The 115343-nt window shown below is 56.9% G+C and carries 107 protein-coding genes, 1 tRNA gene and 9 pseudogenes (2 of these 117 running past the window's edge); 52 read left to right on the top strand and 65 right to left on the bottom strand.

Going from position 1 to position 115343, the window contains the following annotated elements; genetic code table 11:
- A protein-coding gene (locus E2L06_RS17880; protein ID WP_138782966.1) for a hypothetical protein crosses the window boundary here: on the top strand, positions 1–533 show its 3' portion. It extends 13 nt beyond the left edge of the window; the window shows 533 of its 546 coding nt (coding positions 14–546); its start codon lies beyond the left edge, outside the window; it ends in the stop codon at positions 531–533.
- Position 534: 1 nt separating this feature from the next.
- Here the strand turns inward: E2L06_RS17880 and E2L06_RS17875 are convergent, their stop codons facing one another.
- Positions 535–1074, bottom strand: a complete 540-nt coding sequence (locus E2L06_RS17875) for a metalloregulator ArsR/SmtB family transcription factor (protein ID WP_138782965.1) — start codon at positions 1072–1074, stop codon at positions 535–537.
- A gap of 2 nt (positions 1075–1076) precedes the next feature.
- A complete protein-coding gene (locus tag E2L06_RS17870) occupies positions 1077–1406 on the bottom strand; it encodes a hypothetical protein (RefSeq protein WP_138782964.1) in 330 nt (109 codons plus the stop codon).
- A gap of 298 nt (positions 1407–1704) precedes the next feature.
- Between E2L06_RS17870 and E2L06_RS17865 the strand changes: the two genes are divergently transcribed.
- On the top strand, positions 1705–2820 hold the full coding sequence (locus E2L06_RS17865) for a M48 family metallopeptidase (RefSeq protein WP_138782963.1): 1116 nt from the start codon (positions 1705–1707) through the stop codon (positions 2818–2820).
- 224 nt (positions 2821–3044) lie between these two features.
- Here the strand turns inward: E2L06_RS17865 and E2L06_RS17860 are convergent, their stop codons facing one another.
- A complete protein-coding gene (locus tag E2L06_RS17860; protein ID WP_138782962.1) occupies positions 3045–3860 on the bottom strand; it encodes an IS5 family transposase in 816 nt (271 codons plus the stop codon).
- 286 nt (positions 3861–4146) lie between these two features.
- Positions 4147–4686: pseudogene (locus E2L06_RS17850) on the bottom strand (hypothetical protein); the annotation flags it as partial.
- A gap of 303 nt (positions 4687–4989) precedes the next feature.
- On the opposite strand from E2L06_RS17850, the gene E2L06_RS17845 reads away from it, so the two are divergent.
- Positions 4990–5697 carry a helix-turn-helix domain-containing protein gene (locus E2L06_RS17845; protein WP_138782960.1) on the top strand — a complete coding sequence of 236 codons (708 nt, stop codon included), beginning with the start codon at positions 4990–4992 and terminating at the stop codon, positions 5695–5697.
- Positions 5698–5742: 45 nt separating this feature from the next.
- Here E2L06_RS17845 and E2L06_RS17840 read toward each other — a convergent pair whose 3' ends face one another.
- From E2L06_RS17840 to E2L06_RS17810, 7 genes are all read right to left on the bottom strand, one after another.
- Positions 5743–6501, bottom strand: coding sequence for a CoA-transferase subunit beta (locus tag E2L06_RS17840; RefSeq protein ID WP_138782959.1), 759 nt, complete (start codon positions 6499–6501; stop codon positions 5743–5745).
- Positions 6498–7520 carry a CoA transferase subunit A gene (locus E2L06_RS17835; protein WP_138782958.1) on the bottom strand — a complete coding sequence of 341 codons (1023 nt, stop codon included), beginning with the start codon at positions 7518–7520 and terminating at the stop codon, positions 6498–6500. Before E2L06_RS17835 ends, E2L06_RS17840 begins: the two co-directional genes overlap by 4 nt.
- On the bottom strand, positions 7517–7912 hold the full coding sequence (locus tag E2L06_RS17830; protein WP_138782957.1) for a Zn-ribbon domain-containing OB-fold protein: 396 nt from the start codon (positions 7910–7912) through the stop codon (positions 7517–7519). The genes E2L06_RS17835 and E2L06_RS17830 overlap by 4 nt, the downstream gene beginning before the upstream one ends.
- On the bottom strand, positions 7909–9078 hold the full coding sequence (locus E2L06_RS17825) for a thiolase domain-containing protein (RefSeq protein WP_138782956.1): 1170 nt from the start codon (positions 9076–9078) through the stop codon (positions 7909–7911). Before E2L06_RS17825 ends, E2L06_RS17830 begins: the two co-directional genes overlap by 4 nt.
- Before the next feature lie 316 nt (positions 9079–9394).
- The gene (locus tag E2L06_RS17820; RefSeq protein WP_138782955.1) at positions 9395–10909 is read right to left on the bottom strand and encodes a sodium:proline symporter; all 1515 of its coding nucleotides are present in this window, start codon (positions 10907–10909) and stop codon (positions 9395–9397) included.
- Positions 10906–11409: a hypothetical protein gene (locus tag E2L06_RS17815; protein ID WP_138782954.1), complete on the bottom strand. Its 504-nt coding sequence runs from the start codon at positions 11407–11409 to the stop codon at positions 10906–10908. The genes E2L06_RS17820 and E2L06_RS17815 overlap by 4 nt, the downstream gene beginning before the upstream one ends.
- A gap of 90 nt (positions 11410–11499) precedes the next feature.
- Positions 11500–12372, bottom strand: a complete 873-nt coding sequence (locus tag E2L06_RS17810) for an SDR family oxidoreductase (protein WP_138782953.1) — start codon at positions 12370–12372, stop codon at positions 11500–11502.
- A 606-nt stretch (positions 12373–12978) separates the two neighbouring features.
- Between E2L06_RS17810 and E2L06_RS17805 the strand changes: the two are divergent.
- Positions 12979–13824, top strand: a pseudogene (locus E2L06_RS17805) (ATP-binding protein); the annotation flags it as partial.
- On the opposite strand, the pseudogene E2L06_RS22525 reads toward E2L06_RS17805, so the two are convergent.
- The 4 genes and pseudogenes from E2L06_RS22525 to E2L06_RS17785 form a co-directional block, all read right to left on the bottom strand.
- A pseudogene (locus tag E2L06_RS22525) lies at positions 13815–14105 on the bottom strand (hypothetical protein); the annotation flags it as partial. The pseudogenes E2L06_RS17805 and E2L06_RS22525 overlap by 10 nt on opposite strands.
- Before the next feature lie 419 nt (positions 14106–14524).
- Positions 14525–14710: a hypothetical protein gene (locus tag E2L06_RS17795; RefSeq protein WP_138782952.1), complete on the bottom strand. Its 186-nt coding sequence runs from the start codon at positions 14708–14710 to the stop codon at positions 14525–14527.
- Complete coding sequence (locus tag E2L06_RS17790; RefSeq protein ID WP_138782951.1) at positions 14707–15057, bottom strand: HalOD1 output domain-containing protein; 351 nt, start codon at positions 15055–15057, stop codon at positions 14707–14709. The genes E2L06_RS17795 and E2L06_RS17790 overlap by 4 nt, the downstream gene beginning before the upstream one ends.
- Positions 15058–15141: 84 nt before the next feature.
- Positions 15142–15786, bottom strand: a complete 645-nt coding sequence (locus E2L06_RS17785) for a helix-turn-helix domain-containing protein (protein WP_138782950.1) — start codon at positions 15784–15786, stop codon at positions 15142–15144.
- Positions 15787–16026: 240 nt separating this feature from the next.
- Here E2L06_RS17785 and E2L06_RS17780 point away from each other — a divergent pair, with 240 nt between their 5' ends.
- Both E2L06_RS17780 and E2L06_RS22520 read left to right on the top strand, forming a co-directional pair.
- The gene (locus tag E2L06_RS17780) at positions 16027–16692 is read left to right on the top strand and encodes a helix-turn-helix domain-containing protein (RefSeq protein WP_138782949.1); all 666 of its coding nucleotides are present in this window, start codon (positions 16027–16029) and stop codon (positions 16690–16692) included.
- Between the two features lie 58 nt (positions 16693–16750).
- Positions 16751–17158 (top strand): hypothetical protein, encoded by a 408-nt coding sequence (locus tag E2L06_RS22520; RefSeq protein ID WP_249361501.1) that lies wholly within the window; start codon positions 16751–16753, stop codon positions 17156–17158.
- Here E2L06_RS22520 and E2L06_RS17770 read toward each other — a convergent pair.
- Positions 17155–17488, bottom strand: a pseudogene (locus E2L06_RS17770) (restriction endonuclease); the annotation flags it as partial. The gene E2L06_RS22520 and the pseudogene E2L06_RS17770 overlap by 4 nt on opposite strands.
- Positions 17489–17538: 50 nt before the next feature.
- On the opposite strand from E2L06_RS17770, the pseudogene E2L06_RS22920 reads away from it, so the two are divergent.
- The 3 genes and pseudogenes from E2L06_RS22920 to E2L06_RS17755 all read left to right on the top strand — a co-directional run.
- Positions 17539–17891 (top strand): annotated as a pseudogene (locus E2L06_RS22920) (ATP-binding protein); the annotation flags it as partial.
- A gap of 71 nt (positions 17892–17962) precedes the next feature.
- Positions 17963–18265: a ribbon-helix-helix protein, CopG family gene (locus E2L06_RS17760; RefSeq protein WP_138782948.1), complete on the top strand. Its 303-nt coding sequence runs from the start codon at positions 17963–17965 to the stop codon at positions 18263–18265.
- Between the two features lie 6 nt (positions 18266–18271).
- Entirely contained in the window at positions 18272–18763 is a 492-nt protein-coding gene (locus tag E2L06_RS17755) for a hypothetical protein (protein WP_138782947.1), read from the top strand.
- On the opposite strand, the gene E2L06_RS17750 is transcribed toward E2L06_RS17755, so the two are convergent.
- The 5 genes from E2L06_RS17750 to E2L06_RS17730 form a co-directional block, all read right to left on the bottom strand.
- A complete protein-coding gene (locus E2L06_RS17750; RefSeq protein ID WP_138782946.1) occupies positions 18764–19036 on the bottom strand; it encodes a hypothetical protein in 273 nt (90 codons plus the stop codon).
- A gap of 167 nt (positions 19037–19203) precedes the next feature.
- Positions 19204–19980 carry a CPBP family intramembrane glutamic endopeptidase gene (locus tag E2L06_RS17745; RefSeq protein WP_171052425.1) on the bottom strand — a complete coding sequence of 259 codons (777 nt, stop codon included), beginning with the start codon at positions 19978–19980 and terminating at the stop codon, positions 19204–19206.
- 124 nt (positions 19981–20104) lie between these two features.
- Complete coding sequence (locus E2L06_RS17740) at positions 20105–20908, bottom strand: hypothetical protein (RefSeq protein ID WP_138782944.1); 804 nt, start codon at positions 20906–20908, stop codon at positions 20105–20107.
- On the bottom strand, positions 20905–21780 hold the full coding sequence (locus tag E2L06_RS17735; protein WP_171052424.1) for an ABC transporter ATP-binding protein: 876 nt from the start codon (positions 21778–21780) through the stop codon (positions 20905–20907). The genes E2L06_RS17740 and E2L06_RS17735 overlap by 4 nt, the downstream gene beginning before the upstream one ends.
- 95 nt (positions 21781–21875) lie before the next feature.
- Positions 21876–22748, bottom strand: a complete 873-nt coding sequence (locus E2L06_RS17730) for a CPBP family intramembrane glutamic endopeptidase (RefSeq protein WP_249361500.1) — start codon at positions 22746–22748, stop codon at positions 21876–21878.
- A 155-nt stretch (positions 22749–22903) separates the two neighbouring features.
- On the opposite strand from E2L06_RS17730, the gene E2L06_RS17725 reads away from it, so the two are divergent.
- Positions 22904–23272, top strand: a complete 369-nt coding sequence (locus tag E2L06_RS17725) for a helix-turn-helix transcriptional regulator (protein WP_171052423.1) — start codon at positions 22904–22906, stop codon at positions 23270–23272.
- 778 nt (positions 23273–24050) lie between these two features.
- On the opposite strand, the gene E2L06_RS17720 is transcribed toward E2L06_RS17725, so the two are convergent.
- Positions 24051–25394: an ISH6 family transposase gene (locus tag E2L06_RS17720; RefSeq protein WP_138782832.1), complete on the bottom strand. Its 1344-nt coding sequence runs from the start codon at positions 25392–25394 to the stop codon at positions 24051–24053.
- Between the two features lie 149 nt (positions 25395–25543).
- Between E2L06_RS17720 and E2L06_RS17715 the strand changes: the two genes are divergently transcribed.
- Positions 25544–26464 carry a helix-turn-helix transcriptional regulator gene (locus E2L06_RS17715; RefSeq protein ID WP_138782941.1) on the top strand — a complete coding sequence of 307 codons (921 nt, stop codon included), beginning with the start codon at positions 25544–25546 and terminating at the stop codon, positions 26462–26464.
- 35 nt (positions 26465–26499) lie between these two features.
- Here E2L06_RS17715 and E2L06_RS17710 read toward each other — a convergent pair whose 3' ends face one another.
- Both E2L06_RS17710 and E2L06_RS17705 read right to left on the bottom strand, forming a co-directional pair.
- Complete coding sequence (locus tag E2L06_RS17710) at positions 26500–27363, bottom strand: polymer-forming cytoskeletal protein (protein WP_138782940.1); 864 nt, start codon at positions 27361–27363, stop codon at positions 26500–26502.
- Entirely contained in the window at positions 27360–28637 is a 1278-nt protein-coding gene (locus E2L06_RS17705) for an MFS transporter (RefSeq protein WP_138782939.1), read from the bottom strand. Before E2L06_RS17705 ends, E2L06_RS17710 begins: the two co-directional genes overlap by 4 nt.
- 527 nt (positions 28638–29164) lie before the next feature.
- On the opposite strand from E2L06_RS17705, the gene E2L06_RS22080 reads away from it, so the two are divergent.
- Positions 29165–29302, top strand: a complete 138-nt coding sequence (locus E2L06_RS22080) for a hypothetical protein (RefSeq protein ID WP_171052422.1) — start codon at positions 29165–29167, stop codon at positions 29300–29302.
- A 200-nt stretch (positions 29303–29502) separates the two neighbouring features.
- Here E2L06_RS22080 and E2L06_RS17695 read toward each other — a convergent pair whose 3' ends face one another.
- The 7 genes from E2L06_RS17695 to E2L06_RS17665 form a co-directional block, all read right to left on the bottom strand.
- A complete protein-coding gene (locus E2L06_RS17695; RefSeq protein ID WP_394348750.1) occupies positions 29503–29949 on the bottom strand; it encodes a peptidylprolyl isomerase in 447 nt (148 codons plus the stop codon).
- Positions 29950–30745: 796 nt separating this feature from the next.
- Complete coding sequence (locus tag E2L06_RS17690) at positions 30746–31018, bottom strand: PadR family transcriptional regulator (protein ID WP_138782936.1); 273 nt, start codon at positions 31016–31018, stop codon at positions 30746–30748.
- Between the two features lie 188 nt (positions 31019–31206).
- Complete coding sequence (locus E2L06_RS17685; protein WP_138782935.1) at positions 31207–31500, bottom strand: PadR family transcriptional regulator; 294 nt, start codon at positions 31498–31500, stop codon at positions 31207–31209.
- A gap of 124 nt (positions 31501–31624) precedes the next feature.
- Positions 31625–32032: a hypothetical protein gene (locus tag E2L06_RS17680; RefSeq protein WP_138782934.1), complete on the bottom strand. Its 408-nt coding sequence runs from the start codon at positions 32030–32032 to the stop codon at positions 31625–31627.
- 828 nt (positions 32033–32860) lie between these two features.
- Positions 32861–33727, bottom strand: coding sequence for a hypothetical protein (locus E2L06_RS17675; RefSeq protein ID WP_138782933.1), 867 nt, complete (start codon positions 33725–33727; stop codon positions 32861–32863).
- A 244-nt stretch (positions 33728–33971) separates the two neighbouring features.
- The gene (locus E2L06_RS17670) at positions 33972–34601 is read right to left on the bottom strand and encodes a hypothetical protein (protein ID WP_138782932.1); all 630 of its coding nucleotides are present in this window, start codon (positions 34599–34601) and stop codon (positions 33972–33974) included.
- Complete coding sequence (locus tag E2L06_RS17665; RefSeq protein ID WP_138782931.1) at positions 34598–34903, bottom strand: hypothetical protein; 306 nt, start codon at positions 34901–34903, stop codon at positions 34598–34600. The genes E2L06_RS17670 and E2L06_RS17665 overlap by 4 nt, the downstream gene beginning before the upstream one ends.
- 225 nt (positions 34904–35128) lie before the next feature.
- On the opposite strand from E2L06_RS17665, the gene E2L06_RS17660 reads away from it, so the two are divergent.
- Positions 35129–35347 carry a hypothetical protein gene (locus tag E2L06_RS17660; protein ID WP_138782930.1) on the top strand — a complete coding sequence of 73 codons (219 nt, stop codon included), beginning with the start codon at positions 35129–35131 and terminating at the stop codon, positions 35345–35347.
- A 33-nt stretch (positions 35348–35380) separates the two neighbouring features.
- Positions 35381–35596: a hypothetical protein gene (locus E2L06_RS23045; RefSeq protein WP_138783034.1), complete on the top strand. Its 216-nt coding sequence runs from the start codon at positions 35381–35383 to the stop codon at positions 35594–35596.
- Positions 35597–35741: 145 nt separating this feature from the next.
- Here the strand turns inward: E2L06_RS23045 and E2L06_RS17650 are convergent, their stop codons facing one another.
- A complete protein-coding gene (locus tag E2L06_RS17650; RefSeq protein WP_138782929.1) occupies positions 35742–36266 on the bottom strand; it encodes a hypothetical protein in 525 nt (174 codons plus the stop codon).
- Between the two features lie 79 nt (positions 36267–36345).
- On the opposite strand from E2L06_RS17650, the gene E2L06_RS17645 reads away from it, so the two are divergent.
- Together E2L06_RS17645 and E2L06_RS17640 are read left to right on the top strand one after the other, a co-directional pair.
- Positions 36346–36690 (top strand): hypothetical protein, encoded by a 345-nt coding sequence (locus tag E2L06_RS17645; protein WP_138782928.1) that lies wholly within the window; start codon positions 36346–36348, stop codon positions 36688–36690.
- A 119-nt stretch (positions 36691–36809) separates the two neighbouring features.
- Positions 36810–37634: an IS5 family transposase gene (locus E2L06_RS17640; RefSeq protein WP_138778954.1), complete on the top strand. Its 825-nt coding sequence runs from the start codon at positions 36810–36812 to the stop codon at positions 37632–37634.
- A 111-nt stretch (positions 37635–37745) separates the two neighbouring features.
- On the opposite strand, the gene E2L06_RS17635 is transcribed toward E2L06_RS17640, so the two are convergent.
- A protein-coding gene (locus E2L06_RS17635; RefSeq protein WP_138782927.1) for an IS630 family transposase occupies positions 37746–38746 on the bottom strand; the annotation gives its coding sequence in 2 pieces (ribosomal slippage) (positions 37746–38254 and positions 38254–38746; 1002 coding nt in all).
- An 89-nt stretch (positions 38747–38835) separates the two neighbouring features.
- On the opposite strand from E2L06_RS17635, the gene E2L06_RS17630 reads away from it, so the two are divergent.
- From E2L06_RS17630 to E2L06_RS17620, 3 genes are all read left to right on the top strand, one after another.
- Entirely contained in the window at positions 38836–39381 is a 546-nt protein-coding gene (locus tag E2L06_RS17630; RefSeq protein ID WP_138782926.1) for a hypothetical protein, read from the top strand.
- Positions 39382–39840: 459 nt separating this feature from the next.
- Entirely contained in the window at positions 39841–43839 is a 3999-nt protein-coding gene (locus E2L06_RS17625; RefSeq protein WP_138782925.1) for an ATP-binding protein, read from the top strand.
- 502 nt (positions 43840–44341) lie between these two features.
- Complete coding sequence (locus E2L06_RS17620; RefSeq protein ID WP_138782924.1) at positions 44342–45106, top strand: hypothetical protein; 765 nt, start codon at positions 44342–44344, stop codon at positions 45104–45106.
- Here the strand turns inward: E2L06_RS17620 and E2L06_RS17615 are convergent.
- The 4 genes from E2L06_RS17615 to E2L06_RS17605 form a co-directional block, all read right to left on the bottom strand.
- Positions 45097–46226 (bottom strand): IS630 family transposase gene (locus tag E2L06_RS17615; RefSeq protein WP_212750806.1). Its coding sequence is split into 2 segments (ribosomal slippage): positions 45097–45791 and positions 45791–46226, totalling 1131 coding nucleotides; the frame shifts between segments, so codons are not numbered across the junction. The genes E2L06_RS17620 and E2L06_RS17615 overlap by 10 nt on opposite strands.
- A 63-nt stretch (positions 46227–46289) precedes the next feature.
- The gene (locus tag E2L06_RS17610) at positions 46290–46787 is read right to left on the bottom strand and encodes an SDR family NAD(P)-dependent oxidoreductase (RefSeq protein ID WP_249361499.1); all 498 of its coding nucleotides are present in this window, start codon (positions 46785–46787) and stop codon (positions 46290–46292) included.
- A gap of 187 nt (positions 46788–46974) precedes the next feature.
- Entirely contained in the window at positions 46975–47127 is a 153-nt protein-coding gene (locus tag E2L06_RS22915) for a hypothetical protein (RefSeq protein ID WP_343192875.1), read from the bottom strand.
- A 99-nt stretch (positions 47128–47226) separates the two neighbouring features.
- Complete coding sequence (locus E2L06_RS17605; RefSeq protein WP_138778954.1) at positions 47227–48051, bottom strand: IS5 family transposase; 825 nt, start codon at positions 48049–48051, stop codon at positions 47227–47229.
- A gap of 302 nt (positions 48052–48353) precedes the next feature.
- On the opposite strand from E2L06_RS17605, the gene E2L06_RS17600 reads away from it, so the two are divergent.
- A complete protein-coding gene (locus E2L06_RS17600) occupies positions 48354–48638 on the top strand; it encodes a transcriptional regulator (protein ID WP_138782923.1) in 285 nt (94 codons plus the stop codon).
- On the opposite strand, the gene E2L06_RS23040 is transcribed toward E2L06_RS17600, so the two are convergent.
- A complete protein-coding gene (locus tag E2L06_RS23040; RefSeq protein ID WP_394348749.1) occupies positions 48591–48863 on the bottom strand; it encodes an amidase family protein in 273 nt (90 codons plus the stop codon). The two genes, E2L06_RS17600 and E2L06_RS23040, sit on opposite strands and share 48 nt — an antisense overlap.
- A gap of 172 nt (positions 48864–49035) precedes the next feature.
- On the opposite strand from E2L06_RS23040, the gene E2L06_RS17590 reads away from it, so the two are divergent.
- On the top strand, positions 49036–49797 hold the full coding sequence (locus E2L06_RS17590; RefSeq protein WP_138782921.1) for a LamB/YcsF family protein: 762 nt from the start codon (positions 49036–49038) through the stop codon (positions 49795–49797).
- 58 nt (positions 49798–49855) lie between these two features.
- Here the strand turns inward: E2L06_RS17590 and E2L06_RS17585 are convergent, their stop codons facing one another.
- The 3 genes from E2L06_RS17585 to E2L06_RS17575 are packed head-to-tail and all read right to left on the bottom strand — an operon-like array spanning position 49856 to position 53094.
- A complete protein-coding gene (locus E2L06_RS17585) occupies positions 49856–51211 on the bottom strand; it encodes an acetyl/propionyl/methylcrotonyl-CoA carboxylase subunit alpha (RefSeq protein WP_138782920.1) in 1356 nt (451 codons plus the stop codon).
- A gap of 15 nt (positions 51212–51226) precedes the next feature.
- Entirely contained in the window at positions 51227–52192 is a 966-nt protein-coding gene (locus E2L06_RS17580) for a biotin-dependent carboxyltransferase family protein (RefSeq protein ID WP_138782919.1), read from the bottom strand.
- Positions 52192–53094 carry an allophanate hydrolase subunit 1 gene (locus E2L06_RS17575; RefSeq protein WP_138782918.1) on the bottom strand — a complete coding sequence of 301 codons (903 nt, stop codon included), beginning with the start codon at positions 53092–53094 and terminating at the stop codon, positions 52192–52194. Before E2L06_RS17575 ends, E2L06_RS17580 begins: the two co-directional genes overlap by 1 nt.
- A 186-nt stretch (positions 53095–53280) precedes the next feature.
- On the opposite strand from E2L06_RS17575, the gene E2L06_RS17570 reads away from it, so the two are divergent.
- The 3 genes from E2L06_RS17570 to E2L06_RS17550 all read left to right on the top strand — a co-directional run bounded on the left by E2L06_RS17570 (position 53281) and on the right by E2L06_RS17550 (position 55962).
- The gene (locus E2L06_RS17570; protein WP_138782917.1) at positions 53281–53526 is read left to right on the top strand and encodes an acetyl-CoA carboxylase; all 246 of its coding nucleotides are present in this window, start codon (positions 53281–53283) and stop codon (positions 53524–53526) included.
- A gap of 385 nt (positions 53527–53911) precedes the next feature.
- Positions 53912–54643, top strand: coding sequence for a 3'-5' exonuclease (locus E2L06_RS17555; protein ID WP_138782916.1), 732 nt, complete (start codon positions 53912–53914; stop codon positions 54641–54643).
- Between the two features lie 161 nt (positions 54644–54804).
- Positions 54805–55962 (top strand): Fic family protein, encoded by a 1158-nt coding sequence (locus tag E2L06_RS17550; protein ID WP_138782915.1) that lies wholly within the window; start codon positions 54805–54807, stop codon positions 55960–55962.
- A gap of 50 nt (positions 55963–56012) precedes the next feature.
- Here E2L06_RS17550 and E2L06_RS17545 read toward each other — a convergent pair.
- A tRNA-Met gene (locus tag E2L06_RS17545) sits at positions 56013–56087 on the bottom strand.
- A gap of 284 nt (positions 56088–56371) precedes the next feature.
- Between E2L06_RS17545 and E2L06_RS17540 the strand changes: the two are divergent.
- From E2L06_RS17540 to E2L06_RS17505, 8 genes and pseudogenes are all read left to right on the top strand, one after another.
- Positions 56372–56827 (top strand): annotated as a pseudogene (locus E2L06_RS17540) (hypothetical protein); the annotation flags it as partial.
- A gap of 46 nt (positions 56828–56873) precedes the next feature.
- A protein-coding gene (locus E2L06_RS17535) for an IS630 family transposase (RefSeq protein ID WP_138782914.1) occupies positions 56874–57874 on the top strand; the annotation gives its coding sequence in 2 pieces (ribosomal slippage) (positions 56874–57366 and positions 57366–57874; 1002 coding nt in all).
- Positions 57875–57884: 10 nt separating this feature from the next.
- A pseudogene (locus tag E2L06_RS17530) lies at positions 57885–58463 on the top strand (hypothetical protein); the annotation flags it as partial.
- Positions 58464–58595: 132 nt separating this feature from the next.
- Entirely contained in the window at positions 58596–61223 is a 2628-nt protein-coding gene (locus E2L06_RS17525; RefSeq protein ID WP_138782913.1) for a PD-(D/E)XK nuclease family protein, read from the top strand.
- Positions 61220–64057: an exodeoxyribonuclease V subunit beta gene (locus E2L06_RS17520; protein WP_138782912.1), complete on the top strand. Its 2838-nt coding sequence runs from the start codon at positions 61220–61222 to the stop codon at positions 64055–64057. Before E2L06_RS17525 ends, E2L06_RS17520 begins: the two co-directional genes overlap by 4 nt.
- A 291-nt stretch (positions 64058–64348) precedes the next feature.
- On the top strand, positions 64349–64702 hold the full coding sequence (locus tag E2L06_RS17515) for a hypothetical protein (protein WP_138783033.1): 354 nt from the start codon (positions 64349–64351) through the stop codon (positions 64700–64702).
- Between the two features lie 98 nt (positions 64703–64800).
- On the top strand, positions 64801–65733 hold the full coding sequence (locus E2L06_RS17510; protein WP_138782911.1) for an ADP-ribosylglycohydrolase family protein: 933 nt from the start codon (positions 64801–64803) through the stop codon (positions 65731–65733).
- 241 nt (positions 65734–65974) lie between these two features.
- Complete coding sequence (locus E2L06_RS17505; protein WP_138782522.1) at positions 65975–66805, top strand: IS5 family transposase; 831 nt, start codon at positions 65975–65977, stop codon at positions 66803–66805.
- A gap of 92 nt (positions 66806–66897) precedes the next feature.
- On the opposite strand, the gene E2L06_RS17500 is transcribed toward E2L06_RS17505, so the two are convergent.
- Complete coding sequence (locus tag E2L06_RS17500; protein WP_138782910.1) at positions 66898–67806, bottom strand: class I SAM-dependent methyltransferase; 909 nt, start codon at positions 67804–67806, stop codon at positions 66898–66900.
- A gap of 793 nt (positions 67807–68599) precedes the next feature.
- Here E2L06_RS17500 and E2L06_RS17495 point away from each other — a divergent pair.
- Positions 68600–69571 (top strand): winged helix-turn-helix domain-containing protein, encoded by a 972-nt coding sequence (locus E2L06_RS17495; protein WP_138782909.1) that lies wholly within the window; start codon positions 68600–68602, stop codon positions 69569–69571.
- 208 nt (positions 69572–69779) lie between these two features.
- Here the strand turns inward: E2L06_RS17495 and E2L06_RS17490 are convergent, their stop codons facing one another.
- The gene (locus tag E2L06_RS17490; protein WP_138782908.1) at positions 69780–71162 is read right to left on the bottom strand and encodes an FAD-binding oxidoreductase; all 1383 of its coding nucleotides are present in this window, start codon (positions 71160–71162) and stop codon (positions 69780–69782) included.
- 379 nt (positions 71163–71541) lie between these two features.
- Here E2L06_RS17490 and E2L06_RS17485 point away from each other — a divergent pair, with 379 nt between their 5' ends.
- Both E2L06_RS17485 and E2L06_RS17480 read left to right on the top strand, forming a co-directional pair.
- On the top strand, positions 71542–72936 hold the full coding sequence (locus E2L06_RS17485; RefSeq protein WP_138782907.1) for an FAD-binding oxidoreductase: 1395 nt from the start codon (positions 71542–71544) through the stop codon (positions 72934–72936).
- Between the two features lie 56 nt (positions 72937–72992).
- Positions 72993–73196: pseudogene (locus E2L06_RS17480) on the top strand (IS5/IS1182 family transposase); the annotation flags it as partial.
- Positions 73197–73278: 82 nt separating this feature from the next.
- Here the strand turns inward: E2L06_RS17480 and E2L06_RS17475 are convergent.
- A complete protein-coding gene (locus E2L06_RS17475; RefSeq protein ID WP_138782906.1) occupies positions 73279–74109 on the bottom strand; it encodes an IS5 family transposase in 831 nt (276 codons plus the stop codon).
- Between the two features lie 243 nt (positions 74110–74352).
- On the opposite strand from E2L06_RS17475, the gene E2L06_RS17470 reads away from it, so the two are divergent.
- Positions 74353–74766: an EamA family transporter gene (locus E2L06_RS17470; RefSeq protein ID WP_138782905.1), complete on the top strand. Its 414-nt coding sequence runs from the start codon at positions 74353–74355 to the stop codon at positions 74764–74766.
- 646 nt (positions 74767–75412) lie between these two features.
- Here E2L06_RS17470 and E2L06_RS17465 read toward each other — a convergent pair.
- The 5 genes from E2L06_RS17465 to E2L06_RS17445 all read right to left on the bottom strand — a co-directional run bounded on the left by E2L06_RS17465 (position 75413) and on the right by E2L06_RS17445 (position 80652).
- Complete coding sequence (locus tag E2L06_RS17465; protein ID WP_249361498.1) at positions 75413–75985, bottom strand: Lrp/AsnC family transcriptional regulator; 573 nt, start codon at positions 75983–75985, stop codon at positions 75413–75415.
- 96 nt (positions 75986–76081) lie between these two features.
- Complete coding sequence (locus E2L06_RS17460; RefSeq protein ID WP_138782904.1) at positions 76082–76870, bottom strand: carbon-nitrogen hydrolase family protein; 789 nt, start codon at positions 76868–76870, stop codon at positions 76082–76084.
- Entirely contained in the window at positions 76867–77664 is a 798-nt protein-coding gene (locus tag E2L06_RS17455; protein ID WP_138782903.1) for an enoyl-CoA hydratase/isomerase family protein, read from the bottom strand. The genes E2L06_RS17460 and E2L06_RS17455 overlap by 4 nt, the downstream gene beginning before the upstream one ends.
- Positions 77657–79849 (bottom strand): acetate--CoA ligase family protein, encoded by a 2193-nt coding sequence (locus E2L06_RS17450; RefSeq protein ID WP_138782902.1) that lies wholly within the window; start codon positions 79847–79849, stop codon positions 77657–77659. The genes E2L06_RS17455 and E2L06_RS17450 overlap by 8 nt, the downstream gene beginning before the upstream one ends.
- Before the next feature lie 2 nt (positions 79850–79851).
- On the bottom strand, positions 79852–80652 hold the full coding sequence (locus E2L06_RS17445; RefSeq protein ID WP_249361497.1) for an enoyl-CoA hydratase/isomerase family protein: 801 nt from the start codon (positions 80650–80652) through the stop codon (positions 79852–79854).
- Between the two features lie 142 nt (positions 80653–80794).
- On the opposite strand from E2L06_RS17445, the gene E2L06_RS17440 reads away from it, so the two are divergent.
- The 11 genes and pseudogenes from E2L06_RS17440 to E2L06_RS17390 all read left to right on the top strand — a co-directional run bounded on the left by E2L06_RS17440 (position 80795) and on the right by E2L06_RS17390 (position 91642).
- Entirely contained in the window at positions 80795–81877 is a 1083-nt protein-coding gene (locus E2L06_RS17440) for a PotD/PotF family extracellular solute-binding protein (RefSeq protein ID WP_249361496.1), read from the top strand.
- Positions 81878–81883: 6 nt separating this feature from the next.
- A complete protein-coding gene (locus E2L06_RS17435; protein ID WP_138782901.1) occupies positions 81884–82927 on the top strand; it encodes an ABC transporter ATP-binding protein in 1044 nt (347 codons plus the stop codon).
- Positions 82924–83787 carry an ABC transporter permease gene (locus E2L06_RS17430; protein WP_138782900.1) on the top strand — a complete coding sequence of 288 codons (864 nt, stop codon included), beginning with the start codon at positions 82924–82926 and terminating at the stop codon, positions 83785–83787. Before E2L06_RS17435 ends, E2L06_RS17430 begins: the two co-directional genes overlap by 4 nt.
- Positions 83784–84572: an ABC transporter permease gene (locus E2L06_RS17425; protein ID WP_138782899.1), complete on the top strand. Its 789-nt coding sequence runs from the start codon at positions 83784–83786 to the stop codon at positions 84570–84572. Before E2L06_RS17430 ends, E2L06_RS17425 begins: the two co-directional genes overlap by 4 nt.
- A 265-nt stretch (positions 84573–84837) precedes the next feature.
- A pseudogene (locus E2L06_RS17420) lies at positions 84838–85179 on the top strand (hypothetical protein); the annotation flags it as partial.
- Positions 85180–85344: 165 nt separating this feature from the next.
- Positions 85345–86592, top strand: coding sequence for a threonine synthase (gene thrC, locus E2L06_RS17415; RefSeq protein ID WP_138782898.1), 1248 nt, complete (start codon positions 85345–85347; stop codon positions 86590–86592).
- 276 nt (positions 86593–86868) lie between these two features.
- Positions 86869–88299 carry a metal ABC transporter solute-binding protein, Zn/Mn family gene (locus tag E2L06_RS17410; RefSeq protein WP_138782897.1) on the top strand — a complete coding sequence of 477 codons (1431 nt, stop codon included), beginning with the start codon at positions 86869–86871 and terminating at the stop codon, positions 88297–88299.
- Positions 88299–88520: a hypothetical protein gene (locus tag E2L06_RS17405; RefSeq protein ID WP_171052421.1), complete on the top strand. Its 222-nt coding sequence runs from the start codon at positions 88299–88301 to the stop codon at positions 88518–88520. The genes E2L06_RS17410 and E2L06_RS17405 overlap by 1 nt, the downstream gene beginning before the upstream one ends.
- Complete coding sequence (locus E2L06_RS17400) at positions 88517–89290, top strand: metal ABC transporter ATP-binding protein (RefSeq protein ID WP_138782896.1); 774 nt, start codon at positions 88517–88519, stop codon at positions 89288–89290. The genes E2L06_RS17405 and E2L06_RS17400 overlap by 4 nt, the downstream gene beginning before the upstream one ends.
- 125 nt (positions 89291–89415) lie before the next feature.
- On the top strand, positions 89416–90357 hold the full coding sequence (locus E2L06_RS17395) for a metal ABC transporter permease (protein WP_394348748.1): 942 nt from the start codon (positions 89416–89418) through the stop codon (positions 90355–90357).
- Between the two features lie 37 nt (positions 90358–90394).
- On the top strand, positions 90395–91642 hold the full coding sequence (locus tag E2L06_RS17390) for an FAD/NAD(P)-binding protein (protein ID WP_138782894.1): 1248 nt from the start codon (positions 90395–90397) through the stop codon (positions 91640–91642).
- Between the two features lie 105 nt (positions 91643–91747).
- Here E2L06_RS17390 and E2L06_RS17385 read toward each other — a convergent pair whose 3' ends face one another.
- Positions 91748–92014 (bottom strand): hypothetical protein, encoded by a 267-nt coding sequence (locus E2L06_RS17385; RefSeq protein ID WP_138782893.1) that lies wholly within the window; start codon positions 92012–92014, stop codon positions 91748–91750.
- A 2-nt stretch (positions 92015–92016) separates the two neighbouring features.
- A complete protein-coding gene (locus E2L06_RS17380) occupies positions 92017–93297 on the bottom strand; it encodes a GTP-binding protein (protein WP_138782892.1) in 1281 nt (426 codons plus the stop codon).
- Between the two features lie 496 nt (positions 93298–93793).
- Here E2L06_RS17380 and tenA point away from each other — a divergent pair, with 496 nt between their 5' ends.
- From tenA to E2L06_RS17355, 5 genes are all read left to right on the top strand, one after another.
- The gene (gene tenA / locus E2L06_RS17375) at positions 93794–94459 is read left to right on the top strand and encodes a thiaminase II (protein ID WP_138782891.1); all 666 of its coding nucleotides are present in this window, start codon (positions 93794–93796) and stop codon (positions 94457–94459) included.
- Entirely contained in the window at positions 94456–95223 is a 768-nt protein-coding gene (locus tag E2L06_RS17370) for a TenA family protein (protein WP_138782890.1), read from the top strand. The genes tenA and E2L06_RS17370 overlap by 4 nt, the downstream gene beginning before the upstream one ends.
- Positions 95224–95225: 2 nt before the next feature.
- Positions 95226–96758, top strand: a complete 1533-nt coding sequence (locus tag E2L06_RS17365) for a sodium:solute symporter family protein (RefSeq protein ID WP_138782889.1) — start codon at positions 95226–95228, stop codon at positions 96756–96758.
- On the top strand, positions 96758–96883 hold the full coding sequence (locus E2L06_RS22825; RefSeq protein WP_283241367.1) for a hypothetical protein: 126 nt from the start codon (positions 96758–96760) through the stop codon (positions 96881–96883). Before E2L06_RS17365 ends, E2L06_RS22825 begins: the two co-directional genes overlap by 1 nt.
- A 601-nt stretch (positions 96884–97484) precedes the next feature.
- On the top strand, positions 97485–97937 hold the full coding sequence (locus E2L06_RS17355) for an OsmC family protein (RefSeq protein ID WP_138782887.1): 453 nt from the start codon (positions 97485–97487) through the stop codon (positions 97935–97937).
- Between the two features lie 435 nt (positions 97938–98372).
- Here E2L06_RS17355 and E2L06_RS17350 read toward each other — a convergent pair whose 3' ends face one another.
- The 13 genes from E2L06_RS17350 to E2L06_RS17290 all read right to left on the bottom strand — a co-directional run.
- Complete coding sequence (locus E2L06_RS17350; RefSeq protein ID WP_138782886.1) at positions 98373–100880, bottom strand: hydantoinase B/oxoprolinase family protein; 2508 nt, start codon at positions 100878–100880, stop codon at positions 98373–98375.
- 185 nt (positions 100881–101065) lie between these two features.
- A complete protein-coding gene (locus E2L06_RS17345) occupies positions 101066–101464 on the bottom strand; it encodes a hypothetical protein (RefSeq protein ID WP_138782885.1) in 399 nt (132 codons plus the stop codon).
- A complete protein-coding gene (locus tag E2L06_RS17340) occupies positions 101461–101952 on the bottom strand; it encodes a helix-turn-helix domain-containing protein (protein ID WP_249361495.1) in 492 nt (163 codons plus the stop codon). Before E2L06_RS17340 ends, E2L06_RS17345 begins: the two co-directional genes overlap by 4 nt.
- A 416-nt stretch (positions 101953–102368) precedes the next feature.
- Entirely contained in the window at positions 102369–102791 is a 423-nt protein-coding gene (locus tag E2L06_RS17335) for a VOC family protein (RefSeq protein ID WP_138782884.1), read from the bottom strand.
- A gap of 3 nt (positions 102792–102794) precedes the next feature.
- Complete coding sequence (locus E2L06_RS17330; protein WP_138782883.1) at positions 102795–104372, bottom strand: long-chain-fatty-acid--CoA ligase; 1578 nt, start codon at positions 104370–104372, stop codon at positions 102795–102797.
- A 45-nt stretch (positions 104373–104417) separates the two neighbouring features.
- On the bottom strand, positions 104418–104933 hold the full coding sequence (locus E2L06_RS17325; RefSeq protein ID WP_138782882.1) for an acetone carboxylase subunit gamma: 516 nt from the start codon (positions 104931–104933) through the stop codon (positions 104418–104420).
- A 17-nt stretch (positions 104934–104950) separates the two neighbouring features.
- A complete protein-coding gene (locus E2L06_RS17320) occupies positions 104951–107509 on the bottom strand; it encodes a hydantoinase B/oxoprolinase family protein (RefSeq protein WP_249361494.1) in 2559 nt (852 codons plus the stop codon).
- A 145-nt stretch (positions 107510–107654) separates the two neighbouring features.
- Positions 107655–109829: a hydantoinase/oxoprolinase family protein gene (locus E2L06_RS17315; protein WP_138782881.1), complete on the bottom strand. Its 2175-nt coding sequence runs from the start codon at positions 109827–109829 to the stop codon at positions 107655–107657.
- Positions 109830–110099: 270 nt separating this feature from the next.
- Entirely contained in the window at positions 110100–111419 is a 1320-nt protein-coding gene (locus tag E2L06_RS17310) for a hypothetical protein (RefSeq protein WP_249361493.1), read from the bottom strand.
- A 667-nt stretch (positions 111420–112086) separates the two neighbouring features.
- Complete coding sequence (locus E2L06_RS17305) at positions 112087–113178, bottom strand: molybdopterin-dependent oxidoreductase (protein WP_138782880.1); 1092 nt, start codon at positions 113176–113178, stop codon at positions 112087–112089.
- A 142-nt stretch (positions 113179–113320) separates the two neighbouring features.
- Positions 113321–114655 (bottom strand): metallophosphoesterase, encoded by a 1335-nt coding sequence (locus tag E2L06_RS17300; RefSeq protein ID WP_138782879.1) that lies wholly within the window; start codon positions 114653–114655, stop codon positions 113321–113323.
- Positions 114656–114831: 176 nt separating this feature from the next.
- Complete coding sequence (locus E2L06_RS17295) at positions 114832–115299, bottom strand: DUF6691 family protein (RefSeq protein WP_138782878.1); 468 nt, start codon at positions 115297–115299, stop codon at positions 114832–114834.
- A protein-coding gene (locus E2L06_RS17290) for a YeeE/YedE family protein (RefSeq protein WP_138782877.1) crosses the window boundary here: on the bottom strand, positions 115299–115343 show its final stretch. 453 nt of this gene lie beyond the right edge of the window; 45 of the gene's 498 nt are visible here — the last part of the coding sequence; its start codon lies off the right edge, out of view; the stop codon is at positions 115299–115301. Before E2L06_RS17290 ends, E2L06_RS17295 begins: the two co-directional genes overlap by 1 nt.

Here is a 115343-nt window from a genome sequence, read left to right as displayed (position 1 = left end):
GGTATCTCGACCGTGGTGCTGCGCTGGTTGCCTATCCTGCGCTGTATCTGTCGGTCTTGACGGGGATTCTCTACACTGCGCGGTCGTTTGGCCCACTCTACCGGTTCTCCCGCCGGGTCCACATCGAGGTGTCGGTGTTCGCGATGCTCATGACACTACTCCACGGCGTCCTCGGCGTCCTCGACACCTGGTTCATCGTCACTGGATCGGCTCCCCAGCCCGCGTACTCGACGACGTACCTGCTCGCCGGCGTCGTCGTCGGCGTTGGGGCGCTTCAGGTACTCGTCGTCGCGGTCCTTGGCTTTCTCGACGCACAGCGGTTCGAACGTCCTTGGGGACCGAGAGTTATCCACGCGTTCGCCTATGGTGGCTTCGTGTTCGCGACGATCCATGCTGTCGCCATTGGGACCGACGTCGCAGGGCTGATCCGCCCGGTCTTCGGCCCAGCGATCGCGTTCCTCGGCTACGTCCTGCTGTTGCGCCTGCTGGTGGCCAGCGGGCGGCTGTCGACGCCTGACCCGACGCGGCAGTAACTCAGTAGCCGTCCCACAGATTGAACAGCCGGTCGACGACCCGATCGGTGAACGTCCGTCGGTGGACAGTATAGAGATACTGTACGCGCTCTGGGTCGCGCAATTCGTATTCGACGCTCCGGCCCTGTCGCTCCTTGGTGACGAGATCCGCATCCTCGAGTTTCGAGAGGTGCCACGACACCGTCGAGGGCGACCGCTCGAGGCGGTCACTCAGGTCGGCAGTCGAGAGCGCCCCCTTAACAGCGAGGTGAGCCACAATCCGACGGGCGTACTCGCGTCGTAGCGCGTTCATGACGGCCTGATCGACCTCGTCGAATTCTTCAGCCGGATAGTATCGCGTGTACTTACCGTCGTCAGATTCCTCGAGTAATCCCTTATCTTCGAGCCAGCGGAGGTGATACTGCAGCGTCCCTTGGGCGTACTCAAGGTCCCCAAGGAGGGCACGGAAGTGAATCCCTGGATTGTCACGGACGTGCTGGTAAATCGTTCGCCGTGATTGGAGTTCCAGTTCCGGCTCCGCGTCCGGGTCAGCGTCCGTCATGGTCAGTCCCGACTCAGCGCAACGAAGAACGCGAGCAGTCCGACGAGGATGAGTGCTGCCACGCTGTGTTCCAGCAATTCGACGGTTTGAACGGAGAGATACGGCAGGAGGTAGTACTCGAGGAAGACGACGAAGCCATAAATCGCGAACATGAGATAGCCGACGGCGACGACGGCCATGCGCTGGTCGCGTTCCCGTCGCCACGCCAGCGCGCTGAGTACCGCCAGCGTTGCGCCGACGAAAAAGATACCGAGGCTGATGGTCTGCTCGAGTTGCTGAGCGAGCGTCAGCGCAACGACTGTCGCGACGAAATCCGAAGCCAGTGCTGCCATTCAGTCTGAATAGAGTGAAGGATCGGTCAAGAAAAAGAATTGTCGTCCAATCATCGAATTGTGTCGTTGGACCGCACCGTCTATGCGACCCTCGTCAGGCGACAGGAACGTGTGAGAGATTCAATGGAAAGTCTCCCGTCGATGCAGTCCCAAAGCGCGGCGAGATTGCAGGCAGACCGAATCTAACAGAACTGTCCACTGTACTTGTCACGAGTATTGAAATATGTCTGTCTGTGGAGGGAAATGCCAAATCGAATCCTTCGAAACACTGTTAGAAGGTCGGAAATAATGTAACAACGTGTCTCTCTCACCGAATCGACAACTCCAGGTGCGAATCGCTGGCACACTTGCGCTGGTGGTCGGTGTCAACGTGGTTGTTCTCTCAATTCTCGTTTGGAGTGGTCTCCATGTGGTGTCTGCAAGCGGGTGGTCACTGCCGACTGAAGTCGGTTTTCCGCTTACTGTTGGTGCAGTCCTCCTCGGTGGAGTCGGACTCGTCGCTCTACAGGGACGGTATGGGTCACGAAAAGCCGTTGGGAGACTCAGCCTCAACGAATTCGATAGAAGTGGGCCACGAAACGTCACTGGGAGGGTCCGTCGGCTGGCAACGCAAGCTGATGTCCCGACCCCGTCGGTAGCCGTTGCCGACCGGGCCGAACCGGGTTGTTTGACCGTCGGGACGCAACGGTCGCCAACAATCGTGGTTACGACGGGGCTGCTCAAGCAACTCGACGATGATGAACTCGATGCAGCCCTCGCTCACGAAGTTGCTCACATCGCCAACCGTGATCTTCCAGTTGCCACTGCTGTCGCTGCGACCGTCGCCCTCGGAGATCAGTTGTTCGAGCGCGAACGACTGCTTCGCCGAGTTCTCGGGAATATGGTGATGATAGGTCTATTCACTGGAATCGGCATCTTCATACTCGCGATACCGATTTTGGTGCTTGGGCTGGCGTACCTCGTTGTAAGTCTCGTTGCACGAGGACTACTTGGAGTGAACGCAATCGCGCTCGGATTGTTCTCGAGGACGCGTGAGTACGCTGCTGATCGTGGAGCCAGTCAGCTTACCGGCGATCCGTCCGCTGTGGCAGGTGCACTCGAAACACTCGAGGATGAACGCCCGAAACGGGACGCACGGCTGCATGCCAGTGCAACGCTTGGGATCGTGCCGCGTCCGCTATTAGTTGAAGAGGACGACGACGACGAGGAGCACTGGGTAGAACGGTATTTGCCGGCGGTATCGATTGAAGGGCCGGAGGATCCAAGCGGACTGAATCGGGGTTTGGTATGGCTCTACGCGAGGCTCGTCTCGCCAGTGATCGCGGAGGTGCGTCGGATGCTCAGATGGCGACCCTCGACGCACCCGGCGACCGAAACGCGGATCGATCAGTTGCGGGCTCTCGAGCAAGATTGACTGCAGTGTTGAACGCAAGACAGCGCCGTCATAGGAATTTTGACATTCACTTTTCCACCGGTAACTACGCTCTATCGGTAGGTTCTGAGATCGGACGATTCGATTTCAGCCGACTTGTGCAGTAATCAAAACGTCAGTTTCACAAGATACTGCACGAAGTGTGAGATGGACGATGGCGATGCCTCTCTCGAATACGTCCGGAGAAGAGGAGCAGGCGGCGAGCCTTAACTCGCCGCCTGCGCAAGGTTATGGACGATGCACTTCCGTGTGAGCTCCCGGAACTGGCCATGCCAGCTCCGGGAGCGGATCTCGTCGCCATCGTCCTTCAGCATCGCAAATACGGTCTCACTCATTGACCGTTGATTGTAGACTTCGTCGTCAATTCTGACGTTATGTGCCTTCTTGAGTGCGTTTTGCTCACAGTGTTTAATCACTGGTCGCGTTGACGCTTCACGACAGGCCTCCCGGAGATTGCTCCATGAGTACATCTTGTCAGCCAGAAGTGCCTGCAGGTCTTCGGCATTGCGCCGAAAGACCTGCAGCCCAATGTGGCCGTCATAGGCTTTCTTTGTGGTGAAATGAGCGTCCATGATAGCAAGTGACTCCGTATCGACGAGCAGCGTTGTCTTCATCGCATTGAACGAGTAGCCGACACGATTTCGGTAGTGCGAACTAGCCTGATCTCGCTGGAAGCCGCTGGCATCGATCGAAGCAGTTCCCGAGAGCCCCGCCTGCTCCGCTGACCGGCGGAGCAGGCGGCGCAACTCTTTCATCGGGAATTCTCCGTCCCACACGCTGAAAGACGTGTAATCAGGTGATTTCTCAAGGCCAAACACAGCAAGAATTCCCGGCATCTCGTTCAGATAGTCCTCGAACTGCCGGAGCGGCTTGTTGACTTCCTCTTTGAGCAAGAGCAACGCGATCTTCGTGGATTTGTCGTACCCGTCGTCGCCGTCGGCGACGGCGGGTACGTCTGGCTCTTCTACGTGGGTTATGGCAAACTCTTGAAACGTCTGTGCGAGGTTCCTGAGACGTCCCATATCGCCAGACGGCGTCCAAATCCCCTGAAATCAGCGATACAATCCGCAGAAGGCGTCGGCATTCAACAGAGCAACAATATGGACACGCTGCGAGCCTGCATCGCCTACGAAAACCAACACCAACAACGTGTCCCAATCCTCCGGTTACTCGAGAAGCGAGCCAACGAACTCCGTTCACAGGACAAGGATGACTAACTCGACGTGCCTGCTGGCAGATTGTAGGACGACCGGGAGGAACCCTGCCAATTCCTTGCTCTGCACGTGGTGCCACAGAAGCCGTTAGCAGTCATCCCTGTACCTCCGTCCCTTCCCGGAAGCTCGTGAGGTCGTCAATACGCTCTTCGAGTGCTTCGATTTCCTGTTGCAGTTCCTCGGCTTCTGTCTCCTCGCTAGCGGCAAGTCGGTCCTTCAAGCCCTGGAGGCGTGACTCCTTGACGTCGTCATCAACCTCCGCCTTGCGAACGTATTCGCTCTCATCGATCTCATAGACATCGGACTCGGTGAGTGTCGTCACCTCGAGTGCTTCGTCGACTTTCTGGCGATCAACGCTCATGACGCGCTCACGGTCGATCCCTTCCGCCTCGAGCATCGAGAGGACGTCCTCGTCGTCTTTGAGCGAGCGGTTACGGCGACTCGTGCGCTGGACCGAGCCGTACTGACCGGCAACAGGACGGTCGTGATGGAGCCGTGAGAGAAGCACATCGGCGACTTCCTGTCGAAAGTCGTTAGCGTCACGCTGGACATCCGACAGCAGTGTGTAGAGATTCACCAGTGTGGATGTCTCTAAGTCAGGTAATTCGGTCACATCGTGGCCCTCTCGCTCGTCCCCTCGTTGTACGCTTTGTGAGACGGACCCTTCACCCATTCGGTGGCTTCGCTGGCGTCTACAGGTGGACAAGGCAAGTGCCTCAGGTTTTGTCCCGGAGATACCAACGAATTTCGAGCGGGGAGATGATCCGGGTCGTGAGAAGGTCATTCTATGACCCACTCATAGATATTATAATTCCCACACTATCATCACAATTCTCCACAGAGGTTTGTAAACGAGTGTATCTTGCAATTCGGGTTTAGAAAACGCTATACGGCTGGATCACAAGAGTTCTGCAAAATGAATACGTTAAAGCTTGACATGGTCCAGTACGACTGTCCGTACATCAGGACTACTCGAGAACACGACATCACCTTTCACACCCAACACTGGGACTTCAACCAGGCGGATCGGACCCTCGAGACGCGGCTGCTTGCGATCGGGGAGAACCCAAAAGAGCTACACGGTGCACTCGAGACGCTCACTGGCTACGAGATGCTTCAGGGGTATGAACTCCTCTCTCGGAAACAGAATACGGCGCTCATCCGGTCGCGAATCGATGAAACTGACGCCATGCAGACGATCCGCGATAATGATGGCTATGTTACAGGTCCGTTCGTAATTCGAAACGGAAGTGAGATCTGGAACGTCGGCTTCGATAGAGAGCGGTTGGCGGACGATGCTCTCTCAGAACTCGACGCCTCGAACGAGTTCACTGTCAAGGGTGACGACTCGGTCCACATCGACGACTTCTTCGATATCCTTCAGAACGTTGAATCCCTCGGTGCAATGCTTCGGGCGCTGCAGAATCTCACCGACAGGGAGCGCGAGACCCTCGAGACCGCAGTCGAAAAGGGGTACTTTTCGACACCGCGGGGAGCGACCCTAGACGACGTTGCTGGGGAGTTTGACATCTCGAAAATGGGTGCCTCAAAGAACCTTCGTCGGAGCCAGCGCAAGGTTCTCCGCCGAATTGTTCGCGTAATGAACGACGTTGAAGCTCAGATGGAGTTACAGGACGAAACATAGAGCACTCGATAAGTGTGAGAGATTCTCGGCCAGTCGGAGGGGTGTTCAGCGGATGATGCCTCGTGGATCGATCTCCTCGCGCAGGAGTCGTAACTGTTCTGCGGTCGGCTCCGGACTCCGATCGTACGTCCCAACATGAATCCGAAAGCCGCTTTCCTCGTTTACTGTTGTCTCTTCAACGCCTGGGTGTAAGAGTTCGAGTGTCAGCTCGCGGTTGTCGTCGAAGCCGTAGACGCCATACTGGGTGATCACGTGGCTCGGTCCGGTTTCGGCAGGCAGCCCAACCTCTTCGCGTGCACCCGGCCCCTTGAGGTAGCCCGGTGTGGTGCGGAAGTCAAGTTCCTCGACGAAACTCATCTCGTCTTGGCGCATCGTGACGATCGTTTCGTTGGCGAGCGACCCGATGTCGTTTGCACCGCCGCTACCTGGGAACCGAACGGTCGGGCACTCCCAGTCGCCGATGACCGTCGAGTTGAGATTTCCCCAGCGGTCGATCTGTGCGGCCCCGAGAAAGCCGTAGTCGACGAAGCCGGCGCTCATGTAGGACATGACGTCGTGCATCCCGGCGGCTTTTACGCCCCTGTGGAAGGTCCGCTCGTCGCCGACCGATATCGGCAGTTCAGGTGCTTCGGGGCCGATGCCACCGGCCTCGTAGATCATGGTCGCATCGGGCGCATGCGTCCGCTGAGCGAGCATCGCCGCAAGCATCGGCATCCCCGTCCCGACGATGATCGTACTCTCGTCTTCGATGAGGCTTGCAGCGACGGTCGTCAGCAGCTCCGTTGATGTGTACTCCTCACTCATGCGCGCTCACCTCCTTCGGGACCGCCCGCGTCCGGGCGCTCGTAATTCTCGATCGCTTCGAGGTCAGCGAGTCGTTCCTCGCCGCCGACAGCCTCGAGGTACTCTTCGAAGTCCTCGGTTCCGGTGATGTAGCGCTCGAGATACTCCTCTAGGCCTTCTTCAGTCGTTGTGAGTTCCATCCACTCCTTGAGGTGATCCTCGTCGAAGTAGTACTGGTAGGGCATCTCACCGGGGTGACTCCCGTAGGGCGCTTCGACGACCGCATCGACGAGGAAGTAGGGAATCTCAACGTCTTTGGGCCGCGCCCGGAGTTCGTCGCTGTCGACGATCTCTTCGGCGGTGACGATCAGCCGCTTCGCAGCTCCCGAAAGTTCCGGGTCTTCGACGCTGATACCGTCGATAACTGCATTCCCGTACTTGTCGGCTTTCGAGACGTGGATACAAGCGATATCAGGATAACAGGCGGGAACGAGCGTGATCGGCTCGCGAGTCCAGGGATCCTCAACGATCTTCGCTGCACTCTTCTCGAAGGTCTCTGTTCCTGCAAGAATCCGAGATGGAACAAACGGGACACCCATCTTCGCGGCGAGAAATCGCCACTGAAGAGTTGCGTTGCTTGCCTCGGCGACGACCTCGACATCGCCCTCCTCAACTCGGCGACGACCTGCAGGTGCGAGCCCGCGGGTCTCGTGGGCGAAACAGTAAGCGGCCTCAACTTTCGAGACTGCACCTGCTGCGATCAGTAGATCGGCGTCGAAGACAGTGGTTTTCCCCGAGAGCGTCAGATCCTCAATGTCCTGCCTGACGATCTCGTGGAGGATCGGCGTCGAGATCCGGACATGACCGAAGCCACCGCTGGCGAGGAGATCACCGTCGTCGACGAACCGTTCGACCGCCTCGCCCGCGTCCATGCGTTTGTCCTCGAACGCACGCGAGCGCTTTTCACTATTCCACTTTCGGACATCATCGGGGTGTTCCCAACCAACAAGTTCGCCGTTCCCCTCGTCGATGACGTTCATCGATCACTCACCTCGCCTACGGGGCGAAACGCGACGAACCGCTTGCCGCTCGTCTCCGCCTCGAGTACCGTCGCCTCGACCTCGAAGCCGGTCCCGACGGCTTCGGGGTCGATTCCAGTGACCTGTCCCGTCAGCGTTACAGGGCCGAATTCGACGATTGCGATCGCATAGGGGACGTCCGATCCGAAGTCGGGGTGGGGGACACGAATAACGGTTTTCGCTTCGACTGTCCCAGTGTCGGGAAGCGGTTCACGCTCGAGGTCGGCTGCTGCCCCCGCCATAGCCGGCGGGACGAGTGCCCGCCCGTCGCGACGGAGGTAGTAGCCCTCGCCGGCCTCGAGTGCGTCGAGCCAGGCGTCGTAGCCAGTCTCGCAGGCTATCTCGACGCTCATTCCGCCACCTCCAGGACGTGGACAGCAGCAGTTGCAACCGTCCCACCCGCATTGTGGGTCACGCCGACCTCCGCATCGGGAGCCGCGTCGGCGTTCGGGTGCGTTCCCGCGAGTAGCTTGGTCAGCTCGACGAGTTGGCTGACACCCGTCGCACCGACGGGATGGCCCTTCGCTTTCAGCCCGCCGGAGAGGTTGATCGGCAGCTGTCCGTCGCGAACCGTTTCGCCCTTGCGGGCTGCTGTGATTGCTTCACCGGGCTCGTAAAACCCCAGTGCCTCGAGCGCGAGCACTTCGGCGATGGTAAAGCAGTCGTGGACCTCGGCAACGTCGACATCGTCAGCGGTCACTTCGGCCTGACTATAGGCGGCCTGGGCAGCCGATTCAGCCGCTTTCGTCCGCGTCAGTTCTCCCCGTTCTTGCAAAGATAGTGACTCCGTCCCGCATCCGGAACCAGTGATCGCGACTGCGGGCTTGAGGTTGTGTTCGGCCGCGTACTCGCCCGAGACAAGGACGGCTGCCGCAGCCCCGTCACTGATGGGACAGGCATCGAGCAAGCCGAGTGGATCGGCGACCGGTGGAGCCTCGAGGACGTCTTCGACGTCGATTCTGTCATGGAACTGTGCATTCGGATTGGTCGCCGCATTCTCGTGGTTTTTCACCGCGATGTGTGCCAGGTCTTCGTGCGTGCCGCCGAAGCGCTCCATGTAGGCATCCGCGAGCAACGCGTACGCCCCGGGGAACGTCAGGCCGGGACGTCCCTCGTGAAGTTCGTCTGCGGCCCGGGCGAGTGCTGCCGTTGTCTCTGCGGTCTCTAGAGTTGTCATTCGCTCGAGTCCACCGACGAGGACGACATCAGCCTCGCCACTCATGATCGCCCGCACGCCATCGGCGACGGCATAGCCGCCGGAGGCACACGCATTCTCAACGCGTGTCGCCTCAAGACCGGGCGTCCCGATCCCGGAAGCCATTAGCGGGGCCTGGTGGCTCTGTTTCTCGGAGGTTTCTCCCATGTAGTTGCCGTAGTAGAGAGCATCGACGTCCGAACGTGGTACGGCGCTTTTCTCGAGTGCGCTTGAGCGCGCCTCGGCAAACAGTTTCCGACCGGTTCGGTCGGTATGGTTGCCGAACGCGGTCGAACCGACACCAGCTATCAGTATCTCTGCCATTACTGGTGAAAGGTACTCTAGCGGCGAAAACCGGCGGGTTGATATGTATACCAATGCCGGGCTCGCAGGCGCTAACACATGACGGCAGGTCTGGGAAACGGGTTTCCTGGAACAAATCAGATATCGGTTGTGACTGTTGACTGAGAGAGTCGACAGCCGTCGTGGGTGCTTCGAAAACGAGGCACAGTCGCGCCGTGAAACAGCGAGGAGGGCGGCCAGCGGAGAGCCGCCTATATTTTCAAGAAGAGGATGATCAGGTTGATCACCATCATCGCGACGAAGCCGACGAGCCAGAGTTCCATGTCTTTCACCTCCGTTAGAGTTTGAAGATGGGTTTGACGTGCTCCGGGACGTTTTCGCCGCTGGCACCGTCAGTCAAGTACGAGACGAAAGTCGTCACGGAGATCGAAACGGCGATCGCGATGAAGTAAAAGTCCATCCCGATCGGGAACGAGTACCCGAGCTGTGTCGCAGTCAGCAGTATGACGTTGAGCAGGAGTGCAGAGGCGAGGCCGGCAGTGACGCCCTCTCGGCTTGCACCCTTCCAAAGCAGGCCGACAACCACAGCGGGTATCGTTCCACTGACGAATGTCCCCCAGCCGAAGGTGCCAAGAATCGCGACGAGGTGGCCGCCGTACAGGCCGAAGATCACCGCGCCGACGCCGACAACGAGGACTGCAACCCGACCCAGCCACGTTTCCCGTCGTTCGGAAAACTCCCAGCCCATCGCTCGCACGAAGTCACGGGCGATCGCGCCGGAGGCGACCGACAGGAAGAATGCGGCGGTGGACATGATTGCAGCGACCAGCCCCGCGTAGATGATCATTTGCAGGACAATGTGCAACCGTTCGACGAACTCGAAGGCGGCCATGTCTGGATCCGCAAGCGGTTCGATCGCTCCGGAAGCGACCAGATAGAGCGCAATGAAGCCGATAAGCAACCAGAGAAGACTCCCGACGGCATAGGTGACGCCGCTAACGAGGCCGACGGTTCTCAGTCCCTTCGGGTCGTTGATCGAGAACATCCGCTGGAGAACCTGGGGTTGGCCCATGACGCCGATACTGAAGACGATCGGCCAGATCAACAGTAGACCGGGGGCAGAGCCTTCAGCGAGCCCCCAGCCATCAAGCATCTGGGGGGTAAAGGCCTTCGTCACGTCTTCGCCCGTGAGTTCGCCGGCCTCAACAACGGTCATGGTCGTGTTCTCCATCCCACCGGCAATCTGGAAGAACCCGACGATGACACCGACGACGCCTATGAGCATCACCGCACCCGTGTACGCCCCCGCGAGTTGGGCCGACGCCATCCCACCGACGGCAACGTAGACAATGATCAGCCCGAACACGAGCCAGACGGCGGTCTCCATCGAGACCCCGAGGATCACCGAGAGGACGTAGCCGCCGCCAGCGACCTGCGAGGCAAGGTAGGCCCAACACGCGATAAACAGAATCACCGAAAGTATCCCCCGGATCGCGCCGCTGTTAAACCGCTCGTCGGCGATGTCACCGAGCGTGCCAATGTTGGCGACGTCTGCCATCCCGCGAACGCGCTTGCCGACGATCCAGTAGGCCATCGCAAACCCGAGGCCGCTGGCGAAGGTCATCCACAGCGAGGACGTGCCCATCTGGTAAACGAGCCCCGGGCCGCCGATGAACCCGAAGGCACTCATGATCCCGGACATACTCGCGAGGGTAATGACCGCCGCACCGAACATCTTCGTCGCACCATAAAACTCATCGGAGGAGTCGATCAGGCGCTGGCTATAGAGGCCGACAGCGAATACCGAGAGGATAAATAGCGCAACGAAACCGGGAACGAGCACGTCGTTCATTGGCTAGACACCTCCATGGACTCGTCGACATCCTGTGTCTCGCTCTCCGTGTTCACCTGCTCGACTTCCTTGAGGAACCGGTCCCACTCCTCGTCCGGCAGGAAATGTGTCCGGAAGTAAATTCCGTAGGCAAGCGTGACTGTCATGAACCCGCCGACCCAGTAGAGCCAGTAGACGGCGGCGAAGGACGGATGCATTCCGGTAATCAGAAACTCCGGGGAGCCGCCTGCGAACGCGTTCGAGTAGTACTCGGTAAGGACGAACGCCGATAGCTGGAGCCCAGTCCAGATTCCGAGGGGGTAGACGAGTAGCTTCGTCGAAATCGTCCCGTTGGAGCTCGCACCGATGACGAACCACGGATGAAAGAGGAACACCGAGACGAGTAAGGCGATGAACCAGTGGCCGGCTATCCCGAGTCCGAGCACAGCTGTCCATAGCACACCGCTTACGAGCATCAGCTTCGAGGTCATTCCTTCGACGTCTATCTCGCCGTCTAACATGTCGCTGCCCTCTCGATGGTCGACTTGAGGCTCTGATTTCTGTGTTCCAATTCGCGCCTTTGGGCCCGATCTGTATGTTCCATGTGTACATCACTCGTACGTGTTCACGAAGCCGCCATCCCACAACAGGTCGTCGCCGTTAAGATGCTTACCGTGACGTGAAAGTCCGAAGGCGAACAAGTTGCCAGCCTCAACCGGTTCCATCATCTCGGAAGACCGTGCCTGTCCAAGCATCACGTCCTCGACAACCTCTCGCTCGGAAATACCGCGTTCTTCAGCCGTATCCTCGATCTGATCCAATACGAGTGGTGTCTTGACGTAGCCCGTACTGACCGTGAACGCACGGATATCACCATCACCCTCGGCCGCAGTCGACTTGGTTAGCCCTCGAAGGCCAAATTTCATCGTATTGTAAGCGACCTTATCGCGAGTCACGTAGTGACCGTGGACGGACGCCATGTTGGCGATCGCGCCGATGCCGTCCTCAGCCTCACGGATGTGTGGGAGCGCCAGTTTCGTGAGATACATCGGCGCACGGAGCATCACCCGATAGAGCAGGTCGAACATCTCCATCGGGAACGACGTGATTGGTGAGATATGCTGTACGCCGGCGATATTCGCGACGTACCGAAGCTGTCCTGCATCAGCAGCCGTTTCGACAAGCGCCTTGATCTCGGCGTCGTCAGTCAGGTCACAGACGACCGTCTCGAGGTTACCCTCCACCGCAAGGTCGTCTGCTTTCTCGACTGTCTCGTAGAGACCGTCCTCGTCGACATCAGTTGCGATCGTCGTCAAGCCGTTTGCTGCCAAGACAAGCGCCGTCGCACGGCCGATCCCCGAAGCCGCGCCAGTTACGATCGCCACGTTCTCATTCGCAAACCGAGGATCGTCGAGTTGATGGATCGAGTCGGCAGTGATCTCGGGTGGTTCAATACTGTTGTGAGTGTCGGCTTCCCCGCTCATGCAATTGGAGAAACGGACGGTACCTGGTTTAAACGGAAGGTTGATATGTAATCACTACCGACGGCTTTCGGTTTTGATCGCCGTCTCAGAAGAGTTCAAACAAGTTCTCGAGATCAAGTCGTCAGCACTCAAGTGGATGAGAGGCTGGGACTGATTAGTGGGTTAAATCGTTCGTCATCACAGGAACCAGTTTATCTAAACACGACCCAGTACATTATTCAGAACTATGTCTGCATTCAGTAGAACGATCGAGATCTAGTACCAACTGAGTACCGCAGCAGAAACGGACGGTTCGCCAGCAGTGTGGAGTTAGTGGCCTATTGCGTCTTCAGCCCTGAACTGCTAGCTTTGTCTGCGTAGAGCGCCTGCGTGGTGTGTTCAGAAATTCTCTGAAGAGAATTATGCCACGAACACAACAGTACTCTGCCGATCTGTCTGCCGATGAACGAGCGGAGTTGAATGCGATGCTTTCAGCGGGCACGCACGAAACGCGGTCCCCGAGTTCCTCGAGAGCACCGGGAGACTGCGCCAAGTCGAACCGGATTTCATTCCTGTTCCCAAGTGACCGCACGGTTCGGTTTCTATGATGCCACATGAGTGGACACCATGACAGACCATCCGACGCTATCGGAGTTCACCACGAACGAGACAACTGACTCGAAGCCAGCTAGTCAGCCATCGGCTGACGAGACCGTGACGATGACAGCTGACGAGCGGGTCGCAACGCACCTTATCGAAGATCAGATGGCGGATCTCACAGACGCGATCCGTGAAGCGGTCCAAAACGGCATCGGCAGTCCTGGGTCATCCCGTGTGTTGATCAGCATCTCACCCGAGCGATCGATCATCCTCGACGACGGTGCTGACGTTGACCTCGAGTCGACTGAGGGACGACGCAACTTGTCGGTGCTCGGCGCAGGAAGCAAGCAACGCGCAGACGACGAGACAATCGGCGAGTGGGGTATCGGCAAGGGTGCGATCATCGCGAAGGGTGCCGTTCGTATCTGGAGTCACGACACCGCACTGTGTTTTGACTACCGAGATCGACGCAACTCTGGGAAGTGGGCAGACGTCAGCGGACGTGATGGCCAGCTCGTGGACGCTGTGCATCATCTCGAGGGAATGCTCGTCAAGATCGACCACTGCGAAGACGAAGTGCCGGACCCGGACAGCTACCGCTGGCGACGCTACGTTCGCGATCTTCGCAAGCGCTTCGCATACGTGCAATCCCGGACAGGCGTCTCGGTCGTGATCAACGGCGAGTCAGTCGACAAGGGCGATCCACTCGAGGCAGTGGCTGACTCACCCCATCCGTCACTCACACGCGAAACTAAAGATGCGATTCTCGCACTCGAGTACACGCCCCACGAGGGACTCGACATCTACAGTAATGGACTGTATGTGACGACAAAACGGGAGTATGGGATCGGTGGGGTCGTCGTCTCGAAGGGGGAATGAACGCTCAACACCGCTGGATACGGGTCGGCATCTGGCGGCAGCCGGTCGAGATCGAACCCATCGTGCGCAGTCTGTATCTGATGGTAGGGTGTCTCAAACTGCTCGCGCTGGAGCGGACGCTTCTCGTTGGACTCGTCAAACTGGACGACAATACGGTGTTCCTGGATATCTGTGATATGGATGCGAGAGTGCGACAATGGTGTGATCAGTGTTGCGTCTGCCGGCAACTCATCCAGATGCTCGAGAAGAGTGTGCCAACTGACGCTGAATGGCATACAGTGGAGTTACGCGCCGTCCCGACTAAACCTTGTTCTCGGCGGGTGTCAGAGGATTCTCCTACTGGTTTGATCCACCGACTGCTGCGGTGAATTGGCCAGTAAGTAGATGTGAGAACGGACTGCTGGGATTCCTACCAGCTATGGATGATGTTCGTAGCGTCGTGCAATTCTCAGGGCGCATATTCAGCAGCAAAGCGATTACAGTTCCAGATTACTTGTCATTATCGTCAGCGATCTGTTCGAGAAATCGAAGTACCTCGTCGAATCTCAGTCCTCGCTATACCTCGTCTTCGAACCTGCCGAACTCGACAAGTTCCATATCCGTTAATTCGGGGAGTAGAACGTGATGGAGTTCGTAACAGAGTTTCTGTCCCACGGGCCTGTTATCTGCTACGACCGGTTACCCTCGTCGTCGGTCACTCCGAACGCCCGTTCTTTTCGACTTCCGTGACGATCACGTCCCAGTCAGGATGTTCGACCCCATTCCGACATTCGAATCCGCCTTCCACATCGATTCCACTCTCGTAGGCCCTGCGAAGGAGGGCTTTCAGCTCCACGTTCAATTCCTTCTTGGACGTAAGCGAGGCCTCCTCAGAAGTCATCTTCCCACGTCCCTTTCGTACTTCTCCGCTGTGAGTTCCTGTTCTGGTGTGATGGTGATCACACCGTAGCTGTGTACGGTTATCGCGTGCCCCTCGTGCGTGAATGTCACGTGGGAATCTCCGTTCGTCCCGTTTCGAACGCGGACGAGCGCATCTAATTCGTCGGGGTCAACAGTAGAATGGAGCGGGTCGAGTTCAACCGGATCAGTCCCCATTAGGTCCGCCAGCGTTGCGATAACAGCCATGCTCGCAGGTGTCTTCTCTTGATCGAACTGGGTGCGAGCAGTCCCAGATTCCTGAGAGTACTCAACCGCTTCAACTCCAACCCCAGATACCGTTGCGTCCATCTTGCCTGATTCTAGCCGTCTGAGTCGGTTCAATAGGGGTACTGATTATACAGGTGGTTTATAACGTAGTGTCTCTCCGAATGATCACAACGAACTGCTGAGCGTAGCTCCAATGAGGCGTCGATGCCCACGTCGAAGGCGTGAGGAAAGCGACTGCTGGGTGATGTCGAGCTCGTCAGCGATCTCTTCGAGCGACGCCTCGCGCGGGGTGTTGAAATACCCTCGCTGGTATGCTAATACCAACGCCTCGCGCTGCATCTCGGTTAACTCGTAGCCCTCTCCCTGGATCGGAAGCATGGCGTGGACGGCGGTGATCGCTATCGGAATGTCGTTTTTCTGGCAGTACTCTCGAAAATCAGCGATTGCCTCCTGGCTCTCGCCACGCACCTCGAATCGCCACTCGTCTTTCGTTCCGATTCCAGAGAGCACGACGACGTTGGCCTTGGCCAGCGCATTCAGGATGCCAAAGTACTCTTGTTCCCACTCGGCACGCATGAGATACTCGTCTTCGATGCTATCGACCAGTCGGATGTTGCTTACGCCGGCGTGTTCTTCGAACGCAGCTTCGATGTCCTCCGTTTCCGCACCGCGTACCCAGAAGTACGGGATAATCAGCGTCTCGTGTGGAATAAGCCGCTCCAGTTCGACCGTCACTCCCGGCAAGTTCTCGAACACACTCCCCAGTGGAAACTCCTCTACTGGACTCGTAAACTCCATCACAGTCGCCATGGTAAGCCTTCGTCTAGCAGGAAGATAACCGGCACGGGTGATGTACCATAGCTTCGAGAAGAGACAACACACGGTTGTTTTATCGTTATCGTGCCTTCTACAGGCTGAGTAGGGCGAATGCCTCGGGGCTTGTCCCCGAGGTACTTCACGAATAGGCAGTCCTCGTCGAATTCCGAGAAGCCATGGTGTACCATGTCATCTCCTTTTGTACGACCAAGCAATCTAGTCTCACAAGCGAGCATGAGTGTGATAACGGAGATTCGGATCCCGTCCGATGATTTCGAACTCGGACAAATCCTCAGTCTAGAGCAAGCGTCGGCCATCGAGCTTGAAACGCTCGTCCCGAGTGGGGACGTGACCGTGCCGCTCTTCTGGGTCTACGAACCGGTCGAAGACGGCTTTCTCGATACCGTCGAACGCTATCCAACTGTCAACAGCGTCACGAAGGTGGACGTGTTCGAAGACCGGACGTTGATCAGGCTCGAATGGGATGCGAGCCAGGACCACCTTTTTCGATGCATCTTGGAACACGACGGGCAAATACTGAGTGCGACTGGATCACCAGAAGGGTGGAATTTCGAGATGCGATTCTCAGACCGCGAGACATTGAGTCAGTGCCAGGACTGTTGTGAGGACGCGCACATCACCCTGAAGCTAACCCGTATATACAATCCGACGGACCCTGAGGCCGGTCCGTGGTACGGCTTGAGTGGGCCCCAACGAGAAGCGCTTACGCTTGCCGTTCGAATGGGATACTACGACATTCCACGCGGCTGTACGACTGCGGAGTTAGCCGACGAACTCGGGATTTCCGATCAGGCAGTAACGGAGCGACTGCGTCGTGCCATCGGTACGTTCGGGAGGTACGCATTTCTCACTCCCGAGTCAGCGGCGCAAGTGGACTGACTGTTTCCATGATACACCATGGGACAGAACCAGCCAGTTGGACCCACACTATGTGAGTATGGAAGAGAATCGAGATCTGGGAACACGTGATATTCAGTCAATTGATGCGGTTTCCGATTCTTCAGGGTGTGAGAGACCGATCTCCCCCGATACGATTCTGTCGGCAGTAGCGAACGAACACCGACGCGCCATCCTCGACGCGTTGGACAACGCATCCGAGAAGACACTGGAATACGATGTGCTTGTAGATCGCGTTGCAGACCGGGTTCGAGACGAAGACGCGAAATGGGAGTCAGACGAACACCGACAACGCGTCCGGATCGCACTTCATCATACCCATCTTCCAAAACTGGACGAGGCTCGGATAATCGACTATGAGGGTGAAACGGATAATATCCGGTTTATTGGCGGTGAACTAGAACAGAAGATCCTGACGCTGGTCGAACCGTACGATGTCCACGAATAGGGATTGCCGTTCTGCTCGAGGTGGTCGGCGTACTCTTGGGCGGGACTGGTAAACCGACCTGTCGTGACGACCATTCCGCGCTTGGGTCCGTCGAAGTCAAACGTCGCAATGGCCGAATGAAGTTTCTGTATGACCGGCCGTCCGACAGTCCCTGTATGCTTACACTCGACAACAATCGCTCCTCGAGTCGACGATCTCTTCCATCAGAATGTCCCGACCTCCATCAGCCGTTTTTGCGACCTGCTGGACGTTTTCGTAACCGAGGTTTCGGAAGACGTCTTCCATCAGATCCTCGAACTCGAACCCAGAGAAATCATTCAAGACTGCCATTTCGGAGATATCCAGAACACATTACTCAATTGGTAAATATGTTCTGAGTCGCTCGAGTGCTCACACGGGAGCTTGGGATTGACCGAGAGGTGTACTACGGCGAGGCGAGTGCCGATGCCTGGACCGATGGCAGGACGTATATCGTGATCACCGACTCGGCCGTGACGAGTCGCCAGCGTGCCGTCTGGATGCACGATCTGTATCTCGTGATGTTACACGAAGCCGCTCATGAAACCTCGAGTCGGGATCGACCCTCGCACGGACATCACTTTGAGAGTACGTATCGGTCGCTCGTGAGGATCCAGATAATCGAAGTTCGTTCGCGAAGCTTGTCCAGCAAGTCGTTGACGAGGGATTCGAGTCTGTGTTCGAGGGATACGAGGTCACACTGGGATTCGAGTGATTAACAACCGAGGTCGTCTTGAGGGGCAATTTTATTTATCTGTGGGTACACTGTATGTACAGAGGAGAACTATGGGAACGACTCGAGTAAACTTCCGGATTCCAGATGAATTAGTCGAGAAGGCCGATGTCGCAGCGAAGATCACCCACAAGAATCGGACGGAGATTGTGACTGAGGCACTTCGATCCTATCTAGACGAAATCGAAGACGAGGACGCGTTCAATGAAGAGATCGTCGAGCTATATCTTGAAGACGAGATCAGTTTTGATGTCCTCAAAACGTTTATTGGTCGCCAAGACGCCGAAGCGGTTCGTACCTCAAAAGCCGTTCTTGACCAAGGTGAGGATCTCGCCGACGAGCTTGCGGGGCTGTAGCTGGCAATGATTGTTGCCGATACGAGTACACTTATTTCGTTAGCCACAGCCGAGGTAGTTGACCTTGTCTTCGCTGAGTTCGAGGTTCACACGACGAGTGTGATTATGCAAGAACTCGAAGAGACAGCTGAGTACGACGATCTACATGGACAGGCAGGTCAGAATGTGCTCGAGCAGCAGGCGCAATTCTCTGTTCACACCGTTGATGGAGAACAATTTGAGTCATCAACGATCGATCAGGGGGAGGCAAGTTGTATTAGGTTGGAAGAGCAGCTTGAACCTGCATTTCTTTTGACCGACGACCTCCGAGCACTCCCAGAGATTCAGAATCTCACAACTGCCAAGGTCGCACTCTCGCCAATTGTACTCCGGGCGCTCGTCAAGCGGGGCGTACTTGAACCAAAGAACGCTCAGAATAGACTCGAACAGATTGCCAAGACCCGGGACTGGCTTGGTGCGCCGATCTACCGTCGTGCAAGACAGCTCCTTGACGAATAGCTAACACTGCTCTTCTGGGGATGTAACCCGAAGTTCGTCTTCGACTTCGTAGAAGTAGCCCCGTTCAAGGAGCCGCGTCAGTGCGTACTCGACGTCCCGTTGCTCGAGCGCTAACTCTGCATCAGAGATCAGCACGTCAACGGCGTTATCGTAGTCGATCAGCGGAACACTGTCTTCTCCTGCATCTGGTTGACATGCCTGCGTACACAGCCGGTCGTAGCACTCGAGAATCCACTCCGGAAGTGGTGGCCGTGGATCTGTGACGCGAGCCATTGCAGTTCTGTCTGGTTGTTTCGGTAGTCATCCGCTTAACAGTACCCGTCGAATACGGCGTTGATTCTGAACTCGCAGTTGCAGCACTCGAGATCGGGAGATCAAAATAAAGGCCTGATCTAATATTAGCAAGTTGAAAATTTTTGTATTTTTTCGGAGGGAATATCTCAAACGAGCTCCGAGAGGCGGACGCGAGTCTTCGCTGCGAGGTTAGTCGGACCATAGTAGACGATCAAACCGATCGCAACGGCTGCGACCAGCACCGCGTACGATCCGTATCCGGCGGCCGTCCTCAGTCCGGCGACGCCGGCCAGGAAGAACATTCCCGCAGGGTTGAGGCTGGCGTGGTACAACCACGGGATCAGGAGGCTTCCCGAGGTATTGTAGAGCCAGCCAAGCACGACTGCTGTGGCGACCACAGCAACGGCGTACGGGACCATGGGAACCCCGGCCTGGGAGCTCTCTGGCACGTAGAACAGCGGGACGTGCCAGACGAACCAGACGACGCCGACGAGCAGGCTGGCCGACAACGCCGAGACACCATCCTGGAGAGCTGGCTGTGCGAGACCGCGCCAGCCAAGCTCCTCTTGACCACCACCGAGGAAGAACGTCAGCCCGAGGGCTAACGGAAACATCCACAGAGACGCTAGTTCGTCGAGTGCGAACGACGAGTCAAAGACGCTCACATAGACGACGCTCCCGGCGACGATAAACAGCGGTGGCACGGCAAGTGCGATGGCGTACCACCGGATCGGGATACGGTAGCGCAGGTTCGAGCGGAGCCACCCACGGATGCTCCGTCCAGTGAATCGGAGTGTAATCAGAGCCCCGACGAACGGACCAAACCCGCCGAGTATGATCAGGGGAACAGTCAGCGACGACGGGGCCAGCCCGACCAGGAGCGGGGTCCACAGACCCCAGGAGAACGCGAACGTACTCGCCACGAAAATACCGAACGTCCACCAGTGTCCCGTGTCCGATGACGCCGTGCGTATGTCGGTGCCAACACTGCCAATTTCGCCTTCGTTTTCAGAACTCATGGGTGTGGTGTTCCTTGGTCAAACTCACCTACAGGAGCGTCTTTACGTCGAGCCACTGTCTGACGCTAACCCAGCCGATCCCGACCGCTGCCAGCGAGACGGCAATTCCACCGACCGAGAGCAGGAGCGGGTCGATCGAGGGGACCGCCGTAGGTAGCACGACGAGCGAAACAGCCGGCAGGATGCCAACCAGTATAAGGAGATTGCCGGGTTCCGTCCCGTTGATCGGCGTGTCCGGAAACCGGAGGTAAACGACGACCGCGAGGAACGTCGCCCATAGCGCCAGCGGGATTGGTGTCAGCAGACCGGTGCCGAGAAGACGGGCCGTGTTCATTGTCAACGACACATCGAGCCACACGAGAACGAGCACCGACCCGCCGAAGGCGATCGCTATCAACACGCTGATCATCAGCAGCGCGAGGACGAACGACCCGACAACCAACGCAACGAACACCTCCCGCTCACGGTAAGGTCCGCTCAAGAGAAGCTCCAGTTCACCGGCAGCTAACCGTTGTCCAACGCCGGTTTGGGTAACGAGCACCGATAGAACCGCCCCGATCATAGCGACGAAATACGGCCCTTGAATAATGAGCATTGCGAGGAGGAGCGCCGCGTCGCTGTCCACACCGGTGAAGTAGAGATCGGCCTGAGCAGCGAGTGCCTCGCGGGTCGTCCCCGTAAGCACGCCGGGAGAGACGGCAGTGACCCCGAGCAGACTCAGGAAGAGTAGGCCGGTTCCAACCGGGAAGGCAAACAGCCGCCAGCCGCGTCCGCGGAGCTCACTCCAGACGATGGCTCTCGCAAGGGTCCACCAGCCCGGCGTTGCGCTCATTCAGTCATCATCTCCTCGTCCTCGGTCAACTTACTATACAGATCTTCGAGAGTTGCTTCCTCCTCGTGGACGGCTTCGATAGCGGCGCCATGCTCGACGAGCGACGCGATGAGCTCACTCACGGACTGCTCTGTCGGGAGTGTCACAATCCAACCATCTCGCACATCACGCGCCTCGACTCCGACTCTGTCGAATATCTCGGACCTCACGTCGGCCTCGATACGGATCTCCCGCGATCCCTCCCCTTTGAGCCTTCCGACGAGTTCCTCTTTCGGCCCAGAGGCAACGACCGTTCCGTTTTTGATAACCACGAGTTCGTCGGCAAGGAGTTCGGCCTCGTAGAGGTTATGTGTCAAGTAACACAAGGTTCGACCCTCCGAAGCAAGCCCGTCCAACTGGTCCCGGAGCGCCCTTGCTGCACTAGGATCCAGTCCAGTTGTTGGTTCGTCGAGAAACAACACTCGCGGGTCGCTGAGCAATAGCCGGGTGATCGTCACTCGCTGGCGTTGACCCCGACTCAGATCCGTCGCGGCTCGGTCAAGGAGGCTCTCGACGTCCATCGTGGCGGTCGTCTGCTCGATTCGTTCCGCCCGGGTCTGTGCATCGAGACTGAGTACCCGTCCCCAGTAGTCGAGGTTCTCACGAACCGTTAGCTGGCCGTTCAGGGGTGTGCCGTGCGGCAAGTAGCCGATTTGAGTCTTCACAGACGGATCCGAAACGGGGTTCGTCCCGTCGATCGTCACCTCGCCGTTGTCTGGCGGGAGAACGCCGGCCCCGACGCGGAACAGCGTCGTTTTGCCCGATCCGTTCGGCCCTAGGACAACGTTAAACCCTGGATCAAATGTTATCGAGAGCCCGTCCAGCGCCGTCACGTCGCCGTAAGAGAGTCGAGCGTCGTCGATCTCGCACGGTTACAGTCCCTCCATCGTTTGATTGCAGTTGTGCTGTCGGTGCGGTGCATTCGCGCTCATCGGTTCTCTCCTTTGAGGTGAGCTACTCCCGGTATCTCCCCACGAGTGAGGGATTCCCGACCGAAGTACGCCACGATAGCGAGGACGACGAGTAGTTGTACCCCCAATTGTGTTGCCGTGACTGTTGCGACGGCGGTCTCGTCGATGATACCATCGACAACGAGTACGTCCGGAGCCAGCGGGAGGAGCACGTCGGCGGTGTTCACCATGGCGTGGAAGACCATCACGATCAGCACGCTGCCCGTATTATTGTAGCCCCAAGCAAGGATGACGGACAGGAGGATGATACCGATAACCCAGCCGATCTGATTGGCAAGCGTGAATCCAGAATGGGGGGTGAACGGGATGACGAAGTAGGGCAGGTGCCAGCCCGCCCAGACCACTCCGATAATTAGGCTCGCCGTCAGCGCACTGTACCGATCGTTCAGATAGGGTTGTGCAAACCCTCGCCACCCTGGTTCCTCATTCAACCCACCGCTGACCGTGAGTCCGAAGAGGAAGACAATGGCGACAAGGACGGGAGACTGGAGGGGTTGATCGAGATCGACCGGACCGCCGATAGCCACGAGAACGACTGTGGTGACCGCGACGATAGCAACCGGTAGCCCAAAGGCAGCGACCCACCAGGGCCAGCCGACCCGCCACCGGATGATCTGGCGAGCCCACGCCCGGATGTCGTCGCCTCGCAACCATGTAATCACCCCCGCACTCACCGGTGGTCCGAAGCTGCCAATGTAGATGAGGATCCACGCGGTCCAGCTTTCCTCCATGATCAGGGCCGGAGACGAGACGATCCACGTGAAGGCGTATGCGCCTACGAAGAACGCTGCGACTGGATGCTCTTCGATCCAGGGTATCTGACTGCTCATCATAATGAGGATAGTTAGACTACGCTGATAAACATATCGTTTGTATAACATTTTGTCGGACAAATCACGTTACTGTGTTTGAGTCCACTTATTGACACGGGTGGGTAGGGGATCGCACCGAAAACACGTCCTCAGTATGCTTCCTACTATTGGCAGTGGGTCAAGACATTTCGAACGCCGAGGACGCGTTTTCCGTGTTGGGGAGCCGCCTCCGGGTTCAGATATTGGAGGCGCTCGCGGACGGTTCCGATCAGGAACCGTTGTCGTTCACGGAACTGTACGAGGCGGTCGATAGCTCAAACACGTCGCAGTTTTCCTACCATTTGAAGGAACTCACTGGTCGGTACGTACAGCAGACTGCCTTCGGAGACCCACTTGGCGAACCTACGCAAGAAATCGTTGCCGCCGTCCTGCTACTCGTCGCCTTCGTACTGTTGGGCACAGCGGGTGCTGAAAAGTGTCCGGCGAACCGTGCACTGGGTCGGAGCACCTACGACGAACGTCGTCACGAAGACCGACCGTGACAGACGGCCAGAACACCGCACCATCGATGAGAACGCGGTATCGACGTTTTCCGGGAATTCTCAGTAGATACGTCAACAACGAGAACGTCTTCGTGAGAACCGTCGCGTTCTGGGGACTCTGTGCGATCGGCTCTGTTGAAATCCTCCGCTGGTGATAGATTAGAGGGTCGAACTTCGCTAAGTACAGAGGGAGAACCAAACGATTCACATCAAGGACAGGTAACGTGGTTGTATGACCGACCGTACCGAGAGACTCCTCGCTGTTCTAGTCATCCTGATGGCCTTGTTGGTAGTTGCTCAAACGACTGTTGTCCCACGAAACCGATTACTGAGTACGATAGGAATTTTCTTTGGAGCCATTGCCATTGTATTCGCACTTACCGAATTTCTGAAAACGTTCTAACTGACCGTCTGAATCGATACGCTCGCAATCCCACTTACCGGCTATTTCACCAGGAAAAGTATCTAACTAATAGGATTTCAACAGAGCCAACAGGCACTGTTTCCAGTTGCGCGACTGCCTCGGCAGCTTGTTCCTGTGTTAACCCCAACTCAAGCAGATACGCTGTGTAGTCCGCGATAAACGACACACTTGGAAGGGCGGTTCCGACACCTATCCTCTTCACATCATTTAAACAGAGCCGAAAAGATCTTGACTTAACGATCAGCGACGGCATATGCTAAGTGTAATGCGATCCACTGGTAGTTGTTGGTGTCTGAATTAACCGTCGCAATTCGAAAACGAGACCACAAGAAATCGGTCCCGTCCCAAACTCGTCTAGAGTTCGCCTCTGGTAGCGTCAACTGACACCTCCATTGTGATGGCTGTTTTGGCTGATCGCTCGAGCAGTTCGTCGGCGAACGCCGCGAACTGCTCGGGATCGGCATACTGCACCAAATTCAACCAGAGAAGCGACTCTAACCCTGCTTCTGACCACTGCATCCATTGATTCTTACACCGCTTCGAAACTTCACCCATGGCTCGTTCGACCACGTTTGACGTCCACGGAACCTGCTGTTGATCAAGCGCGAGTTCCGCGAACGTCACGGTTGCTTCTGCCCATTCCTGGAGGTACGCCGTAGCTTTCGGGGAGTCTTGACGCTCTAACCTCCAGGCTTCCTTCCCGAGATTCTCGAGCGTTTGGTCGATCCGCTCGCGGATCGCCAAACGCTCATTCCTCGGTGCATGGAGTGCGACAGAGTTCTTCAGATGGAACAGATCATCCGTAACGCCAGAGACGATCGCTTTCCGCTCGGAGAGCGGAAACGCATCGTCTTTCCAGAGCTTGTACCCGAGCGTTCGACCGACGTGAACGAGATCGAGCTGGTGAGATCGGTCACCACTCTCGAACGCATCGACAAGTGCCTTTTCGGCGTCACTGACGACCGTGGCGTCGTCAGTGACCGCCTCAGTCTCTTCGAGGGCTTCTGCTGTTTCATCCCAGGGTTCGTTGACGTTGACGTCTAAGAGTGTGGTTTCTGTGTCGTCACCCTCGGCCGTCTGCCCGAGGGTGACGTTGACATCATGGTAGGTGCAGTGATCCTGCTGGCTATGACACTTCGTTCCGTCAGGAACGACAGTGTCTGCATTCGTCCCAGGAAGCCGATTACGAACGAAGTCACCGAGCTTGCTGCCGTATTCACGGACTCGGCGGTTGACCGTCGTGATCGAGGGCATGGGAGTGAAGCCGTCGCCGTGGGCGACGGCATCACGATAGCTGAGCGAAGTAGCGAGTTCGGCAGCTTGGAGCGAGATATCTTCTTGATAGATGCGCTGGCCGTCGAAGTCGATGAGATCCTCGAGCGGACGGAAATAGGTCGGGTTGCCGTCGGTGGCAGCAGTGTCTTTGACGTGGTGGAGGGTGAATTCGTGTTCTCCTGCGGTTGTCACCGCGGTTCGTGTGGAGGTTCCAGCGCGCTGGAAACGGCAGTCGCCGTTTCCGCGTGCGTGTTTCTCACCACAGTACGCCTCGACGAGGCGCTCGTCGAGGCTTCTGACGAGCTCCTCGAGGATAGTGGCCTCAAGCTGAATCTCGGTAAGAGATTCAGCGAGCGTGGCGAGCGGTAGCGTTTTGTCTTGGGCGATGCTAACTGCGAACCGCACGTTGATTTCGGCGTGCATGGGTCACTTCGGGCTGGATACCAGAGGTGACCCTGCTTCCACAGGAGTCAGTTACGACTCTAGACGAGTTTGAGACACGACCAAGAAATCCACGACTTGGAACTGATCCCTAAAAAACCGATTCGAGGGAGTCAGACGCTCTTATTTCGATGGAAGTACAGACGGACAGTAGTAGATTGAACATGGTAGTAGATCAGAACGCTCACATCGATCAGGAAGTGGTCGATGCCATCAGTGCACTCGGAAATTCCAAACGGCTTGAAATATTACTTGCGTTGGATAAAGTGGAGGAAGAACATCAGAAACCGTGGCATACGATGACTTTTACGGAACTGTATGGCGCAGTAGACGTGGATAGTTCGTCCCAATTTTCGTATCATTTGGATCAACTCGTCGGACAATTCGTCAGTGAAACGCCCGATGGATACCGGCTTACGTATAGTGGGAACAAAATCGTTCGTACGGTCGTCTCCGATGTGTACGAAAGTACTTCAGCATTCGAAGACAGCGAAGTCGCCGGTGCCTGTTTGTTCTGTGAAGAGACATCACTTCTAGCAACGCTTGATGCCGAACAATTCCGTATTCGCTGCACCTCGTGTGACGCGATTCTCGTAACCGATTTTTTTCCTAAGAGTCAAACGCGTGGCCGGACGACTGAAGAGATCATCGAAAGTTTTGGCTACCGCATCTGGAGTATGTACATCCAGTTACGAGGGGATGTATGCCCGGAGTGTTTTGGCCGCGTCGATACGGCTGTTGACGTGTACGAGCACGATGGAAAAACGATTCACCTCCACGTTAGCTCGTGTCGTGAGTGTCAACATATAATCACCATACCAATTGAAGTGACTGTTGCGTTTCACCCAGCAGTTCTCTACCTATTATGGGAACACGGCATTTCGCTACTTGACGTGCCACTGTGGGAATTTTTCGAGTTCATCACGTCCGATGTGATTGTAACGGATATCGTCTCCGATGATCCGTTTGTAGCTACTTTCGAAATCACGCTGGATGATGAGGTGATTCGTCTCAAAATGGACGATACAGAAACAGTTTCAATTGGACTGTGAGGAGACGGTCTACCTACTGCCAGTTACTCTCAACGTCACTCCGGAAGCGATACCGGTTCGAACTCTTGTAACCCGAAGTACGTCAGTACGACAGCACCCAGTCCCGTCAGGAGAAGCCCGCCCCCGATCAGGTCCCCGAGAATCGGAATCACTCCGATTACCTGTAACAATACCATGATACAAACGACTCCGAAACCGGTCGCCAGTCCCACTCGTGGGGTGTTCAGCTGTTGACCAGCGAGATATCCCAGTGCGATGATTCCGTAAGCAATTATCAACAAGCCGATTAGAAGACCGAGTATGCTTACAGGGAGGAGGATCAGGGTGAACGCCATGAAGACGAACACGGAGAGGAACGTTACGGAGAGGAGTGCTCCCACGGTGAGGCTGATCAGTGGATGATCTTTCGCGGCTGCCCCGACATTATCGAGCAGTAGTTCATGTTTTCGGGAGAGCAACGCTCCCACAACCGCTAGTATCAACGTCGTCAGCACGGTCGGCGTATACGCGGCGATCGGGCCGGGTTCGGAGGATTCAAACGCGACAGTGGTCCGCTCCATAATGGTTGCTTCGGTAGACAGTTCCTCGCTTCCACCAATGTGCTGGAGTTCTCCATCGATCGTTGCACCGTCCTCGACGACGAGTGATCCGGAGAGTTGCGTCACGTCACCTTCGACTGTTCCATGGACCCGGAGCTCGCCACCGATAACGTAGACCGGACCGGACACCGCTTCGTCGGCCGGCACCGTGACCGTCGCATCCCCGACGATCAACGCGCCTCGGTGCTCGGTTATCTCGTGGTCTCCTTCAATAACGAACTCGGTGGTCTCGACGTCTGCTCCACCCGCCGAGATCATGAGTAGCACGATTATCAAGAGCGGGATGAGTTCCAGATTCATGGCGTCGTCCCTCCACGAGCCAATTCAACCATCCGATGCACGTATAGCAGCACCGGCAGTGCGACGACGAACAGCAGTGCCAGCGCGTTCACGTACGTCAGATGGTTCAGCAATGAGAGTCCGACCCCCTCGGAGTACAGCGCTAGCGAGGTACTCAAGAAGGTTGCCAGCCACCCCGCTATCCCGACACCGAGGGCCGTGTGCGTGCCAATGGTCTCGGGCGTGGAGAGATCCGGCCAGAGTGCAAAGTTGAGCGTCGTGTAGAAACTGACGGCGAGCACGTAGAACATCGGCAGTACCAGTGGTGGGGTATCACCCGTTCCAAACTGGATATGGAAGACGTACAGGAGGTGCGTGAACGCGAACAGCCCGAACACCCAGAAGAACAGCCAATTTCGGTCGAAGTTCGTGTAGATGACGCCAGCGGCGAGCGCCCCAATGACGTGCAAGACAGCGATAAACAACCGGACGCTCAGGTCGGGGGATTGCCAAGACGTGTAGATGTACTGTGGCGTCTCGATGATCCGGAGAAAGCCCAGGCTATCGATGAAGAAGACGCCAAACATCAGTAGGATCGGCCCCCAGAACGCGAAACTGACCGTTCGAACCGGTATCGGTCGGCAGAATCGGCCAGTTCCGAACGTGTCGCGTTCGTGTTGACTAGCGAGGCTATCAGCGAATCGGAACCGCTTGACTGAGAGAACGGCGAGAACGAAGACAGCTGGAACCATCATTGCACTCATGACGAGACTGAACTCGTCGATTCGCCACTCAATTGGATACAGGGCCGCGACGAAGAACGACAATCCTGCCACGATGGCAGCGACGTATCCGCGATCTCTCACGGGAACGAAATCGAGCATGAAGCTGAAGGACACCGGAATTCCGACGCCGAGCGCCATCGAACAGACGATCACCCATAGTACAAACTGTTCGATCGTACTCACGTGTGGGGCAGCGATCGTTAGAAGCAGTTGGACGAAAATGACCAGAAAGAGCAACCGGAACTTCACGTACAGGTCAGTGCTCCATCCACGCCGATCCATCAGGACGCCGCTGACGACGGCTGCGACGAGGGTGAGCAGCGCAAGTATAGCCATCACTATCGACACGTCCCTGGGGGACATACCGATCTTCTGCGTTCCGAGATCGGTCAACCCCAGTTGGACGAACGTGAGGTTGTAATAGTACCCTGCCGTGAGCGCAGACACGTAGATCAGATATCCAGTGATGGGGATCCACTGGCGCTCACGGACAAACTCGAAGAGCTTCATAGAGTGTTGTAATCCTCAATCTGGCATAAATATTGTCTCCTATTCTACATATTGGCAGCAATGTAACTCAAATATGTTTGAGGTCTTTTTGTGTATCCGTCACGGAGCAGTAGAATCCACTTTCTCCACTGTACGCCGATGAATAGTTTTTCGATACTAGTACTCCAGGGTGTCATAGAACAGTTCTCATACCCATCATTAGACACCTCGACAAATGGTAAGTACAGCTGAGCGATGTATCGCAATAGAGTCCGACCCATAAGTCAACTGATAAAAAGCGTGCAACATCCAGAGGATGAAGTCAGCAGATAGGAGTTCCAATCACTCGGTCGGCTTAGCCTCCGTCACGGGTTAGTGGAGAATGCGTCAAGTGTGGAATTGAGATGGTGTCGTACCTGCAGGCCTGTGCGGAACCGGGCGAGTACGTCTGACTGATGGGTTGAGCATGCGAGTATAGCCAGCCCACCGCCCCCAACTGGGATGATCGGTTGTTGTGGCTTGTGCGGTGCATGGCGACAACTCGGACAGTGAACTCCGCCGGCCGGACGGTGGTTGAGAAGTTCGGCGCAATCTTCAGTAGCGAGGCCGCAGAGAGAACAGAACTCTTCGAGGTGGTTGTCACACCCGACGAGTGGAATAGTGAATTGGTCAAGAAGCAGGAATGAGATGCTTTCTCTTCCCGGTGACTGTAGAGCAGACTCACAAGCAGTGCATTGAATTGATTGATCCCTATTGGGAGAATCTGCCGGTGACTGGAGAGTATTTCTCTTGTCCATAATCAAGGCACACTTCCGGTTGGTAGGCCAAGCCAGTAAGTTGCGGGAATGATGCTTATATCGCTCTGCTGGAAATGCCTCGCTCGAACTCAGTTGACGTCGATGATTTCGACTTCGAACGTCAGCGTTTCGCCGGCGAGACGAGGGTTGAAATCCACTCGGACAACCTCCTCATCGACGTGGACAACCTCGCCTTGGCTGCCGTTCTGGGCCTCAAGATAGGAGCCCTCTTCAGGCGTCTGGCCGCCGAGCATCTCTCGGAGCTCCTCGGTTTCAAACTCCTGAATATTATCGTCGCTGGGCTCACCGTAGGCCTTCTCCGGCGGGATCGTCAGGGTTTCAGTCTCCCCAGCCTCTAAGCCGATCAGTCCCTTCTCCATTCCCTCGATAACCTGCTCGTCACCGATATTAACCGTCAGCGGCGCGTACTCCCGGTCGGGCTGGGCCTCGGCGAGGCCCGTCTCCTTGGCGACGGATTTCCGGGAGGTATCGAACACTGTTTCATCGTCAAGTCGCCCTGTGTACTCAAGCGTCACAGAATCGCCAGTATCTATCGTCATACAAGTAGAAAGTGTGCCACACGGAAAGTCTATTGCATCAAGAGATAGCAGTCACGCTCGTTCTGAGTAGGGTCCACCTCTCCTAAGAGGCACGGCGTCACCGACGTGTCCGCGAGGTTGTCCTCGCGCTCGAGCGCAACAAGCGTCTCGCAGTGCGGAGAGTAGTCTATTTTAGTGACCTATCCGTATACCACGGCTGCGAACTTATTGCTACACTATTGCAGTGAGTGTCCATTTAGCGTTCTAAACTCGGCCTGATATAGGATACTCATCCAGAAGTGCTATCTTTCTTACCTCCTTTAATTACCTAAGGAGATGTGTAGACAGAACTATCCTGCTTGCTCCCCTCCTTTAGGACATGAATCCTCATCTCTCTTACCACGACAGCGATAGTCCAGAAGATCAGAAATCGATGCTGTTCTGCTGGGAGTGTGACTATGCAGACTCTGTTGAGGGTAATTGGGTTCTCCAGACTCAAGATGACTATATCCAGTATGTGTGTCCACAGTGTGATACCGTTCTTACTGAACGTCCATGTTCGACAAGTACCCCTGTCTTTCGCAGACGCCCAGCTGAACACATGGTTACTGCGTGGCAACATTTATTCCAGGCATCGATAGAACTCTGGAACATGCCATTTGAGAATGAGGCAGTCATGACTACTACGCCAACAGATTCCCGCAGTTGTGGCTGATATAACTTCTCAGCCCACATCTTATAATTACTGGTTTAAGGAAACAAAGGAATGATCAAGGGCGATTCCGCTCTCAATTCAGTCGACGTACTGGGATTCCCACTCACGGCGATCCTCAATCGCTTGTTCTCCCTCGTCTGTAATCGAGTAATAGTTTGTGCGCCTATCGAGTTGTCCTTTCTCGACAAGGTCCTTATTCACGACCGTATCGAGATTGGGATACAGCCGACCATGATTGATCTCCGAACTGTAGTACTGCTCGATCTCGTCTTTGACGTCCTGTCCAGATGGCTGGTCAGCGCCCGCGATCACGTACAGCAAGTCTCGTTGGAATCCTGTGAGGTCGTCCATGGCCCAACCATTCAGGCGAGATGATATTTGTTATTTCACACGTACGTAACTGTAAGCCCATCCAACTAGTCGATTCTTTATATTACTAACCGGCTCTCTTTCCGTTCACGACCTCCTGTGACTGTGATGGTAATGGAACGACATTCAAAGGATCCGATCAGTATGCACGATCAGCGATCGTAACCGTCTCACTCCGAATTCGAGAGTAGCTCATCGACGTACTGGTCTTCCCACTCGCGACGGTCCTCGAGTTCGCGTTGCCCACGCGCTGTGATCGTGTAGTAGTTCGTTCGTTTGTCAGCTTCTCCTTTCTCGACGAGCCCTTTATCGACGACCTCGTCGAGATTCGGATACAGTCGTCCGTGGTGGACCTCGTTCTCGTAGTACCCCTCAAGTTCGTCTTTGATCGCGAGCCCATGTGGATCGCTCTGGCCAGCAATCACGTACAAGATGTCACGTTGGAACGCAGTGAGATCGTACATATCTGAATGTGAGTATATCGACTGATGAAGGTTCCGAGACCAAGTAGTACCTAGGGTGTCATAGAACGCGTCTCACACCTACTATGCGGGCATCCTGATTCGATAAGTACAGGTCTTTCAATCGCTATTCAGATTGATACTGCCGTAACTCTCTAAAAAGAAGGAGTGCGCTGATCCCACTGATTATGAGAAGGATGAGTTGAGATGCCGAGCTGGGTGCTTGAGACCCAGCCATCTTAAAAGGGACTCCAGTCATGAAAGCGAGGACGAACAATTTTGTTCTAACAGATGTTAATTCTGATTTAGTAATATGGATATATGAAGATGAATCTTGTTTACTTTTTGCAAACCCCTCTCTTTTCAGCGTATAATATGGGAGAACTAAGAAGCCACCAAGAGGAACAAGAATGGCTAGATCATATCGTTGAAATTCATCAAGATCAAATTGGCGCATATCTACATATACAATCCCGGAAAGCAGAAATTGGACAACCATCGTAGCTATTAATACAAGTTCTGCTGTACCATTCATTTATCGAATGAGTTGATATTCAGACTGCATAAGTTTTCTTAACGATTGTTCAACACGAGAAGTTCGCATCCCTACTCATCGGCCAATTCACCATCGGAGTGTATGTAATCAACACCGTGGGAAGAGTTCTATGACACCCTCAGTACTCGCCAAAACGTCGAGTGACTAGTTCTCACCCTCCTCGATAGTCGGATAGAGCCGGTGTAGTTTCGTTCGAGCATCCTCGGTTGTGAATTGCCAGTTGACCGTGACATCTAACTCATTGCGTTCAGCTTCCCACGCAGCGACCTCCGACTGGAGGGTCGCTGCGTCCGGAATTCGGCGTTTGAGGCACTGGGACTGGAGCGTGCTCCAGACGAGTTCGGCGAGTTCGGGTTTAGCGCATTTGTAGTGAACTGAGAACTTGGTCAGTGCGACGGCGATCAGGATCTTCTTGGCAATCAGTAAGTGGCATCTCCGGCGTTAGTCGCGACTTCTGGTATAAATATCAGTTTCAGTAGACATCACTACCTGCTGGCAGCGCAGTCATGGCACAGTTCGATGGTCTGAGATAGATGAATCGAACACAGCCACTTTCTCATCGTCGTCGCGAGTCTCCCCACAACGACGTATTCCCAAAACGAGAGGGCCCCGGTGACAGCTGGCGTCTTCAGACATACCCCCAAGAGAGTCGTTCGGATAAGACCGACAACGACCGATCAAACGACGTACTACAGACTAACGGTACACTGCATACAACCGCTCTTGTGCTGGATATTAGTTAGGCGGATAGAGTGAGACCCTTCCCAGGGGTTGTGGGTAGTCGGGAGACACCCGCAACTGTTGACGTCAGGTGTCTCTGGAACCGACCATCTCACCGGGAATATCGACATCGTCCATCAACAAGACGCGTCGTTCTGTGTACTCGAGGCCGTTCTTGCGCTGTGTCCGCTTTTTGACTGCCAACCTGCTCTTCGAGAGATCGAGCAGCGCGTCGATCGTCCTCGAGACCAATTTCTTCGCGTAGTCGTCACTGATTCCCTTCTCCTGCCGGCGGATCCAGTGTTTCATATCGCCGGCGGTGACGTACTCTCGAACGCTTGCACTCCCTTTCCTCCATGGGTTGTCTCCAACTCCCGGATCGGTGCGTGCCTTCCAGAGCTTTGCAGCGAGCCGTGACGGAAGCGCCGATGTCGTCGCCCGGAGCATATCTTCGTCCATCTTCGCGAGCTGCTGGAGCGGAAGCAGATCTCCATACGAGAGGGAGACATCGCCACCACGCTCGAGTGGGTCGTCACTCTCCGGCAATCGGAAGTAGCTCTCACCGTCGTCTTTCTGGATGCGCTCAAGGCGGCCATCCACAACGTCGATCTCCCCATTATCGATGTGTTCCTCCAGGAGGTGTGCACCCTTCTCGAGTTCGCGGGCTTGGAGTTCGCCGACGCGATCCTTGTTGGCGTTGAGTTTCTTCTCGTGGGCGTCCAGTCGTGCCTCAATGGGTATCTGTGATTCTTCCAGGTCCTCGAGCCGTGCTTCGAGAGCCTTGGTTTCGGTGTGGGCCTCCTCGAGGTCGGCCTCGAGGTGATCGATGCGGTCGTCCTTTCGGGAGAGTTCGGACTCAAGGGTTGTGACACGCTCGTGAAGGCGCTCGAGTTCGTCGACGAGTGTTTGGAGTGTCTGTGCATCAGGGTCGGGACAGTCTGCGTTCGTGCTCATTTGATTCTGGTTTCGGTGGCATTGTCGGGCGATTCGACTCGCGCTGCTGGCCGATGTCGGGAACGCTGGTGGAGCAGTAGACTACCGACTCGAGAGCCGTCTCGAGGAAGCGAAGTGGCCGTCTTCGTGTTCGAAAGTCCGATGTCGATCTACTGGGGTTGGTGGCTTCGTCTCGGGTGGCGAGGTACGGCGGTCTACTGCGCTGGATAAGTCAACGTGATCCCGAAGTGGTGTGCTGAATCAGCTAGCCACCCTCGGGTTGGAGTCGACAGTCATGGCTTGCCAGTGTGGTGAGCGAGTCAAACGGACACTCGCAGATATCGCAGTAATGTCTCTGCCCCGTAAGGAACGTCTCACGGTTCATGTGGCCGCCGTCAGGTATGGCAGACTGTCTTTGATCGCTTTCACTAGAATCGTGCTCACTGGGCCGTTCCTGTACGCAAAGGTCGACCTCGGTAATCGGTTCGCGACCAGTTTCTCTCCACTTGCTATTGCGGCGTTCGTGTTCGATCCGCCAGGCTTCTCCACCGGTATCGGGGACAACCATCACCCGACGGCGGCGGCCGTTGATCGCCGTGTACTCGAACACGAATTCGACGGTCGCTTCGGTTGACTGGTCACGGCCACCGTCGGTTGCAAGACGTGGGTCGTCATCGGCATCGACGAGTAGAGTTCTGTCCTCGGTCTCGAGAGTCTGGGCTCGGGTATCGTCGTCGGCGATAATGATCTCTGAGCCGTCGGTCGCTTCGATGTCGCCCAGTTCGTAGCCGGCGACGGCACGGGCCTCCGCTCGCAGGCGCATCTCGCGAGCGCCGTCGCGCTCGAGTTGTTCGGCACGCTTTAGGACAGCTTCGTGATCGTTGACGATCATCATTGGTCGCCCACTTCGACAGCGCCGACGATCGCGTCAGCCATCGTCTTGAACAGGTACTGCACTTCGAAGCCACCGCGACGGTCGGCGATGTAGTCGATCCAGTCGTCGATCGTCTTCTCGACGTCCTCGAGGTCGTAGCGGAAAGCGCGCTGGTCGTTCTCGATAACGTGAATGGACTCGTCAGTCGTCCGGTAGACGTGGTGTGCGCCCTCGTTGTCGATGCCGACGGAGATGTAGTCGGCGCGTGGGTCGGTAGTCTGTGCTTCCGAAACCGTCTTTTGGGTTCGCGGTTGAATACTCATTGTCCTGAGCTAGGACACAGGTCGGGTGTTCCAGCACCCGGTCGAGAATCGATTTTCCCGGCCACCCTGCGTCTCTACTTCATAGTCTATCAGGCAACTACTTATTATTTACGCTATAGAGTATACACTCTATAGGGTGCATACTTTTTAGCGTAAGTTGTTTACGCAAAAGCGTAAAATTACGACATGAGGTAATTTATGGACGCGAGCGAAACAATGCGGGTAATGAGTGAGGAAGGTCGCGCGCTGCTGACTGATCGTGAAAAAGAGATCATCAGTGGCGAGGCAGACGTGTCCGACAACTATCAGTACAAGACGGAGTCCATCGTTCGAAATCGGATTCGGAAACAGCTCGGTGAAGACATCGAGTTTCTTGAGGAGTACTTCGACGAGGCTCACGAACTCGCAGTCGAAGCAGTCTGTGACGAGGTGAACGATGAATAGCACTCAATCTACCGACGGAGACTCACACCTAGACTGGCCGACCGAACTCGAGTGCTCCTCACAGAGACAGAGCGTGAACAGATTGCTGGCGAGCACGGAGATAGTCGACGTTACCAAGCGACATCACGTATACGAAGACGGGTTGAAGACGAACTCACGAAAGACGTTGAGATTCTTCAAGAGCACCATCCCGACCTACTCGAGGAAATACATGCGGTCGTCTGTGAGAAGAGTGATTCTGGTCAGTAGCGCGTAGCTGCCGGCGGTAGTCAGGCAGTTAACACAGGGGATAAAAATAATCTGATGAAAATCAGTAAATCCTCTAAATGCGGCCTGAATGGTTAGACTCTAGAAGAGGTCTCACGAGATTGTTCTCCAGATACAACTATGAGAATCATATGGCAGTAAAATGCTGAATAAGATAGGATATTAATTGAATTAGAAATCCGAGAGCCAGAACCTCCCCTGAGTATCGTGTTACCTTATCTTGATACTCCTCGAGTCTCTGATTAATCTCTTCTTCAATTCGCCTGCGGATTTCGGACGTGGTCGTGACGTTCTCATATTCTATACCCTTCCCATCCACGATCGAGACATAATCATCCCACTCGGTGCTTTTCGTTTTCGTGATTTCCTGTATCTCATCTTTTGAGTCAATCGGCAGGCCGAGAAGGTGGATTATAGCTGGTTTAGTCAAGTACCAGGTCAATTGATTAGATCCACGATCACCACTCTTCAGATTGCTTCCATCCTCAATGAGTTCTACACCGAATGTGGCTTTGTAGCCGAAGCCTCTGCGGACCTGTCGTTCTATCTGTTCCTGATACCAATTTGTTCCAGTGACAGCTAACAGAGTTGATCCGAAAAAAGACAGAAAGAGGCCAAAGAGGGTACCAATTTGCCCGAGTCCGAGATTCACCAGTTACATCGTGAATAGTTATTCTGATGGGAATTGTTATTAATTACTATTATGTAGAAGCTGTCCGAAGGCAGGGAATATGGGACAATTTGTTGAATCACTGCCATCGAAACCACTCACAAAAAGTGAAGTGCTCAGTATGAATGATGCTCGTGAGTACTGTATTCGCCCAGAATCTGACGAAGCACTCATAATCGCGTTGCTCGGAAATAATCAAGTACACGCACTAGGCTTCGACACAGACACTGACCAGTGGGTGAGGATCTACAGTACAGAAGCGGAGTACTCTGACGAAGCGTTTGACGAATTTGAAGCGGAAATCTACAAATGGGCAGAGGCCGAGTATGGAACTCGGCTTGACGAGGAGGGAGATCTGAAAATGTCTGGCCCTAGTGATCCCAGAATTGGCGGTACAGAGGTATGAGTTTCGGAATTGGAGCCTTCGCTGCTAAACTCTTGGATATTGTGCTCTGTTGAACAGCGATCTAATCAGCCGATATCACTGGCTTAGAAGGATGAAGCCGAGGAATTCGATTCTGTCCTATGGAAATCGATCTCCTCGACTTCATTGAGCAGTGTCGTGACCTAGCCAAACAAGCGTTGGGGAAGCACGCGGGCGAGCCCGCCAGCGGCGGGTTCGCCCGCTGGGTCCATGTCGTCCTACACTGTTTTCGGCTCGAAGAAGGCCACAGCTACCGTGAAACGCCGAATCGGTTGAAGTACATGACCGAGGTTCGTGACGTACTCGGTCTCGATCGAGAGGACCTCCCCGACTACAGCACGATCTATAAGTCGTTTGACCGGCTGAAAATGTGGGTGTGGCGGGCGTTGCTGCGCGTTTCAGCGCAGCAACACCCGCAGTCTGGCCACGCTGCTCTCGACAGCACGTTCTTTGACCGCCGCCGTTCTTCATCGTACTTCCGCCAGCGGTCAGGAAATACCGTGCAGACGCTGAAAGTGACGACATTAACTGATATAGAGTCGCTCGCTGTTCTCGATGTCCATATCACAGCACGGTGGAAGCACGATACGAAGACCGGACCGCAGGTCGTCCGCCGAAACGCGGACGACCTGCAGTCCGTGGTTGCCGACAACGCGTTCCAAGACTGGCACACTGAGTACGAAATCTCCGCACTTGACGTTGAGTACCTTGTTCACTACCGCGGCTCATCACCGAATGCAGTCATGAACAACGCGCTCATTCGGGCAAAAGGATACTCTCAGCGCTGGATGGCCGAAACCTCGTACTCAACAACGAAGCGCTCGCTCGGCGACGCCGTGCGAGCGCTGGGCTGGTATCGCCAGTTCCGTGAAATTGTCCTGATGTTCGCCCTCATCAATATAGAACCGCTGTGTGAGCCGCTGTAACCGTGACTCAGCATCTATTCAACAGAGCAGGATATTGCCCACCAAGAAGCACAAGACGATCTCGACTTGACGGAACACATAGATCATCTTCACAAATATCTATAGTAGACATTAGAAGTAATTGCTCATATTTGGTACAGAGATCTGATCAATAGCAGTATCAATCGCTGTTGTGAGATCGTCGAGTGAGCCAAAGAAACGGTTGCTGAGTGCCGCTTGTAGTTGTCTCCAGCACTCTTCGACAGGATTTAGCTCTGGTGAGTACGCCGGCAATGTCACGAAGTCGAGGTCGTCACGGGCCGCTAGGTCCGTGACGACCGACGCCCGGAAATATGGTGCTCCATCCAGGACAATAATTAGATCATCTTCGAACTCTTTGCATAACGCAAGAATGAAATGTTTTGCATGATCGGCGGTAACGTACTCTTCAAATCGAGAGAAAAAGCGATCACCGTCCTCGGTGATCGCGCCTAGCAGACACGTCCAGTCACGTTGCCCAGATAACTCAACGGACGGCCGCGTACCGCGGGGAAACCACGCGGCACGCGGCTCAACTTGGACGGATTTCTTGGTTTGATCGATGCAGACTACTGTGGCGTCCATTTCCCGCCTCTTTTTTTGAGCTCCTCACGGAACGTTTCTTGCTCATCAGAATCAGACTCAGCGGCTGTGCGGCGAGGTTTTTGATAGCTCAATCCCGCTTCTTTGAGCAACCGCCGACAGCTCGGGATTGAGTAGTCGACATCGTACGTCTCGTCAAGATACTGCTGGACGAGCGCCGGCGTCCACGCCGGCGCATCAACCCCAACATTCTCTGGCGATTCGTGGACAGCTTCTTCGAATTCTTTTTGCTCTTTTTCTGAGAGCTTCCGTTTTCTCCCAGAGCGATGAGCATCAGTAACGGCCTGCTCAAGCGACTCGTCGGTGTCGAGTCGCTTGAGCCAGCTATAGATTGTTCGTCGCTGAACGTCGTACCACTCGGCTAGTTCAGTCTGCGTGACGCCGTTCTTGTATGCTATTGCTGCTAAGAGCCGTTGTGTCGGCTTCTTACCCTCCACGTTGTCAAGGGCATCTTGCAATTCCTCGACAGAAGTCTCGTCGAGATGATCCACTGTGTTTAGTAACACTACCTGAGTAGAAAGTTCTAACGGATACTATAGCTGACTATCGCTACACGTTCTCGATCGAAAAACAAGATGAGTTGCAGGAAATCACAATAGTAGTCGAAAACGTCGGGTTCCGCGACCGAACCTCCCTAACTGTCTCACTTGGAATTGAAGACTTTGAGATCGCTAAACAGGAGATAGACCGTTTTCAGCAGGAGTTCAGATACATTTACTACGCGCTTCATGGTCGAATGAACCATCCAGTTCTAACTGAACTTCCAGCTGTCCACCAATTAAGCCCAGTCGATGTGAAGATCGTATATGGTGTCGAAGATACTTCCGTCCCTTGGGTGAAAACCAGCATTAAGCACTTTGCAAACGTCTTATGCCACTATCATCAACCCATGCATCAGAAAGCACGAGCTCTGTTTGATGAACACCGAGATGATTACGAAAACGGTGAGTACAGCCCACCGACGCGCCTCACAATCGACGATAATAAGAGTCGCTACACTTCGGATGAAGTGATAAAGATCCTCAGTCAGGGCAACTATCTACGCGAGTATTTCGATTTCATGATAAACAAAGACGGATTCAGAGAGACAGTTGCTAACCGTGTTGCATACAGCCCTTACGAATGATGGAAACCACTGATCAGCTGACCATCTATACTTAGCGGATCCCAATGTCCGCGAAGCCTGTCTTCGAGGACATTTTGGGCGTAAACTGATGCTAATTTCTACATATTCCATCTGATTCTTCATCATCTGTAGGGCTAAAAGTGGAGATCAAGGACACGCTGGCTTTAGTTTCTGCTCACCAGATGATTTTCCCGAGTGCCGTCCTAGCTTGATTCTGAACTCTGAGGCAAAATTCTTCATAGATCGGTATACCCTGTGCATCCAGTTCAAGCGTAATAGACGAGAAGTACGGGGGCATCGACTTTAGTCAGCTACAGGTTTTGCCGCCCGATGCATGTTCATCATCCTCATGACAAGCATACAACTAAGAATAAGAACGTTCGCTGTGAACCCAAAGATAGTCCAATGCCGCCTGGTAGTAGTTCGTCCAATGAATCGATACGGCGCCCGGAGGGGGAGGTGATTGCAGAATATATCGACGCCGGGGCCGGACATATTCACATAGCTGGCGAACCAGGAATCGGAAAGACAACGACACTGCGCCAAGTCACGACCGAGTTTCAACACGAGTACGATATCGAGATCAGGAACATACGCCCGAATCACAATCTCAACGATATCTTCCGGGGAGTCAACCACGTGTTATTCAATCACTTCCCTGATGACCTCACAGAGGAAGGACGGAGTCTTAGCGGCATCAGTATTAGCCCGTTAGGCGGTGTTTCATGGGATGCTGACGACCCGGACGCAACCAGAGCCCAATTTGGTCACAGAGACGCCCTTCGGAAACTCGCAGAACTCTTTCCCGACGACCAGTCTCTGCTAATCTGCGTCGACGATGTCCACGAACTGAGCGATGAAGACCGAGCGATTCGTGGCACAATCAACGAAACAGCAGACATACTGCCACAAAACGTCGTTCTCATCACTGCGGGACGGCTCACGTTCCCTAATTCAGATACTGCTGTCTCTCTCGACACCTTCACCGAGGACCAGACGGCACTGTTATTACGCAACGCATTCCTCGACATCGACGAAACCAGGATACAGACCATCCACGATCAGGTCGCCGGTCATCCACTCTACCTCGGGCTACTCATCGAGGCGAACGACAGCAGTGAGTCACTCGAACTCCCAGAACATGAGGTATACACCGTAATTGAGGAACGATACCTCCAATTCCTCTCCCCCGATGAGCGCCGCGTCCTCCGGGCCACTGCCCTGTTACGGGAGTTAAACGAAGCGGTTTGCACCCACGTCCTGCCCGATAGCTACGACCTTGACCGCGTCGCTGTCGCCGACATCCTTGACTCGCTCAGCACCCGCACAGTCGTCCAGAACATCGGACGGAATCACGACGGCCTCGCCACCTTCAAAATCCACGATGTCTTCCGCAGCTTCCTCCATGACCTCTGGGACCGCACAGCGGAAACGGAGCAACGAGCGTTCGAGTACTACGCTGAAAGCACAATTGAGTTGACCAGCGACGACCACTCGCTGGAAACGGAAGTCAGTTCCATCACGTCCTGCCTCAAGTATCTCTCCGACTCGGTCATTCAAACCGAGGAGGACACGCTGTCCGATCTTGTCGAGCATGTGTTTGCAGATGATGGTCTCAGCTTCTATCCTGCCTCGCTGCTCGCAACCGAACTAAAAACACGTGACGTAGCGCAACTCCCGGACACTGTCATCGAATCGGTACTGGCAAGCGTCGCGGAACGACAGAGCATTGCCAACGACTTCTACGACGACCGCCTCCACATCTCCTGGGCGGAACGACAACTTGATCACGGCGCATTTGATCCCTCCATACCCGTCCAACGAAGCTATCTCGGGAGGATAACCGACACCTATCCGGGCTTTGTACGACGCGTAATCAAGGAGACGACCATCAACGACGAAAAAACGCAACAATACCTCATCAGGATCAGTACCGAGCTTCCAGCTGCTGACGCCACAGTCGTCGGTGAGCAAGCAGTACAGTGGCTCCACAAGACAGAAGCGTACCACAGCCTCGTCGGGCAAGTACTGGAACTCATAACCCATCTCTGTGCCGAAAGAGAATTCGATACGGCCCTAGCTCTTCTGGACACCGTGCTTACCCCGCAGCAGACCGGCGATCGTAACCAACTGGATGGCGACCAGAGCATGACGCGATATAGGCTTATCCAGACCCTCAAGGAGATATTCGATGAGTTACTTGCCGAACGCGGTGCTGCGTTCATTGACCTGCTGAAGACTAATCTCGAAGCGGCCCTTCACGAAGGGATGGATACTGTTGACCGCACAGGCATTGTCCGCCACTCGGTCGTCACCGATCTCGACTACGCCGACGAGAACCGTGGCACTCTACAGCAACTGCTGTTGGAGTATTTCACCCGCGCCGCCATGCAGTGGGTCAGTGCTGATCCGACGGCTACAGGACGACGAGAACTTGTAGACGAGTTACTGGCGGGATCCATCACGTTCCGCCGTGTCGCTTTCGCGGTCCTTGCAGCACATCCGGAATCCTATCGCGATATGGTGGAAACCGTGCTAACAGATACGGACAACTACCGGGAGCTCCCTGTCGGATACGAGTTTTACTGTCTCCTCACCGCAGGCTTCAAACACCTAGATAACGAGGGTCAGGAACAGGTCTGCAAAATAATTAGCGATGGTCCGTATACCGATTATGACCGTCGGGCCGAACAGATCGCCGAACGCGAAGCGGAACCGGCCAGCTACTTCAAACAACGGCTACAAGAGAAATGGCAGCGCGACCGATTCCTTCTGATCCGCGACGAATTACCTGCCCACTATGTCAACCAACTCACCGCACTTCTGGACACGTACGGTGAACCGGAGCAGCTGCCATCCCAACCATACCAACCAGACGTATCCGGTGGCTTCGTCAATCAGCGCGGACCGGAACAGACGGAAAAACTCCGCGACCAACCAGCGGAAGGCGTTCTCACCAGAGCCGCCGAATGGGAACCACCGGAAACAGAGCGATGGGAGACTGATGACACCGGCCAACTCGAAGAATGGAACCATCTCGGCTTCTCCCGACAGCTCCGCGAACTGATCGAGGAACAACCGGAACGGTACGCCCGTAAAATCTCGATTCTCGAAGACGCCAATACCCGGTACGCCGAAGCCGCCTTCCGCGCATTCCGTGAGCTCCTAGACGACGGCCAACCATTCCCCTGGCACTCCATCATCGAACTCGCAACGGCTATCACTGATGATCCAACGGCATGGAGTAGCGGTTGCCGGACAAACCTCGCCAAACTGCTCAACAAGGGGATAGCTGCCGAAGAAACAGACTTCCCACAGAACCATGACAAAGACGTTCATAAAATCCTGCTGACACTCCTTGACGATCCCGATCCAAGTCACGAACGCGACCAACCAGCGGACGGCATGGCCGGTCACAGGGATCCGATCCAAGTCGCAATCAACACAGTCCGCCCGATGGCGCTCAACGCCTTCATCACATACACCCGATGGACGGAGCAGGATGAAGACGACTCAAACTCGGCACTTCTCGACGCTATCGAGGCACGGATCACGGACGATCAATCCCTCGCCGTGCGCACCGTGATCGGCCGGCGATTCATCACACTCTGGACCCTCAATCAGAACCGTATCGCAGACTGTCTAGAGAATATTTTTCCCCGCGGCGATACGCCAACGGAACACCGCCGGTTCATCGCGGCATGGAACTCATATGTACGTCACAACACCATCTGGGAAGGATATGCCCCGCTCCGCCCGTACTATATCCACGCCATGTTGTTACTAGACACGGAAGAAGCTGATCCATATGAACTCAACGTCCGCTCAACTGCCGCCCACATCGCGTCATCCTATCTCTTCGGCGACGAACAGCTCACCGACGATACAAGTCTTATCAGGCAATATTACAGCTCTGCATCATCCGGGGACGCCGCAGAGCTCGCCACCACTCTTGCTAATGCAATCGACACGCCAAATGTCGCAGAGCAGTGGCCGGCGATCAGAGCACTCTGGGAGTGGCGCCTAGACCAACTCGAAGACACGGCCGCCATTGCCTCCCAAGAACACGCAAACGAAATACGGCAGTTCCTTGACTGCGTGCGTACCGTATCAGTAGCCGATCTATCACAAGAACAGGATAACATCTGTCGATCACTCCCGTTCCTGGTCAAAGGGAACCGGAATATCCACTGGCGGTGGATCGAAGAATGGCTCGCGAATCAATCAGCTATCCACCCGACAGTTACCGTAGATCTATACCAGAATTTTGTCAATGAAGTCTCGGATGAGGACTGGTCCTCAATCGTGTGGACAAGCCAAGCAGAGAATCGCGAACGCATCTATGAAAATGCTGACGCGGTCAACGACACGACATTACAAACAGCGATGCACGTAGCCAACCAGTTCGCAGCCGAAGGATGTGACCTCGATCGGGAGTTCTTAGATATGCATCTGTAAGCGTCATTTTCCACCGATCTATTGGACGCCCTTGAATAACCGACAGGTTTTGTCGCTATCATTCCGGTAGACACCTGCCTCAGATCCGGCTCGAGTCGATCTCCAAGCCGATAGGGACCACTCCACTTCCTTGAGTCCCTTCCGGCCCTGTTCGTGGGTGGCAACCGACGGCGTCGCAGTTGACACCTCGAATGTCGGTCCAGCTCGAGAACTGCTCAGAGGCACGGTGCAGCTGTGTGCGGATCGTGGAACGGCATCACTTTGGAGTAGATTTCCGTGCCAGCTCTTTCTCGTCCATCTCTGTTTGTTGTACCACGCAAGCTGCTCTCCTATCATTAATCCCTCAGTCAAAATCAGTAGGATCCTACACTATCGATTTCATATAGGATAGCATATTCATTTCGTTTATTATGCCCGATTGCTTACCAGAAAACATATGCAGCGTCGATCGTTCATCAGGACAGTTTTTCTTTCTATTTTATCAATTCATTCTTTTATACGTTTGAGCGACGAGGCTTTTACTACATCCTTACTTGGTGCAAAAGCCCTCGTATCTCTCTCATCAGGAAAGATCGCTACACTAGGCTTATTAGTTCTTGTATCAAGCTCATATTTCATATCTGGCAATCTATACCAAAGAAAATTTGGATCAAAAGTTGGTTTTCAGGCCCTATTCATAGGATCTGTAATGATTTCCTATCTAATATTAACTAATAACCTCACAAATCAAATAATTCTGATTGGTACCTTTCCTATCGTAGTTCAATGGCAGATCGTCTATCTTGTGAGTGTTTTTCTCCCACTCATGGGATTTATATCATATTTTAAATGTGCTTCTTCCTGTGGGATGGATGATGATGTACGGTTTTCGGCAGTGATAGTGTCAGCATCACTATTAGTATCTAATTCATACTTTATCTTGAATTGGTTTTTACCCATATTTGAGATACTTACTGTAGTAGCACTTTCCCTTCATTGGAAATTCGGAACTGAATTCAGATTTGCGGATTTGATTATTCGATTTGAAGAATCGATCACCGTGATCAACCAAGCAGCATTAGAGGATATTGGATCTTATCTGGATGCAGTACTAATATATTCAGCCATTTTTGTTAGTTCACTGTTCTTCTTACCTACTCTCCTGAGTCATGAGCTGGTTACCGTGTTTCTATTAGGATTTCTTGAGGCAATAATAGCAGTTAGATTGACTCTTGCGGGTTATTTTCTGCTTGGAGGAGTCAGCTTAATAGTGGGGCTTCAAGCGTGATTTGCTGGATATAGCTGGCGGAGTTTGATGCGGGCGTCGTCGGTCGTGAACTGCCAGTCGATAGCAGAATCGTCTTTGTTTCGTATCCGTTCCCACGCAGCGACCTCCGACCGGAGGGTCGCTGCGTCAGGAATGCGTCGGTCGAGACACTCTGTCCACAGGGCGCTGAACTCAATTTCGGCCATGTTCAGCCAACTCCCGTGTTCTGGCGTGAAGTGAAACTCAAGCTTGCTGAGCAACCGACGAGCTTCTGCTGGCGGAAGATGTTCGTAGAAGGCGTACCGCTGATGTGTGTTCAGATTGTCCATCACCACCCGGATGCAGTCCGCATCCGGGTAGTGATCATCCACCAGTGACTGCATCTGCGCGACGAACTCCTGTTTGCGCCGTCGCTTGGTTACCTCAATGTGTCGCCAGCCAACCAACGGTTCGCTCATCACGAAGAGGTTGCGCGTCCCGTTGCGTTCGTAGGTGTAGTCGTACTGAGCGACCGCTCCCGGACTCGCCGGGAGCGGGTCGCGGACGTGATCGTGCAGTTCCTTGTTGGACTCGTCAAAACAGACGACGGGACGCTTCTCGTCGTAGGGTTCGTGGTAGAGATCGAGAACGTCCTCCATCTTGCAGACGAAGGCGGCGCTGTTCTCAGGTGTAATCACCCAAGATTTGGATCGGTGAGGGTGCAGTCGTGTTTTTTTAGAATCTGTCGGACGGTTTCGTGAGAGATCGACTCAACGTCGATCTCGGAGAGAGCGACGAAGTGGTCGGCAAGGAGATGGAGCGACCAGCGAGAGCGTCCTTCCGGCGGATCGCTGCACGCTAACGCGATGAGGTGTGCTTCCTCGCGTCCGTCAAGTTTGCGCTTGTAGATGCGGTCGGCCTTGCGGCGAGTAATCGCCGCGAGGCCGTCTTCGGTGTAGCGTTTACGGGTGCGTCCGACTGTTCCAGGGTGACAGCCGACGGCTTCACTGACCTCCGGGTCAGTCAAGCCGTCATCGGCGTGCAAGAGACACCGTGCACGCGTGAGCTCTCGCGTCTTGTACGTGCCCGCTGACAGCATCGCGTTCAGTTCCGCTCGCTCATCGGCAGACAGATCGACAGAGTATGTTTGTGTTCGTGGCATGATCTACTTCAGAATATTTCTGAACACTCTCTAGAGGCGCTCTACGTAGATAAAGCTAGTAGTTCAGGGTTGAAGGCCCAATAGGTCGAGTGATACGCCGCGGTGTGCTGCCGAAGATGTCGTTACGATGCAGGCATCGTCGGTGAGGTGGTCGATCAGGTCCGTGGTCAGTTGATACGGTGCAAGGTGGTTGATGTGAAACGTGTACTCGACACCAAGGTCCGTGAGTCGACCCGTGCGGAAGTACCCGCCAGCGTTGTTGAACAGGAAATCGAGCTCATCGGTTTCCTCCCGAACTGTCGTAGCGAGTTCTCGAACGGCATCGGGATTTGCGAAATCAGCCGGGATGAACATCGCCTCGACGCCGATCGTTTCCAGTTCGTTGACGACGGACTCGCCAGCACTCACATCTCGTCCGTGGACGATCACATCTGCGCCGAGTCGGCCGAGCGCGAGTGCAGCAGCATACCCGATTCCACTCGTCGAACCCGTAATCAGCGCAGTTTTCCCGGCACAAGTCATGTGACTCACGCCTGCGAGTTCTTCCGGACGATCTCTCATGCCCTAACAACGAGGTCCGTTCTCAAAACGGCACTCCCTCACCTTGTTATCCAGTGACGATCGAGATAGCAGTTACCACTCCGAACGCGAAGTACTTCGCGACACTAAGGGGACACCTGAGGCCTATGTACTGGTCGAAGAACTGTGGAGGGGCTGAATTGAAGCGATCGTGAATGGCCCGAAGCAGCTAGCGGTCCTGATCATTAGGAGAATCTCCTCGCGCGGACCGTAGAACTAGACCGTATAGTTCCCCCTCTGGCGTGTAGAGGAAGTTCGACTGGTCGAGGTTACCGCTAAAATGGATCGTGATACTGCCATCGTCGTTTGGCTCTGCGGTCACGTTGTTGATCGTGTACGCGTCGTACTCGTTCTCCTCGAGCGGTACTTGGTTTCACAACACTGGGATTAACTGCTCTGTTGAATAGATGCTGAGTCACGGTTACAGCGGCTCACACAGCGGTTCTATATTGATGAGGGCGAACATCAGGACAATTTCACGGAACTGGCGATACCAGCCCAGCGCTCGCACGGCGTCGCCGAGCGAGCGCTTCGTTGTTGAGTACGAGGTTTCGGCCATCCAGCGCTGAGAGTATCCTTTTGCCCGAATGAGCGCGTTGTTCATGACTGCATTCGGTGATGAGCCGCGGTAGTGAACAAGGTACTCAACGTCAAGTGCGGAGATTTCGTACTCAGTGTGCCAGTCTTGGAACGCGTTGTCGGCAACCACGGACTGCAGGTCGTCCGCGTTTCGGCGGACGACCTGCGGTCCGGTCTTCGTATCGTGCTTCCACCGTGCTGTGATATGGACATCGAGAACAGCGAGCGACTCTATATCAGTTAATGTCGTCACTTTCAGCGTCTGCACGGTATTTCCTGACCGCTGGCGGAAGTACGATGAAGAACGGCGGCGGTCAAAGAACGTGCTGTCGAGAGCAGCGTGGCCAGACTGCGGGTGTTGCTGCGCTGAAACGCGCAGCAACGCCCGCCACACCCACATTTTCAGCCGGTCAAACGACTTATAGATCGTGCTGTAGTCGGGGAGGTCCTCTCGATCGAGACCGAGTACGTCACGAACCTCGGTCATGTACTTCAACCGATTCGGCGTTTCACGGTAGCTGTGGCCTTCTTCGAGCCGAAAACAGTGTAGGACGACATGGACCCAGCGGGCGAACCCGCCGCTGGCGGGCTCGCCCGCGTGCTTCCCCAACGCTTGTTTGGCTAGGTCACGACACTGCTCAATGAAGTCGAGGAGATCGATTTCCATAGGACAGAATCGAATTCCTCGGCTTCATCCTTCTAAGCCAGTGATATCGGCTGATTAGATCGCTGTTCAACAGAGCAGGATTAACCCTTCTCGTGTGGCCGTCCATTCAGATGGTGATGGACTTTGACTTCTGGCCTCTTCCGTTAGGGGTAGCTGGCGTGATGCCCGCTATAATTCATATAATTTATATTTATTTGAAAGGCTGAACAGTAGACTAAACATCCAATAGGCCTTATTGGATGATTCGAAAACAAAGTACCGCGTCGGTAGCCGTTTTATACTTGTGGAATCATTAATTTGATATGGCTGATCTCAACCCGATCGCGAAGCGGATCCACAACGTGAGCCCCGACCCCGTCAGACTCACCCTCGATGACGGGACGGAAGCGGTCTTTCACATTTCTGGAGCGGAGTTCTTCCAGCAAGAATTCCAAGCCGAGGGCACTCGCATGGACGATGACGCCGATTACCGATTCGTCTCAAGTGACGACAACGAGACGATCCTTGTCGGTCGAAAAGGCCCAGAGGACTCTGGCTGGTCAATGGTCGGGTCTATCCTCGATTCCGCGCCAGCCGAATCTGAGTGAACTTGGACTCTGAGCTTTCGTGATGATCTCAGTTATATGAGGCCAGTTGGTCGTCCCGACCACATCCGCGCCTGCACCGAGCAAACGTTTGGTGACGGCTGCGTGGTAGGTCGGCTCAAAACCGATTGCATCCGAACCACATGTCACCGTCACGTCTGCGACCGCGATGTTGTCTGTAATTGCGACGGCCATCTCTGTCAGTAGTCCCGCTTCGGCACTTGACAGATCACACCGGTACAGGAAGGCGTGATACTGGTCAGAACCTTTTCTGGCGTTCTCTGCAGTATCGAACTCGAAGCCATCGGCTCGGATTTTCAGGGCGATGTGTTCTCAGCAACCCAGTAACCATGCTACCTCAAGTATGCGGACGACGAACAACCAGCATAGGTTCTGGACGATGACTGCAATCGATATCAACTGCGACATGGGTGAGAGCTTCGGCAACTGGACAATGGGGCGCGACGCCGAGGTGATGCCGTACATCACCTCTGCGAACATCGCTGGCGGCTATCACGCGGGTGATCCACACGTTATGCGTGAAACCGTCACACTCGCTGCGGAATACGATGTCGGGATCGGGATCCATCCCGGCCTCCCAGACAAGATGGGGTTCGGTCGCCGGTCGATGGACGCGACGCCCGAGGAAGTGCGTGACTACGTCGTCTACCAGTTGGGCGCGCTGATGGCGTTCTCGAATCGCCACGGGGCGAGCGTCCAGCACGTCAAACCTCACGGTGCCATGTACTCGATGCTCTCCGAGAGTGAGGCTCACTGCCGTGCTGTCATGGAAGCGCTTCTCGAGGTCGATCCCAGTCTCATCTATTTGGCAACCGATATGAATATCTACGAGGTCGCCCAGGAGTACGACGAGTTGGACGCCGTCTTCGAAGGGTACGTCGACCTCGACTACAACCCCGACCGCACGCTGATCGTCGAGAAAGAAGTCGAACCGAAAGATCCGAACCTGGTCGCAGATCGGGTCATTTCCATCGCGACACGGGGCGAGGTCGAGGCCGTCGACGGAACAGTAATCGACGTTCCCGCATCGTCGATCTGTATCCACGGTGACGGGCCGAACTCGGTCGAACTGCTCGAGACGATCCACGACCGACTCGAGGCCGAAGGGATCGAACTAGCTCGCCTCGACGAGCTGGTGTGAACGACCCCGTTGCTGCGTCGGTCGATCGGATATCGTCCCGTTGGGCGTGCCGTCCTGCCTACTCAGACTCGTGTAACCCTTCGAACTGTTGATCGAGATACTTCGTCGTGTGGTCGCTCTCGACGAACACGTCGTCCTCGAGAACTGCGAGATGAAACGGAATCGTCGTCGAAATCCCCTCTATCTGTGTCTCCGTCAGAACTCGCCTGCTGCGTTCGAGTGCCTCTTGACGGTCCTGTGCGGTAACGATGAATTTTCCGACGAGCGAATCGTAGAACGGACTGATCCTGTCGCCCTCGTTGACACCGTCGTCGACGCGGACTCCCATTCCTGTCGGCGGTCGATACGTTTCGAGCGTTCCCGGTGTCGGATCGAACTCCTCGTAGGGATCTTCGGCGTTGATCCGGAACTCCATCGCAACACCTCGAGGGTTGACTTCGGACTGCTCGAACGAGAGTTCTTCACCTGCAGCGACGCGGAACTGCTCTTTGACGATATCGATGCCCGTCACCGCTTCGGTGACCGTGTGTTCGACTTGAATCCGAGCGTTTACCTCGAGGAAGTAGAAGTCACCGTCCTCGTAGAGGAACTCGACGGTGCCGGCACTGCTGTACCCGGCTTCGGCAACGCCCGATCTGGCGGCTTCACAAAGCTCCTCCCGCGTCTCTTCGTCGAGGACAGGCGAGGGCGTCTCCTCGATGAGTTTCTGCTGACGACGCTGCACCGAGCAGTCGCGTTCGTAGAGATGGCGGACGGTCCCGTAGCTGTCACCGATGATCTGAACCTCGATATGGCGCGGGTTCTCGAGGAAGCGCTCGACGTAGACAGCGTCGTTGTCGAAGTACGCTTCGCCCTCACGTTTGGCGTTCGTGAACGCCTCCTCGGCTTCCTCGGGGCCGGTGACGACTTTCAGCCCACGACCGCCGCCACCGCCGTCCGCCTTGATCGCGACCGGGTAGCCGTGTTCGTTGGCGAAGGCTTTCACCTGGTCCGGATCATCAACCGGTTCGTCCGTTCCCGGAATGATCGGGACGCCCGCGGCGTCCATAATGGCTCGCGCCTTGGTTTTTTCACCGAAGTCGGCCATCACGTCCGACGGGGGGCCGACCCAGATGAACTCGGACTCCTCGACCCGACGGGCGAATGCCTCGTTCTCCGCGAGGAACCCGTAGCCCGGATGGATCGCGTCGGCCCCAGTTTCGGCTGCTGCGTCCAGCAGCGACTCCTGATCGAGATAGCTCTTGCCCGCGACCGAGGATCCCACATGAGCCGCCTCGTCGGCGCGGCGAACGTGTTTCGCCGTTTCGTCGGCGTCGCTGTATACGGCGACCGTCTCGATTCCGAGTTCGTTCGCTGCCTGTACCACTCGGACTGCTATTTCGCCACGATTCGCGACGAGTACTTTGTCAATCATTTATTGGAGAATCCGCTACAACGACTCCTGGATGTTCTCGAGAAGATCGTCTCGTTCCTGACGAATCTCGAGCGCTTCTTCGACGTCGACGGCGTTGAAACCGACGGTACTGTGGGTTCGACACTGGGCGAGCGCATCGCGCTCGGGACTCACGACGGTCCCAACGGTCACGTATCCGCCACCCGTAACGGCGTCTCGCATTAGAATAATCGGTTGACCGGCCATCTGGATGGAGCCGACTGGATAGCCGAGGTCAACGACGTTGGTGACGTCCGTTCCGGCACCGAAGGGCTGCTCGCGTTCTTCGAACATGTCGGTGATATCCGGACCCTCGAACCGGTAGCCGACCCGGTCGGCCTCGTCGGAAACTTTCCAGTCGGCGTCGAGGAACCGCTGTCGGCCCTCGTCGGTGAGCCGATAGTCACAGAGCCCCATCACGACATTGATCTCGGTCTGAGAGTAATCCGGTCGGTCCGTCTCGTCGATCGAAGTACCGAGTAGTTCGTCGGTGTCTGCTGACGACTCACCGATCGAGAGCTCGTCGCCTTCTTCGAGCGACCGGCCCTCGTGGCCGCCGATTCCGATCAGCGTGTACGTCGCACGGCTTCCCATCACCGGCTCGGTATCGATACCACCGGCGACTGCGAGATACGCGCGTGCGCCTTCCGTTGCGAACTCGAAGTTGAGGGTGTCGCCGGCCTCGGCCTGGACGGCAGTCCACGTCGGGATCGGTTCGTCCTCGAGGGAGGGATCCATATCTGCACCGGTAACGGCGAAGACGGTGTCCTCCTCGAACTCGATGTCCGGTCCGATATAGGTCATCTCGAGGGTTGCATCTGATTCGTCGTTCCCGACGAGCCAGTTGCCGACTTTGTGGGCGAACTGATCCATCGCACCGGAGGGCGGCATTCCGATGTGATAGTGTCCGTAACGGCCGGTATCCTGAACGGTCGTGACGAGTCCACCGTCGAGAATACGCATCAGTCGAGCACCTCCAGAAGCTGCTCGTTATATCCGTGTGGATCGTCGAAGAACGCCTGTATTTCGAACTCGACCCGATCGTAGTTGTACTGGTAGGTCCCGTCTTCGATCTCCGATCGGATTTCGTCGTACTCATCGCGATCGATCTGCCGGAAGTTGAGGATGTCTCCTGGGTTCGGAAGCACCATCGAATCCTCGAACGCCGACAGTTCCTGATCGACGTCTAGCACCTCAACGGGAGTTCGACCGTAGAGCTGATAGCCGCCGGCCCCAGGGACGGGATAGATCGCAGTGAACGCGCCACCGAATCCGATCGCACGGCTCGGTGTCGCCGTCCGCGGCTGCTCGTACTTCGGCACCTCAATCTGCTCGTCGTGTGGAACCATCTGGAAGCAAAAGGGAAGCCCGGGGACGAAGCCGATCATCGTCACCATGTGCGGTGCGCCGGAGTGGTGGTCGATGAATGCCTCGACGGAATCGAAGCCGTTGAGCGCTGCCGAGTACTCGAGATCCGTCGCGTCCGGGTCCTGATGGCGTTCCCGGAAGTCCATCAGTGTCTCGTGAGTCCATGGATCGTCGTAGAAGACGGGAATATCAAACACCCGTGCCTCCCACTGGTACTCCGAGACGTCGATCTCCTCTTCGAGTGATTTTAGCTCATCGATCAGTTCGTCCGGATGAAGCACGTTCGGATCGAACTGGATCAGATAGGAAGCGTTCGACGGTGCAACCTCAATGAGTCCCTTGAGACTGTTCTGACGAATCTCCTGTGTGATCGCCTGTGCTTTGAAGTTCGCATCGAAACTCATCGCTTCGGCGAGTTCGACGAACACCCAGTCGTCCCCCCCGTACTCATATCGTGGAGACGGAAGCTCCTGTCTGGTTATCGTTTTCTCACTCATTCTACTGTGTGAGAGAACGGTTATCATTGTATAGATACCGACTAGATTGGAACGGTGAATACATGCGTGAAAATACACTATTTCGTAAACAGGCCTAATCGTACGGGTTTACACTCATGTGGTCAGGGTGTAGCTTTGTCAAGTACTATATATCTGGGGAGCATATTTAAGCGTAAGATTCCATAAATGACGACAGAACATATCGAATCGCCGATGCCCGGCGTCTTCTACACGCGACCAGATCCGGACGAAGCAACGTTCGTTGACGAAGGCGACGAGGTCGCCGAGGGAGACGTCGTCGGATTGGTCGGTGTCATGAAGAACTTCCACGATATCACGGCCCCTGCGGACGGAACGATCACCGAGGTCATCGCGGAAAACGAAGCGGAAGTCGACGCTGGTGACGAACTTCTCGTTCTCGAGACCAACTGACGCCGTCTCGATCGTCGATCGAGCTCGGGCACTGTTGTCATCGTATTTTCAGTCGCCTGTGCATTCTCGCGTTGCATCCGGTCGATACTCCATCGACACGACATCACCGTCCTTGAGCATCACCGATAGCACACCTCTGTATGTTTGGACGCGCTCTGGGAGTCGCTCAGCAGGGGCATCCACTTACTTGATTACCAGCCAACCGAAACGCTCCTCGAAATCATGTGCCGGCGAAACGTCGGCCTCCGAAGCCTGCTATATGCGCTCTCGGCTGAATCGATATTGATCGAAGAAACCGGCCGCCAGCAGCTTGACCAACCACTTGCCACGACTCGTCTATCGTGTAATCATATACTTGATATACTATCAGGATAATTGATGTGTAATGTCTACCGGCACGCGTGGTCGGCTTGCATTCGATATCGAGACGATCAATGCTGATCGGCCTGCCAACAAAGAGTTCGACGCCCAGAACTCCGAGCATGTCGAGTTCTTCTGTGTCTGCGTTGCCCACCAAACAGAGCCAGGGACATCTCCAAGCTACGAGATCATTTTCCGCGACGGGAAAAGCCCTCACGCCGAACTCGAGGTGATCGAGCGAACGCTCGACTACCTCGAGGCCAAGCCACCTGAGTCGGTGCTCACGTACAACGGCGACGAGTTCGACCTGCCTCACCTAGAGGGGCGAGCGCGAATCGCTGCAGAGACGATCGAAAATCGATTCGACGTGGCACAACGGGCGGAGGAGTTCGTCGACCGCGTGGAGAGCATCGACCTCATGCCTGAAGCCTGTGAGGTCTGTGGTGACGAGTATACATCGTTCGAAGAAGCCTGCGAAGCCTTCGATGTTGACGTGATGCGAACACCGCTCGACGAGTACAGCTTTGATATCGATGTTGTTGCCCACCGGCCGACATCGAAAGGGATTGATCCGTACATGATGGGCTGTGATATTCCGGTGCTTGGCGAGCGGTATCTCAACCTTCTCAGCGTTGGCGCAACAGACCACCCAGCATTTCAGGAACTCCACGAAGCTATCAAACACTATGCAACGACCGATGTTGGGCCGTTGTTCGAACTCGATGATCGGCGACCGTTCAATGAGAAGGTTGTCTGATCTCTAGAACAGCCAAGAACTCCGACCGAGATCGTGTGTGGACGGAGGCCGTGTTCTCCAAAACTCCCGGCCGTATTTTGAGCAAACCCGTCTCAGACGCCAGTAATCAAACTAGTTTAAGAGCGATATGATTAACAGGCCGGAGTTCGTGGTATAGTCAAATGCAGACTCGAGACTTACCGGAAGAGGCACCCGGGCACTATCGCGAGTCTCATCCACATCCATATTACATTCCGGACAAACTCCCCCTCTCGACACGGATCGGTGTCGACGACGAACTCACGGAGCTTATCGCCGATGCGTCCTTTCAGCTCGGCCGAATCGACGGTATCAGTCCAACCGTCGATTTCTCACCGGTTCTCTACACGTCCCTCGTCCGACTCGAGGCCGTCGAGACCGCCGAAATAGAAGGGGCCGACGTCGACGTGGACGAGGTATATGCCCACCACACGCGGACCAGCGGAGACGAGACCGTCGATGTGAGTCGGGACTTGCAGGAGGTCCTGAATGCCGAACGCGCCCTTCAAAAGGGATTCAACGCGATCAAACAGGGTGAGCCGATAACGCTCGAACTCCTCCAGTCGCTCCACGAGTTGCTCCTCGAAAACGTTCGAAACGAAGGTGAGGTCGTAGGCGAATGGCGGACGACTGATGTCCACCTTCCTTCTCCGTACGCCAGTCAACCTCCGTTCGTTCCCCCGCCGCACCAATCGGTTCCCGAGCTTATGGACTCTCTGGAGGCGTATATCCAGATGGGCGGCCAGTATCACCCACTCGTCGATCTCGCGATTACGCATTATCAATTCGAGACGGTTCATCCCTGTGAGGACGGGAATGGCCGGCTTGGCCGCATTCTCATCGTATTACAGCTCTGCGCTGAAGGATATCTGAGCGAGCCGTATCTTTATCCGAGTGCCTACTTCAATCGCAACAAGCAGGAATACGTCGAGAAGATGCGCGCTGTGAGCGAAACCGGGGACTGGCGCGACTGGATCACGTTCTTCATCGAAGGAATCGAGGTACAGGCGCGGGACTCGTACGAGCGGACACAGAAGCTGATGGAACTTCGGCGCGACTACGAACAACGGTATCCACACCAGAAAACGAGTCATCGCCTTGCGCGGGGCGTCTTCGATATGCCGTACTTCACTGCCAACGATGTCCAGGACGAGTTCGATGTCAGTCGACAAACCGCGTATAATGCCATCGAGGAGTTAGTATCCGACGATGTTCTCGTTGAGACGACTGGCAACCAGCGGAATCAAGAGTACAAAGCGATCGATATTTTCGACATCCTCGAGCGAAGGCCGGATCACTAGCTCGTAGCTAGTGGTTTATCTGTAGTGAGAGTTTGCTCAACGTCAGGAAATAGCGGGAAGTAGATTTGAACTACTGATCTGCGGGTTATGAGCCCGCCGGAATCTCCTGGCTATCCCATCCCGCTATCTCTCTGTCTCTGCTGACCAGGATTAAGAATTGCTATCTGGTTGCTGTCTATGAAATATTTGGACCATCAACAGAATTATATGACTATGTTCAATTTTAACATTTGCCACTATCTGTGAAACGCGCTTTTAGCGGTGGCGGCGAGGGTGCCAGGCCCCCACCCTCAAGGAGCATCGGAGAGAGCGAGTAGGGCGGGGTAGTTTACATGATGTCCGAGTTGAAATCTGTCTTGGTACTAACCAATACACAAAATACATTACAGTGACAAATAATTTGAGTGTAATGTATCTCTATACGCCGGACGAAATCGATAGAGAGCGCGCCCATCACCAAGCAGTCATTCAGGGTGCAAACAATTTGGACGTCAAACGAATCGGCAATCTTGGCGAGCTTGCATTTGAACAATTCTGCCGAGAATATCTCCCTGTCGAGATGTGGGAGTGGGAAAACGAGGAGGCGATTCGACGTTGCAACTCTGAGAGTTTCTCTGGACACGACTTCGAGGTCTTCGGGTACGAGATCGATGTGAAAACCTCGAGGGACGTCTCTGCGTTTCGGCCGGCAAACCTCCTTGAGAACGACCCAGACGACGACATCATCGTGATGGTCTGGCACCGTGACAACGAAGATGCGCTCATCCTTCTCGGCTGGGAGCGAACTGAGACGCTCAAGTCGAAAGTCCAGACGCAAGAGGCGTATTCTGGTGAAGAACCAGAGAAACTCGCGCATCTCGCTGCTATAGTATCCGTTAGAACTTTCTACTCAGACAGTGTTGCTAAACACAGTGGATCATCTCGACGAGATCTCTGTCGAGGAATTGCAAGATGCCCTTGACAACGTGGAGGGGAAAAAGCCGATAGAACGGCTCTTAGCAGCAATAGCATACAAGAACGGCGTCACGCAGACTGAACTAGCCGAGTGGTACGACGTTCAGCGACGGACAATCTATAGCTGGCTCACGCGACTCGACACCGACGAGTCGCTTGAGCAAGCCGTTACTGATGCTCATCGCTCTGGGAGAAAACGGAAGCTCTCAGAAAAAGAGCAAAAAGAATTCGAAGAAGCTGTCCACGAATCACCAGAGAATGTTGGGGTTGATGCGCCGGCGTGGACGCCGGCGCTCGTCCAGCAGTATCTTGACGAGACGTACGATGTCGAGTACTCAATCCCGAGCTGTCGGCGGTTGCTCAAAGAAGCGGGATTGAGCTATCAAAAGCCTCGCCGTACAGCCGCTGAGTCTGATGCTGATGAGCAAGAAACGTTCCGTGAGGAGCTCAAAAAAAGCGGCGGGAAATGGACGCCACAGTAGTCTGCATCGATCAAACCAAGAAATCCGTCCAAGTCGAGCCGCGTGCCGCGTGGTTTCCCCGCGGTACGCGGCCGTCCGTCGAGTTATCTGGACAACGTGACTGGACGTGTCTGCTAGGCGCGATCACCGAGGACGGTGATCGCTTTTTCTCTCGATTTGAAGAGTATGTTACCGCCGATCATGCAAAACATTTCATTCTCGCATTATGCAAAGAGTTCGAAGATGATCTAATTATTGTCCTGGATGGAGCACCATATTTTCGGGCGTCGGCCGTCACGGACCTAGCGGCCCGTGACGACCTCGCCTTCGTGACGTTGCCGGCGTACTCACCAGAGCTAAATCCTGTCGAAGAGTGCTGGAGACAACTACAAGCGGCACTCAGCAACCGTTTCTTTGGCTCACTCGACGATCTCACAACAGCAATTGACACTGCTATTGATCGAATTTCTGTACCAAATATGAGTAATTACTTCTAATGGTTACTATAGACCGATGAACGAGTTGCAGGATCTGGGGCCGAACACGGCGCACATGAATCAGAAGCCACAGAATCCGTTCAAACCCGGCGATCGGGTAGTCAAAGCGGAAGATAGCGATGCATCAGTTGCGGTAGTCGTCGAGGTTCTCCCACCAGAACAAGACGTCAATCTCTACGGGCAGACAATGGACGGTGAAGCTGTCTGCGTTGCGTTCCCGAATATGCTCGACGACGGTCCTGGAAATTGGCGTGAAATCCATCCAGCGAAGCTCGCGTCCTACTGTGACGACCAAGATATCAAACTCTACACGTACAAGCACACGAATCTCGAGTACGCGGAAAACCCATTCACTCCGGGCGACTACGTCATCAAACCGGATTACGACGATCCGGATCTCGCAGTTGTTCTCGAGGTCACAGACGACGAGGACCGAGATATCACCGTTTCGTTCCGCAAGCATCTCGAGAAGGAATTCGGTGAGCAGACAGACATTCCGCCAGCAGACCTCAGTTCACGCTGTGACGAGGCTGGTGTCAAATCCTACGCCTATAAACACGACGAGCTCAGCTTCGAACATCAGTACTGATCCATTGTACCACTGGTCATCCAGCAGTGCGTATCAGTGCACTCATGATCGTCTACAGGCCAATATATGCCCCCATATCGCTAGATTATCACGATATACAGACTTATTGTCGTATGCTAGAATCTGTACCTCGTGTCAATCAAGCGGTCGAAACCGATCGATCGGCTATACGAGGAGGTAGCCGAGTACGATCTCGTCATTGTCCCTGACGCCCCGTTAGCGAGTGCGCTCAACCGACGCCTCGAGCACCCTCACTTCGGCCCGTTCGCGATCACGCCACGCCGACTCGCTGCGAGACGTCGAGAAACTGCAGAAGACCGGTTAGCCTTCCTTGAGGTGATCAGCCAAACCGATTTCAGCTGGAAGCAGGCGTCCTATGCGATCGGGAACATACTCCAGTGCTGGGAGTATCAGGGCAGCCCCGATGCAATTCTCGAGTACGATGCGTTCGATACACCGGCAACACGAACTGTCATCGACTGCATCGGATCACTCGAAACGACGTCGCGAACGCTCACTGAATACCAAATTGACCGCGAGGAGTACGACTCAGTCGCCGTCATCGGCGAACAACAACTGACGAATCTCGAGCGATCGATCCTCCCTACGGAATACGACGCCATCGACCGCTTCTGCGACGATGCATTCGAATTACCGCCGGTCCGAATCTTTGAGTCGCCGACAGCGATCGTCGATGCCGTCCTCGATACGGTCACCCCAGAGAACGCCGACGATATTGCAGTCGTACTCGATGCGAGTAGTGAGTATTCACCACTCATCGAGTCCGCGTTCGAAGCTACAGCGATCCCATATTACGGTGGTCCATCGTTCACCGACGATCAGGATCATCGAGCCGTCATCCAGCTTCTTCGGAGCACGATTGCAGGATCCGACACCCGTCTCAAGAGCGTGAAACCGCTCCTAACCCGTCTCGGGATGACCATCGACATCGATCACGACGAAAAACGGCTCTTCGAGGTCGACGATCCCGAACTCGAATGGCTTCGAGACTTCTGTGATCGAGCAGCAGAACTCACGATCGGCGACGCGCTAACCGCCTACGAAAACCGCGCCAAGTGTACGCTCGAGACGTTTCGCGAGGAACTCGACCATCTCGGACTCCTCACCGAACCGATCACCGAAGATACCATTGATCGACTCACCTTCTATCTCGAGACCTACGACGTCCCGATCGACCGAGAAAACGAGGGCGTCCTGCTGGCTGATGCGAAATCAGCGTCGTTTGTTGATCGGCCAGTCGTCTTCTACCTGGGCCTTGACGAAAGCTGGACGCACACGTCGCCAGAGCGACCATGGGTCGATCACGACGAGGAATTCGAGCGGAATCTCGATCAGTTTCAGTCGCTGCTCCAGAGTGGTGTCGACCAGTACTATCTCGTCCAGGACACCGCTGGTGGGACCCCCGTAACGCCGTGTCTGTACTTCGAAGACCTCCTCGACACCGAGTTCGAACGGCTCAGTGATTTCGACTCAATTCGCTACTCACGCACGTTTCGGTCGACGGGCGCAGGCTTCGACAAAGAGCCCGTCGACGTCGAGGCCGAGTCAGAGACAGCACTCAGCCAATCGAGTCTCAATTCGTACGCGAACTGCCCTCGAGACTACTTGTTTGGACGGCTTGTCGACAACCCAGACAAGGACTACTTTATCGAGGGGAACCTCTTCCATGACTTTGCAGAGTTTGTCGTCAACAATCCCGAGTTCGTCGATGACGCTATCATCGAGGAGGTCGTCGACATCATGATCGAGGAAACACGAGCGTTTCACCGTGACGTCGATCTGGCCACTCGACGAACGAAGTACCGTGTCGGCCTCGAGACGATCGTCGATTACCTCGAGACGAACGCACCGTCGGATACTGACTTCCTCACGCCCACGAGCAGCAGTGACAATTTCTTCGCGACATACTTCGACCGGCCGGTCGACTCCCCAGCGACCGAACGATGGTTCGAGGACGACGACCGTGGGATCAAAGGAAAGATCGACCTCGTACGGTCGCCGACACAGCTGGTCGACTTCAAAAGTGGCAGCAAGAAATCACCGTCGCAGGTAATCAAACGCGCAGCAATTGATCCACCGAGCGATCGCCCGAACTTCCAGGCGTTGCTCTACCTCACCTACTACCGGAGCCAGCGGCCGAATGAGCAGCTCGAGTTCACCTTCTTCCACTTCCTCGAGACGCTCGATGACCTCGTCACAGGCGAAGGGACTCTCGACGACTGCTTGACGACAGTCACGTACCGTCCAATCCCGTTCGACGAATTCGTTCAGTCGCGAGCCGTCTTTGACGAGCTCCGCGAAGAGGCACCGAACGATTGCAACAAGACGTTCTCGAAGACAAGTTACGAGGAATATCAGGCAGCGTTCGACGCACACCAGCCTCCCAGAACGCGGGATGCAGATGAGATGGCCGAGTCGCCGTTCGGGAACGCACTTCTCGAGCGGATGATCGAAGCCGTCGGCGATTACAAGTACGTCACAAAGGGCTGTATGCAGGCATTCAGGCACCTGTGTGGCTATCGCAAAGAGGGATACTTCGTCGAGGATCTCGACGAATTCGAGCGGTTCATCGACGAGCAACTCGCGGAACTCAACCGATATCGCCGTGGGGATTCTCGTTTCCCCGTCGAGGGACGAGCAGGTGAGCCGAACTACCGATACGTGGACAACCGAGATATGATTCTGACGACAGAACGTGCAACCGATGAAACGGCCGACGAGACGGAGGTAATCCGATGACGACACCGAATCCGAAGCAGCGTGAACTCATCGAGAGCACAGAGGGGCTGTATCTCGTTGATGCCGGCGCTGGAACCGGTAAGACGTTCACAGTCACTCGTCGCTACGCGAATATCGTCTCCCAGGACGACGTAGAACCAGATGATGTCCTGTTGATTACCTTCACCCGCAACGCAGCGACGGAGATGAAAGACCGCATCGTCGCCAACTGCGACTACGATATGCGGGCGCTGAAGGACGCACCGATCCAGACCTTCCACAGTCTCTGTAACGATATCCTCGAGCAACACGGCTTCCATGCGCCCACGCATCTAGGGATCGATGATGCGATCACTGGCTCAACGCAGGTCCTCGAGAACGAGACGATCGAGCGTGAGTACTTCGGGGAGTTTATCGACCAGTTCAGCGACGACCATTCGGAATACGACGACCTGTTCCGGAGTCTCTCGGAGCCGACAGAGCTGCTGGATCTCACCAACAATCTCGCAGCCAAAGGCGTCTTCCCGACTACCGACGGCTGGTATCGTGACAGCAAGAGCCATCTCGAGGGCGATTTCGACGCGTTCAAACCTGTATTCGACGAGCTGAATCAACCTCGGAATGGGGGCAGCAAACAGTCAAAACTGCGCTCGAAACTCGGTCGATACGGCAAGAACAAGTGTTATCTTCCGGACGCTCCCGATCGGTCAGAATTGCGTGGCCCACGTGGGACGAAGGCGGTTCCCGACGAGGTTGCCGAACGCGCCTTCGATGAAGACCGCGAACACCTCATCGAATTCGTCCACGATATCTACATCGAGTACCTCAAGTTCGCACTCCGGCGCAACTACCTGAACTTCTCGTTCCTCCAGCTCTTCGCGTTCGTCCTCCTCTGTGAGGACGACGACCTCCGTGAGTCATTAGAGTTCGAGTACGTGATGATTGACGAGTTCCAGGACTCGAGTGAGATCCAGTTCAAACTCTCGCTGCTACTCGCTGGAACGGACAATATCTGCGTCGTTGGCGACTGGAAGCAGAGTATCTACTCGTTCCAGTATGCCGCGATCGAGAACATCACCGAATTCGACTCCCGTCTCGAGCGATTCGTGACCGACCTGAATGATGACTCGGAGCGCATTTCGTTTCCGATCGAGCCGATAACCAATATCGAACTCGAAGAAAACTACCGGTCGACCCAGGAGATTCTCGATTTCTCGGAACACGCGCTTGTAACCCCAGCCAGTAGCCGCGAGTCAATCGATCGAGAAGCGATCCGAGAACAGGTTGTCTCACTGTCGTCGAACACCGAGCACGAACACTCACAGATCGAAGCCATCCAGCACGATGATGAACACGAGGCGATCCTAACGAAGGTTCAGGAGATCGTCGGCAACGACACATACGCAGTTGAGGACGATGGTGAGCTTCGCACTCCTGAGTACGGCGACATCGCAGTGTTGACTCGCACACGTGACTTTGGTCGAGATCTGCTCTCCGTCGCCGAAGAGTACGACCTTCCAATGGCGTACGAGGGTGGCATCGAACTCTTCCGAACTGATCAGGCCAAACTCCTGCTTGCCTGGTTGCGTATCCTCGAGACCAACGCGGACAGGGGTTGGGCAGTCGTCCTCGAGCGTGCTGGCTACACGCTTGACGAGATCGACCATATCCTCGAGCACGAGGGCTACCCAGAGAATATGGCAGCGTTCCGTACAGATCTCGCAGCACTCGAGACCACGAACGCCATTGCACGACGGGTATTCGATCGCTACGGATACGACGGGTCGACAGCGGACGTCATCCTCACCACGGTTCAGTCGGTTCACAGCGCGACGACGATGACGCTCGGCGATCTGATTCGTTTCATCGAACGGGGAATCGAGTCGGGGCACACCGAGGAGGTACACGCTGCAGCAGGGACCAACGCGATCACCGTCCAGACGATTCACTCGGTCAAGGGACTTGAGCATCCGATTGTAATCCTCGGAAATATGAACAGCGGGAAGTTCCCGCCTGCTGGTGGACGAAATGGAACGATCACGTACACCGAGCACACCGGACTCCGCCAGCGCAAGTGCTATGCAAAGGCCCACGGCGACCCCCACATCTACGACAACTGGCGGACCGACGTCTTGAGTCGGTGTCAGCCAACGGAAGCCGACGAAGAACGGAGGTTGCTCTACGTCGCAATGACGCGGGCGAAAGACCACCTGCTGTTTTCGGCTGGTGATGATCTGAATACGTTCCTCGAGGAGTTGCCTGTCGACATCGACCCACTCGAGCCAGCAGTTGACACAGAACGTGTCGAAGACACTGTCCAGTCACAATTGACCGTGTCGATCTCACAGCCGAACGGTCCCGATGGATACTCGCCTCACTCGCTAATGGGCGACGAGGTCTACAAGGACGTGGGTCAGGGAAGAGGGAAGGAGTTTGGCTCGTCGGTTCACGAGTTCGCAGAACAGTACGCTCTCAGAGACGACGTTGATCCTCGAAACGAGGATGAACAGAATATCAAGGAGCTTCTTGATTCGCTCGAGGGAACTCCCAGGGTCGAAGAACAGGTGTATCTGCCTCTCGAGATCGATGGTGATCAGGTGACGATCTCTGGGGTTGTCGACCTCGTCCATGTGACATCCGACCGAGCAGAGATCATCGATTACAAGACAGATCAGGGGCGTCACGCAGAGTCGGAATATCGAACGCAGCTCAGCGTGTACTATCACGCACTCGATGCATGGTTCGAGAGTCGAGACGTGAGTGCCTCAATCTATTATTCGGCGATAGACAGCCGGGTCGAGATCGAACCGCTCTCGAAGGAAGATCTCGCAGACCTTCTCGAAATTCGAGAGTAGCGACGAGAGAACGCCTCGAAAGTGGGATCTGATCGGTCGTGACAAGCCAGTTTTTCTGCGCCCGAGCGGCTTGAGGCACACTCGTAGGCCTCGAGGCCACGAATGAGGACAGACGAACCACCCCAGATCGACCCGTATCGAGATCGACCAGCAGAACAGCCTAAGCTGAAATTGGCTATTTCAAAATCGGTAACTGGCGGAGAACTCAGTATTCGGGTTTCAGTGGAGAACTCAGTGTTCGAGAAAAGTGTTCTTCCCAAGCTTTTACACAGTATTTCGAGTGTATCTGTTATGAGCTCAGGACTGGACCCGACGGAGGTATACGACGGTTCGATTACCGTCCGACTCTTGGATGACCAAACTGGAACGGAGACGGTCACCTGTTCCTCGTACGAAGAAGCGATCGAGGTCGTCAAAGAGCATCACTATTCGGTCACAGTCGCAAAGATCACAGATCGAGATAATGATGTCGTCTTCACGTCTGCTGATATGGATATTGATGACTGGGAAAGTATCTGGCGGCAGGAGAAACTCCGCCAGTCTGCCAACGTAGACGAGTACGACTGTCCCTACAATAGCGTTTCGTGTTTTCGTGATGACTTATGTGTTCAGTGTGAAATCGATAAAGTGCAAAATCAATACTGATCGAATTCGGCTGTTTCGACCCCAATCTGCCTTGCTACTAACAGCCGCTGCTACCCTGACCACAATAGTTAGTAACCAGATGTGTGTGTGTATCGCGTATGGCGAACGACTGTCGATCACGAGCACAAGGGATCATGCTGGGGCTCGCATGTGGGGACGCGCTCGGACGCCCAGTCGAATTCCAAGGGCCGGATCGAATCGAGCGAACACACGGGCGGGTAACTAAAATGCTCGCCCACGGAACCCACGGCCAACCCGCGGGAACAATCACTGACGACACGGAAATGGCACTCTGTATCGCTCGGAGTCTCGCAGAACACGGCGCATTTGAGCCAGAAGATATCGCCACCAAATTCATTGACTGGAAACGGTCGGGGCCGTTCGATATTGGGAACATGACCTCGAGCGCACTCCAACGGATCCAGAACGACGAATCATGGGACGAAGCTGGCCAGCGTGAATGGGAGGCAAGCATGGAAGGCAGCAACGCCGGCAACGGCAGTCTGATGCGGTGTGCGCCATACGCCATCGCGTATCAATACGAGCCAGCCGAACTCGTTGACATCAGCCGGCAGTCGTCAGCGATCACCCACGCAGATCCGCGGTGTCAGTGGAGTTGTGCTCTCTTCAACCGGACGCTCGCGAATCTCCTAACTGATGTCGAACGGCCGCTCGAAAGGGTCTTAGATGATATCGGCTCAGAGCTGCCCGACGACGTTCGAAACGCCGTTGAACCGGTCACTGCCGCTCGCCGTGGGGAGCCGGTGGACATCTCTCTCGAGAACTCGGGATACGTCGTCACAACGATCCAAGCAGGCCTGTATCACGGGCTGACCGCCGAGACTGCTGAAGACGCGATTGTCGACGCAGTGATGATGGGTGGCGATACAGATACGATCGGTGCCGTTGCCGGCGCAGTTGCAGGTGCCCGATTCGGAGACGATGCACTTCCTGAGCGATGGCTCACCGAGATTGGTGAAGTCGAGGAACTACGTCAGTTAGCGACAAGCCTGATCGAACGACGGCAGTAATACAGTAAGTGGTTTTGATTGACAATACCAAGATGGATGGCTCTGCTGAAATACTCTTCCTTAGACACTTGCCATGGTAGAACTAGTGGACACTACACGTGTCTATTGACCGCTGGGTTCCTGCCAATTAGCGTATCTGTTCGAAGAGTCGTGATGAATACAGGGCGCTGGCCGTGTTTAGACGCTAGTAATATTGCCTCTATGTCTGGATTTCTAGGAAATGAAGCGAGCACAGGTGGATGTGCACTCCGAACTGGCCCGCTTCACCGAACGATGCGTTGAATTATCTCAAAAAGCTGTCGGAAGCGATCCGAGAAAACCCCTCAGTAAAGGAAAAGATGGCTATGCTGATTGGGTAATCGTGGCGATTCACGGCCTTCGAGAATACCTCGATCACTCCTACCGACAACTGTTAGATGTGCTTCGGGAAATGCCTGCTATTGTCGCTAAACTTGGTCTTTCGCCAGATGAGCTACCGGATTTCACCACCGTTTGTGCTCGAAAGCAAGATCTCAAGATGCCTGTCTGGCGAATGCTGTTGCAGCTGACTGCGGAACTATTCGATACTGGAGAGGTACAGGCAATCGACTCGACTAGTATCGCTCATCGCTCGTCGAGTCACAACTACGCAAAGCGCGTCAAAGGGACGTTTGAGTCGGTCAAAACCACTATTCTTGTAGACTGTTCTACGCGGGCTATTCTCGATGTACACTGCTCGATGAACCTGCCACACGACACGCAGATTGCGTGGCAAGTTCTGAAAAGAAATCTCAGTACCGTGGAAACTATCGTCGCTGATAAAGGGTTTGACTGGGACGAACTCCGCCACATGCTGCGAAAAGAGGGAATTAGACCGGTCATCAAGCATCGTGAGTTCTACTCGCTCGATGCAGCACACAATGCTCGGATTGATGATGAAACCTACCATCAACGGTCTATCGCAGAATCGATATTTTTCGCGCTGCGCAAACGTTTCGGTTCAACACTTAAGTCAAGAACGTGGTTTGGACAGTTCCGAGAACTCGTCCTTAAGGCCGCCGTGAGAAACATCGAACAATCTCTCAGGGCCTAACTCAGATGATATCGACCGTCTAAACAAGACCCAGGGCGCTTATCCAGTACTGACAAAACGCAGAATGGCCCACATGGATGGCGTGAATTTTACTACTGGATATCGGTTGCTGTTCCGGAAGACCTACCAGACGGTAGACTGACCCGTTCGTATATGCCTTGGATGACGCCAATCCGTTCCTCCTCTAGGTTCTGAACGACATTCATTGCTTTCACCGGCGTCTCGGACCCCATGAGGAGGTTGAGTCCGAGCGGTTGTGGCGCATCCGGAGGCCGTGACTGCATCGACTCGACTACGTCGCGGAACCACTCGAGGCTCGGCTCGGTGACATCCTGCCAGGCGAACTCGTCGAAACCGATATCCATAACGAGTTCTTGGAGACGCTCGGGCTTAACCAGATTGCTGAGGGACGCATCCGATGCCCAGGGAACCGGGAACACAGTATCGCCGCCTGATCCGGCGCAAATTTCGTAGAGTGCGAGTGTGCCACCCGGTCTCAGGACACGTCGAGCTTCCTCGAAAACCACCTCCTTGGCCTCGATGTTCATCAGCGTGTGCTCGAACCAGACGACGTCGAATGCCTCGTCCTCGAACGGTAGGTCGAGGGCGTTCCCGTGCTGAAAGCGAACCTCGTCGGTCAGCCCTACCCGGTCGGTAAACAGTGCCGCTGCCCGGCAATACTCCTCGACCACATCGACTCCGACGACATCACAATCGAACTCGGCAGCGAGGGTACGGGCGGGCCCACCGATACCACAACCGACATCGAGGACGCGATCGCGATCCCCGATTCCAGCGATTTCGGCGACTTCACGGGTTGCATCACGCCCGCGAATGTGGAACTCGTCGAACGATGCGATATCGTCCCGGGTGAGCGCGTCGATGTCCTTTCCGGCGGCGTCGAGCGCGTCGAGGATCTCGTCGCCGAGGTCCGGCATCCCGTAATGATCGTTCAATGCCGCCTCGTAGCCGCTGTCCGGCTTCGACTCATTGAAAGACATGCCATCCCCTCCGTTGGTAGGCACTGGTGCGGTGGTCCTCCACTGAACGGCCCCAGTACTGTTTCGAATTGGTTGCCATCGTTGGTGCCCGTGCACGACTTCGGCCGCCTTCGGATTAAGAGTAATTAGAACGATATTTCTATCGGGACGCCGATCGAACCTCGTTTCTATTCGCAATCCGACACGTAGGGGCCCCGATGACGCCTAGGTGCGGCGTGAACTACTCCGCCCTACCGCGCTCGGGCCTACCCGGCCCTCGCTTGTTGAGGACGGAGCTTCCTGTTTCTGTGTCGGAACGTGCAGGAACAGATCCCACAGCGTTCACGAGAACGGAGTTCTCGTGCGGCCCATCAGAACTTTTCGACTTCTGAGGACGGTTCCAGACTCCGCAGGCGACTTCCTTCATGGGTGGTTTGGAGTGTCCCACTCCTACCGAATCGACACTCGGCCACAACCGACGATGCACGCTTTTTGTCGTCGTTCGAAAGAGCGACGCTCTTTCGTGATGACGAAACGCCGAAGGCGTTTCGAACCACGTTTGAACAACGCCGGAAGCAGAGTGAGCATCTTCCTACCGCCTTCGGCCGAAGCAGGAGTAAGGGTGACGATTCACACGAAAACAAGCCATGCGGGCGCTGTATCCCCTCCCTGCTTGCTTCGCTCGCTGGGGAAGGGGCTTAGCGCCCTCAATTACAGCTAACCTGGCGATTGCCAAATCAAAAGAGGGTCCGTGCTCCCATGTGGTGTGATACCGCGGAGAAGGGTTATTCTACTCGTTCACGTATTCGGCAGCATGGACCCCTCGAGCACGAGTGAATCGCCCTCGTCGGCCGGTGCCGGCGGCAACGAGGCGTTCCAACTTCTCTCGGATGAGACCCGGATCGGCATCTTGCGGGTGCTCTGGGACGCCCACGATCCCGCCCAGGAGACGCCCGTGCGGTTCGCGGACCTCCGCGAGCGCCTCGGCGTCGAGGATCCCGGCCGTTTGAACTACCACCTAAACAAGCTGATAGATAGGTTCGTCCGACGAACCGACGCAGGCTACGAGCTCATGGACTCGGGCAAACGGGTCGTCAGGATGCTGTTGTCCGGTACAGCGATCGACAACCCGGAGATCGACCCCGTGGCCGTAGATATCTCCTGTTGGTACTGCGGGGGTGGTGTGGAATGGAGCTACCGGGACGGGTGGCGCTACCTGGAATGTACCAGCTGTGACGCCCGGTGCGTCGAATCCTTCCCGCCTGGCGTCATCAGCAAAAACGAGTTCCCTCCGTCGGGGCTGCGCGACCGTACGCCCAATGAGATCAATGAGGCGGATCGGGTCTGGGGTGCTCACCGGCGGGCGTCGGTGATGGACGGCGTCTGCCCAGAGTGCGCGGGCGATATGCCCGTCACTGCGATCGATATCTGCGAGGATCATCGCCCGGACTGGGACGAATACCAGTTCTGCGAGAACTGCGGATCGATCTTCCGGATGCTGGTCTCGCACGTCTGCGAGGGCTGCAAGTACCGGTGGCGGATGCCGACGTTGTTTTATCCGTCGAGACAGTCGGCGCTGATTGCGTTCTTCTACGAGCACGGCGTCGAGTTCGACCTCGCCACGTACGAGCAACGCACGCTTCTGCTCGACTTCGAGGAGGACCTGGTCTCGATGGATCCCCTTCGCATCCGTATCTCGATTCCACTGGAAAATGAAGTGCTTCAGTTCACGTACGATGAACGGATGGAGCTCATGAAAGAGAGTCGGCGAGAGCGACAACCCTGACAGGAGATAGATGTCGGTACTGGCTGAATCCGGTTTTCCGCTGAGCTAGAGATGAATACCAGCTCTGATGAAGTTAGCCTCTGAGCCGGTCACGCCACTCCTGACAGAAGCCGAGCAGTTCGAACAATCCGTGCTGAACTCACAGCGCGTATTCATCAAGCTTTGTCGGATCAACCGGTACTTCGAAGGAATGTCGAGGGAGAACTTCTCAGACGGTCGGCTCAATGTTCTGGTTGAGGTGGAACACGTTATCGGGATCGTATTCGGTCTTGATCTCGGCGAGACGCCGGTAGGTGTACTCACCGTATGATTCGCGGACTCGTTTGGTACTGTCATCGGCGTCGAGGAAATTCACGTAGACCCCCTCTCGATGGGGTTCGAGCGCATCGAAGAACTGACGGGTCCACGCTGTTTCCGACTCGGCATACTCCTCCTCGTCGGGACGCCATATACCGTTGACGTTGATGTTGTGAGACGAGTTCCGACCGGTGTAGGCGGTGGCATCATCATCAACGCGGCTCACCGCTTCGCCGAGATGGAATAGCACCGAGTACGAGCGAGGTGACTCCGCCGAGAAGGCATGGTCGACGAACACGTCGATCAGGTCGTCAGACAGCTCCGGCAGATCGGTCGACTTCCAGTAGTAGTGCCATCCATGGAGGACGGTGCTGTCGAGCCCGCCCTGGTGTGCCAGATAGGACTTGGGGGAGACCAGGTCGAGAAGCGGTGTGCCGTGCTCACGCAACGGTCGGAGGACGCATTCACCCTCGTCGACCGGGCCGGCGTAGCAGGCGTTGATGGCCACGGCGGGTCGCCAGTGAAGGTCCCCGGGGACGGCAGAGAGGGGAGGAATAGTCCCGAACCTGATGACGGTGCCAAGCTCGTCGGGAGCATCCCGCGCGAAGTCGCGATAGAAGCGTAGCACGTCGGCGGTGTCGTCCGCCGCCCAGAACACGGGGCCGGCGAGTACAGTGGGACCGACAGGGTGGAGGGCGAACTCGAACGAAGTCACGATTCCGAAGTTTCCGCCGCCGCCTCGGAGCGCCCAGAACAAGTCCGAGTGCTCGTCGTCCGAGGCTCGGATGAACTCGCCATCGGCGGTCACCACATCGGCGGAGAGCAAGTTGTCGGCGGTGAGGCCGTGCTTGCGCATCAGCCAGCCGATCCCACCGCCGAGTGTGAGTCCGGCGACGCCGGTGTGGCTGACGATGCCGCCCGTGGTTGCCAAGCCGTGAGCCTGGGTCTCGTGGTCGACATCACTCCACAGGGCACCGCCCTGTACCCGGGCGGTCCGCGCGCGAGGGTCGACCCATACGGCTCGCATCTCTGAGAGATCGATGACGATCCCGTCGTCGCAGACGGCGGTGCCGGCAACATTGTGGCCGCCGCCGCGTACCGCGATTTCGAGGTCGTGCTCCCGTGCAAAGTTCACAGCCGCGATCACATCCGCGGTGCCTGCACACTTGGTGATGACCGCAGGATGGCGATCGATCGTCCCGTTCCAGACCGCACGGGCCTCGTGGTAGCCCTTGTCGTGGGGCTGGATCAGGGTGCCCCGAAGCGTTTCTCGGAAGTGGTTAACTGTTACCATGACTTCCTTCCCCCTACCACACGAATTGCGTTAGCTGTTACCGTAGCACAAGGTCTGCTGGATACATTCTCTGTATCTTGCATGCGCTTTCTGCCAACTACTGGATAGATCGAGCGAGGCGTGCAAGACACACAGCGCGTATTCAGCGGACGCCGATGGCCACTCGGTGAATACGGCCGACCGTCTTGGGGCGAAGAACTACCGTCTCACTGGACTGGTACCTAGAATTTACTCTATTGATTCATCGGCCCGAAGAAAACCACCCTTCTTGTGCACCGTGGTGTGCTCTTGCAACAGTTGCATGACCAGCAATGGCTGCCAGATTATCACTAGATGACTATCTATTCCCTGTAATCGTACCTCGCTTGAGGCGTGACTCATGACGATTACCGCTCCGATCGACGAACCCGGATACGAAACGCTTGCGCAAGAAACCCACGGCAAGGTGCTTCGGCCCGGAGACGACGGCTACGACGAGGCCCGATCGATCTGGAATGCGATGATCGACCGAGAACCGGCCGTCATCGTCCGCCCCGCCGGGGCAGCCGACGTGATGACCGCCGTGGAGTTTGCCTGCGATCGCGATCTCCCGCTCTCCGTCAAAGGCGGCGGCCATAACGTCGCTGGTAACGCCATCTGTGACAACGGTCTCACGATCGATCTATCCTCAATCTCATTAGTACGAGTTGATCCTTCATCCCGAACCGCCCGCATCGGGCCCGGTGCGACGATGGCCGACCTCGACCACGAGACGCAGGCGTTCGGCCTCGCTACGCCTGGCGGCGTCATCTCGACGACCGGCGTCGCCGGGGTCACGCTTGGCGGTGGGATCGGCTGGCTCAGCCGTAAATACGGCCTTTCGATCGACAACCTTCGGTCAGTCGATATCGTCACCGCGGACGGGGAACTTGTAACCGCAAATGAAGACGAGAACCCGGACCTCTTCTGGGCGATCCGCGGCGGAAGCGGTAACTTCGGGATCATCACGTCGTTCGAATTCGATCTCCACGAAGTCGGCCCGGAAGTGCTCTTCGGGCCGATTGTCTACCCGTACGAGGACGCACCTGACGTGCTCGCCCGCTACAAGGAATTTACTCAAGGCGCACCGCGGGAGTGCACTGTCTGGGCGAACAGCGTCGCTGCGCCGCCGCTTCCGTTCCTTCCCGAAGCGATCCACGGAACTACGGTTCTCATACTGATGGGATTCTACGCCGGCGATCTCGATGAGGGCAAGGCGGTGCTCGAACCGCTCTGCGAGTACGGCGATCCTATCGCCGACGCCGTCGAACCGATGCGCTATACCGAGGTCCAGAGCCTGCTGGACGAACTGTACACTGAGGGTGCCCGAAACTACTGGAAGGCGCCCAATTTCACGGCCCTCACCGAAGAGACGATCGACACCGTAATCGACTCCGCTGAACGGTCCCCGACCCCGCAATCCGAGGTACTCATCCATCAGGTCGGCGGGGCCGTCAACGATGTCGCGTCGGATGCGACTGCATACCCACACCGGGACACAGAGTACATCGTAACCGTCGGCGCACGCTGGGAGGATCCAGCGAAAGACGATGAGTGCATCGCGTGGGTACGAGAGTGTCACGATGCGCTCGCCGAAGGTGCGACGGGCGGGACGTACGTCAACTTCGAGGGCGACCGCGAGGGCCGTGAGCGGAACGCATACGGCGAGAACTACGACCGACTCGTCAAGTCGAAAAACGAGTACGACCCGGAGAACCGCTTCCAACTGAATCAAAACGTGAAGCCAGCAGACTAGGAGAGGGTGTCATAGAACGAGTGGCGCACCAAAGAGCAGGGTGAACGCTGTGGTTGATGAGCCCAGCGACCCTGCAAGAGCATTCTTCGGTAGAAACGTTCTTCAATGTCGTGGAGACAGAGACGCTAGCGTTGTTTGAGAATCTCTCCTTCGAGTTTCTCGAAGAGTTCGACGTGTTCGCCCCGGCAGAGACGGGGCGAACACGAGATCATGAGCCACCAGAGATGATGCGTGGCTTCCTCCATTGCTACTACAAAGACGAGGGTGTCATAGAACGCTTCTTATGGCGTTCCTTTCGTTCTATTTGGACGGCTGTGTTGAATCGCCATACGGCGTTGGATTTCACTGTTTGATGGCCTGCTTGATGTTATAGACGACACACATCAGGGCGATTTCACGGAACTCTCGATACCAGGTACGCGCTCGCACGGCGTAGCCGAGCGAGCGCTTGACAGCTGAATTGACGGTTTCGGTCATTGACCGCTGAGCGTACCGATCGTCGTCAATGCGGGCATTGTGTGCGTGATCGTACGGAGCGAAGATCCGGTGTTTGATCAGTGGGCGAATGTCGAGTTCACGCAGTCGTTCTCGGAGTTGTTGTTTGTCATAGCCTTTGTCAGCGGCAAGTGACCGCAGATCGCCCGCATTCCGGCGGGCGATCTGCTCGGCGAGGTCTGCGTCGCTTCCTTCTAATGTCGTCGAACAGTGGAGATCAAGAACGGCTTGCGTTGCTGTATCGACGAGTTTTGTGACTTTGAGCGTTTGAACGCGGTAATTCGTTCGGTGGCAGTAGTGACGGCTCGCACGATCACGTTCATAGAATGTTGCGTCGATAGCAGCGTGTTCGGATGGGTCGTGTAGCTGCGCCGACTGGCGCAGCAACACTCGACAGACGCTCATACTGATCCGGTCGAACGCCTTACACAACGTGGATGGCGAGGGGAAATCGGCCGCGCTGAGGCCGATCTCCCCGGTTATTTGTGGCATCTCCTTCAGCAGATCAATCGTCATTCGGTAGGACGTATCGAGGTAGATCCGCAGACAATGCAGGGAAACGAGGGCATAGTCGGCGAATCCGCCGCCACCTTTCGGGGCGGCGGATTCGTCTCCATCGCCAGTAACGTTTTGAGCAATCGGCACAACTGCTCCAATGAAGCGGGAGATTTGGGTCATGAACAACTGAAGTCACCCGCTTCAAGACCTTCGATTTAGCGAACCATTCCGCCGCCGTCTAGTGATTCAACACAGCCATTTGGACTGAACTATCCGTTCACTATAGTAGACTGACTGAACGCTGACACCGAATTCAGTTATCGCTCGGTCAGTAAGGTTTTTCTCTGCGGGTTCTTCTTACCTACGTGAACATATGACACACAAACAGGGGCGAGTAATATTTGATCTAGAGGGGACGGTTCTGTGAACTACGTGTTATGGGCACTGCTGGCGATGGGCTGTTATTCGTTCGCGTTCCTGTTTATGAAAATTGCACTCCAAGATCTGCCGACATTCACCGTCATGCCGATTGCGGTCGGCACACTGGCAATGGGAGCGACGACTGTGGCAGCCCTGTTCGGTGAGTGGTCAGTTCCGTCGGTGACGAGCCGACCTGTCGGGTTCGCACTCGTAGCAGGAATCTGTCTCGCCGGTGCTGTCATCGGGTATTTCCGCGCACTCTCGACTGGCCCTGTTAGCGTCGTCGTGCCGATCTTTGGGATGTTCCTCGTCGGTGGAGCACTCCTCGGAATCGTCGTGTTGGGCGAGGGAGTCACGGCGAAGAAGGCCCTCGGCATCGCGTTTGGTGCTGTTGCGGTCTTCCTCATTGCCACGTGATGCCCCGAGTCTGAGCACGCGTGATCCGAGTGTGTTCTAAGAAACTGCACAATACGCACGTGTAGTGACCGAACTGCCCAATTCAGTTTCAGGCATGATTCTGAATAAAGAAATCGCGCTACTGTCTACTGTTATCGAAAATGTCTTGTTCTACAAACTACTATTTATTGACACCTCTTTCAATGGACGATATATCGATCACTCAGTTAGTCACTCTCTGGTTTGTTGTCCTTATATTCATACAGACAAGTTCTGGAGGCGGTAGTGCAGTTAATATGGCCATCGAGTTAGTTGCTATTCTTCTTATGTATATTCTCCCACTCACCCTGGTCATTCTTATTGTTCTGCGACTGACCGATAACTAATTCAGCTGTACTGGGTGAGTCTACTATCGGGCGAGCAGACGATGCAATCCACGAGGACCAGCTTTGTGAAGTACTGAAACTTACTTGTCCCGTGGGTACTGAACACTAGAAACTCAATGGTCGAAATTCCAGATTCTCTCCGCTCTCTGTTCAGCGCTCCAATCGAAAAGCGAAATGGAACATACGTTGTTGAAGTTCCCTCGAGTGAAGTTGATCACGAGGCGTTGTCAGCCGACGAAACGTATCGGGTAGCGGTTCTTGAGTCTCCTGCCTCAACAGAGTCATCGATACAACAACAACAGGGGACACAGCAATCTCCCCCTCAGGAGATCGTAAGCCATACCCCATCGGGACCTCCTGTCGAGGAAGGCGAAATGGTCCTCATCGTCATAGTTGACTAACAGGCGGTCCTCATCCTTGAACGTCCGCAGGACAATGTTTGTCGTCGAGTTATCCACGCCTTCGGTCTGGATGATCTCTTCCATTAGCTTTTGGAGGTGCTCGTGATCGCGCACGCGTGAGAGCACGTAGAACGACATCTCACCGAGCATGAAGAAGACTCGCTGAACGCCGGAGAGGCCGGCTATTTTCTCGGCAACTTCCTCGTACCCGGGACCGTCGTAGTCGGCATTGATTTCGGTGATCGCTGTCAGCTCGAGGCCGAGTTTCTGGGGATCAAGCTGAGCGATCTCTCCCTTCACGATGTCTTTCTCACGATAGTTCTCCATCCGATAGTAGATCGTAGAGGTACTGACGTCGAGTTCCTCGCTCAGTTCGTCAACGTCGATATCCCCGTTCTCGTCAAGCCGGCGGAGGATCTGGAAGTCCACCTCGTCGAGCGCTACCTTCGGCATCGACTGGTTATTGGTATGCATCTCGTTAATATGTTAGGTTAGTTCCGATCTTCGTGGAATTTGGTTGGAAGGCACCCAATCGGACCACGGATACGGTCACTGTCGGACCGTATCGGCGTCGATTACTGGACGGTCCGCGCGCATCGGGTTTCGTTCATGCTCGGCCGCGACTACGCCAGGGTCAAGTGTGACAGCGACCTGGCCGGATCCGGTTCCCATCTCGACGACCGTCGTCCCATCGGGTTCGATCACTTTGCTGTGTCCACAGAACGTGTTTCCGGCCTCCGTGCCGGCGCGGTTACAGCCGATCACGTACGCGCCCTGTTCGACTGCGCGCGCGGGCAACAGCGTGTGCCAGTCGCGTTCCATCTGGACCGACCAGGCAGCGATGTTGACCACGACGTCACACTCGGCACGCGCGAGCGCCAGACTCGCAGCGGGAAAGTTCAGATCGTAACAGATCTGGATACCAACCCGGCCGAACGGTGCGTCGACGACGGTGTACGCATCACCAACTGCGTAATGTGCAGCCTCGTCGCCCCAGAGGTGGCGCTTGTCATAGCGCGCACGCACGGCTCCATCGGCGTCGAGCCAAACCGCACAGTTGTAGACATCGTCGCCGTCTTGGACAGGCATTCCGAACAGCACCGCGGTCCCGGCGTCGGCAGCAGCCGCACTCAGAATTTCAGTCGTCGGACCCGGAATGGATTCTGCTACGTCGGAGAGGTTCTCGAAGACGTGATACCCGGTCGTCGCGAGTTCCGGGAATACCACCAGGTCCGCATCGGCGGCAGCGATCGCCTTAGCCATCCGGTCGAGCGTTCCGTCATCTGCCGTCCCGAGCGTGCTGTCAAATTGGACGACACTGGCTGTGAATCGCTTCATTGTCCCTCGAACTCCGGTTCCCGGTCCTCTTGGAAGGCAGCGACCGCCTCCTCGTGGTCATCCGTCTGTGAACAGATCCGCTGTGCGCGGGTGGCGTCTTCGAGCGCGCGCTCGAGGTCTACATCGAAGCTCTCGTTGACGAGCCGCTTGCTCTGGGCGAGTGCGATCGGTGGGCGTCCGGCTAGTCGAGTCGCAAATGCAGTGGCCGCCTCGAGCAGTTCGTCCGCAGCGACCTGCTCGCGTGCGAGGTCCCACTCGACGATTTCCTTGCCTGTGAGCTTCCGGCCGGTGAAGATAAGCTCCTTTGCGCGTGCCTCGCCGATCAGTCGTGGCAGGAGGAACGCACCACCGTCGCCAGGGACGAATCCGACGTCGATGAACGTCTCGCCGATGACACCCTCGTCGCTGACGATGCGGAAGTCACAGGCCAGTGCCGTATCACAGCCAGCTCCGAGCGCGTAGCCGTTGATCGCCGCGATGACGGGCGTATCGATTCCGCGGATCGTCCGGACGACGTTCTGGAACAGACCCAGTCCCGTCTCATACTCGGCGAAGTCCATCTCTGGGGTCAGGGGCATGTCGTTCAGGTCCACGCCGGCACAGAACGCGTCGCCAGCGCCCGTGAGAACGATCGCTCGGGTCTCGTCTCGGTCATCCAGGCGCTCGAACGCCTCGACCGCTCCTCGAAGCAGGGGCTCGTTGTATGCGTTCATCGCATCGGGCCGGTCGTACATGATGCAAGCGACGTGATCATCGGTCCGTTCGACGTGCAATGGTCCATCGACCTCAATCATCGGTCGTTCCTCCTGATGGGACTGGCTCACTGTCGACTCGCACGGTCGCATCGTCATCGATCGTGATCGAAGCATCGACGACCTCGACGCCGTCTTCGGTAGCGAAGACGGGATTCAAGTCCAGTTCGGACACCGACGGATTGGCCTCGACGAATTCGGAGACCGAGATCAGGAGGTCGACGACCGCATCGCGATCCACTGGCGGATTGCCGCGGGCGCCGTCGAGCAGTTCCTGGGCATCGATGTCCTCGAGCAGCCATCGAGCGTCGGCTTCGGTAAGCGGCAGTGCTCGGAATGCGACGTCTTCCAGTACTTCGACGAAGACACCGCCGAGGCCACACATGACCACGGGGCCGAACTGCTCGTCGTCGACGACACCCACGATGAGTTCGACGCCGGCGTCGGCCATCGGTGACACGAGCACGCCGTCTATCTGTGCGCCAGGGTCGTAGTCGCGGGCCGCCGCAAGTAGGTCGTCGTAGGTGTCGCTTGCCTCCTCGGTGGATATTTTGAGTGCGACGCCGCCCGCATCTGACTTGTGGACGATGTCGGGCGAGACGATCTTCATTGCGACCGGCCCATCGACCGATGCGGCAGCCGCCCGTGCGTCCTCCGGGCTAGTCGCGAGTTCGAAGGGCGTGATCGGGAGGTTTGCCTCCGAGAGCGCGCGCTTGGACTCGAACTCCGAGAGCTGCGTTCGGCCACTAGCGACCGAGTCGGTGATCGTCTCGGACGTGTCGGGCGTGTCCGCGAGCGCGAAGTCACTGCTCTCGCTGGCGGCTGCGACACGCCCGCCGTACGTCGTTAGGGCCTCGAGACTCGCGGTCGCGACGTCGAGCGATTCGACGACCGGAATTCCATTTTCTCGCAGGACCGCGTGCGGGTCCGTGTCGAATCCTTCGTAGGCGCTCTGGACGACGAGCGGTTTCCCGTGTTCGGCCGCAAGGTCGGCAAGATCGTATGCCGCCTCGATCTCGACGTCGGTGTACTGTTCGGCAAAGCGGATCCCGTAGCCGCCGAAGAGGCCGGAGAGCATGAGCGTGTCCACGTTCGGATCGGCGATGATGGCCTCCGCGCAGTCGACGAACACGGACTGATCCTCGTCGGTGCCGCCTGCAACGTCGACCGGATTGACGACGCTAGCTGCGTCCGGGAGGACGTCTTGAAGTTTTTCCTGCGTTTCAGCGGTGAGTTGCGGGACGGAGAGCCCGCGTTCGGCGAGGGCGTCCGCTGCGAGCGTCGCGTGGCCGCCACCGTCCGCGAGGATGGCGACGTTCTCACCGTCGGCGCTGGGAAGCGACGACAGCGCGTTCGCGACCGACAGGAGTTCGTCCGAGCGCTCGACGCTGACGACGCCCGCCTGCTCGAGGACGGCATCCGTCACCGCAGCGTCGCCGGCCAGCGACCCGGTGTGAGACGAGGCCGAACGCTTGCCCACGTCCGACCGTCCGCTCTTCAGGACGACGATCGGCGTGTCAGCCGTCACCTCACGAGCCTGCTCGAGGAAGGCTCGGCCATCGCTCATGCCCTCGACATAGCAGACGATCGCATCGGTTTCGGGGTCATCGTCGAAGAAGGGGAGGTACTCGTGGAACTGGAGGTCGGCCTCGTTCCCGACGCCGACGTAGTGGCTGAAGCCGACGCCCTCTCGAGTGGCGGCCTCGGTGAACAGCGAGATAGCCATGTTCCCGCTCTGACAGAGCAGTGCGAGGTTACCTTCGGGGACCGTGTCCGCGCCAACGAGGTTCAGGCCCTGATGGACGTTGATCATCCCAGAAGTGTTCGGTCCGATCAGTCTGACGCCGTGCTCGCGCGCGAGAGAGACGATCTCGTCTTCGAGTTCCTGCCCATCTTCGCCGGCTTCACCGAACCCGACGGCGATGACCACCGCGCCCGCGAGGTCGGTGTCCGCACAGTCCTCGAGGATCTGCGGGACGATCGGTGCCGGGGTGACGATGAGCGCGAGATCGACGCGACCGGGAATCGCGGAGACGGTCGGGTAGACCTCGAGGCCGCGGATCTCGTCGGCTGAGGGGTTGACCGGGTAGATATTGCCCTCGTAGCCGCCTTCCTGGAGGGTTTCGATCGCCTGATACCCCCGCTTCGTTTCGTCGGTGGAAGCGCCGACGATCGCCACCGAGTCGGGGTCCATGATCCGGTCGATGTCAGTCGAACGGTTCGACACGGTTAGACCCCCTCGAACGACGGCTCGCGGTCCTCGGCGAACGCGTCGACACCCTCTTGCCAGTCGTCGGTTGCCATACAGGCCAGCAGCGCTTCGGCCTCGGCTGTCAGCATGTCGTCCCGTGTCGCCTGGCCGACACGCCCGAACTGTTCTTTGGCGAACTCCATCGGAGTCGGGGCGTTCCCCGCAAGGTCCTCGGCCAACTCGTCGACGGCGTCCTCGAGTTCTCCTTCGGGATGTGCACTCGTCACGACGCCTTCATCGGCTGCTTCCGAACCAGTCAGTGACGCCGCCGAGAGGACGAGTTCCTTCGCGCGGGCCTGCCCGACGCGCGCGGCCAGCGTGTACGTGACACCGCCGCCGATGTACGTTCCGATCGACACCTCCGGAAACCGGAGCTCCGCGTCCTCGCCCATGAGTACGAAATCAGCGCTCAACGCGAGTTCAGCGCCCGCACCGATGGCGTACCCCTGAACCTTCGCGACCACCGGTTGCGGATGTGTTTGGACTGCTTTGGCGGCCTCCTGTGCCTGCCAGACGTATTCACGGCGCTCCTTCTGGGTGCGTTCGGCCTCGTCGTGGTTCTCCATGTCAGCACCCACGCAGAAGGCCCGTCCTTCACCTTCGAGGACGACGACGCGCGCATCGTCGTCGGCTGCTCGCTCGAGGCCGTCACGGATACCTTCGTACAACGCGGGCGTCACTGCGTTGAGACTATCGGGGCGATTCAGCCGGACGCGTGCGACGGCCCCATCACGTTCATACCGTGTTGGTTCCTCCGTCACAGTGTCTGTGGTAGTCATGGTCAAGCGACTACGTAGACACATATCAGTTATACACATAAATCTTTGCTCGCTCCTAATCATCGGGTTCTAACTAAGAATTCTCCCAAAAGAGGGGTGCATTTCTGGGAAAGACTATTATACCATTGTGTAATAGAAACTCATGGCAATGACACACAAAGGCACGCCAAACCGACGGGACGTACTGGCAACAGCAGGCGCCGGGACATTGACAGCACTAGCGGGATGCGCATCGATCCTCAGTAGCAGTTCGGGCAACCAACTCCGGTTCCTCGGTTTCGGTGGAAACACACAGGAGACACAGATGTCCGTGTTCGACAGCTGGGATTCGGAGATGGGTGTCCAGGGGACATCGGCTGGCGGAACGACGGAGATGATCTCGCTGATCAAGCAAAACCCTGGGTCGTACGACGTCGTTGCGCTCAACGACACCGGGATGGCACGCGCCCAGCAGGAAGACATCCTCGAGCCGATCGATCTCTCGCAGGTTCCGAACTACGAGAAGAACATCAAGGAGTCGGCGCGGACGCTGTCGTTCAACATGAACGGCGAGGACACTATAGGCCTTATCCGCGAGAACGGCGCGACGGGCTTTGCATACAATACGGACAAGGTCGATGGCGAACTCACGTCATGGGACGCACTTCTTGACCCCGCATACGAAGGAAAAGTGTCTCTCATCGACCGGACGATCGACCGGTTGTCGAACGCTGCAGCTGCAGCGGGGCTCAACATCAACGAGGTCCCGGATGACGAAGAGAAAACAGACACGATGTTCGAGCAGGCGCGTGAGGAGAATCAAAACGTCTTCGCCTACTGGGGCGACGGCGCGACATCGATTCGCTACCTCCGCCAAGAGAACGCGTGGATCTGTGAGGCCTGGGGCGGCCGCGTGCTCGCGCTGCAAAACGAGGGCTACGACAACATCGAGTACGTCATCCCCGAGGAGGGTGCGATGGGGTGGTCCGACAACCTCGCCATCGTCAAAGGAACAGAAAACAAGGAGGCAGCCCACGAGCTGCTCAATCATACCTACCAGCGGGAGAACCTCCTGTCTCTCTCCGAAGGGATGAACTACACCGTTCAGGTCAAGAACCCGCCGAGTTCGATGCAGGAGCTCCCCGACTACGCGCCCGCCGAGGATCTGGCCTTCCGGGACTGGGATGCGGTACTGCCGAAAGAGGACGAGTGGACCCAGCGACTCGACACCATCAAACAGAACTAACCCCCAATGCTCGAAGTAGAAAACTTCACGAAGTACTACGGGGATCTCTGCGCCGTCGATGACCTCTCCTTTCGAATCGAGGAAGGAGAGTTCGTCACATTGCTCGGCCCCTCCGGCTGTGGGAAATCGACCACGTTACACGCGATCGCCGGTCTCGTCGAACCAACCGATGGGCGCATTCGCCTTCGCGGGACGGACGTGACGGACCTCCCACCCGAGAAGCGCAACATCGGGATGGCGTTCCAGTCGACGGCGCTGTTTCCCCACATGACCGTCCGGGAGAACATCGCCTACGGGCTGAAGATGCACGGCTACTCGGCGGCCGACGTCGAAGAGCGCGTCGAGGAGTCGCTCGAGCTCGTCGATATGCCCGACCACGGCGATCACAAGCCGGGCGAACTCTCCGGAGGGCAACAACAGCGCGTCTCGCTCGCTCGCTCGCTTGCCTACGAGCCCGACATCCTCCTGCTCGACGAACCCCTCACGGGCCTCGATCGGGTCCTCCGTGAAGAGATGCGTGGCTGGCTCAATCGCATTCAGCGCGAGGTCAACGTCACGACGCTGTACGTCACCCACGACCAGGAGGACGCGCTGTCGATGTCAGATAAGGTCGTCGTCCTCAACGACGGCCAGGCGCAGCAGATCGACAGCCCTGAGCGGATCTACGAGTCCCCAGCCACCCCGTTCGTCGCGGAGTTCGTCGGCAAGTCCACGCAGTTCACCGGCACCGTCACCCACGAGAATGGACAGGCTGTCGTCTACAACGATGCGAAGCGGATCACGCTCCCCGATTCGAACATCGACGACGATCAATCCGTCTCACTGTACGTCCGTCCGGAAGACATCGAGGTGTGCCTCGAGCCGACAGAGGCCGAAAACGAGTTCAGCGCGACTGTGACCGATATCGCGAACCTCGGAAACCGTGCGGAGGTGTCGGCCGCACTCGAAGACGGGTCGACGGCGCTTGCACACACCACACGGTTCCCGGACATTGATGTCGATGACGACGTCTACTTCAGGTTCCCGGCTGACCGGGTGATCGTCCTATGAGCGTCCAACGGGGCGGTCTGAGCAGAGTGACACATATCATCGGCGAAGGGCTGGAAGGACGGATCGCCAACCGACACCTGGCGCTGTTCGGACTCGGGTTCGTCGGCCTGTTCTTCGTCCTGCCGATCCTGTTGTTAATCCCGGAGAGCCTGAGCCTCGGGTCAACGGCGCCATTTGAATCCTACTGGCGTGTGATGAACGGGATCTACGTGGACGCGTTCATTCGATCGTTCCTCTATGGGTTCGTCACGACCGTCGTCACGCTCGCGTTGGCGTACATGCTGTCGTACTTCCTCGCGTTCAGCACCGAGCGCGTCCGCGCAGCGATGATTCTGATCATCGTTCCGCTGTGGATCGCGTACATCGTCCGGTACTTCGGCATCCTGCTGTTCCTGTCGCCGGCCGGTCCGCTGGCCGACTTGACCGGGTTCGAAACGGACCTGCTGTTTACCACTCCGGCCGTCATCATCGGCCTCGCGAACGTCTACCTGCCGTTCGCCGTGTTGCCGATCTACAACTCGTTGAACGCCATCGATGAAGAACTGGTCAACGCTTCGCGCGTGCTCGGCGCCGGAAAGTGGCGAACCGTCGCCAAAGTCATCTTCCCGCTGAGCCTTCCAGGACTGGTCGCTGCCGGTCTTATCGTGTTCATTCTCGCGGCCGGATCGTTCCTCGGCCCAGCTGTGCTTGGCGGCCCGAAACAGACCATGATCGCGAACGTCATCGCACAGGCGTTCCTGGAGAACTTCAACATCCAGTTCGCCTCGGCGCTGGCGATCGTGTACACCGTCTTGCTCGTCGGGCTCCTGTTCGTGTTCAACACGCTGTTCGACCTCCAGGAGGTGCTCGGGAACATATGAGCACGAGCACGTCGGAGCGAGTTCAGGGGCTCACGTTCCGTGCGCTCATCACGGTCGTGTTCGCCTTCCTCTTGTTGCCGGTCCTGATCGTCATTCTGACGTCGTTTACGCCACAGAACTTTCCGGCGATTCCACAGGAGGGCGTCTCGTTCAAGTGGTATACGGAGTTGCTGGCTGACCAACGACTGCTCAACGCGCTCACGGTGAGCCTGATCGTCGCGACGGCATCGGCGGTCCTATCTGCCATCACCGGGACGATCGCCGCTATCGGCTTCGTCCGCGGGGAGTTCCCCTACAAGGAGCAAATCTCGACGGTCATGCTCCTCCCGATGATCATCTCGCCTGTCATCACGGGGATCGCGCTCGTCCGCTACTTCAGCACCATCCAGCTACCATCGGGCTTGCCGGCGCTCATCCTCGGACACACGGTGCTGTCGCTTCCGTACGTGTTCTTGTTAGTGCGTTCGGAACTGCTCACCTATGATCGGGACCTCGAGCGTGCCTCGCGTGTTCTTGGTGCGGATCCGGTGACGACGTTCCGGCACGTAACTGGTCCCATCATCTCGCCAGCCATCCTGGCGGGCGCGTTCATTGCGTTCGTCGTCTCGTTCGGCGAGTTCACCGCGACTCAGTTCCTCATCTCGCCGGGCACCAGCACCGTCCCGGTCGTCATCTACACGATGCTCAGAACGGGGCTGACCCCGACAATCAACGCACTCTCTGTCGTGCTCATCGTCGTCATGCTTGTCCTCGCACTTGCCAGTCGAAAACTCTCCTCTACCTAATTCGCGTCCTCCACGCTGGCCGTTGTCTTTTCAATCACTCCCTCAAGCCCATCGTTAGCGGTGGCGGTGAGGGTGCCAAGCCCCCGCCCTCAAGAAGCCGCCGAAGGCGACGAGTAGGGCATAGTTCACCGACAGGTCTGATCGAATGACAGCATTGATGCAATCTGTGAAGTCGATTGATAAGACCTGGGTAGATCAAGCGTGACCAGTCAGTTTTCTGCGCCTGAGAGGGTGAGGCGCATGCTCGTGTGCCTCGAAGCCACGAATGAGTACAGATCGACAACCCGAGAGCGACCCGCATCGAGATCGACCGACAAACGAGTACACGAGCGACCGCAATCGCAGCTATCCAGGAGACATTGCCCAACCAAACGGATACGAGCTCGTCGCAATCGACGAGTGGCTGCCAGGCGCGGAGCCAACACCGTATGAACTCAATCTCACAGATGGCTACGAGTATCGGACACGCTACTGGCGCTGCAGAAAGTGCAGCCAAGAACGCAACCATCGTGACGAGTTCACCGCCCCCTGCGACAACCCCCAGCCGGCGACTGCCCTCGAGGCAGGCGACTACTCGATCGACAACCCACGAACACGCCGTGCATTGACCAGATGGGAACGTGAATCCAGAGTACGTGGCTCAGCTCAGCATAACGAGGCACTCGAGTGGATGTGAAGCTAGACAACCGGTTGACAGAACTGATTGATCCGGCTGTGAGAGATGCCAGTTTTCGCATGGACGTATTTGTACCTTAGCCGTCTTTCATATCGTATGGTCATGGAGCATGTTACCGCGCTTGAATGCACTATTTGTGGAGACGAGTATGATCCCGATCAAATAATTTACACCTGTCCAGAGCACGAGGGTGTCAAAGGCATTCTCGAGGTGAAATACGACTACGACGTCATTCACGACATTTTCGAGGCTGACCTCGACGGCGTCATCGATAGTCAGTGGAAGTACGAAGCGTTTCTGCCAGTCCACGACGACGCGGAGATCATTACGCTCAACGAGGGTGGGACGGACCTCTTCGATGCGCCGAATCTAAGCGACGAGCTCGGTGTTGAAACGTTAGTCAAAGACGATGGCCGCAATCCGACGGGGTGTTTCAAAGATCGAGCAAGCTCGATCGCAGTCACGAAGGCGAAACGCGCTGGCAGGGAGATCATCACCTGCGCGTCGACTGGCAACGCTGCAGCCTCGCTTTCCGGCTACGCCGCTCGAGGGGATCTAGACTGCCGTATTTTCGTTCCTGGAGATGCACCGAGCGGAAAGCTCACACAGCCGCTGGTCTACGGAGCCGATGTGCTCGCCGTCGACGGCTCGTACGATGCGGCATACGATCTAAGTGTGGAGGTGACTGAGAAATATGGCTGGTACAACCGAAACGCGGCGATCAACCCGTTCCAGGTCGAAGGCAAGCGTACGGTCGGACATGAGCTGGCCGAGCAGTCGACAGCACGTGGCAAGATTCCCGACTGGGTCGTCTTTTCGATGGGAGACGGCTGTACGATTGCCGGTGCATGGAAAGGGTTCCGCGAATTCTACGAGCTCGATTACGTCGACGATACGCCGAAGATGCTCGGTGTACAGGCAGAGGGCGCATCCTCGATTCACGATGCATTTCACAAGCACGACGATGTCGACGATGTCGCAGACACACTGGCCGATAGCATCGCCGTTGGGTGTCCACGAAATACGATTAAAGCCTGCCGCGCGCTGGAGGAAAGTGGCGGAACGTCGCTGCTCGCCAGCGATACAGAGATCCTCGAAGCCGAGACGCTACTTGGCCACACCGAAGGCATCTACACGGAGCCAGCTGGAGCGACGTCGCTTGCTGGTGTCAGGCGAGCGCTCGAAGAGGGAATCATCGAGATCGGAGAGACAGTTGTAATAAACTCAACTGGTTTTGGCCTAAAAGACACCGAAGGGGCACGAAAGGCGACGAGTGGAGTTACGGAAATCGATCCGTCCCTCGAAGAGGTACAGAATCTGTATAGCGGTGCAGAACAGGCGTGATTCCCTCGAAGATTCCCGACAGTTAGTCTTCGCCGTTGCACATCCAGCGGGCAGTGTTCGTCGCGCTGGTGAGACACTCACTCTCTTCCAGACCGTTCTGATTGCCGAATCAATCAGAGGTGACGCATCTGCGCTCGCTTGTGTCTGATTTCACTGGGGAGGATAGTGAACTCTCATCCTGCTGTTGATACCCTTCTGGAACAGAGCAGCCCTGTTATTAAGATATGATGCTAAGATCATAGCAATTATTATCTAGGGCGTTTGAGTTAGTAACAGATGTCGCAACATACACGCCGACAAGTCATTACAACGAGTCTTGGAGCAGCCGCGTTCGGGACGATCGCAGGATGTCTCTCGGAGTCCTCCGGAAGCGATGGGACAGTAGCGCAGTCATCGTTTTTCGTCTTCGGGGATTTTGCGAGCAAGGTCGCGGGTGACATTGCAACTGCAGAGACACTCGTCCCGATCGGACAGCACGGACACGGCTGGGAACCGGGCCCGAAGGTCCAGGGAACAGTTCTCAAGTCCGATCTGTTCATCCACGGAATAGAAGGGTTCCAGCCTTGGGCTGACGACCTTGTTCAGAGCGTTCGAGACGACGATGCCGACGTGCAAACCGTGGCCGTTGGAGAGGAGATAACCCTCGCTGAAGCCGGTCACGACCACGAGGAAGGACAGAGTGACAATCCTCTCGGCAGTCACGCAGTGTCCCACGCGTGTGGTCACATGGAAGAGGGTAATGCGGATCCACTCACTGCGGCCCCGTCTGCAGCGAACGCGGCGACGTTCTCACAGACCCACCAGCCGTACGCCGTCGAACTTCCCGAAGAGACCGGATACGTCGCCTTCGAAGCCGAAGAGGGCGGTGAGTACGCGTTCTTTACGGACACCCACGACACGGTACACCCGGCTTCGGGCTCCGTCGTTCACGAAGCGCACGGCGTCGAGAGTTGCGACGGTATGGAGGAGTACTACGTGGTTCACACCGAAACCGGGACTGTCACGCTCGAACTTACCGGTGACACCGGGTCGACCGTGACAGTACTGGCGGAAGGTGTCTCTCATGACGACGGCGAGCACGATCACGGAACCGAGGACGAGCACGACCACGCCAGTGACGACGAGGAAGCGCACGCAGCCGAGGAGGACGGTCACAATCACGACCACGCCAGCGGTCGCGATCCCCACTTTTGGCTCGATCCGATGCGCGCCAAGCAGGCAGTCGAGACCATCCGCAACGGTTTCGCCGACATCGATGGCGACAATGCCACAGCGTATACCGAAAATGCCGACGCGTACAGCACTAGGCTGGACGAACTAGACGACACGTTCCAGTCTGAACTCCAGAACGCGTCCAAAGACGTCGTGTTCGTCGCCGGGCACAACGCCTTCCAGTATCTCGGACAACGCTACGAGTTCAATGTGCAGACGCTCACTGGTCTCTCGCCGGACGATCAGCCCACGCTACGGGACATCGAGCGGGCTCAGGAGATTATCTCGGATCATAACCTCGAGTACGTCTGTGCTGATCCGCTCGAACCACAGACGGCAGCGGAGCGACTCGTCGAAGAGACGGATGCAACGGACGTGCTTCCACTGACGCCGATCCCCGGACAGACCCAGGAGTGGGCCGATGACGGCTGGGGATACGTCGAGATTATGGAGAACATCAACCTCGAGACGCTGACGGAGGCCCTCGACGCGTAATGAGCGACTCGATGCCGACCGATTCCGAACCGGAGTGGACCGGATCGGCAGAACCAGGGGCGACCGACCCATCGCGTGCAGGACTACTGGCGGTCGTCGTCGAGACGACGGGACGATCGGCCTGTACGATCTATCCGCCAGATGTGGCCGCCCCGTATCGGACGACGGCATGGATAACAGCCCACGGCGAGTCGTTCGTCGATCTCGAGGAGATGCGATGACGACCGAAACAGCGGCCGAACGACACCCAGCGGACCCGATCATCAGCGTCGACGAGGTGTCGTTTCGCTACGGTGAGCAGCCAGTCCTCGAGGACGTCTCGATCGACGTCGGACCGGGAACGTTTCTCGGGCTCGTCGGTCCGAACGGGAGTGGCAAAAGCACGCTCCTCGAGCTGATGCTCGGCCTCAAACGGCCGGAGACGGGATCGGTGACCCTCTTTGGCGAGCCTGCACACGAGTTCGACGACGGCGAGCGACTCGGATACGTCGCACAGAACGTCACCGAGACGGCACGCGATATGCCGGTGACGGTACGCGAAGCGGTCGCGATGGGACGATACCCACACCGGCTCGTCGGCCGGTTTTCACGGGCGGATCGCCGTGCGATCGACGAGTCGATGGACCGGGTCGGCATCACGGAGCTCGCCTCGCGGCGCGTCGGTCGTCTCTCTGGCGGCCAGCGCCAGCGGATCTTCATCGCCCGTGCGCTGGCCTCCGAGGCGGACCTTCTGGTCCTCGACGAGCCGACCGTCGGCGTGGACGCGGAGTCTCGGGAGGAGTTCTATCACCTCCTTCATACGCTCAATGCGACCGGGCTGACGGTCATCCTCATCGAACACGACATCGGCGTCGTCACGACGTACGCGACCGAGATCGCGTGTCTCAACCGCCGACTGTATTTCGACGGCGATCCGGACGACTTCGTCGCGACCGATGCCCTTGCGGCAGCGTACGGCACTGACCAGCACGTCGTCCACCACGACCACTGATTATGTCCCCACAACCATCACCCATACCTGAAACGACAGTCGAGAGTACGGCGACGCTCGGATGGCTCCTCGGGGAACTGGCTTGGCTCTTCGAGTGGTTCCTCGAGGATGTCTACGGCGCAGCGATGGGGCTTCTCGCCGAAATCGTCGATGTCCCGATGCTCGGCTATCCCTACATGCAGCGAGCATACCTCGCTGCCGTCTGTGTCGCCGTTATCGGGCCGCTCGTCGGCACTTTCCTTGTGCATCGAGAGATCTCGATGATCAGTGATACGCTCGCGCACACCGCCTTCGCGGGCGTCGCCGTCGGCCTGTTCCTCAATGCGACGTTCGAACTGTCGCTGTCGCCGCTGCTGACTGCGTTTGTCGTCGCGGTCGTCACGGCCCTGCTCGTCGAGTTGCTAGTCGAACACGCTGGCGCGTACACCGATACGTCGCTGGCGATCGTGCTGACCGGCGGGTTCGCGGTCGGGAGCATTCTTATTACCGCGACCGGCGGCGGTATCGCCGTCGGGATCGACGCCTACCTGTTTGGAAGCCTGGCGACCGTATCGAAAGGGGACGTTGGGCGTCTCGTGTTCATGTGCTTCTTCGTCGGCGGGCTTGTTACGCTGGCGTATCGGCCACTGCTGTACGTCACCTTCGATGCGACGGCCGCTCGCGCGGTACGACTCGGCGTCAGACGCTACAAGCGACTCATGGTCGTCCTCACGGCGCTGGTCGTGGTCAGTGCGATGCAGATCATGGGCGTTATCCTTGTGGCAGCGATGCTCGTCGTTCCGGTGGCTACCGCGGCGCTCGTCGCCCGGAGTTTCAAACACTCGATTCTTCTCGCAATACTCGCAGCCGAGTTCGCGGCGATTGCCGGCGTCACGCTCTCGTACGTTTACGGTATCGCTGCTGGCGGCTCGATCGTCGTCGCAGCGATTGCAGTGTATACAGTCGTCCTCATCGTCCGAAAGCTCCCTGCTGACGCTTCACTCCGTGCGCTGAACCCGTCGAATCGACGTCAAGCCGGTCGTTCTCGAGATGTCCTCGAGGCTGACGGCGGCGACGAGCAGCAGTAGCACACACAGCCACCCAACAATCACCGACCGAAATCCAATGTACGAGTACGTCATCATCGGCGGCGGCGTTCACGGAACCTGTCTCGCAAATTACCTCCTCGATAGCGGCGGCTACACGCACGACGACCTCCGGATCATCGACCCCCACGAGGAGTTGCTTGCATCGTTCGCCACCAAAGCACGACAGTGTGGCATGCGGACGCTCCGTTCGTCGTTCGTCCATCACATCGATACCGAGCCGTTCTCCCTTGAGACGTTCGCAACTGGACACGACCGGGAGAACGAACTCGTTGCGACCGACGACTATCCGAATCGACCCTCCCTCGAGCTCTTTCTCGACCATGCCAGATATGTTATCGACCGCCAGAATCTCGCGGACTGTCACGTCGGGAGAGCAGTGAGCGCTATTACGGATCCGGACTCCCGAGACTCTCTTCGAGTCGAGACGGATGATGGGGCGTTTGATACTCGTCGCGTCGTTCTCGCTCTCGGGCTCGGTCCGCAGCCGACGTACCCAGAGTGGACGGCGACGGTACCAGACACCGCGCCCCTCGCCCACGTCTGGGGTGACGGGTTCGATCCGGCGCGGGCGACAGGGGTCGATGGCACGACGATCGTCGTCGGTGGCGGCATCACGGCCGCACAGCTCGCGTGTCGCTTCGCGGAGCAGACGCATGTAACACTGCTTTCTCGACACGACTTGGAGACAGCACTCCCGGAGGCCGACCCATACTGGATCAACTGGGGACATATCGAGACCCACCTCCACACGCTCCCAGCCGGTTCTCAGGCACGACACGACCGAATCCGAAACGCCAGAAACGACGCGACGATTCCGCCCTACGTCATGGACCAACTGACCAATGCCCGTGATCGTGGTGACCTCACAATCCGTCTCGGCGAGATTGCATGCGCCCACGCCACCGACGATGGCTTGCTCGTCCGGTTCGCTGACGGCGCGTCCACAGCGAACGCACAAGTCCTGCTTGCGACGGGCCTCGAGCCGGCACCCGACCATCCGCTGGTCAGCCAGGCCGCCGAGACGCTTGGACTCGAGCGCGGTACAAACGGCTTTCCCGTCCTCAACGATCGCACACTTGCGTGGCGACGAACCGACGGCACCGACTCGAGGGTATCTGTCGTGGGAAAACTCGCGGAGACGACTGTCGGACCACTGGCTCGGAACATCGTTGGCGCGCGTCGAGTTGCTGAGCGGCTCCTCGCGAGGTGTCCAGATTCGCGGGGACAGCGCCGAACCGCGGTTGAACCTGCACACCCCACTTGAGGGGGTGTCCGTGATCCTCGCCCGCTGTGTTCTCTCGGCTGCGCCGATGTCGTAACTGCGATCTCCAGTTGCGACGCGACGAAAAGGAAACCGCGAGAAGCGGGACTACACCAATTCTTCGGCCTGTTTTCGGAGCGATCGGTGAAGGCTCAAGTCGGCAGCGAGTCGTTCGAGTTCATCGGTCGCTCCACACAGATCGAGTGTAGACAGTGCCTGCCGCCGATACGGTCCGGCGAGACCGCTCGTGACCGCGATGACGCGAAGTTGCGTCGTCGCACCCGCCATAGCAAGCCCATTGATCGCGGTCTCGCGTGTCTGGCGCGGCACGTTTGCATCGACGGCCGTCTGAAAGAGTGAGCGTGGCGACGGCATCGTTAGCCCGACAGGCCGATCTCTTCGGCTTGATCCTCGCTCGTCTGGTCGTCCTGTTCGGTCGCGTCTTCGGCGTTTTCTTCGCCACCAAACGTTGGGAAGCGGTCCTCAAAGGCAGCCCAGTCAGCGTCCATCTCCTCGTCGGTCAGCGTCGCGTCGTCGAGGTCACTACGGAGGGCATCATGGTCCATCTCGGTTCCGATGAGAACGAGTTGGGTCCCTCTGTCACCCCACGTCTCGTCCCAGACGTCCGCGAGCTCCGGATTGTCTTCGATGTAGGCCTCGCGCTCTTCAGGTGGAAGAGACACAATCCACCTGCCAGCTGGCGTGATTCGGATCGACTGCCCGGCGACGTTCAACCCTAGCGCGATTTCCGCTCGTCCAGCCAGCCAGAAGTGTCCCTTCGACCGAACGACGTTCGTAGGAAGCGAGTCGAGTACATCTGCGAACCGTTCGGGATGGAACGGACGCCGCGACGAGTAGACGAACGAGGTGACGCCGTGTTCTTCCTCGGCGGACTCGTGGGGTTCTCGCAACTCCTGCAGCCAGCCGGCCGACTGGCTCGCTTCCTCGAGGTCGAACCGACCTGTACCCAAGACCAGTTCCGGGTCGACGTTCCCGTGTTCGGTCCGGACGATCTCCGCCCGCGGTTGGAGCACCGAGAGCATTTCCTCGATTTCTGCGAGCGTCTCTGCGTCGACGAGGTCACACTTGTTCAATAGGAGCACGTCACAGAACTCGATCTGTTCGACGAGCAGGTTCCCGAGGTGCTTCTCGGTGTCGCCGTCCATAAGCGACTCTTTCGAGTCGAACGTCGTCCAGAACTGGTGGGCGTCGACGACGGTAACCGTCGTGTCGAGTTCGTAGTAGTCCATCACTTCGATGCCGGTCTCCTCGTAGAACGCGGTCGGATCGAGATCCGACTGGTCGAACCCCATCGTGAGCGTCTGGGCGACTGGAAGTGGTTCGGCGACCCCAGTGGATTCGATGACGAGATAATCGAAGTCGCGTGCCTGTGCGAGCTTTGCGAGTGCGTCGAGCAGGTCACCACGGAGTTCACAGCAGATGCAGCCGTTCGATAACTCCACCAGTTCCTCGTCGTCCTCCGAGATGTCGGAGTGTTCTGCAACGCGGTCGGCATCGACGTTTACCTCACCCATATCGTTGACGAGCACCGCGATGTCCAGATCCGTTCGTGTGTTCAGCAGGTTGTTCAACACGGTCGTCTTACCCGCGCCGAGAGTGCCGCTCAGCACGGTAACGGGAATCGTCTCTCGAGCCATCTATTATTAACTATTGCACCTATATTATTTATAATTGGGTGCAAGCCGTTTCGAGTTATTAATAGCGGCCAGACGACACCGCAAATACGGCTCGCTCAACGGTATCGTCGGCAGCGCAAACTGAATTCGGACGATTGCTGGGATGCCGATCGCCGAGATAGCGCATACCGACCAGGAGCAGATCGCTGCGACATGAGTAATGAGGACCCCAATAGTAGGTGCAATAGCTACAAATTTTGCAGTGTATACAGTATGTAGAATAGTTGATTCAGGTACAATTTGCTAGACGTGTATACTCACGCCTTCATCAGTGATGTCAACACTGCCGTTCTCGATTTCGGCTGTATCGATCTGCTACCCTGTACAGACGCCACACCGTTCTCATGTCCCGATGCAGATACCCAACCGCCACAGTGACGGTTGTCAGTATGTTCAGACGGTCGATAACCGACCTATATTATGAAGTTATAAGTCGGCAAAGCACCCATGAGTACGTATGAGCGCCACTGATGAACTGTCCACGATCGGGGACCCGATCTGGGAGGCGATCCTCGAGCACCCAATGGTCTCCCAGCTCGGGGAGGGAACACTCGATGAAGCGCCCTTCCGCTATTGGGTCCGTCAGGACTACGTCTACCTGATCGAATACGCCCGCGTGTTCGCTCACGGCGCGGCGATGGCTCCCGACCTTGAGCGGATGGGAACCTTCGCCGAGTTGCTGGATTCGACGATCAACACCGAAATGGACCTGCACCGTGCCTATGCCGAGACCTTCGGGATCAGCCAGGCCGAACTGGAAACGACCGAGCCGTCGCCGACGACGCAGGGGTACACCGATTTCCTCGTCCGGACTGCGGCGACGGGGACCTTCGGTGACCTGATCGCCGCACTGCTGCCGTGCATGTGGGGATTCAACGTCACCGGGAAACGGCTGGCAGAGCAGGGCCGGCCTGACCACGAGGGGTACGCCGAGTGGATCGATATGTACGCCGGCGAGGAATTCACGGAACTCACCGAGTGGTGTAAGGACCTGATGGACGAGGTGTGGGCCGAGTCGACCCCCGACGAACGCGACCGCTACCGCGAACTGTTCCGGACCTCCGCACGCTACGAGTACCGCTTCTGGGACGCCGCCTGGCGACAGGAAGAGTGGTCGATATGAGCGGCGATTCCGTCGCCGACACGTTCGAGGAGTACGCTGCAACCGTCGAATCCACGTCCAGCGATGGCACGAACGGCGACGAACCGCGGTTTACCGAGTGGTGTCGAGCGCGTTCCGAGCCCGACTGGACCGGTGCGACCGAACATCGGTTTACCGAGGAACTCCACGCTGGGACGCTCGATGACGCAGTGTTTCGCCGGTATCTCGTCCAGGACTACGCCTTCCTCGAGACATTAGTCGGGACCTTCGGCCACGCGCTCGGCGATGCACCCTCGATGACCGCCAAGTCCCGACTCGCGGACTTCCTCGGGACACTCACCGACGACGAGGACGACTATTTCGAGCGATCCTTTGATGCACTCGAGGTAGCCGCTGTCGAGCGAACCGATCCCATGCTGCAGCCGGTGACGCGGGCGTTACAGGATCTGCTCGAGCGTGCCGCGCGGGAGGGTGGCTATGCAGAAACGCTTGCGGTCCTCGTCCCGGCCGAGTGGATCTATCGGTCGTGGGCCGGCATGGGGACTGAGCTACCGGACCGGGACTACCTCTCAGAGTGGGTCACCATCCACGACAATCCCGCGTTCGACGAGTTCGTCGCTTGGCTTCGAGCGGAACTTGATCGGGAGGGCGCGGCCGCATCGCAACGACGCCAGCAGCGACTGACGCGGCTCTTCGAGCGGACGGTCGAACTGGAAGTTGCCTTCTTCGACGCTGCGTTCGAACCGTCTGGAGAGCCGGAAAACGACGTTCCAGATGGTGACTGACAGTGGTGAGTACAGCTCTAGCACTTGGCCTGACCGTCACAGTGCTGGTCGGATTCACCGTCGTCGGTCTCTGGTACTCGCGACGGACGGTCGGAACCGTCGAAGACCTGCTCACGGCTCGGAACTCGACCGGGACCGGCCGGACGACAGCGACGCTCGTCGCCTCCGTGATGGGCGTCTGGATCCTGCTGGCAGCGCCGGAGGCCGGCGCGAGTTTCGGGATCGCCGCTGTCGTCGGCTACGCGATCGGCGAGGCACTTCCGATGCTCGCCTACTCGAGAGTCGGGCCACGCATCCGGGAGGTAATTCCGAACGGCCACTCACTGACGGAGTACGCTCACGCCCGCTACGGTACGGCGATGTACGCGTTCGTCCTGCTGGTGAGTGGTCTGTACATGTTTGTCTTCCTCGCTGCTGAGTTGACCGGGATCGCCGGCGCACTCTCGCTCGTGGCCGGCGTCCCCCAGTGGCAGACCGCCGTCCTTGTTGGCGGGTTCGTCCTGTTGTACACGAGCTACGGCGGTCTCCGGGCGTCGATCTTCACGGACTCGATTCAGGCGTTACTTGTTTTGCCACTGCTGGTCATTGCCTTCGCGGGTGCGATCGTCTCACTCGGCGGTGCCGGTGAGATCCACGACGGCATCGCGTCTACGAATCCATCACTGCTCGACCCTGGCTTCGTCCCAGGCCTCCAGTTCGGACTCGCACTCGCCTTCGCCATTCTCGGGGCCGAGTTGATCAACCAGCTGTGGTGGCAGCGGATCTACGCCGCCGAGGACGGGCGGACGGTCGAGCGCGGCTTTCGCAACGCCACCATCGCAAACGGTCTCATCGTCTTCCTCGCGGGCCTCTTCGGCCTCGTCGCGGCCGGCAACGCTGACATCGTGACTGACGTGACGAGTTCAGCATACAACGCCGACATCGCTTTCTTCGTGCTCCTGCAGACCGCGTTCCCCGAGTGGATCGTCCTTGCGGTCGTCCTCATTGCGCTTCTGCTGGTGATGAGCTCTGTCGACACGCTGTTCAATGCACTCTCGAGCATCGTCACCGCGGATCTACCCCGGCTGCTGTCCGACCCAGATGACCGGTCGCTCAAACTCGGCGCCCGACTGCTGACCGTCGTCGTCGCCGTGAGCGCGATCTACGTCAGCCTGCGAGCCCGGAGCGTCCTTCGGCTCTTTTTCCTCGCCGATCTGCTTGGTGCGGCGGTCGCGTTCCCGCTTCTGTATGGCCTTTACTCGGAGCGGCTCACCGGTGCAGGCGCACTCGCCAGTAGCGTGCTCGGACTCGCGGTTGGGCTCGCGTACTTCCCCGATTTCGCTGGCCTCTTGCGGTCGATTCCGGTCCTCGGAGGTCTCCTACCGGCTGCGGATCCGCTCTACTTAACCGCCTTCGGCGGTGCCTTTCTCGTCTCGACTGTCGGGACGCTGGTTGCAGCACAGCTCTTTGCCGGCGAGTACGACCACGACGAGCTCACAACCGAAATCCAGCAACTCGACGAGACGGCGACCGACGGCGGGGAGGTGCGCGACTGATGGCCGTCATCGGGTCGACACTGTTTGCAGTGTTGTTGTGGGGTGCCATCCTGGGTGTTGCGACCGTATTCATTTACGAACTGTATGCCATCGCTGACGACGCTGGCTGGCTCGAGAGCACCTGAAACCAGTTCTATCGCATCTCTGCCTACTTTTTCACTCGGTCACTTGATGAGAACGGGAACGGAGCTTTCAGTATTCAAGTAATTCAGAGCGTGGAGCCAACAGTTCTATGTGTGAGATCGTAGCCAGTGGTAACATGGCTCATGCCCCAGAGAAACCGGTACAATACGTCTGTGAAAGCTGTCAGATAATCTATGCAGGTACGCCGATCCACGAATCCGGAGGCGAGCATACGTTCGAGCCACCGGATTCGTGTGGTGCGTGTGACGGGTCCTCATTTATCAAACTCACTAACTGGGTACACCACCACAATTGAACCGCCTCGGGGTCAACCCCGAGGTACTCGGCCTGCTTTTCTCTGTGGACGCTGTTTCCACGCCGTTTGGCTCCGCTAACGCTACGTCTGCGAAGCTATTGCGTTGCCGACTCACTCACATCGAAATACTTGCCGGAAGAGATGACTTCCTCAACAATCTCGATCCACGGTGAATGAGAGCTTTGAGGACGCTCGACTGGAACAACGCAGAATACGAACGTCACAGAGGGCGGCGCATCTCCCCCCGGTCGTTCGGTTGATGAGATGTCGTCCCATCAAACGAAACGATGAGCGAGGCAGATCATATCCAACGATTCACGGTTTCAGCAGAAAGTGAGAGCGAGACAAAGACGGTCGTCGAGGCGCGAGACTTCGAATTCGTCATTGATGAGCCTGCAGCATTAGGCGGCACCAACGACGGCCCCAATCCCGTTGAGTACCTCATCGGCGCGTGGGCTGGCTGCCTCAACGTTGTCGTGCATACCGTCAGCGAAGAGCGGGGGATCGACCTCGACAGTGTCGAGATCGAAATTCAAGGCGATCTCGACCCGCGGAAGTTCCTCGGCGCGGCCGACGACGTTCGCGCGGGTTATCAAGACCTCGGCGTGACGATCCACGTCGAGTCTACCGCCGATCAGGAAACCCTGGATGCGTTGAGCGAGGAGGTCGAGGAGCGCTGCCCCGTTGGCGATAACATCGGGAATCCGACGCCGACGGACGTGACTATCGAAGCAAATTGATCGATCAGAGCAGGAGAGTCTCAGTACCTGCCACCGCTACGCGCAGTCCTGGTCTGACGTAATATCTAGAACGCCGATCCGAGCAGGAGCGTGACCTCGATTCGCTGGTTAGCGCCATAAAGAGCGGGCGAGCAGTACGTTCCAGGACGGTGGTGCAGGCATGTTCCTGCCACGGAACCTTTTGCAAGCCTTCCTACCACCCACACGGCCCCGACTACCCACGGCTCCTGCACTTCATAACCAGACGTGCCGATGGGGCCACTGAACGCGACCCCACCGGGTCGTACTGTTTTGTGCTTCCTCCCAAATTAGACTGGACCTTGTTCTTGCCGACCGTATTCCGCCGCGAGTCGCAATTCCATACCTACCGCCGAAACGGGGTGGCTACGTTCACGGATGTCGGATACAGAGACACCACAGTTGTCAGCCGTCGCGTTAGTCATCATCGGCCGCTCGTTCCCGATCACCAAACGTCGATTCCGGACCAGAGAGGTCCCGAATAGAGCGGTCGGTCCACGTGTACGGGACGTACGGTTCGTCACCAACGTCGAGCCACGTTTTGTGTCCCCGTGTGGGGCTGTCCCACATCGGACGGAGTCCGGAGTCAAACCGGTTGTCGAGTGATTGTTGTGCCTTCTCGCTGAGGTCGAACTCGAACTCGTCCGGTAGCTCCCAAAAATCGCGGAAGAAGGCGGCGAACTGCGCACTCATCCGCATGCTGCTCTCGTAGGTCTTCTTCACGTCGTCGATGAGGTCATCCTCGTTGTGAATTCGCTCACGTTCTTGTGCATACCATTCTGAGACCGGCTGTGCCTTCTCGGTTCGCTCTGCGCGCCGCTCTTGACGGCGCTTTTCGGTCGCTTCCGCGTCGAGTTCCCATTCGCCCTGCACGGCGGAGTTATGCATTGCTTCGTCGTCGACCTTCTCGACAATGACGCCGTAGGCGTCTTCTGCATGCCGGGGCAGGACGTAGCCATCGTGGATGTCCGCGAGGACGTCTTCGGGGTCGCGCTCGAGGGGATCACCGAGCCCCGAGCCCCCGCGGAGATAGTTCAGATACATGTCGTAGTCGTCGAACTCTTTGGGCGTGCTGATCCCCTCTGGGCGGCGGGTAATCTCGCCATCGATCTTGGATTCGAAGTCACCGCTTTCGGGGTCGAGGTCGTGCTGTGGGTAGTCCTCGCCGTTCTCGAAGCGCTCCTCGAGATCCGTATCTTGAGCGTTGAGGATGTACCCTGACGCAGCGGGGTAGCCACCGAAGAGGCCGCCGTCGCTGGTCATGTAACCGTTGCCCATCTCGTAGAGCAACCACCTGCTGACGTCTTTGACCGTTCGCATAGACTCGAAGCCGGCACCGCCTGCTCGGCGGCCTACACCGCCCGTATTCGGTTTGACCGCCCGTCCAAGGAACGGAAGTGGTTCGACTGTTTCCCACGCTTCGGCATCACCCATATCTCCTTCCGGGTTCCAGACCGCCGAGGCATGTGGTTCACCGTCCTCAACGTAGCGGGCACCGACGCCCTCACAGGCCGACTCGAAGGAGTTGACGGCGTGGAGTTTGTCGAACTGGTCGATGCCGCCACCCTGCAGCCAGTTGGACGTGTTTGCGTTCCCGGCGTTGATCTCTTCCCAGAATCCTCGTGAAAAGTACCCTCGTGAGAGGTGCTGCCAGAGGGGTGCCCACGCTGAGACGAGGAAATGCCAGGCGTAGGCGTGGGCTGTCTCCGTATTCTGTGTGTTGGCCCATGAGCCAACCGGCAGGTGGAAATCACAGGCGTAGTAGGCACCGTCGTTGACCAACTCGTTTGGGATGACTGTCTGGGTAAGCATCACCCAGATGCCGCCCTGGATCGCGGCTGGCGTACAATTAAAGGGGTGCCAGCCCCACTTGTTTGCGCCTTCGAAGGACACCTGAAACGTCCCGTCTTCTCGAATGTGGAGTTCCGAGGGGGCGTGCATGATGTGGTTCTCCTGGGCGTACTCGCGGGTGACGTTTTCTTGGCCTTTGTAGAGCGCGTCGACGAACGAGGCCCCGCGGTACGTACCGGGAAGCATCGTTCGCTTGATGCGGCTTCGGAAGCCACGGCGACCATCCTCGACGGCCTCTCGTGAGAGTTGCTTGAACGTCTCAACCCCGTGTTCGTCGATCATCGCTTTGACCGACCGTCGGACCATCAGACAGCCAGTCATCCGCGTCCGTTCGTCGAGCTTCAGGAAGTCCGGCGTCCGTGTCTTAGCGGGGTATTCCTTCTTCCAGGAGTTGTAGAGTTCGAAGTTCTCGCCGATCTTGCGAGCCGTGTAGTACGCCCCGTCGCCAAAGCGAGACGCCTGCGAGACGTTCATACTCCCCGGGCCGATCGCACCAGTGTCGATGACGTGGTTTACCCCACCAACCCAGGCAATGAGTTCTCCGTCGTGGAAGATGGGGATAATCGTCATGAGGTCACACGGGTGTACGTCGCCGACGTGAGGATCGTTGTTGACGAAGATGTCGCCGGGCTCGATACCGGGACTCTCCTCGTAATCGTGGTTGATCATGAACTTGATCGCCTCGCTCATCGTGTGGACGTGGACGATGATCCCCGTCGAGACGGCGATCGAGTCTCCTTCAGGAGTAAAGAGGCCGTAGCACAGCTCACCCTCCTGCTCGACGATCGGCGTCGCGGACACCTCTTTCGACGTCTCGCGTGCTGTCACGAGATCACCACGGAGGCGCGCGTACAACTGCTCGTATCGAATCGGATCCTCGTTTTTCAATTCCAGTTCCGACAGCCCACAGTAGTGATCCGTCGCTTCCGTTTTGTCCTCGAGTTCGGCCAACTGCTCGCGGAGCGTCCGGCCGTTCCAGCCGATCCCTTCACCTCGTCGTCGCTTCTCGCGGACCGCTTCTTTTTCTCGTTGTGCTTCTACACGTCGGTCGTCGGTTTGATCAGATGGACTCATGGATTGTTGTGTGGGACTCAGTTTCGATGGGCTGGGAGACTGTCGGACAACTCGGTTCACAGGACGGTCGCACTCGAGCGGTTGGTAACTGCTGCAACGGACCACGGGCCGCGATCAAGCGGTTACTGACTGTTGCCTGACAGTCTAGTCGGCGGATGACTCGAGTTCGCGACAGTCTCGCGCGATTACGTACCATATTCAAGTTCCTCCAGAATGATCGCGTGTTCGCCGACCACGAAGTCGCCGGAAATGTCGTCGTGAAGCAGGATCGATTGAGTCAGATCGTCGATTCGTGCCTTGCCGGTCAGTGTTCGGTCGGAGATTCCGATGCAGATGCGATTTGCGTCGAATTCGGTCGCGAACTCGACGAGCGTGGACACGTCGTATCCCTTCGGGAGCGCGGTGATCGTGTAGTCTACCCCGTAGTTGATCATGGGGTTTACTTCCTGAATGAGCGGACCGAGACACCGGACAGTCGGCAGCCGGAGAAGGTAAACCCGTTCACCCTCGTCAACGACGGACCCGAGGATTTCCTTCACGGACGCATCGTGTTCGACCGATTTAATGATGATGATCGTCGTCATTCTTGTGGGCCAAAGAGCAATGCACAGAAGTTGTGCTCGACGCGGCGAAGGCGTGCGGAAAGCGTCGACCTGCTGATATCCAATTCGCTTGCGATCTCCTCCGCTGTCACCTCCTGTGGCACCTTGAAATAGCCCATCTGGTAAGCCGTCTCGAGTACCTCCAACTGCTCTTTGGACAACTTCCCGGACATGCTCTGTTTGATTTTGTTGCTCCCGAGTGGAAATCCGATACTTTCAGTCTGCGTCGTGCCGAGCAACTCGAGCGAGCCGTGCTCGCCTTCGATTGCGTTGGCTACCTCTTTGAGATGGTTCCAGTCACGAACGGATGCCATCACCTCAAGGTGAGCGTTCTTTCCGACGATCCGGTGTGGAATCGCCTGATTTTGCGTCAACAGCGATAGAACGGATGCTTCAGAATGGTCTGCCATCACACCGATATAGTAGATGTGCCGATTCAGCTCTGCCTGCGTTACGTCGACGATCTGCATCGATGGTAATTGGTCTGATAACTGTTCCGCTGAGATCTCGGAGTCGAACCGAACTGATAAAAAGAGAAAGACCATATCACCGAAGGCTGGTAGCGCGTTGTCAACTTCGACACTCGTGACCTGTTCTTCGATGTTGAATAGGCGGTCCGAAATCCCCGCTAATCCGATCTGAAATTCGATTCTAAGCATCGTTCAGCACAATCCCTTGCAATCTACTGTTGTGAACGCTGTTTCCCCCACGTCGGCTCCCACTGTTGGGACTTCACGGAACTGGGTAGACATTGATTGTTGTCAGATCAGCCCCATCACGATGGTATTAGTAGTCGAACTAACATAATGTACTTTGTTGACAATTGTCACGGATGTAGTTGGCATACGCTATCCGATCATAAAAACCCATGTAGTTTTCAAATCCGTTATCCGAGGGGACTGTCAGTGGGCCGCTCGACGAGTTCGATACGGACGCCGTTGGCTGCTCGTCGCTCGAGAAAGGCGACGGACGCGTCTCCCGCGCCCTGACGTGGCACCTCGTCTGCGAGTGGCACGCCAGCCGTATGCAACGCCGCGAGTTGCTCTTCGAGGTCGTCGACGCGGAACGCAACGTGATGTAACACCGCCGGCCGTTTTGCTGTCTCGAGATCGGCAGCGAGACCGGAATCCGGATCGACTGGTTCGACGAGTTCGACCAGACTCTCGCCGACCCTGATGAAGGCGATCTCGACGCTGAACGCCGGGACTCGTTCGACCGCTCCGACCTCGAGGCCGAGGCGTTCGAACAGCGTCCGGTTCCGGTCGATGTCGTCGACGAGGATACCGAGGTGATCAATCTTGGAGACCATAGGTTAGCTTATCTGCCGTGACTTGTCTTTCCAGTAGGGTTCACGGAGTTGTTTTTTGTCGATCTTCCCATAGGGTGTCGTCGGGAGTTCCGCGACGACATCGAACGATTTCGGCACCTCGTAGTTGGCGAGTCGATCTACACAGAACGTCTTCAGTTCGTCCCGGTCGATCGTGTCGTCTTCCGGGACGACGACGGCCTTGACCGCTTCACCCCACTCGTCGTCCGGAACGCCGATGACGGCGACGTTTGCGACCTGGTCGTGTTGCTGGATGACCTCTTCGACGGTGACAGAGTAGACGTTCATACCGCCGCTGACGATGACGTCCGAATCTCGGTCGACGATGTAGACGAAGCCGTCCTCGTCCGTTTTGCCGATATCACCGGTGTGGACCCACCCATTGTCCATCGTTTCTGCGGTCTTTTCGGGCATCTTGTAGTACCCTTCCATGGAGTAGGCGCCGCGGGCGAGAATTTCGCCCGGCTGGCCGGGCGGGACCTGCTCGCCGTCGTCGTCAACGATCATCACCTCACACATCGTGGTCGGGAGGCCACACGAGGAGAGTCGCTGCTCGTCGTCGGGGTCGTGTGCGCCCTTCGGTAAGACGGTGATGAGGTCCGGCGTCTCGTACTGGCCGTACAACTGCAGGAAGACGTTCCCGAGTTTGTCGAGCCCCTCGCGAAGTCGATCCGGCTTCATCGGTGCTGCGCCGTAGACGAGCGTCTCGAGCGACGAGGTGTCGTACTCCTGTTCGTCGAGCAGGTCGAGAACGCGATACACCATCGTCGGCACCATGAACGTCCAGGAAATCTCCTCCTGTTCGATGAGGGTGAGCGCATGCTCGGCGTCGAACCCCTGTGTGATTACCTGGGTACTCCCTTGAGTCAACCCGCCAGCCATGATAAGGCCGGCCGAGTGGGGCAGTGGTGTCATCAACAGGAGCCGGTCCCGTGGTTTGATGTCGAGTTCGATTGCGTGTGCGAGCGCGTTCAGTGCGAGGTTCTCTTGGGTGTGTTTCACGCCCTTCGGATCGCCGGTCGTCCCGCCCGTATGAAAGACACCGGCGAGCGTAGAACTCGAGACGGAGACATCCGGGGGATCCGAATCACCCGTTTTAAGCAGACGTTCGAACGATTCGACGTCGTAATCGCCCTCCAGTTCGGCACTGGGTGACGCATCGATCGTGATGACTCGATCTAGTGTCGACACGTTTGGAGCGACCGTCCGGGCAGTCTCGATAAGCCCCGGACCCACGACGAGCGTACTGGCTTTGCTGTTGTTCAGCATGTACTCGACGTCCGCTGCCGACAGCATGTCGTTCAGCGGGACCCTCGCGAGACCTGCACGGGCAAGCGCGATGTCGACGATGGCGTACTCAAGGCGGTTCGACATCAAAATCCCCACACGTTCCTCCGTCTGGAGGCCGAGATCGACGAGTGCACTGGCGAGACGCGAGGAATCGTCGTCGAGGTCGCCGTAGGTCAGCGTCTCGTTTTCGAAGGTGATGGCTGGCACAGTCTCATAGCGGCTGAGAACTGACTCGTAGAGATGTTTCAGCGTCGGTATACTCTGTTCTGACATGGTTAGTTTGATCGCATAAAGACGGGAAAGCGGTCTCTCGAGAACTTACGCCGACTGCGTCTCCGGTGTCGGAATCGGCTCGCCGATCCAGTCCTCGTAGAAGGTCTCGATGTCCGGTTCGAACTCGTGGATGATGGGGTATCCCGGCATGACGTTGGTCACTTCGAGCAGCGTCTGACAGCCCGGGCAGAAGTACTCCCGAAGCTCCATGTAATCCGGATGGGGATGCATGTCTTCCGGATAGATCTCGAGGTACTCCTCTTCCGTATCCCGGACGTTGATCAGTGCGTCATGCTTCCAGTTCTCGTCGTGTTCACAGAACTCGTGGCCACAGTCGCACTTGATGACCCATCGGTCATCTGACTTCGCGACGACGTACAGGTGGTCCGCATACGGGATGACGATCGGGTCGTCCCAATCGACCCGTTCCTGAAGGACGTCACGGACCTGCTGGAACCGGTCCGCGTCCTTGAAGTCGCTCATCATGTTGTGCAACTCGCTCCACTCTAGGTTGTCGTCGACTAGGTCCTCAATGTGTTCGCGTGGGTATGATTCTGGCATTTGTATTCACCTCTGTATTAGTCGTCGTCCGTTGCTGGTTCCTTCGACGGTGTCTCGAACGATGCATCGGGGCCCGACAGATCCTGAATCGATCTCTCACTGGTCCACGTGTAGGGCACCTCGGGCTCGTCGTCTCGACCGACCCCGAGCCAGGTTTCGTGGCTCTTCGTCGGGTTCTTCCACTTCTTTTTCATGCCGGTCTTGAACCGGTTTTCGAGTGACTTTTCGGCATCCTCACTCAGTGAGAACCGGAAGTCGTCCGGCAGCTCCCAGAAGTCGCAGTAGAAGTCGGTGAACTGCTTGCTCATTCGCATGCTGCTCTCGTAGGTCTTTTTCACGTCCTCGATCAGATCCTCGTCGTCACGAATGCGCAGGCGTTCGTCCTCGTACCACTCGGAGACCGGCTGGGCTCTCTCTTCGCGTTCTTCCATCCGCTCTTCGCGGAGTTCTTCGGTCGCTTCCTCGTCAAGTTCCCACTCACCCTGCACGGCGGAGTTGTGTTTGGCCTCGTCGTCGACTTTGTTGACGACGACGGCGTAGGCGTCCTTGGCGTGACGGGGCAGGACGTATCCGTCGTGGATGTCCTCGACGACCTTCTCGGGTTCCCGCTCCAGCGGGTCGCCGAGGCCCGAACCACCACGGAGGTAATTCAGGTACATGTCGTAGTCGTCGAACTCCTTGGGCGTACTGATACCCTCGGGACGACGGGTGACCTCGCCCTCGATCTTGGATTCGAAGTCGCCGCTTTCGGGGTCAAGGTCGGATTGGGGATAGTCCTCACCGTTCTCGAAGCGCTCCTTGAGGTCGGTATCCTGGGCGTTGAGGATGTAGCCCGAGGCGGCGGGATAGCCGCCGAAGAGGCCACTGTCACTCGACATGTAGCCGTTGCCCATCTCGTAGAGCAACCATCGGCTCACGTCCTTGATCGTTCGCATCGACTCGAAGCCTGCGCCGCCCGTCCGTCGGCCTGCGCCACCCGTATTGGGCTTGACGTTCCGTCCGAGGAACGGCAGCGGTTCGGTCATCTCCCAGACTTCGGCGTCACCCATGTCGCCTTCGGGATTCCAGATCGCCGCGGCGTGGGGCTCGCCGTCGTCGACGTAGCGGGCACCGGTACCTTCACACGCCGCTTCGAAGGAGTTGACCGCGTGAAGCTTGTCGAACTGGTCGATACCGCCGCCCTGCAGCCAGTTCGAGGTGTTGGCGTTCCCGGAGTTGATCTCCTCGCGGAACCCGCGGGAGAAGTACCCTCGTGAGAGGTGCTGCCAGAGCGGGGCCCATGCAGAGACGAGGAAGTGCCACGCATATGCGTGTGCTGTCTCCGTGTTCTGTGTGTTCGCCCACGAACCCTCCGGTAAGTGGAAGTCACAGCTGTAGTAGGCACCGTCGTTGACCAGTTTGTTCGGGATGACCGTTTGGGTAAGCATCACCCAGATACCACCCTGAATGGCGGCTGGCGTACAGTTATACGGATGCCATCCCCACTTGTTTGCCCCCTCGAAGGACACTTGGAAGGAGCCATCCTCGCGGACGTGCAGCTCCGAAGGAGCGTGCATGAGGTGATTCTCACTCGCATACGCTCGCGAAAGGTTCTTCTGACCCTCGTAGAGTGCGTCGACGAAGGATGCACCGCGGTAGGTACCGGGCAGCATCGTTTTCTGGATACGACTTCGGAAGCCCCGGCGGCCGTCCTCGATCGCCTCACGAGAGAGCTGCTTGAATTTCTCGATACCGTAATCGTCGATGAGATCGTTTACGGCATTGCGGATCATCAGACAGCCGGTCATCCGCGTCCGTTCGTCGAGCTTCAGGAAGTCCGGCGTTCTGGTCTTGTCCGGGAAATCATTTTTCCAAGAGTTGTATATCTCGAGTTCCTCTCCGATTTTTCGAGCGGTGTAGTAGGCCCCGTCACCGAAGCGGGAGGCCTGTGAGACGTTCATACTACCGGGGCCGACCGCACCCGTGTCGATGACGTGGTTGACACCGCCAGCCCAAGCGATAAGCTCGCCCTCGTGGAAGATGGGGATGAGCGTCGCGATGTCACAGGGGTGGACGTTACCCACGTGTGTGTCGTTGTTGACGAAGATGTCCCCCGGTTCGATCCCGGGACTCTCCTCGTAATCGTGATTGATCATGTACTTGATCGCCTCGCTCATCGTGTGGATGTGCACGATGATCCCAGTCGAGATGGCGATCGAGTCACCCTCCGGTGTGAACAGGCCATAACATAGCTCACCTTCCTGTTCGACGATCGGGGTTGCGGCGACCTCCTTTGAGGTTTCTCGCGCGTTGACCAGTTCGCCACGCAGCTGGGCGAACATCTGCTCGTATTCGATCGGGTTCTCGTCTTTTAACGAGAGTTTCTCGAATCCAGCGTAGTGGCCTGTCTTCTCGGTCTTTTCTTCGAGGTCTTCGAACTGTTCGCGAAGGCTCTGTCCTTCCCAGCCGATACCTTCGCCGTTTTCTAGCTTCGTTTGGACTTTTCGTTTTTCCTCCTGCATTCGAGGAAAGCTCTCTTCGCTCTGTTCGTACTCTTTCTCTCCTGACGCGTCCGACGGATGTTGTTCTGAACTCATATTTGCCTGTATGACATCTTCATCTGTCTACAGCCAGATGTAGGCTGGTGCAGTGCACCCACCCCACTCCCGGGTTATCACAGTGCCTGCGATACCCACAGTGTGGTAGATGCATGTCTACACGAAAGGCGAGAGGGCGCTCTCTCTATTCCTTCCGTGTGAGGTGGTGGACGCGGTGCTCGTCGAGCCACGTCTCGTAGTGCGGTGGAACGATGTACGTCGTTGCCTCACCCTCGAGAACGGCGGGACCGCTGAGCTCGTTCCCGGGGTTGAGTGCGTGGAGATCGTAGACGTCCGTCTTGATCCACACGCCGTCCCAGTAGGCCTCGCGAGACCCCTTGTGGGCGTCCTCGGGGGGCTCGGCGCCCTGTACTTCTTCTGTCGGTATTTCGGGCTTGACCACGTCTCGGACGCCGCGGACAGACGCCTGCGTGATCGTGTGTCCGAGCTCCGGGGAACGCGCTTCTTCGGAGTACTGCCGCCGGTAGCCTTCTTCGAACGTGTCGATCAGCTCCTCCAGTTTTTCCGGGGTATCGACTCGGTCAACGGGCGACCGGATGTCGATACTGTTGAGCTGTCCCTGGTACTGTCCGAGGATGTTGTACTGGAACTCGACTTCCTCCAGTCCGATGTCACTTTTGGCGAACTCGTCTTCGACCTTGCCCTCGAGGTTCTTCCAGACCTGCGTTAGTTCTTCCCCGGCGGTTTGGGCCGCTTCTTCTATCGACAGATCGGCGTCGATGTCGATACTGGTCGTCTGATCGTACCGGTATTCGTAGTCGGCTGCACCACAGCCGAACGCGGAGAACCCAGCCGCCCACTCCGGAATAAGGACCTCGTCGAAGCCGAGGCTTTTGGTGTATCCAGCCGTGTGAACCGGTCCGCCCCCACCGTAGGAGAGGCACTTGAAGTTCGACGGTGCGTATCCCTCGCCGGTCACGACGGCCTCGAGGTCGTTTTGCAGCTTGTTCTCGAGGATTTTGATAACTCCTTCCGCAGCCTCGTAGACGCCCATGTCCAGCTTATCCGCGATCTGTTCTTCGATCGCTTCTTCGGCGACTTCACGACTGATGGGCATGTCACCACCGAGGAAGTTTTCGGGATCGATCCAGCCCAGCGCAACGTGGCAGTCGGTTACTGTTACCGTCTCGACGTCGGTTTCGGTTGCACAGACGCCGACCTGGTCACCCGCGCTCTCCGGACCGAGTTCGATTTTGTCGAACGTCGGATTCACCCGGACGTAACTACCGGTCCCCGACCCAACACTCTCCATATTGACCATCGGCAACGACAGGAGGAGCCGAGCCATCTCCGGACTGTAATCGATTTTCCAGTCGTTGTCGATGATGATCCCCATGTCGAAGCTCGTCCCACCGATGTCGGTACAGACGAGGTTCTCGTAGCCGAGTTCTTTGCCGAAGTAGTTCGCTCCGATCATCCCACCGATGGGACCAGAGATCAGCGTCCGCGCCAGCTCGTTTGCGTAGATGTCGATCGTCCCACCATGACTCGCCATGACCCGGACGCCGACTTCGCCACCGTGGTCGTCAACGGACTGTTGAACCCTCGTCAGCTGTTCCCGTGATGGCTCCGCGGCGAACGCTTCCGCAACGAGTGTGTTCAGCCGGGGGAGCTCCTTCAGGGTGGGATAGTACTCGCTGGACAGCATAACCGTCGTGTCCGCGCCCCGTTCTTCGATGACCTCCTCGGCGACCTCCTTCGTCCGTTGCTCGTGTTTGTCTTCTTGGTAGGAGTGAAGGAACATCACCGCGATCTCGTCGACGCCTTGATCGAGAAGGTCGTTAACACCCTCCCTGATGTCATCTTCGTACTCTTCAAGAGGGATCAGTTCGTTCCCTTTGACGTCGATCCGTTCTCGAACGCCCCGAATACGGTTCCGGGGAATCAGCGGTTCGGGATGTTTGTGCGTATTAACGTGCAGGCGATCCGAGTACGAAAAACCGGTATACGACTGCCGGCCACGCCCCATCCGGAGCGTGTCTTCCATCCCTCCGGTAGTGAGGATGCCAACGTCGACTTCACTTTCGCGCTCGACCAGTCGATTGAGCATCGCCGTCCCCGAGTAAACCGTCGAAACGAGATTCGGGAACGCATCGTCCACGTCCAGATCCCAAGAATCTAGTGCGTCTTTGGACGATTTGATGAACCCTCGTGATTCATCGTCGGGGGTCGTCTTCGCTTTGCCGACGGTAAACTCTCCGTTCGAGTCCATGAGGAACGTGTCGGTCAACGTCCCTCCAGCGTCAATCGACAGTGTCTCCGCGTTGTGCTCTGAGGGATTGTCTTCTGAACTTGCCATCAAGGCTTGCCATACCATGCTGTAGGTTAGGTATTATCACGAACGAAATTGGACGGGAATGACGGGCGATGACAACACGTGACATATGTTTTCGCTTTAAGATAGGTCGGTCAGAGTCAGTTCACAGACCACCAGACCGACAGTTCGTGTCTTAACCAGAGACTATTGGTCGAATCTGAACTCACTCACGGTATGGTTCCAGTCGTTTGCGTCGGGACCTGCTCGTCCGCGTCATCAGAAGGACGCGACCGGCGTATCGGGACGGTGGTACTAGTATCCGCAATGACAGTTTCCATCGGGGCAGAACGTCGGTTCTCGGTCACCAACCGAAAGCCCGAGCGTTGCCAACGAACTCTGAAGCCGCTGGCTGGCGGACGTCTCAGGTCGAATCATTCCGCCGACAGCACCCGTCGGGGCTTCGCCGGTCTCGATGGTGGTACTAACCTCCCGTTGGCCGTGATCGATCACTGCGACGTGGTTTGCCGTCTGGACTGGAACGTACAGTTTCTCTCGAGCAGGCCCCCAGGCACCGGCAATCGCGCTCCCGCCGATGTCGAGTTCGCGGTCGACTGCCTGTGCGTCGAGGTCGATGACTGTCACGGCATTGATCTCGGGGGTGAAGAGATATGCTACGTCGGTCTCGGGGCTGATCTCGCTCGTGATCGGTGGTGCCGATAAGCCGTCGTCTCGAGTAATGCGCGTGAGTTGGGTCGGTTCCTCGGGATCGGAAATGTCCCAGATACTCTCGGATCCCCGACGTGGGATGTCCGGATCGGCTCCGAGTTCTCCCTCGCCGTTTTCGACCAAGAGACGGTTACCGTCGAACGATGCCGTGGACATGAACGGGAGAACGTGTCCGTCTCCTGCAGGTTCGCCGACGTCAATTCGAGCGGCGATTTCGAACGGATCGACGCGAACCACGGCCACTGTCTCGTTTGCGATCTCTGGGACGAACCCGTACTCGCCGTCCGGGCTGAGTGTCATATCACATGGGCCGGTATAGCCGACCTCTATCTCTCCCGTGACCTCGCCAAACGTCTCGCTATCGCGATCGGCATCGATTCGGACGAGGACGTGGTTCGCCGGATCGTCCGGATCGGGTTCGATGGTCGTCGTTCCGCCAGCGGCGGCGAGTAAATACTCACCTGTCGGCGTTAGATTCGGGTAGTTCGGCCCGAAGCCGGTCTCGATCGCTGCAACCTCGTTTAGCGTATGCTGATCGAGGGCTCTGATTCCGCCGGAAACGTTGATCCAGAGCGTCTCGGACGCCGAATCGACATCGGTTCCATACTGATTGGCCGGAAAAGACGCGGTCGTCCCGATGAAAACGGTCTCGACGAGTTCATCAGTGGTGGCGTCGATGATGCTCAACGTTCGATCGCCGTTATTGAACACGTACACCGTCGGCGCTCGCGCCGGCTGCCCAGTCTGGGTGAGACAGCCGGCCAGTGTTGCGGTCGCACCGATGGTAGCCGACGATCGAAGGACTCGTCGTCGATCGATCCCGTTCCGGAACGGGTCCGTCGGATTCGGAGTCGTTCGAACTCGTCTGGCTTCGTTCCCGCTGTTCCCGTCCGTATCGTGGTCCACGTTCGTGTATTGGTCGGACGAGGTTAAATAGGAAAAGCGCCCGTGTGTCCGACACACACGACCAACGCTTGGTTATAGGTGGAACAGGCGCAATACCACGCCGTTCACGGCGTGGATACGCGCCGTCACTCGGGGCGGAGACACCGTTTGGATGTATAATCCGTGTTTCCTATGCAGACGTTTAAGTGGCAGATCGCCCAATCGAACGGTAGGAATTGGTCGGAACGGAGCGGATTCCGAACCGTCCTGCGGAGGCGGCCTGTCCGCCCCCGATAACGAGGCAGTATCCGAAAGGGCAGTCGGTGAACGCCACATCCTCGAAAAGTGTGCCGATGTGCCGACTGCTCAAAACACGAGAGACGATACCCCCAAGTCCGCTGACTCCTGCTGGCATCCCAGTGGCCAAAACAACACCGGGATGCCATACACGGTTGAGGATAGGGGTAACGGCCACTTGGCATGGCCAGCAGTCCACCAGTCCGACGCTGTGGGACTACCCGTCCCCGAAAGGACTGGGAGTCCGCCGATTGGACTGCAAACCTGAAACTCCCACCGCTCGGGATTCCTCCGCGTTTACGCGGAGGAGGATGTCAATGGAATCGGATTCCTTCCGATACGTATGCAAGACGGACCACGAAACGGCAGCATCTCAAGCTGGAATCTCCTGTCAATCGAACCCGCTGATCAGTGTGACGAGCCACTGTGCTGGATCATCGCGGTGGCGGACATCTATTCGGTCGATCCACTTGACCCACTGAAACCCTCGCCGGCCCGGAGCGACGAGTCGCAGCGGTGCACCATGGCCGTGAGTGAGGCGCTCACCGCCAACGTGGGTTGCCAGGACTGCGTCTCGTGCTTCGTCGATCGGGAGACTCCACCGGTAGCCGGTAACCGAAACGAATCGAACGAATCGACTCTTTTCGTCCACACCGGCCGCGTCGAGCACGTCGCCGACGCGAAGACCGCGCCACTGTTGTACGGTGTACCACCCACTCGTACAGTCTAATAGAGCCTGTTGTGTCGTGGTTGGCGAGAGGTCGTGATACTGGAGTTCCAGCGGCATCTCCACTGCGCCGCGAACGGAGAGTGTCCAGTCCGAGAGCTCGATGGGATCGGGATCGTCGGCGACCCACGAGGTGACGGGAAAACTCTCGTTGCCCGCTCCTTCCCGCGGCTGCGATCCTGTGAACCGACGATCACTGCCGGGCCCATCCAAGAGCTGAGTTGCGAATTCCTGGCCGCGATAGACCAGCGTGGCACCGATCAGTAACGCAGTGTACTGGAGGACTGTCCGCCGCCGGTCGAAGTCATGGCTTCTTGGAAGCCGAAATCGGGTCGTGAGGTGCCACAGCATGAGTGGAACGAGTACGAGCCCGAATCCGACGTGAACGCTAAGAAGCGTCCAGCGAGACAGGCGAATATCGAGGCCGAACACCCAGACGATTCCAGTTGCGAGCGACCCGAAGACCGCAAGCACTGTGAGTCCCGACAGAAGGGTAGACGGCCGCCACTGGTCGCTATTCGTAAGTCGGTGCCGGACACGGACAAGTTTGAACCCGACGAAAACGAGTAATGCCAGCCCGGCGATCCGATGGGCCCAGAAGAGCGGCCACCACGCAACCGAACCAACAGTGAAAGAGACCAGCCCCGAGATAGCTTCGAAACAAACGAGAACGAAGATCGACCAGTCCACGAGCCGTGGTGGTGGCCGTACTGCAGCGAGGGCAGTCTGCAGACCATCGATCGCTCCCCGGACCATACTAGAGGGTACGTGCTTCCACCGCAAAGTAGTGTGCTACTAATACCCAATGCATCTCTGGATTAGTTGATTAACCCCTTGGTGCTGGCCGCTGTGGGCGTTAACGGACCCAATACTGTCGCTCGGTCGGACTCGAGTCGGTTCAGTCACGAACGTTGGATGCAGCGTCCGGGATCTCGTCGTCGACGACCGATCGGTCAGGCAGTTCTGGATTCGGTTCTCGACCCAGCGTAAGAAGGCGCTCGGTGAGGGTGATTTCGTCCGTACTGGGGCTCGGCTTCTCGATCTCCTCGTACTCGACAACCACGCCCTCGGGCTCAGAAGCGATGCGAACGACGCACAGTTGATACGACGGGTAGAACACCGGCGGCAACACGCCAACGATGACGTCCCGGCGGTGAAGGCGTTTAAGCCACGTCCCGGTGTTGACGAGCAACCTGCCTTCGACTTCGTTTACCTTTGGGCGGTGGGTGTGACCATAACAGAAAACTGCGGTCTCCGGCCGGTCAGCGAACACCTCGCGGGCAGCCTCCTTGTACGGTTCGTCGGGATCAACGGTGAGATCGCTCTCGGAAAGACCGAACCGATCGACAGTCTCACCGATGTCTCGAAGGATGAGATACACTGGGATGCCCACGAGAAGGATCACGCCGGCGACCGCCGCGTTGACGACGAGGATGAAGTGAACGGCCTCCCCGATCAGGCCCAGTTGAGAGAGAATCGCATCTGCCGTCTCGACTGGCATCGTCCAGATACCAGCCACATCTAGTCCCGCCAACACTGCGAGAATGATGCTGATGTTGAAGAGCAACAGAAACGGGATCACAGCATATCGTAAGACAGGGTTCATTTCGCGGTAGAAGTACTTCGAGAGGAGCCAGTGAGGCACACGCTCGGTCGGCGTGACCGCCTGAACGTCTTTGAGCCAGTTATACCGTCCTCTCTCGGACAGTTGGCCTGCCCGGCTCGTTACATGAGTGTTGTAAAAATACCCCAGCGGGGTCTCATATGGATTGCCGAAGTCCTCGAATCGGTTGTTCGGATCCTGCTGGTGACCGTGTTCGAACCAGATCGTCCGATCGCCGACTGGGCGGGTGATCGACTTGGACTGGACAAGATCGACGTTATAGTCGGCTAACCGCTGGACGTACTTGTCATACGCGGCGAACTCGCTGTCGTGGTTGCCCGGCAAGAGTGTGATTGGAATCGATTCGCCGGTCGCGCGCAACTGCTCGAACAGCTCAGGATACGTTTCAGTCAGGAAATCGAATTTCGCTAGTCCGTCGATCTCGGTGAACTCCCACAGTCCGAACGCATCGCCGTTGATCAGTAACTCTACGTCCTCATCGGTCGTTTCGAGGCGCTCGAGAAATTCGAGCAACTCGTCGAGAAAGTCTACCTTCGCGAGTTGCTCATCACCGCCAATGTGGAGATCACTGATTACGTAGTAGACAGGGCCGTTGGCATCGTCGGCCATAGCAGCAAACGTTCGATACCGGCACGTATAGTGTTGGTCCCGGCAGTTCGCAAGAGATTCCACTCGCACGGTAGACGGATCACAGTCGATCAACGACTTCTCGAGTGGGTCGGTGTAAGCAGCACCAAAAAGCAGCGTCCGGTACGCTGCGACGGAGCAAGCGGGGCCGTGTGACGTCAATCGCCAGTAGCTGGTGTCTCACGGGCCGTTTCGCTTCGGTGAGCTCGCCAGAGCCCCTGTGCATATGCCCCAATAAACATCCCGGCGATGGCCCAGAGGATGTTGTAGTTTCCAATCCCCAGACTCGCGTAGCCTGCCCCGGGACAGACCCCCGAGAGTCCCCAGCCGACACCGAAGATGGTACCGCCGATGATAACCTTCTTGTCGAAGGGTTTCTCGCGGCGAGCATAGTCTGTCCCTGTCAGTGGTGCCGTCTGAAGCACGCGCGTTGCGATCTGGATTGCAAGCCCCATGACGAGCGCAGCGCCACCCATCACGAAGAGCAGTCCGAGGTCTTCGAGTTGGAGGAAATCCAACACGATCTCAGGACGGGCCATCCCACTGTATGCCAATCCGAATCCGTGGAGGAGTCCGCCGATGATGATCAGTCCTGTGAAGAGAGGACGACGAGTACTGGCGCTCATTAGGGAGACACCCCCAGTGCGGCAACCGTGAGTGCAGTGAGGAT

It is taken from the genome of Haloterrigena sp. H1 (genome assembly GCF_005938085.1).
Lineage (GTDB): Archaea > Halobacteriota > Halobacteria > Halobacteriales > Natrialbaceae > Natrinema.
This window is presented reverse-complemented; position numbering and strand designations above follow the sequence as displayed.

What these genes read in the sequence shown, in the direction of transcription:
- E2L06_RS17335 (WP_138782884.1), bottom strand. Translation starts at nt 102,791, where the DNA reads ATGGTCTCCAAGATTGATCACCTCGGTATCCTCGTCGACGACATCGAC.
- E2L06_RS17830 (WP_138782957.1), bottom strand. Translation starts at nt 7,912, where the DNA reads ATGAGCGTCGAGATAGCCTGCGAGACTGGCTACGACGCCTGGCTCGAC.
- E2L06_RS17590 (WP_138782921.1), top strand. Translation starts at nt 49,036, where the DNA reads ATGACTGCAATCGATATCAACTGCGACATGGGTGAGAGCTTCGGCAAC.
- E2L06_RS17825 (WP_138782956.1), bottom strand. Translation starts at nt 9,078, where the DNA reads ATGGCAGAGATACTGATAGCTGGTGTCGGTTCGACCGCGTTCGGCAAC.
- E2L06_RS17295 (WP_138782878.1), bottom strand. Translation starts at nt 115,299, where the DNA reads ATGAGCGCCAGTACTCGTCGTCCTCTCTTCACAGGACTGATCATCATC.
- E2L06_RS17580 (WP_138782919.1), bottom strand. Translation starts at nt 52,192, where the DNA reads ATGCGTATTCTCGACGGTGGACTCGTCACGACCGTTCAGGATACCGGC.
- E2L06_RS17680 (WP_138782934.1), bottom strand. Translation starts at nt 32,032, where the DNA reads ATGAATGGTACAGCAGAACTTGTATTAATAGCTACGATGGTTGTCCAA.
- E2L06_RS17395 (WP_394348748.1), top strand. Translation starts at nt 89,416, where the DNA reads ATGGGGCTTCTCGCCGAAATCGTCGATGTCCCGATGCTCGGCTATCCC.
- E2L06_RS17750 (WP_138782946.1), bottom strand. Translation starts at nt 19,036, where the DNA reads ATGGCTCGCGTCACAGATCCACGGCCACCACTTCCGGAGTGGATTCTC.
- E2L06_RS17475 (WP_138782906.1), bottom strand. Translation starts at nt 74,109, where the DNA reads ATGACCCAAATCTCCCGCTTCATTGGAGCAGTTGTGCCGATTGCTCAA.
- E2L06_RS17835 (WP_138782958.1), bottom strand. Translation starts at nt 7,520, where the DNA reads ATGAACGTCATCGACGAGGGGAACGGCGAACTTGTTGGTTGGGAACAC.
- E2L06_RS17440 (WP_249361496.1), top strand. Translation starts at nt 80,795, where the DNA reads ATGGCAATGACACACAAAGGCACGCCAAACCGACGGGACGTACTGGCA.
- E2L06_RS17555 (WP_138782916.1), top strand. Translation starts at nt 53,912, where the DNA reads ATGTCTACCGGCACGCGTGGTCGGCTTGCATTCGATATCGAGACGATC.
- E2L06_RS17380 (WP_138782892.1), bottom strand. Translation starts at nt 93,297, where the DNA reads ATGGCTCGAGAGACGATTCCCGTTACCGTGCTGAGCGGCACTCTCGGC.
- E2L06_RS17425 (WP_138782899.1), top strand. Translation starts at nt 83,784, where the DNA reads ATGAGCACGAGCACGTCGGAGCGAGTTCAGGGGCTCACGTTCCGTGCG.
- E2L06_RS22520 (WP_249361501.1), top strand. Translation starts at nt 16,751, where the DNA reads ATGGAAGAGAATCGAGATCTGGGAACACGTGATATTCAGTCAATTGAT.
- E2L06_RS17740 (WP_138782944.1), bottom strand. Translation starts at nt 20,908, where the DNA reads ATGAGCGCAACGCCGGGCTGGTGGACCCTTGCGAGAGCCATCGTCTGG.
- E2L06_RS17510 (WP_138782911.1), top strand. Translation starts at nt 64,801, where the DNA reads ATGGCGAACGACTGTCGATCACGAGCACAAGGGATCATGCTGGGGCTC.
- E2L06_RS17785 (WP_138782950.1), bottom strand. Translation starts at nt 15,786, where the DNA reads ATGGCGACTGTGATGGAGTTTACGAGTCCAGTAGAGGAGTTTCCACTG.
- thrC (WP_138782898.1), top strand. Translation starts at nt 85,345, where the DNA reads ATGGTCATGGAGCATGTTACCGCGCTTGAATGCACTATTTGTGGAGAC.
- E2L06_RS17400 (WP_138782896.1), top strand. Translation starts at nt 88,517, where the DNA reads ATGACGACCGAAACAGCGGCCGAACGACACCCAGCGGACCCGATCATC.
- E2L06_RS17780 (WP_138782949.1), top strand. Translation starts at nt 16,027, where the DNA reads ATGAGTGTGATAACGGAGATTCGGATCCCGTCCGATGATTTCGAACTC.
- E2L06_RS17500 (WP_138782910.1), bottom strand. Translation starts at nt 67,806, where the DNA reads ATGTCTTTCAATGAGTCGAAGCCGGACAGCGGCTACGAGGCGGCATTG.
- E2L06_RS17320 (WP_249361494.1), bottom strand. Translation starts at nt 107,509, where the DNA reads ATGAGTTCAGAACAACATCCGTCGGACGCGTCAGGAGAGAAAGAGTAC.
- E2L06_RS17795 (WP_138782952.1), bottom strand. Translation starts at nt 14,710, where the DNA reads ATGACTTCTGAGGAGGCCTCGCTTACGTCCAAGAAGGAATTGAACGTG.
- E2L06_RS17610 (WP_249361499.1), bottom strand. Translation starts at nt 46,787, where the DNA reads ATGAGAGATCGTCCGGAAGAACTCGCAGGCGTGAGTCACATGACTTGT.
- E2L06_RS17490 (WP_138782908.1), bottom strand. Translation starts at nt 71,162, where the DNA reads ATGGTAACAGTTAACCACTTCCGAGAAACGCTTCGGGGCACCCTGATC.
- E2L06_RS17405 (WP_171052421.1), top strand. Translation starts at nt 88,299, where the DNA reads ATGAGCGACTCGATGCCGACCGATTCCGAACCGGAGTGGACCGGATCG.
- E2L06_RS17330 (WP_138782883.1), bottom strand. Translation starts at nt 104,372, where the DNA reads ATGTCAGAACAGAGTATACCGACGCTGAAACATCTCTACGAGTCAGTT.
- E2L06_RS17430 (WP_138782900.1), top strand. Translation starts at nt 82,924, where the DNA reads ATGAGCGTCCAACGGGGCGGTCTGAGCAGAGTGACACATATCATCGGC.
- E2L06_RS17575 (WP_138782918.1), bottom strand. Translation starts at nt 53,094, where the DNA reads ATGAGTGAGAAAACGATAACCAGACAGGAGCTTCCGTCTCCACGATAT.
- E2L06_RS17815 (WP_138782954.1), bottom strand. Translation starts at nt 11,409, where the DNA reads ATGTTAGACGGCGAGATAGACGTCGAAGGAATGACCTCGAAGCTGATG.
- E2L06_RS17460 (WP_138782904.1), bottom strand. Translation starts at nt 76,870, where the DNA reads ATGAAGCGATTCACAGCCAGTGTCGTCCAATTTGACAGCACGCTCGGG.
- E2L06_RS17720 (WP_138782832.1), bottom strand. Translation starts at nt 25,394, where the DNA reads ATGCACGCCGAAATCAACGTGCGGTTCGCAGTTAGCATCGCCCAAGAC.
- E2L06_RS17305 (WP_138782880.1), bottom strand. Translation starts at nt 113,178, where the DNA reads ATGGTCCGGGGAGCGATCGATGGTCTGCAGACTGCCCTCGCTGCAGTA.
- E2L06_RS17675 (WP_138782933.1), bottom strand. Translation starts at nt 33,727, where the DNA reads ATGAGCACGAACGCAGACTGTCCCGACCCTGATGCACAGACACTCCAA.
- E2L06_RS17685 (WP_138782935.1), bottom strand. Translation starts at nt 31,500, where the DNA reads ATGTACGATCTCACTGCGTTCCAACGTGACATCTTGTACGTGATTGCT.
- E2L06_RS17810 (WP_138782953.1), bottom strand. Translation starts at nt 12,372, where the DNA reads ATGAGCGGGGAAGCCGACACTCACAACAGTATTGAACCACCCGAGATC.
- E2L06_RS22825 (WP_283241367.1), top strand. Translation starts at nt 96,758, where the DNA reads ATGGCCGTCATCGGGTCGACACTGTTTGCAGTGTTGTTGTGGGGTGCC.
- E2L06_RS17445 (WP_249361497.1), bottom strand. Translation starts at nt 80,652, where the DNA reads ATGACTACCACAGACACTGTGACGGAGGAACCAACACGGTATGAACGT.
- E2L06_RS17710 (WP_138782940.1), bottom strand. Translation starts at nt 27,363, where the DNA reads ATGAATCTGGAACTCATCCCGCTCTTGATAATCGTGCTACTCATGATC.
- E2L06_RS17570 (WP_138782917.1), top strand. Translation starts at nt 53,281, where the DNA reads ATGACGACAGAACATATCGAATCGCCGATGCCCGGCGTCTTCTACACG.
- E2L06_RS17715 (WP_138782941.1), top strand. Translation starts at nt 25,544, where the DNA reads ATGGAAGTACAGACGGACAGTAGTAGATTGAACATGGTAGTAGATCAG.
- E2L06_RS17520 (WP_138782912.1), top strand. Translation starts at nt 61,220, where the DNA reads ATGACGACACCGAATCCGAAGCAGCGTGAACTCATCGAGAGCACAGAG.
- E2L06_RS17355 (WP_138782887.1), top strand. Translation starts at nt 97,485, where the DNA reads ATGAGCGAGGCAGATCATATCCAACGATTCACGGTTTCAGCAGAAAGT.
- E2L06_RS17870 (WP_138782964.1), bottom strand. Translation starts at nt 1,406, where the DNA reads ATGGCAGCACTGGCTTCGGATTTCGTCGCGACAGTCGTTGCGCTGACG.
- E2L06_RS17875 (WP_138782965.1), bottom strand. Translation starts at nt 1,074, where the DNA reads ATGACGGACGCTGACCCGGACGCGGAGCCGGAACTGGAACTCCAATCA.
- E2L06_RS17730 (WP_249361500.1), bottom strand. Translation starts at nt 22,748, where the DNA reads ATGAGCAGTCAGATACCCTGGATCGAAGAGCATCCAGTCGCAGCGTTC.
- E2L06_RS17550 (WP_138782915.1), top strand. Translation starts at nt 54,805, where the DNA reads ATGCAGACTCGAGACTTACCGGAAGAGGCACCCGGGCACTATCGCGAG.
- E2L06_RS17790 (WP_138782951.1), bottom strand. Translation starts at nt 15,057, where the DNA reads ATGGACGCAACGGTATCTGGGGTTGGAGTTGAAGCGGTTGAGTACTCT.
- E2L06_RS17820 (WP_138782955.1), bottom strand. Translation starts at nt 10,909, where the DNA reads ATGAACGACGTGCTCGTTCCCGGTTTCGTTGCGCTATTTATCCTCTCG.
- E2L06_RS17600 (WP_138782923.1), top strand. Translation starts at nt 48,354, where the DNA reads ATGGCTGATCTCAACCCGATCGCGAAGCGGATCCACAACGTGAGCCCC.
- E2L06_RS17485 (WP_138782907.1), top strand. Translation starts at nt 71,542, where the DNA reads ATGACGATTACCGCTCCGATCGACGAACCCGGATACGAAACGCTTGCG.
- E2L06_RS17690 (WP_138782936.1), bottom strand. Translation starts at nt 31,018, where the DNA reads ATGGACGACCTCACAGGATTCCAACGAGACTTGCTGTACGTGATCGCG.
- E2L06_RS17325 (WP_138782882.1), bottom strand. Translation starts at nt 104,933, where the DNA reads ATGCCAGAATCATACCCACGCGAACACATTGAGGACCTAGTCGACGAC.
- E2L06_RS17585 (WP_138782920.1), bottom strand. Translation starts at nt 51,211, where the DNA reads ATGATTGACAAAGTACTCGTCGCGAATCGTGGCGAAATAGCAGTCCGA.
- E2L06_RS17845 (WP_138782960.1), top strand. Translation starts at nt 4,990, where the DNA reads ATGGTCCAGTACGACTGTCCGTACATCAGGACTACTCGAGAACACGAC.
- tenA (WP_138782891.1), top strand. Translation starts at nt 93,794, where the DNA reads ATGAGCGCCACTGATGAACTGTCCACGATCGGGGACCCGATCTGGGAG.
- E2L06_RS17455 (WP_138782903.1), bottom strand. Translation starts at nt 77,664, where the DNA reads ATGATTGAGGTCGATGGACCATTGCACGTCGAACGGACCGATGATCAC.
- E2L06_RS17345 (WP_138782885.1), bottom strand. Translation starts at nt 101,464, where the DNA reads ATGACGACGATCATCATCATTAAATCGGTCGAACACGATGCGTCCGTG.
- E2L06_RS17315 (WP_138782881.1), bottom strand. Translation starts at nt 109,829, where the DNA reads ATGGCAAGTTCAGAAGACAATCCCTCAGAGCACAACGCGGAGACACTG.
- E2L06_RS17370 (WP_138782890.1), top strand. Translation starts at nt 94,456, where the DNA reads ATGAGCGGCGATTCCGTCGCCGACACGTTCGAGGAGTACGCTGCAACC.
- E2L06_RS17340 (WP_249361495.1), bottom strand. Translation starts at nt 101,952, where the DNA reads ATGCAGATCGTCGACGTAACGCAGGCAGAGCTGAATCGGCACATCTAC.
- E2L06_RS17410 (WP_138782897.1), top strand. Translation starts at nt 86,869, where the DNA reads ATGTCGCAACATACACGCCGACAAGTCATTACAACGAGTCTTGGAGCA.
- E2L06_RS17860 (WP_138782962.1), bottom strand. Translation starts at nt 3,860, where the DNA reads ATGGGACGTCTCAGGAACCTCGCACAGACGTTTCAAGAGTTTGCCATA.
- E2L06_RS17605 (WP_138778954.1), bottom strand. Translation starts at nt 48,051, where the DNA reads ATGGAAATCGATCTCCTCGACTTCATTGAGCAGTGTCGTGACCTAGCC.
- E2L06_RS17640 (WP_138778954.1), top strand. Translation starts at nt 36,810, where the DNA reads ATGGAAATCGATCTCCTCGACTTCATTGAGCAGTGTCGTGACCTAGCC.
- E2L06_RS17515 (WP_138783033.1), top strand. Translation starts at nt 64,349, where the DNA reads ATGAGCTCAGGACTGGACCCGACGGAGGTATACGACGGTTCGATTACC.
- E2L06_RS17660 (WP_138782930.1), top strand. Translation starts at nt 35,129, where the DNA reads ATGAGTGAGGAAGGTCGCGCGCTGCTGACTGATCGTGAAAAAGAGATC.
- E2L06_RS17465 (WP_249361498.1), bottom strand. Translation starts at nt 75,985, where the DNA reads ATGCCGAAGGTAGCGCTCGACGAGGTGGACTTCCAGATCCTCCGCCGG.
- E2L06_RS17645 (WP_138782928.1), top strand. Translation starts at nt 36,346, where the DNA reads ATGGGACAATTTGTTGAATCACTGCCATCGAAACCACTCACAAAAAGT.
- E2L06_RS17435 (WP_138782901.1), top strand. Translation starts at nt 81,884, where the DNA reads ATGCTCGAAGTAGAAAACTTCACGAAGTACTACGGGGATCTCTGCGCC.
- E2L06_RS17495 (WP_138782909.1), top strand. Translation starts at nt 68,600, where the DNA reads ATGGACCCCTCGAGCACGAGTGAATCGCCCTCGTCGGCCGGTGCCGGC.
- E2L06_RS17300 (WP_138782879.1), bottom strand. Translation starts at nt 114,655, where the DNA reads ATGGCCGACGATGCCAACGGCCCTGTCTACTACGTAATCAGTGATCTC.
- E2L06_RS17755 (WP_138782947.1), top strand. Translation starts at nt 18,272, where the DNA reads ATGATTGTTGCCGATACGAGTACACTTATTTCGTTAGCCACAGCCGAG.
- E2L06_RS17760 (WP_138782948.1), top strand. Translation starts at nt 17,963, where the DNA reads ATGGGAACGACTCGAGTAAACTTCCGGATTCCAGATGAATTAGTCGAG.
- E2L06_RS17385 (WP_138782893.1), bottom strand. Translation starts at nt 92,014, where the DNA reads ATGCCGTCGCCACGCTCACTCTTTCAGACGGCCGTCGATGCAAACGTG.
- E2L06_RS17670 (WP_138782932.1), bottom strand. Translation starts at nt 34,601, where the DNA reads ATGATGATCGTCAACGATCACGAAGCTGTCCTAAAGCGTGCCGAACAA.
- E2L06_RS17705 (WP_138782939.1), bottom strand. Translation starts at nt 28,637, where the DNA reads ATGAAGCTCTTCGAGTTTGTCCGTGAGCGCCAGTGGATCCCCATCACT.
- E2L06_RS17350 (WP_138782886.1), bottom strand. Translation starts at nt 100,880, where the DNA reads ATGAGTCCATCTGATCAAACCGACGACCGACGTGTAGAAGCACAACGA.
- E2L06_RS17840 (WP_138782959.1), bottom strand. Translation starts at nt 6,501, where the DNA reads ATGAGTGAGGAGTACACATCAACGGAGCTGCTGACGACCGTCGCTGCA.
- E2L06_RS17390 (WP_138782894.1), top strand. Translation starts at nt 90,395, where the DNA reads ATGTACGAGTACGTCATCATCGGCGGCGGCGTTCACGGAACCTGTCTC.
- E2L06_RS17665 (WP_138782931.1), bottom strand. Translation starts at nt 34,903, where the DNA reads ATGAGTATTCAACCGCGAACCCAAAAGACGGTTTCGGAAGCACAGACT.